The 115343-nt window shown below is 50.4% G+C and carries 102 protein-coding genes and 1 other RNA gene (2 of these 103 only partly in view); 48 read left to right on the forward strand and 55 right to left on the reverse strand.

Annotated features, from left to right (window positions below; genetic code table 11):
• A protein-coding gene (gene tnpA, locus AC286M_RS31190; RefSeq protein WP_488202591.1) for an IS200/IS605 family transposase crosses the window boundary here: on the reverse strand, positions 1-267 show its 5' portion. Its footprint begins 177 nt before the window's first position; the window shows 267 of its 444 coding nt (coding positions 1-267); its start codon is at positions 265-267; its stop codon lies beyond the left edge, outside the window.
• 260 nt (positions 268-527) lie between these two features.
• Here tnpA and AC286M_RS31195 point away from each other — a divergent pair, with 260 nt between their 5' ends.
• From AC286M_RS31195 to AC286M_RS31210, 4 genes are all read left to right on the forward strand, one after another.
• The gene (locus AC286M_RS31195) at positions 528-1118 is read left to right on the forward strand and encodes a chromophore lyase CpcT/CpeT (protein ID WP_488208100.1); all 591 of its coding nucleotides are present in this window, start codon (positions 528-530) and stop codon (positions 1116-1118) included.
• A 302-nt stretch (positions 1119-1420) separates the two neighbouring features.
• Complete coding sequence (locus tag AC286M_RS31200; RefSeq protein WP_488208101.1) at positions 1421-2572, forward strand: NAD-dependent epimerase/dehydratase family protein; 1152 nt, start codon at positions 1421-1423, stop codon at positions 2570-2572.
• A gap of 147 nt (positions 2573-2719) precedes the next feature.
• Entirely contained in the window at positions 2720-3856 is a 1137-nt protein-coding gene (locus AC286M_RS31205; RefSeq protein ID WP_488208102.1) for a glycosyltransferase family 4 protein, read from the forward strand.
• Between the two features lie 260 nt (positions 3857-4116).
• Positions 4117-6921, forward strand: coding sequence for a GAF domain-containing protein (locus AC286M_RS31210; protein WP_488208103.1), 2805 nt, complete (start codon positions 4117-4119; stop codon positions 6919-6921).
• 6 nt (positions 6922-6927) lie between these two features.
• Here AC286M_RS31210 and AC286M_RS31215 read toward each other — a convergent pair whose 3' ends face one another.
• The 3 genes from AC286M_RS31215 to AC286M_RS31225 form a co-directional block, all read right to left on the reverse strand.
• The gene (locus AC286M_RS31215) at positions 6928-7761 is read right to left on the reverse strand and encodes a hypothetical protein (protein ID WP_488208104.1); all 834 of its coding nucleotides are present in this window, start codon (positions 7759-7761) and stop codon (positions 6928-6930) included.
• 243 nt (positions 7762-8004) lie between these two features.
• Entirely contained in the window at positions 8005-10080 is a 2076-nt protein-coding gene (ligA, locus tag AC286M_RS31220) for an NAD-dependent DNA ligase LigA (protein ID WP_488208105.1), read from the reverse strand.
• A gap of 457 nt (positions 10081-10537) precedes the next feature.
• A complete protein-coding gene (locus AC286M_RS31225) occupies positions 10538-10792 on the reverse strand; it encodes a hypothetical protein (RefSeq protein ID WP_488208106.1) in 255 nt (84 codons plus the stop codon).
• Positions 10793-11261: 469 nt separating this feature from the next.
• Here AC286M_RS31225 and AC286M_RS31230 point away from each other — a divergent pair, with 469 nt between their 5' ends.
• Positions 11262-12752 carry a serine/threonine protein kinase gene (locus tag AC286M_RS31230; protein WP_488208107.1) on the forward strand — a complete coding sequence of 497 codons (1491 nt, stop codon included), beginning with the start codon at positions 11262-11264 and terminating at the stop codon, positions 12750-12752.
• A 183-nt stretch (positions 12753-12935) separates the two neighbouring features.
• Complete coding sequence (locus AC286M_RS31235; RefSeq protein WP_488208108.1) at positions 12936-13865, forward strand: tetratricopeptide repeat protein; 930 nt, start codon at positions 12936-12938, stop codon at positions 13863-13865.
• A gap of 106 nt (positions 13866-13971) precedes the next feature.
• Here AC286M_RS31235 and AC286M_RS31240 read toward each other — a convergent pair whose 3' ends face one another.
• The 9 genes from AC286M_RS31240 to AC286M_RS31280 all read right to left on the reverse strand — a co-directional run bounded on the left by AC286M_RS31240 (position 13972) and on the right by AC286M_RS31280 (position 20414).
• A complete protein-coding gene (locus AC286M_RS31240; RefSeq protein WP_488208109.1) occupies positions 13972-14772 on the reverse strand; it encodes a rhomboid family intramembrane serine protease in 801 nt (266 codons plus the stop codon).
• A gap of 382 nt (positions 14773-15154) precedes the next feature.
• Positions 15155-15571, reverse strand: coding sequence for a plastocyanin (gene petE / locus AC286M_RS31245; RefSeq protein WP_488208110.1), 417 nt, complete (start codon positions 15569-15571; stop codon positions 15155-15157).
• A 164-nt stretch (positions 15572-15735) separates the two neighbouring features.
• Positions 15736-16230 carry a photosystem II cytochrome PsbV2 gene (psbV2, locus tag AC286M_RS31250; protein WP_488208111.1) on the reverse strand — a complete coding sequence of 165 codons (495 nt, stop codon included), beginning with the start codon at positions 16228-16230 and terminating at the stop codon, positions 15736-15738.
• 179 nt (positions 16231-16409) lie between these two features.
• Entirely contained in the window at positions 16410-16901 is a 492-nt protein-coding gene (psbV, locus tag AC286M_RS31255; RefSeq protein WP_488208112.1) for a photosystem II cytochrome c-550, read from the reverse strand.
• Positions 16902-17145: 244 nt separating this feature from the next.
• The gene (locus AC286M_RS31260) at positions 17146-17340 is read right to left on the reverse strand and encodes a hypothetical protein (protein ID WP_488208113.1); all 195 of its coding nucleotides are present in this window, start codon (positions 17338-17340) and stop codon (positions 17146-17148) included.
• A 140-nt stretch (positions 17341-17480) separates the two neighbouring features.
• Positions 17481-18431 (reverse strand): acetyl-CoA carboxylase, carboxyltransferase subunit beta, encoded by a 951-nt coding sequence (accD, locus tag AC286M_RS31265; RefSeq protein WP_488208114.1) that lies wholly within the window; start codon positions 18429-18431, stop codon positions 17481-17483.
• Positions 18432-18707: 276 nt separating this feature from the next.
• On the reverse strand, positions 18708-18881 hold the full coding sequence (locus tag AC286M_RS31270) for a hypothetical protein (protein WP_488208115.1): 174 nt from the start codon (positions 18879-18881) through the stop codon (positions 18708-18710).
• 222 nt (positions 18882-19103) lie between these two features.
• Positions 19104-19925, reverse strand: a complete 822-nt coding sequence (locus tag AC286M_RS31275) for a prepilin peptidase (protein WP_488208116.1) — start codon at positions 19923-19925, stop codon at positions 19104-19106.
• Between the two features lie 258 nt (positions 19926-20183).
• Positions 20184-20414 (reverse strand): hypothetical protein, encoded by a 231-nt coding sequence (locus AC286M_RS31280; protein ID WP_488208117.1) that lies wholly within the window; start codon positions 20412-20414, stop codon positions 20184-20186.
• A 403-nt stretch (positions 20415-20817) separates the two neighbouring features.
• On the opposite strand from AC286M_RS31280, the gene AC286M_RS31285 reads away from it, so the two are divergent.
• A complete protein-coding gene (locus AC286M_RS31285) occupies positions 20818-21624 on the forward strand; it encodes a sulfite exporter TauE/SafE family protein (protein WP_488208118.1) in 807 nt (268 codons plus the stop codon).
• 291 nt (positions 21625-21915) lie between these two features.
• On the opposite strand, the gene AC286M_RS31290 is transcribed toward AC286M_RS31285, so the two are convergent.
• Positions 21916-23082: a slr1353 family protein gene (locus AC286M_RS31290; protein ID WP_488208876.1), complete on the reverse strand. Its 1167-nt coding sequence runs from the start codon at positions 23080-23082 to the stop codon at positions 21916-21918.
• Positions 23083-23335: 253 nt separating this feature from the next.
• Between AC286M_RS31290 and AC286M_RS31295 the strand changes: the two genes are divergently transcribed.
• Positions 23336-24202, forward strand: a complete 867-nt coding sequence (locus AC286M_RS31295; RefSeq protein WP_488208119.1) for a MeeY/MeeF family manganese export membrane protein — start codon at positions 23336-23338, stop codon at positions 24200-24202.
• A gap of 83 nt (positions 24203-24285) precedes the next feature.
• Here AC286M_RS31295 and AC286M_RS31300 read toward each other — a convergent pair whose 3' ends face one another.
• Positions 24286-24486, reverse strand: a complete 201-nt coding sequence (locus AC286M_RS31300) for a heavy-metal-associated domain-containing protein (protein WP_488208120.1) — start codon at positions 24484-24486, stop codon at positions 24286-24288.
• Positions 24487-24690: 204 nt separating this feature from the next.
• Here AC286M_RS31300 and AC286M_RS31305 point away from each other — a divergent pair, with 204 nt between their 5' ends.
• Positions 24691-25557 carry a branched-chain amino acid ABC transporter permease gene (locus tag AC286M_RS31305; protein ID WP_488208121.1) on the forward strand — a complete coding sequence of 289 codons (867 nt, stop codon included), beginning with the start codon at positions 24691-24693 and terminating at the stop codon, positions 25555-25557.
• A 61-nt stretch (positions 25558-25618) separates the two neighbouring features.
• Here AC286M_RS31305 and lipA read toward each other — a convergent pair whose 3' ends face one another.
• Positions 25619-26545 carry a lipoyl synthase gene (gene lipA / locus AC286M_RS31310; RefSeq protein WP_488208122.1) on the reverse strand — a complete coding sequence of 309 codons (927 nt, stop codon included), beginning with the start codon at positions 26543-26545 and terminating at the stop codon, positions 25619-25621.
• Between the two features lie 494 nt (positions 26546-27039).
• On the opposite strand from lipA, the gene AC286M_RS31315 reads away from it, so the two are divergent.
• Positions 27040-27585 carry a response regulator gene (locus tag AC286M_RS31315; protein ID WP_488208123.1) on the forward strand — a complete coding sequence of 182 codons (546 nt, stop codon included), beginning with the start codon at positions 27040-27042 and terminating at the stop codon, positions 27583-27585.
• A 69-nt stretch (positions 27586-27654) separates the two neighbouring features.
• Here AC286M_RS31315 and AC286M_RS31320 read toward each other — a convergent pair whose 3' ends face one another.
• From AC286M_RS31320 to AC286M_RS31330, 3 genes are all read right to left on the reverse strand, one after another.
• Entirely contained in the window at positions 27655-28221 is a 567-nt protein-coding gene (locus AC286M_RS31320) for a GNAT family N-acetyltransferase (RefSeq protein ID WP_488208124.1), read from the reverse strand.
• A gap of 127 nt (positions 28222-28348) precedes the next feature.
• Positions 28349-28663: a carbon dioxide-concentrating mechanism protein CcmK gene (locus tag AC286M_RS31325; protein ID WP_488208125.1), complete on the reverse strand. Its 315-nt coding sequence runs from the start codon at positions 28661-28663 to the stop codon at positions 28349-28351.
• A gap of 53 nt (positions 28664-28716) precedes the next feature.
• A complete protein-coding gene (locus AC286M_RS31330) occupies positions 28717-29304 on the reverse strand; it encodes a hypothetical protein (RefSeq protein WP_488208126.1) in 588 nt (195 codons plus the stop codon).
• 138 nt (positions 29305-29442) lie between these two features.
• On the opposite strand from AC286M_RS31330, the gene AC286M_RS31335 reads away from it, so the two are divergent.
• Entirely contained in the window at positions 29443-29802 is a 360-nt protein-coding gene (locus AC286M_RS31335; RefSeq protein ID WP_488208127.1) for a DUF7980 family protein, read from the forward strand.
• 112 nt (positions 29803-29914) lie between these two features.
• Here AC286M_RS31335 and AC286M_RS31340 read toward each other — a convergent pair whose 3' ends face one another.
• Positions 29915-30316 (reverse strand): CO2 hydration-associated protein CupS, encoded by a 402-nt coding sequence (locus AC286M_RS31340; RefSeq protein ID WP_488208128.1) that lies wholly within the window; start codon positions 30314-30316, stop codon positions 29915-29917.
• Between the two features lie 33 nt (positions 30317-30349).
• On the opposite strand from AC286M_RS31340, the gene AC286M_RS31345 reads away from it, so the two are divergent.
• Complete coding sequence (locus AC286M_RS31345) at positions 30350-30874, forward strand: hypothetical protein (protein WP_488208129.1); 525 nt, start codon at positions 30350-30352, stop codon at positions 30872-30874.
• A 246-nt stretch (positions 30875-31120) separates the two neighbouring features.
• Here AC286M_RS31345 and AC286M_RS31350 read toward each other — a convergent pair whose 3' ends face one another.
• Positions 31121-32416, reverse strand: coding sequence for a CO2 hydration protein CupA (locus AC286M_RS31350; protein WP_488208130.1), 1296 nt, complete (start codon positions 32414-32416; stop codon positions 31121-31123).
• A gap of 28 nt (positions 32417-32444) precedes the next feature.
• Between AC286M_RS31350 and AC286M_RS31355 the strand changes: the two genes are divergently transcribed.
• Positions 32445-32891, forward strand: coding sequence for an NUDIX hydrolase (locus AC286M_RS31355; protein WP_488208131.1), 447 nt, complete (start codon positions 32445-32447; stop codon positions 32889-32891).
• A 91-nt stretch (positions 32892-32982) separates the two neighbouring features.
• Here AC286M_RS31355 and AC286M_RS31360 read toward each other — a convergent pair whose 3' ends face one another.
• On the reverse strand, positions 32983-34503 hold the full coding sequence (locus tag AC286M_RS31360; RefSeq protein WP_488208132.1) for an NADH-quinone oxidoreductase subunit M: 1521 nt from the start codon (positions 34501-34503) through the stop codon (positions 32983-32985).
• 361 nt (positions 34504-34864) lie between these two features.
• Entirely contained in the window at positions 34865-36727 is a 1863-nt protein-coding gene (locus AC286M_RS31365) for an NAD(P)H-quinone oxidoreductase subunit F (RefSeq protein ID WP_488208133.1), read from the reverse strand.
• A 615-nt stretch (positions 36728-37342) separates the two neighbouring features.
• On the opposite strand from AC286M_RS31365, the gene AC286M_RS31370 reads away from it, so the two are divergent.
• Entirely contained in the window at positions 37343-37480 is a 138-nt protein-coding gene (locus tag AC286M_RS31370; RefSeq protein ID WP_488208134.1) for a hypothetical protein, read from the forward strand.
• Positions 37481-37498: 18 nt separating this feature from the next.
• A complete protein-coding gene (locus AC286M_RS31375) occupies positions 37499-38035 on the forward strand; it encodes a universal stress protein (RefSeq protein ID WP_488208135.1) in 537 nt (178 codons plus the stop codon).
• Between the two features lie 29 nt (positions 38036-38064).
• Here the strand turns inward: AC286M_RS31375 and rimM are convergent, their stop codons facing one another.
• Entirely contained in the window at positions 38065-38772 is a 708-nt protein-coding gene (gene rimM, locus AC286M_RS31380; RefSeq protein ID WP_488208136.1) for a ribosome maturation factor RimM, read from the reverse strand.
• A gap of 212 nt (positions 38773-38984) precedes the next feature.
• Between rimM and AC286M_RS31385 the strand changes: the two genes are divergently transcribed.
• Positions 38985-39593 (forward strand): class I SAM-dependent methyltransferase, encoded by a 609-nt coding sequence (locus AC286M_RS31385; RefSeq protein WP_488208137.1) that lies wholly within the window; start codon positions 38985-38987, stop codon positions 39591-39593.
• A 6-nt stretch (positions 39594-39599) separates the two neighbouring features.
• Here AC286M_RS31385 and AC286M_RS31390 read toward each other — a convergent pair whose 3' ends face one another.
• Positions 39600-40058 (reverse strand): DUF1824 family protein, encoded by a 459-nt coding sequence (locus tag AC286M_RS31390; RefSeq protein WP_488208138.1) that lies wholly within the window; start codon positions 40056-40058, stop codon positions 39600-39602.
• Positions 40059-40236: 178 nt separating this feature from the next.
• On the opposite strand from AC286M_RS31390, the gene radC reads away from it, so the two are divergent.
• The gene (radC, locus tag AC286M_RS31395; protein ID WP_488208139.1) at positions 40237-40968 is read left to right on the forward strand and encodes a RadC family protein; all 732 of its coding nucleotides are present in this window, start codon (positions 40237-40239) and stop codon (positions 40966-40968) included.
• Between the two features lie 68 nt (positions 40969-41036).
• On the opposite strand, the gene AC286M_RS31400 is transcribed toward radC, so the two are convergent.
• Positions 41037-41876, reverse strand: a complete 840-nt coding sequence (locus AC286M_RS31400) for a M48 family metallopeptidase (protein WP_488208140.1) — start codon at positions 41874-41876, stop codon at positions 41037-41039.
• A 263-nt stretch (positions 41877-42139) separates the two neighbouring features.
• On the opposite strand from AC286M_RS31400, the gene AC286M_RS31405 reads away from it, so the two are divergent.
• Positions 42140-42682: a DUF4330 domain-containing protein gene (locus AC286M_RS31405; RefSeq protein ID WP_488208141.1), complete on the forward strand. Its 543-nt coding sequence runs from the start codon at positions 42140-42142 to the stop codon at positions 42680-42682.
• An 83-nt stretch (positions 42683-42765) separates the two neighbouring features.
• Here the strand turns inward: AC286M_RS31405 and glgX are convergent, their stop codons facing one another.
• A complete protein-coding gene (glgX, locus tag AC286M_RS31410; RefSeq protein WP_488208142.1) occupies positions 42766-44943 on the reverse strand; it encodes a glycogen debranching protein GlgX in 2178 nt (725 codons plus the stop codon).
• Between the two features lie 466 nt (positions 44944-45409).
• Here glgX and AC286M_RS31415 point away from each other — a divergent pair, with 466 nt between their 5' ends.
• The 3 genes from AC286M_RS31415 to AC286M_RS31425 all read left to right on the forward strand — a co-directional run bounded on the left by AC286M_RS31415 (position 45410) and on the right by AC286M_RS31425 (position 47777).
• Positions 45410-46285, forward strand: a complete 876-nt coding sequence (locus tag AC286M_RS31415) for a YaaW family protein (RefSeq protein ID WP_488208143.1) — start codon at positions 45410-45412, stop codon at positions 46283-46285.
• Between the two features lie 266 nt (positions 46286-46551).
• Entirely contained in the window at positions 46552-47433 is an 882-nt protein-coding gene (locus tag AC286M_RS31420) for a J domain-containing protein (protein ID WP_488208144.1), read from the forward strand.
• Between the two features lie 62 nt (positions 47434-47495).
• The gene (locus AC286M_RS31425) at positions 47496-47777 is read left to right on the forward strand and encodes a DUF3143 domain-containing protein (protein WP_488208145.1); all 282 of its coding nucleotides are present in this window, start codon (positions 47496-47498) and stop codon (positions 47775-47777) included.
• Positions 47778-47842: 65 nt separating this feature from the next.
• Here AC286M_RS31425 and uppS read toward each other — a convergent pair whose 3' ends face one another.
• The 3 genes from uppS to lysA form a co-directional block, all read right to left on the reverse strand.
• Positions 47843-48592 carry an undecaprenyl pyrophosphate synthase gene (uppS, locus tag AC286M_RS31430; protein ID WP_488208146.1) on the reverse strand — a complete coding sequence of 250 codons (750 nt, stop codon included), beginning with the start codon at positions 48590-48592 and terminating at the stop codon, positions 47843-47845.
• Positions 48589-49512, reverse strand: a complete 924-nt coding sequence (gene cdaA / locus AC286M_RS31435; RefSeq protein ID WP_488208147.1) for a diadenylate cyclase CdaA — start codon at positions 49510-49512, stop codon at positions 48589-48591. The genes uppS and cdaA overlap by 4 nt, the downstream gene beginning before the upstream one ends.
• Before the next feature lie 527 nt (positions 49513-50039).
• Positions 50040-51449 carry a diaminopimelate decarboxylase gene (lysA, locus tag AC286M_RS31440; protein WP_488208148.1) on the reverse strand — a complete coding sequence of 470 codons (1410 nt, stop codon included), beginning with the start codon at positions 51447-51449 and terminating at the stop codon, positions 50040-50042.
• A gap of 79 nt (positions 51450-51528) precedes the next feature.
• Here lysA and rimI point away from each other — a divergent pair, with 79 nt between their 5' ends.
• Together rimI and AC286M_RS31450 are read left to right on the forward strand one after the other, a co-directional pair.
• On the forward strand, positions 51529-52314 hold the full coding sequence (rimI, locus tag AC286M_RS31445; protein ID WP_488208149.1) for a ribosomal protein S18-alanine N-acetyltransferase: 786 nt from the start codon (positions 51529-51531) through the stop codon (positions 52312-52314).
• A gap of 341 nt (positions 52315-52655) precedes the next feature.
• Complete coding sequence (locus tag AC286M_RS31450) at positions 52656-55130, forward strand: ATP-dependent Clp protease ATP-binding subunit (protein WP_488208150.1); 2475 nt, start codon at positions 52656-52658, stop codon at positions 55128-55130.
• Between the two features lie 135 nt (positions 55131-55265).
• On the opposite strand, the gene truB is transcribed toward AC286M_RS31450, so the two are convergent.
• Positions 55266-56162: a tRNA pseudouridine(55) synthase TruB gene (truB, locus tag AC286M_RS31455; RefSeq protein ID WP_488208151.1), complete on the reverse strand. Its 897-nt coding sequence runs from the start codon at positions 56160-56162 to the stop codon at positions 55266-55268.
• 165 nt (positions 56163-56327) lie between these two features.
• Here truB and AC286M_RS31460 point away from each other — a divergent pair, with 165 nt between their 5' ends.
• Together AC286M_RS31460 and ndk are read left to right on the forward strand one after the other, a co-directional pair.
• Positions 56328-57302: a LysR family transcriptional regulator gene (locus AC286M_RS31460; protein ID WP_488208152.1), complete on the forward strand. Its 975-nt coding sequence runs from the start codon at positions 56328-56330 to the stop codon at positions 57300-57302.
• Between the two features lie 199 nt (positions 57303-57501).
• A complete protein-coding gene (ndk, locus tag AC286M_RS31465) occupies positions 57502-57951 on the forward strand; it encodes a nucleoside-diphosphate kinase (protein ID WP_488208153.1) in 450 nt (149 codons plus the stop codon).
• Between the two features lie 225 nt (positions 57952-58176).
• Here ndk and AC286M_RS31470 read toward each other — a convergent pair whose 3' ends face one another.
• The 5 genes from AC286M_RS31470 to AC286M_RS31490 all read right to left on the reverse strand — a co-directional run bounded on the left by AC286M_RS31470 (position 58177) and on the right by AC286M_RS31490 (position 71644).
• Positions 58177-65181 (reverse strand): response regulator, encoded by a 7005-nt coding sequence (locus AC286M_RS31470; RefSeq protein ID WP_488208154.1) that lies wholly within the window; start codon positions 65179-65181, stop codon positions 58177-58179.
• Positions 65182-65671: 490 nt separating this feature from the next.
• The gene (locus tag AC286M_RS31475) at positions 65672-68929 is read right to left on the reverse strand and encodes a methyl-accepting chemotaxis protein (protein ID WP_488208155.1); all 3258 of its coding nucleotides are present in this window, start codon (positions 68927-68929) and stop codon (positions 65672-65674) included.
• 233 nt (positions 68930-69162) lie between these two features.
• Positions 69163-69693, reverse strand: a complete 531-nt coding sequence (locus tag AC286M_RS31480) for a chemotaxis protein CheW (RefSeq protein ID WP_488208156.1) — start codon at positions 69691-69693, stop codon at positions 69163-69165.
• A 12-nt stretch (positions 69694-69705) separates the two neighbouring features.
• The gene (locus AC286M_RS31485; protein ID WP_488208157.1) at positions 69706-70071 is read right to left on the reverse strand and encodes a response regulator transcription factor; all 366 of its coding nucleotides are present in this window, start codon (positions 70069-70071) and stop codon (positions 69706-69708) included.
• A gap of 304 nt (positions 70072-70375) precedes the next feature.
• A complete protein-coding gene (locus tag AC286M_RS31490) occupies positions 70376-71644 on the reverse strand; it encodes a response regulator (RefSeq protein WP_488208158.1) in 1269 nt (422 codons plus the stop codon).
• 790 nt (positions 71645-72434) lie between these two features.
• Between AC286M_RS31490 and hmpF the strand changes: the two genes are divergently transcribed.
• Both hmpF and AC286M_RS31500 read left to right on the forward strand, forming a co-directional pair.
• A complete protein-coding gene (hmpF, locus tag AC286M_RS31495) occupies positions 72435-74201 on the forward strand; it encodes a pilus motility taxis protein HmpF (protein ID WP_488208159.1) in 1767 nt (588 codons plus the stop codon).
• Between the two features lie 171 nt (positions 74202-74372).
• Entirely contained in the window at positions 74373-74597 is a 225-nt protein-coding gene (locus AC286M_RS31500) for a glycogen debranching protein (RefSeq protein ID WP_488208160.1), read from the forward strand.
• Positions 74598-74704: 107 nt separating this feature from the next.
• On the opposite strand, the gene AC286M_RS31505 is transcribed toward AC286M_RS31500, so the two are convergent.
• Positions 74705-75781, reverse strand: coding sequence for a potassium channel family protein (locus tag AC286M_RS31505; RefSeq protein ID WP_488208161.1), 1077 nt, complete (start codon positions 75779-75781; stop codon positions 74705-74707).
• 688 nt (positions 75782-76469) lie between these two features.
• Between AC286M_RS31505 and AC286M_RS31510 the strand changes: the two genes are divergently transcribed.
• The 5 genes from AC286M_RS31510 to lepB all read left to right on the forward strand — a co-directional run bounded on the left by AC286M_RS31510 (position 76470) and on the right by lepB (position 82734).
• Positions 76470-77759 carry an aspartate aminotransferase family protein gene (locus AC286M_RS31510; protein ID WP_488208162.1) on the forward strand — a complete coding sequence of 430 codons (1290 nt, stop codon included), beginning with the start codon at positions 76470-76472 and terminating at the stop codon, positions 77757-77759.
• A 587-nt stretch (positions 77760-78346) separates the two neighbouring features.
• Complete coding sequence (locus AC286M_RS31515) at positions 78347-78577, forward strand: hypothetical protein (RefSeq protein WP_488208163.1); 231 nt, start codon at positions 78347-78349, stop codon at positions 78575-78577.
• A complete protein-coding gene (locus AC286M_RS31520) occupies positions 78513-79970 on the forward strand; it encodes a family 10 glycosylhydrolase (protein WP_488208164.1) in 1458 nt (485 codons plus the stop codon). The genes AC286M_RS31515 and AC286M_RS31520 overlap by 65 nt, the downstream gene beginning before the upstream one ends.
• A gap of 594 nt (positions 79971-80564) precedes the next feature.
• Positions 80565-81569 (forward strand): sulfotransferase domain-containing protein, encoded by a 1005-nt coding sequence (locus AC286M_RS31525; RefSeq protein WP_488208165.1) that lies wholly within the window; start codon positions 80565-80567, stop codon positions 81567-81569.
• A gap of 526 nt (positions 81570-82095) precedes the next feature.
• Positions 82096-82734, forward strand: a complete 639-nt coding sequence (gene lepB, locus AC286M_RS31530; RefSeq protein WP_488208166.1) for a signal peptidase I — start codon at positions 82096-82098, stop codon at positions 82732-82734.
• A gap of 161 nt (positions 82735-82895) precedes the next feature.
• On the opposite strand, the gene ribE is transcribed toward lepB, so the two are convergent.
• Together ribE and AC286M_RS31540 are read right to left on the reverse strand one after the other, a co-directional pair.
• A complete protein-coding gene (gene ribE / locus AC286M_RS31535; protein ID WP_488208167.1) occupies positions 82896-83612 on the reverse strand; it encodes a riboflavin synthase in 717 nt (238 codons plus the stop codon).
• A 286-nt stretch (positions 83613-83898) separates the two neighbouring features.
• Positions 83899-84387: an orange carotenoid protein N-terminal domain-containing protein gene (locus AC286M_RS31540; RefSeq protein WP_488208168.1), complete on the reverse strand. Its 489-nt coding sequence runs from the start codon at positions 84385-84387 to the stop codon at positions 83899-83901.
• Between the two features lie 365 nt (positions 84388-84752).
• Here AC286M_RS31540 and AC286M_RS31545 point away from each other — a divergent pair, with 365 nt between their 5' ends.
• Positions 84753-85433, forward strand: a complete 681-nt coding sequence (locus AC286M_RS31545; protein ID WP_488208169.1) for a hypothetical protein — start codon at positions 84753-84755, stop codon at positions 85431-85433.
• A 110-nt stretch (positions 85434-85543) separates the two neighbouring features.
• Here the strand turns inward: AC286M_RS31545 and stpA are convergent, their stop codons facing one another.
• The 7 genes from stpA to AC286M_RS31580 form a co-directional block, all read right to left on the reverse strand.
• Positions 85544-86824 (reverse strand): glucosylglycerol 3-phosphatase, encoded by a 1281-nt coding sequence (stpA, locus tag AC286M_RS31550; RefSeq protein ID WP_488208170.1) that lies wholly within the window; start codon positions 86822-86824, stop codon positions 85544-85546.
• A gap of 163 nt (positions 86825-86987) precedes the next feature.
• Positions 86988-87374: a transfer-messenger RNA gene (ssrA, locus tag AC286M_RS31555) on the reverse strand.
• 324 nt (positions 87375-87698) lie between these two features.
• On the reverse strand, positions 87699-87884 hold the full coding sequence (psb35, locus tag AC286M_RS31560; protein WP_488208171.1) for a photosystem II assembly protein Psb35: 186 nt from the start codon (positions 87882-87884) through the stop codon (positions 87699-87701).
• 152 nt (positions 87885-88036) lie between these two features.
• A complete protein-coding gene (locus AC286M_RS31565) occupies positions 88037-89212 on the reverse strand; it encodes a transporter substrate-binding domain-containing protein (RefSeq protein ID WP_488208172.1) in 1176 nt (391 codons plus the stop codon).
• Between the two features lie 164 nt (positions 89213-89376).
• The gene (gene blaOXA, locus AC286M_RS31570; protein WP_488208173.1) at positions 89377-90276 is read right to left on the reverse strand and encodes a class D beta-lactamase; all 900 of its coding nucleotides are present in this window, start codon (positions 90274-90276) and stop codon (positions 89377-89379) included.
• 405 nt (positions 90277-90681) lie between these two features.
• Positions 90682-90864: a HEPN domain-containing protein gene (locus AC286M_RS31575; protein WP_488208174.1), complete on the reverse strand. Its 183-nt coding sequence runs from the start codon at positions 90862-90864 to the stop codon at positions 90682-90684.
• Complete coding sequence (locus AC286M_RS31580; RefSeq protein WP_488208175.1) at positions 90861-91199, reverse strand: nucleotidyltransferase domain-containing protein; 339 nt, start codon at positions 91197-91199, stop codon at positions 90861-90863. Before AC286M_RS31580 ends, AC286M_RS31575 begins: the two co-directional genes overlap by 4 nt.
• Before the next feature lie 170 nt (positions 91200-91369).
• Here AC286M_RS31580 and ribH point away from each other — a divergent pair, with 170 nt between their 5' ends.
• Positions 91370-91939 carry a 6,7-dimethyl-8-ribityllumazine synthase gene (gene ribH, locus AC286M_RS31585; RefSeq protein ID WP_488208176.1) on the forward strand — a complete coding sequence of 190 codons (570 nt, stop codon included), beginning with the start codon at positions 91370-91372 and terminating at the stop codon, positions 91937-91939.
• 75 nt (positions 91940-92014) lie between these two features.
• Here ribH and AC286M_RS31590 read toward each other — a convergent pair whose 3' ends face one another.
• A complete protein-coding gene (locus AC286M_RS31590; RefSeq protein WP_488208177.1) occupies positions 92015-92635 on the reverse strand; it encodes a transglutaminase-like domain-containing protein in 621 nt (206 codons plus the stop codon).
• A gap of 232 nt (positions 92636-92867) precedes the next feature.
• On the opposite strand from AC286M_RS31590, the gene AC286M_RS31595 reads away from it, so the two are divergent.
• The 6 genes from AC286M_RS31595 (at position 92868) to AC286M_RS31620 (ending at position 97921) form a co-directional block, all read left to right on the forward strand.
• Positions 92868-93350: an MSMEG_0572/Sll0783 family nitrogen starvation response protein gene (locus AC286M_RS31595; protein ID WP_488208178.1), complete on the forward strand. Its 483-nt coding sequence runs from the start codon at positions 92868-92870 to the stop codon at positions 93348-93350.
• Between the two features lie 328 nt (positions 93351-93678).
• Positions 93679-94704 (forward strand): Nit6803 family nitrilase, encoded by a 1026-nt coding sequence (locus AC286M_RS31600; protein WP_488208179.1) that lies wholly within the window; start codon positions 93679-93681, stop codon positions 94702-94704.
• 13 nt (positions 94705-94717) lie between these two features.
• The gene (locus AC286M_RS31605) at positions 94718-95842 is read left to right on the forward strand and encodes an MSMEG_0568 family radical SAM protein (protein ID WP_488208180.1); all 1125 of its coding nucleotides are present in this window, start codon (positions 94718-94720) and stop codon (positions 95840-95842) included.
• A gap of 115 nt (positions 95843-95957) precedes the next feature.
• Complete coding sequence (locus AC286M_RS31610) at positions 95958-96461, forward strand: MSMEG_0567/Sll0786 family nitrogen starvation N-acetyltransferase (RefSeq protein ID WP_488208181.1); 504 nt, start codon at positions 95958-95960, stop codon at positions 96459-96461.
• Positions 96461-97435, forward strand: coding sequence for a sll0787 family AIR synthase-like protein (locus AC286M_RS31615; protein WP_488208182.1), 975 nt, complete (start codon positions 96461-96463; stop codon positions 97433-97435). The genes AC286M_RS31610 and AC286M_RS31615 overlap by 1 nt, the downstream gene beginning before the upstream one ends.
• 21 nt (positions 97436-97456) lie before the next feature.
• A complete protein-coding gene (locus tag AC286M_RS31620) occupies positions 97457-97921 on the forward strand; it encodes an NUDIX domain-containing protein (RefSeq protein ID WP_488208183.1) in 465 nt (154 codons plus the stop codon).
• On the opposite strand, the gene AC286M_RS31625 is transcribed toward AC286M_RS31620, so the two are convergent.
• The 5 genes from AC286M_RS31625 to AC286M_RS31645 all read right to left on the reverse strand — a co-directional run bounded on the left by AC286M_RS31625 (position 97911) and on the right by AC286M_RS31645 (position 102397).
• Entirely contained in the window at positions 97911-98807 is an 897-nt protein-coding gene (locus AC286M_RS31625) for a CPBP family intramembrane glutamic endopeptidase (RefSeq protein WP_488208184.1), read from the reverse strand. The genes AC286M_RS31620 and AC286M_RS31625 overlap by 11 nt on opposite strands.
• A 112-nt stretch (positions 98808-98919) precedes the next feature.
• Positions 98920-99201: an ATP-dependent Clp protease adapter ClpS gene (gene clpS / locus AC286M_RS31630; RefSeq protein WP_488208185.1), complete on the reverse strand. Its 282-nt coding sequence runs from the start codon at positions 99199-99201 to the stop codon at positions 98920-98922.
• Between the two features lie 183 nt (positions 99202-99384).
• Positions 99385-99978: a DUF2808 domain-containing protein gene (locus AC286M_RS31635; RefSeq protein ID WP_488208186.1), complete on the reverse strand. Its 594-nt coding sequence runs from the start codon at positions 99976-99978 to the stop codon at positions 99385-99387.
• Between the two features lie 67 nt (positions 99979-100045).
• Positions 100046-101389, reverse strand: a complete 1344-nt coding sequence (locus tag AC286M_RS31640) for a YcbK family protein (protein WP_488208187.1) — start codon at positions 101387-101389, stop codon at positions 100046-100048.
• Between the two features lie 207 nt (positions 101390-101596).
• Positions 101597-102397 (reverse strand): TetR/AcrR family transcriptional regulator, encoded by an 801-nt coding sequence (locus AC286M_RS31645; RefSeq protein ID WP_488208188.1) that lies wholly within the window; start codon positions 102395-102397, stop codon positions 101597-101599.
• 401 nt (positions 102398-102798) lie between these two features.
• Between AC286M_RS31645 and AC286M_RS31650 the strand changes: the two genes are divergently transcribed.
• The 3 genes from AC286M_RS31650 (at position 102799) to AC286M_RS31660 (ending at position 104819) form a co-directional block, all read left to right on the forward strand.
• Entirely contained in the window at positions 102799-103884 is a 1086-nt protein-coding gene (locus AC286M_RS31650) for a class I SAM-dependent methyltransferase (protein ID WP_488208189.1), read from the forward strand.
• A 103-nt stretch (positions 103885-103987) separates the two neighbouring features.
• Positions 103988-104176 (forward strand): hypothetical protein, encoded by a 189-nt coding sequence (locus tag AC286M_RS31655; protein WP_488208190.1) that lies wholly within the window; start codon positions 103988-103990, stop codon positions 104174-104176.
• 148 nt (positions 104177-104324) lie between these two features.
• The gene (locus AC286M_RS31660) at positions 104325-104819 is read left to right on the forward strand and encodes a hypothetical protein (protein WP_488208191.1); all 495 of its coding nucleotides are present in this window, start codon (positions 104325-104327) and stop codon (positions 104817-104819) included.
• Between the two features lie 102 nt (positions 104820-104921).
• Here the strand turns inward: AC286M_RS31660 and AC286M_RS31665 are convergent, their stop codons facing one another.
• Positions 104922-105665: a YdcF family protein gene (locus tag AC286M_RS31665; protein ID WP_488208192.1), complete on the reverse strand. Its 744-nt coding sequence runs from the start codon at positions 105663-105665 to the stop codon at positions 104922-104924.
• Positions 105666-106484: 819 nt separating this feature from the next.
• Here AC286M_RS31665 and ctpB point away from each other — a divergent pair.
• The gene (gene ctpB / locus AC286M_RS31670) at positions 106485-107849 is read left to right on the forward strand and encodes a carboxyl-terminal processing protease CtpB (protein WP_488208193.1); all 1365 of its coding nucleotides are present in this window, start codon (positions 106485-106487) and stop codon (positions 107847-107849) included.
• Positions 107850-107917: 68 nt separating this feature from the next.
• Here ctpB and AC286M_RS31675 read toward each other — a convergent pair whose 3' ends face one another.
• The gene (locus tag AC286M_RS31675; protein ID WP_488208194.1) at positions 107918-108904 is read right to left on the reverse strand and encodes a glutathione S-transferase family protein; all 987 of its coding nucleotides are present in this window, start codon (positions 108902-108904) and stop codon (positions 107918-107920) included.
• A 91-nt stretch (positions 108905-108995) separates the two neighbouring features.
• On the reverse strand, positions 108996-110111 hold the full coding sequence (locus AC286M_RS31680) for an ATP-binding protein (RefSeq protein WP_488208195.1): 1116 nt from the start codon (positions 110109-110111) through the stop codon (positions 108996-108998).
• Between the two features lie 211 nt (positions 110112-110322).
• Between AC286M_RS31680 and AC286M_RS31685 the strand changes: the two genes are divergently transcribed.
• The 4 genes from AC286M_RS31685 to AC286M_RS31700 all read left to right on the forward strand — a co-directional run.
• Positions 110323-113193 (forward strand): cation-translocating P-type ATPase, encoded by a 2871-nt coding sequence (locus AC286M_RS31685; RefSeq protein WP_488208196.1) that lies wholly within the window; start codon positions 110323-110325, stop codon positions 113191-113193.
• A gap of 36 nt (positions 113194-113229) precedes the next feature.
• Positions 113230-114372: a DNA replication/repair protein RecF gene (gene recF, locus AC286M_RS31690; protein ID WP_488208197.1), complete on the forward strand. Its 1143-nt coding sequence runs from the start codon at positions 113230-113232 to the stop codon at positions 114370-114372.
• Positions 114373-114404: 32 nt separating this feature from the next.
• Entirely contained in the window at positions 114405-114995 is a 591-nt protein-coding gene (locus AC286M_RS31695; RefSeq protein WP_488208198.1) for a Uma2 family endonuclease, read from the forward strand.
• A gap of 148 nt (positions 114996-115143) precedes the next feature.
• Positions 115144-115343: the 5' end (the start) of a type IV pilin-like G/H family protein gene (locus AC286M_RS31700; RefSeq protein WP_488208199.1), read on the forward strand. It continues 556 nt past the right edge of the window; only the first 200 of its 756 coding nucleotides appear in the window; it begins with the start codon at positions 115144-115146; its stop codon lies beyond the right edge, outside the window.

Raw genomic sequence — 115343 nt, forward strand, 5'->3', positions numbered from 1 at the left:
GACTTCTCGTGCAGTTAAACTTTTCAGCATCGTTACCAGTTTGGTCACACTATAGGTCGGCACGGACTGCACTAGAAAATGGACATGGTCTTTGTCCACTCCAATTTCGACAAACTTCACCTCGTAGCGTTTCTCGATTTCGAGGCAGACCTCTCGCAGAACCGCATCTACTTGCTCATCAAACACAACCCGTCGATACTTTGCTGGAAACACTAAGTGGTATAGCAAAACTGTTACGTTATGACTCTTGTGGATGTACTCACTCATTCTTAGATCTTACGCCGCAGAGCGGCGGGGAATGGACCCCAAGAGATTCAATCAAAGCGTCTAACTTTCAGCGCTCATAAGGTGATTAATAAAACATTATCGTTGAATTAACTACCCCTAAAACTGCTGATCCCAATCCTTGACAGCAAGTTTTGTGTTGAGTCGGCTTTGAGCCTAGAGGGATCAATCATCCTAAAATGGGGTCATCAAGCTCCTACGGCCTGATATGCAGGGCCTGAACCGTATATTGCATCAGCGTTATGACACAAACGAACGATATCGTGCAGCTAGCTCGCCTGATGGCAGCTGACTTTAGCAATCAAGAACAAGCCTTTGAAAATCCCCCCTTCTTTGCCCACATCCGGGTCTGCATGCGGCCAATGCCGAAAGACTTTCTCTCCGGTATTAGCCTCTATGTTGAACAAGCCTATGACTACATGCTAAATCGGCCCTACCGTTCGCGCGTTCTGAATCTGATTGAGCGCAACGGCCAAATTGAAATTGAAAACTACATCATCAAAGACGCAGAAAAATTCTACGGAGCCTCGCGTGACTTAACGCTCTTAAGCCAAATGAGGGCAGACAACATGGAAAAGCTGCCAGGCTGCAACATGATTGTTGAGCCGACAGAACAAGGCTTTCATGGATACGTCGAGCCAGGAAAGCAATGCACAGTTGTTCGCAAAGGTCAAAAGACATATCTTGATAGCACCTTCGAAATCGATGCCGATAAGTTTATTAGCCATGACCGGGGACGCGATCCCGAAACAGATGAACACATTTGGGGATCTGTAGCGGGGCCGTTCTACTTTGTGCGCTGGGGTGACTATTCGCATGAAGTGCCTGTTTAATCAGCCGATTTAAATCTGACACGAATAATTTGAATAAAATCACCTCTTAAGTGGGTTCATAAGAATTGAATTAAGCGATATCCTATTGTCTTAGTTTTATTCTTTGGGATTAACGCTAACACCAGATAGCTAATTTAGTCTGTTTTGTGGAAAGCTCTCAGCATTCTGCTGGAACCCATTGCCTAAGTCCGAATTGAATGGAATAGTAAGGCAAAATAGCCAAAATAAATTTTCAACTGGATTGTTTAGATGATCCATAAACCTGGTAGATTGAGCGAGTATCAGCAAGCAAGATTGAGCACATGAAAGTCCTAGTTATTGGCGGCGATGGATATTGCGGGTGGGCGACAGCGCTTCACCTTTCGAACCACGGATATGAGGTCGGCATTCTCGATAACCTGGTGCGTCGGCACTGGGACATGCAGCTTTGCATCGATACCCTGACCCCAATTGCCCCGATTCAGCAGCGATTACAGCGCTGGAAAGATTTAACGGGCAAAACAATTGACCTGTTCGTTGGCGATATCAACGACTATCCGTTTTTGGAACAGTCCATGCTTCAGTTCCAGCCGGATGCGGTCGTTCACTTTGGAGAACAGCGTTCAGCTCCGTTCTCCATGATTGACCGTGAACATGCGGTGTTAACCCAGGCGAACAACGTGCTGGGAAATTTGAATTTGCTGTACGTACTACGCGACCACTTCCCGGACTGCCATCTCGTTAAGCTGGGCACGATGGGTGAGTACGGTACGCCTAATATCGACATTGAAGAGGGCTACATCACCATTGAACACAATGGTCGGAAAGATACCCTGCCTTATCCCAAGCAGCCAGGTTCGTTCTACCACCTCAGCAAGGTGCATGATTCCCATAACATTCACTTCGCGTGCAAGATCTGGGGCTTGCGGGCTACAGATTTGAATCAAGGGGTGGTTTATGGTGTCCTGACCGAAGAAACGGGCATGGATGAGCTGCTGATTAACCGTTTGGACTATGACGGCGTCTTTGGTACGGCGCTGAACCGCTTCTGTATTCAAGCAGCCGTTGGGCATCCGCTGACGGTTTATGGAAATGGTAGTCAAACCCGCGCCTTTTTAGACATTCGTGACACTGTGCGCTGCGTGGAACTTGCGATCGCAAATCCGGCAGATGCAGGCCAATTCCGGGTCTTCAACCAATTCACAGAAATGTTCAGCGTGGGCGACCTAGCCATGATGGTGAAGCAGGCAGGCACCACGATGGGGCTTGATGTAGAGATCGATCACCTAGAGAATCCCCGGGTTGAGGCAGAAGATCACTACTTCAACGCCAAGAATACTAATCTATTGGAATTGGGTCTCCAACCTCATCTCCTGTCTGATTCGCTGTTGGATTCACTGCTCAACTTTGCTGTGAAGTACAAGCATCGGGTTGACAAAGAGCAGATCCTACCGAAGGTGAAGTGGCGTCGTTAATTCCGTCCTCCGTCTCACCTTTACTGGTTCGGAATCAATCTTTTTAAGCAAGGGTGGGCGTTGCCCACCCGCCCTGCCAAACGGATTCCGTCCTCTGATTCGTTCTAACCAACCGTTTACTTAAGTCAGCGATCAATTAGCAAGGTTATGCGCATTGCCCTGTTCACGGAAACCTTCCTGCCGAAAGTTGATGGCATCGTTACGCGCCTCAAACATACGGTAGAGCACCTACAGCGCATGGGAGTTCAGGTGCTCGTTGTCTCTCCCGAAGGCGGTCTCACCGAATATATGGGGGCAAAAATCTACGGGGTGCCTGGGTTCCCGCTACCGCTCTATCCGGAACTGAAGCTAGCGCTGCCCCGTCCGTCCATTCGCCAAGTGCTGGAAGACTTCAATCCCGATTTAATTCACGTCGTGAATCCAGCGGTTTTGGGACTGGCTGGCCTGTATTACGCCAAAAGCCTACAGGTGCCACTGGTTGCGTCGTACCATACCCATTTGCCCAAGTACCTGGAGCACTACGGCTTGGGTATGCTGGAAGGATTTCTCTGGGAGTTGATCAAAGCAGGGCACAATCAGGCTGTTCTTAATCTCTGTACCTCAACCGCTATGCAGTCTGAACTGACGGAGCATGGCGTTGAGCGGGTAGAAGTGTGGCAGCGAGGAGTCGATACTGAGCTGTTCCGTCCCGATCAGGCCAGTGCTGACATGCGATCGCACCTCAGCCAAGGTCACCCCGACGACCCATTACTTCTATACGTGGGTCGGCTATCGGCGGAGAAAGAAATCACTAATATCAAGCCCGTGCTGGAATCGATTCCCAATGCGCGGCTGGCTCTAGTCGGTGATGGGCCATACCGACCGGAGCTGGAAAAGCATTTTGAAGATACGCCAACCTATTTTGTCGGCTACCTAGCTGGCGATGACCTAGCCTCAGCGTTTGCCTCTGCCGATGCCTTTATCTTCCCATCGCGCACGGAAACCTTGGGTTTAGTACTGCTGGAAGCAATGGCGGCAGGCTGTCCCGTGGTTGCGGCTCGCTCTGGCGGCATTCCTGATATCGTCACCGATGGCGTGAACGGGTATTTGTTCGATCCGCTGGAAGAAAATGGTGCGATCGCAGCAACGCAGAAACTATTCGCCCGCATGGATGAACGCCAACTGCTACAGCAAAATGCACGAGCGGAGGCCGAACTGTGGGGCTGGGCAGCGGCGACACGGCAACTGCAAGGGTTCTATCAAACGGTGTTGTCGGCCCGTCCGTCTTTACCGTTGGCGGCATAATCTCAAGTTCTGTATACAAGACTGCTAGCGGTTTTGGGAGTAAACCGTTAGAGTTTTAGCATCCCATTTTGTAATTTGTGATGATTTGCGATCGCGGCTCAGTCGATCCGTAAGTGCGAACGGCCTATTCCAGGAAAATAGAATATGCTGGTGTTACTATCGAACTTGCCAGTGGCAATCTAGAGATGAGCTATGGGGAACCTTAGCCGCTGAATTTGACTGTATTGACTGACCGGGTCTCTCTTGAGTGCTGTCACACTATGACTTCCTCGACTCCTAGCAGCATGTTGGCTGCGATTTCTCAGGTTAACAACTCTGCTAATCTGACTCACCGTGTTCAGGATCTGCCCACGCCTAAATTTATTGATCTGCTCGATCAGATAACCCGCGAATTTGAGCACTTCTTGCGGGCGATCGACATGATCAACAACGAAAATCTAGAGCGAATGCTGGAGCAGATCCTCGAAGCATTTACGCTCAAGATTGGTCAGATCTTGCAGGCTGAGCGCACAACGATCTTCATGGTAGATCGGGAAAAAAAGCAGCTCTGGTCAAAAATTGCTGAGAATTCCTTAGAAATTCGCATTCCCATGAATAAGGGAATTGCAGGACGAGTTGCGACGACAGGAGAATGCCTCAATATTCCAGACGCTTACAGTCATCCACTATTTAACCCAGAAGTCGATAAGAAGACGGGCTATCGGACGCGCAATATTCTCTGCCTGCCCATTTTCACCTCCAATGACGAGGTCGTAGCAGTTGTACAGCTGCTGAATAAAATCGGTGACGCGCCATTTGATCAGCAGGATGAGCGCAGCTTTAGAGAATTTGCCGCCTCGATTGGCATTATTCTAGAAAGCTGCAACAAGTTTTATATCGCCGCCCGTAACCAAAAAGGCGTGGAAGCGCTGCTGAAGGCAACGTCCTGTCTGGGCCAAACGCTGGATTTGGAGAAGACGCTGCGGGTGGTGATGGACGAAGCCCGCGACTTGATGAGTGCCGATCGCAGCACGCTTTTTTTGCTGGATCGCGAGAAGAATCAGCTTTGGTCAAAAGTTGCCAACGCCGACAACACCAGCATTATTGAATTGCGCTTTCCCGCTGATAAAGGAATTGCGGGCTACGTGGCCTCGACGGGCGAAACCGTTAACATTCCAGACGCCTATAAAGATCCGCGTTTTGACCCCAGTTCCGACAAGCGCACGGGCTATTTGACCCGCAATATTCTCTGTATGCCCGTGTTTAACTCTTCTGGGGCACTGATTGGCGTCACGCAGTTGATCAATAAGCATCAGGGTAGCTTTACCAACTCGGATGAAGAGTTCATGCGGGCGTTCAATATCCAGGCAGGGGTGGCGCTAGAGAATGCCCAACTGTTTGAAAACGTCTTAGTGGAAAAGCAGTACCAGAAAGACATGCTGCAAAGCCTGTCCGATGCGGTGATTTCTACGGATATGTCGGGTCGAATTGTCACAATTAACGATGCGGCCCTTCAGCTGCTGGGTTGTCCACTACAGGAGAAAGCTAGCAACGAGCATGACAGTGTTCAAAATTCGGCAGAGCAGCAAAAAGCCCGTAGCAAAGCTGCCAACAGCCGGGAGGCCGTCAACGGCAAGCTGCGGCAGCTTTGGGAATCGAACTTGCTGAATCGGTTTGTATGGGAAGTTGTAACGCTAGATGGACTGCAGGGGCGCTTAGTAGACAGTCTGCAAAATGCCGTGCGGCAGTACGTGCCAGAACAAGGGCTTTGCGTGGGCATTTATACGCTGTCTCCGGGCGGCGAAGAAACGGTTCAGACCTCTGCCAATCAGCGTGACGCCAATGGTTCACAGAGCACTGGAGATAGTGCTGGAAATACTGTAGACAACACAAAGCTGTCTATTTTGGCGATTCCGGCTGGGAAGAATACCGATGTTTATTTGCCCTGGAACCGCTGTTATTTAGAGCAAGTAGAGGGTGCGATCGCAACTCCATCTGAATCCGGAAGCACCAACGGCAACGGCCATGAGTCAGCACCAGCCGCTGAAGCCATGCCCTGGCCGCGCTTTATTCCCGCTGCCCAGGTTCAGCAGGTAGAGCGCAGCATTAACCTAACAGTCAATCCTCTGACGAACCCAGAAGGCGGCGTGCGGGGTGGCCTGATTGTCTTAGAAGACATTAGCCAAGAAAAGCGGATGAAGACTACCCTCTACCGCTATATGACGCCAGGTGTAGCCGAACGAGTGATGGCGTTGGGCGAAGATGCGCTGATGGAAGGCGAACGGAAAGAAGTTACTATCCTGTTCTCCGATATTCGCGGCTACACGACTCTGACCGAAAATCTGGAAGCGGCAGAAGTGGTGCGGCTGCTCAACGACTACTTTGAAACGATGGTTGAGGCCGTCTTTGACTGCGAAGGAACCCTCGATAAGTTCATCGGCGATGCTTTGATGGCCGTCTTTGGCGCACCGCTGCCGCTGGAAAATCATGCGCTAGCTGCAGTCAAATCAGCGCTCGACATGCGTCATCGACTTGTGGTGTTCAACCGCGAGCGCGCGGGGCAGTCGGAAGCCCAAATCCGAATCGGGATCGGCATTAGTTCCGGCGAAGTGGTTTCGGGCAACATCGGTTCCCAGAAGAAAATGGAATACACCGTCATCGGCGACGGGGTCAACCTCAGCTCTCGCTTGGAAAGCATCACGAAGCAATACGGCTGCGATATCGTGATCAGTGAGCACACCTACGAGATGTGTAAGCCAATGGTCTGGGTGCGCGAGCTGGATTTAATCCGTGTGAAGGGCAAGAATGAACCCGTCGGTATCTACGATGTTCTCGATTTCAAAGAGCATCCGCTATCCGCTGATTTAGAAGCCTTTTTGGAGATGTTTCGGCAGGGACGAGCGGCTTACACCAACGGTAATTTTGAGCAGGCCATTCGCACCTTTAAAGAAGCTTACGACCTCAGTCCACAGGCACTGGGCCGCCCCGATGAAGCCTGCAAGCTGTTTATCAATCGTTCCGAAGATTACAAGGCTGCACCACCACCTGATGATTGGGGTGGTGTCTTCACGATGAAGAATAAATAGGCGAGATTAATCTGGTTCCGGCCATCTCCAGCTATAGCGATTCCATTCGTAGACGCCCTGAATTTCAAATTCGCGTCCGTTTTCAAATCGGACGGTGCAGGTGGTGAATTGACGGTAGCTGTCGGGTGTCGTGAAGGCATCGTCCTCGCTCTCGCGTAGTGCGATGACAGTACATAAAATCCATTCCCGCAGGCAGGGGCCACTGTCCTGCACCCATTCCCACAGGCCATTGGAGACTTCAATTTGGTCGCCAACCTTCAGCTTCAGGTCATGGGGATCTAAATACTTGGCAAGGTGCGTGGCCTGTACACGATTGAGCCACTGCGGGCCGTAAAAATCGCGGATAAACTGAAGCTCACCGGAACTACTGCCGCTGAGCCAATCATTTAATAAGCTAGTTTTCCAATTTTCCGTTTGATGACTCTGCCGCTGAATAAAGGCCAGAAACGCACTGCGATGTTCCGGCGTCATTTCATCTAGCGGATTGTCAGCTCCATCATCGCTTCCGTCCAAATCCCGAGCTGATTCGGAATGCCCCATGTCGGGTAGAGCCGATTCTAATTTATCAATCGCTTGTTGCCTCATATTCTCGTTCGTCGAGTCAGTATCAGGCTGATCTGGAATTAAATCCGAATCAAGATGAGGCGTTGCATCTTCGGCCACCGATTGATCCGTCGTCGTTAAACTCGGATCGGGTGCGGTTGAGGTCGTCGCGCGGTGGGCAGACATCACCTGCTGCAAGACCTGACGCTGTTGGGGCGTGAGCGGACTACCCAGAAAATCGCACTGAGCAGCGGCAGCTTTTAAAACGGCTTTAATATCAGCATCGCTAAACGACATAGGACGCTAACCTCAATAATCCCCAAGGTGGGCTGAATGGGTAATGCGACGGACTTACTGATTCCGCCTTGGCATTGTGAAAGATTTGTTTACGAATTTAATAGTTAAGACTAATGAATTCGTAACGTTTCCGCAAATGCGATCGCACTTGACGGGGATCGCTACAGGTATTGATTTGGCAACAAAAAATAGCCGTCGAGGCTCAAAAATCAAGGCTTAGCGACCGTGACAATTCGGCCAGCTTTATGAATTTGAGTTTAATAAATTTAACAATTCTGCCTCGGTTAGGATGGGAATCGACAACGATTGCGCTTTTTCCAGTTTCGATCCCGCGTCTTCACCGACCACGACGTAATTAGTTTTGCGACTGACGGAACCTGTGACTTTGCCGCCTGCCTGCTCAATCAGATCTTTGGCTTCATTGCGAGAGAGCGTAGGTAACGTGCCAGTTAAGACAAAGGTTTGTCCAGCCAAGGCGGAAGCCGTTGCAAATTCCGTTCCGGCGGCAGTCGGTTCTGCCTTGAGCTGTAGGCCCTCTGTCCGGAGTCGCTCAATCAGCGCTTGATTCGCAGGCACTTGGAACCACTGGTAAACCGACTGAGCAATTTCAGGGCCAATGCCGTAGACCTGCTCAATGTCCTCTGGAGATGCCGCTGCCAGTGCTTCCACGCTAGGGAATGCCTCGGTTAGCAGCTTGGCGTTGACGCTACCCACATGACGAATACCTAGCCCGTAGAGCACTCGCGACCAAGGCCGCGCCGTGGAATCTTGAATCGCCTGCACTAACTTCTCGGCAGACTTTTGGCCCATCCGCTCCAGCGGCAGCAGGTGATCTACCGTCAAGTCATACAAATCAGCCACCGATTGGACTAACTCCTGCTCCACCCACTGCTGAATCAGCCGCTCACCCACACCATTAATATCCATCGCGTCGCGGCTGACCCAGTGACTTAGCGAGCCCCTTAGAATGGCCGGACAGGAGGTATTAATACAGCGAGTAACCGCTTCACCCTCCGGCTTCACCACGGGCTGACCACATTCGGGACAGTGGGTGGGCATGTGATATGGCTCGGCCCCCGCAGGCCGCAGTTCCGGCAGCACCCGCACCACTTCCGGAATAATTTCTCCCGCTTTCCGCACGATGACGGTATCGCCGAGGTGTAGATCCAGTTCCAAAATGCGATCGCGATTATGCAGCGTTGCTCGCGACACGGTTGTACCTGCTAACTGTACAGGTTCAAGCTCAGCCACAGGCGTCAGTGCCCCGGTGCGGCCCACCTGCACGGTCACATGCTTGAGCTTAGTCGGCAACTCTTCGGCGGGATATTTAAGTGCGATCGCCCAGCGGGGAAATTTTTGGGTGAAGCCCAGTTCCGATTGCAGGTCGTAGCTATTCAGCTTGACCACCACGCCATCGGTCAAGTAAGGCAGATCGTGGCGGCGCGTATCCCAGTCTTCAAAATAGGCCAGTACGCCCTCAAGCGAGTCTGATACCAGGCGATTGGGATTTACCTTAAACCCGATTGCCTGCAACACGCGCAGCGCTTCCCACTGAGTACGCGGCGGCATCTGGGCGGGAGCTGGCTCGTCATCCGGGACGGCCACTTCAATTGATTCCACCTGTCCGGGTAAGTGCAGCGTGTAGGCAAAAAAATCGAGCCGCCGCTGCGCCACAATCCGCGAGTCCAACTGACGTAATGTTCCCGCTGCTGCGTTGCGTGGATTAGCAAATAGCGCCTCGCCCGCCTCTTCGCGTTCTTGGTTAATCTGAGCGAACGTATCCAGCGGCAAGAAGGCTTCTCCCCGCACCTCGACCTGAGCCGGAGGAGGCTCCAAATTGAGCCGCAGTGGAATCGAGCGAATCGTCTTGATATTTTGGGTAATGTCTTCACCTTCTACGCCATCGCCGCGAGTAGCACCGCGCACCAGAACACCATTTTCATAGGTAAGCGCGATCGCAGATCCGTCAATCTTTAGCTCAGTCACATATTCAAACTGAGACACCTCTGGCGCGATTTTTTGACAGCGGGTTTGCCAATCCGCCAGTTCCTGCTCATTAAAGGCATTCTCCAAACTGTACAGCGGGATATTGTGCCGCACCGATTTGAACTGGGTTGCGGGCCGCTCTCCCACTCGCTGCGTGGGGCTGTCCGGCGTAATCCATTCCGGATGCTGCGCTTCGATATCCTGTAGTTCCCGGTAGAGACGGTCATAGACCGCGTCTTCCATAACCGGGTTATCCAGCACGTAATAGGCATAGCTAGCGGATTGTAGAGTTTGGCGCAGTTGCTCAAGCTGCTGGCGTTCGGCTGACGTCATGGTGTGCTAATGCTGACTCAGAGGTTGATCAGTTTACGGTTAAACGACTGTAACTGTAGCAGGTGCAGCGCCAAATACACCATCAACCATTTCCCTTCTTTCGGCAATCCTCAAACAATAACGACTCTTTATGTAGTAGCGCGACACGCCTAAAATGCGGGGTTGTCCCATTCCTTAAAACAGCGATCTTGTAGAGTGGGCACTGCCCACCTTACCCAGCAAATTAAGCTGGCCGCGCTAGTAGGCTGAACTCACACAGCAAAAATCATGGCCTAACTGCCACTTACCCTTATTTCGGATTCATTCAGTTCATCCAAGAATAGTGGGTTAAAGGGTGAGAATGTTTCGCCCCCGCAATAACGCTGCATATTAACGTTGTATATTCTGATGCCAAGCTCAATCTAAACGACTAAGGGCAACCAGAATAATCCATCAAAAACGAATTTTATAATACTATCTATTGCATCACCATCAGCAACGTCAGCATGCGATGCTTGAACTCGGCTAAAGAACCATCTGGATACATTTCTGTGTGACTACCATTATCCGTTACCTGCCAAACGTACTGATTTTCGCCAAACCTCAAAAGACCCAATTCTAACAGCGATGCATCACTTTTATCCTGCCGTCGCACCTGCTGATTAATATTGCGTACGGCATTAATTAATACCTGCTTTTCTGCTGCTGGCAACTGGCGTACGTAAGGAGACATACACAGTTGAACTAAGCTAAAACCTTTACGACGCAAACAATTTCCAAGCTGAACAATCGGAATCAGTTTGGGAGTTTTCGTAGCCATAAAGTAAACTTTGAATTCATTAATCGTCACCTTAAACAACAATCGTGAAGAACTCGAAAAGAGTCTTATTTTCTATACTTTCTATTTACAGCCAAAGGACTATACCCTTTATTTTTGATACCAGAAATGATCAAGATCAGTCATCTAGCAGGCTGAGATCACTACCAATCTGTGCGTAAATCACATTAGTGGGGTTGAAGTCTATTGGGTATTGCTGATTTCAGGGATAATTGGGAGCAGGAACATCACCTCTAAATCCCAATTCATCACTGATCAAGCATCCCTATCCCATCCATTGAATAGACTGGCCTTTTAGGTTGAGACAGCGTCAATGATCCACACCGAGCAAGTGCTAGCCTAAACGACTTATCAGTTCTATATCATGTTGAAACCTCATGATGTCTTGCGCGATCGCTACCAACTCCAGCGCAAGCTTGGGCAAACGGCAGGTCGGCAAACCTGGCTGGCACACGATCAGGCCAGTCAACCACCGCTTCCCGTGATTATTAAACTGCTGGCCTTTGTCGATCAGGTTAATTGGGACACGCTCAAGCTGTTCGAACGCGAGGCCAATATCCTACAGCAGCTAAGCCATCCGGCTATTCCGCAATATCGCGATTATTTTTCGATCGATGATCGCGTGCTGTGGTTTGGCCTGGTGCAGGACTATATTCCCGGTCATTCCCTCAGCGAACTAATTCAGCAGGGCCAGCGATTTTCTTTGCGACAAGTTCAGCAAATTGCAGCGGATTTGCTGCAGATTCTGTTTTATCTGCACAGTCTGACTCCGCCTGTTTTCCATCGCGATATTAAGCCGAGTAACCTGATTTTGGATGAGTGCGATCGCATTTTTCTCATCGACTTTGGGGCAGTGCAAGACCGCACCGCGATTGAAGGTTCGACGTTCACCGTTGTCGGCACCTATGGCTATGCACCAATGGAACAGTTCGGCGGACGCACGGTTGCGGCTTCTGACTTGTATTCTCTCGGCGCAACCTTGATTCACCTACTCACGGGCGTATCACCAGCCGATTTACCCCAGCGCAATTTGCAAATTCAGTTTGAAGATCAGGTCAATCTGCCGTCTAGCTTTGTTCGATGGCTGCAAGTCCTGACGCATCCTGACGTAACGCAGCGATTTGCTTCGGCTCAAGCTGCACTAGATGCACTACAGCAAACCTCGGCTGTGGCCAATACTGCGGTGAAAGTAAAACCTAAACAGTTGCCTACTCCGTCTGCCAGTCATCCATCTGGATCTTCATCTGGAATCGTAAGACGCAAACGAAGAGCAAGACGCATTGAACAGGCAATGTATTTTCAGAGCTCTCCATCTCGACCTGTCGCTGAATCTGATCTGGGTTATGTTGAAATTATCGAATCTCCAGAAACATTGATAATTGCGATTGCGAATGAAAACATTCCTGTTTCATCTTGGCTTGCTGCCAGTGGAGCAAGCATATCTTGCTTAGGGATAGTAACTTTGATGGCAGCCCAGTCTTTTCTCATATTTCCTGCCATTTTCGTTAGCTTTCTTCTCTTATGCTTTGCCTGGGAACTAGGATCTACCACGCGCGTCATTTTTCAACACAGTACATTTACGATCGTGAATGATCCACCTAGTTGGTTCAGCAAAGTGCTGGGTCGTTCCTTTGCCAAACAAATCAGCACAAGTCTATCTTCTACAGGCTCAATCAGTGCAATTCAAGCCATCATTCAGCATGATATGGAATTTGTTCATGGCAAGTCGCGGAAATCCCATCGAGTTGTGACGATTCAAACCCAGACGAAGGATTTCTCATTTGGTAAAGGATTAAAGCGGCATGAATGTGAATGGATTGTTCAAACTATTCTTCGTTGGCTGGCGTCTAGATAGCTAGACCTGCCGGATTGTATCTAACCGTTACATCTGCTCCAGCCACGTTTCAGTCGCGCAAATTCAGTCACCGTAGGTATTTAGACTACTACCGTCTCCAAGATCGCAGATTTAAAACTGAATTTCTCTACAATTTTTCGGTTCCGCTTCTAGAATGTCAGTGGAGTTTTTTGGAACGCGGCTGTGTTTGATAAGCAGAATCGCTGGTTAGTTAGTACTGTTTTAATCATTGCGGTGGTTGCCTTCGCAGGATTATCGTTTTCCTTTGTCGCACCCAGCATTAGTTCTGCTTTGCGACGAAATAATGATTCAGCGACTGATCCAAATGCCACAGCAACGACTGAAGCACAACAGTCTGAGCTAGCAACGCAGGCTCAGGGTTATGAGCTAGTTCTAGAACGAGAACCCGATAATCAAACCGCACTGCGAGGGCTGATCGATACCCGTATCCAGCTCAACGATATTGAAGGCATTGTTGAACCGCTCAAGAAACTGGTCGAGTTGAACCCTGGTCAGCCTGAATATGCAGTGCTGCTGGCTCAAGCTCAACAACAAACCGGCGACATGGAGGGAGCAGCCCAAACCTATCGCTCTGCTCTAACCGAACGCCCCGGTGATATGAACGCCCTGCGCGGACTAACCAGCCTACTGGTTAATCAGGGCCGCCCCCAAGCCGCCATCGGCCTCTTGCAGGACACGCTGCAAACCGCTGACCAGGCGAACCAGGTGCAAGCAGGTAGCGTGGATGTCACATCCGTGAAGCTGCTGCTGGGTGAAGTCTATGCTCAGCAGGGTCGCTACGACGAAGCGATCGCACTTTACGATGAAGCAATTGAGAGCAACGCGCAAGACTTTCGCCCGGTTCTCTCAAAAGCAATTGTGCTTCAGCGGCAGGGTAAAACGGAAGAAGCAAAAAGTCTATTCACGACGGCATCGGCACTGGCTCCGGCAGAGTTTAAAGACCAAATTAACCAGATGGCCGCTGGTAACTCTGTTCTTACTCCTGAAGCTCCTAATGCAGAAGGAGAAGCGACAGAAGGAGAAGCCACTGCGCCAGCAGAAACCGAAACAGAGGTCACGCCTGAATCTGACGAAGCGGCAGAAGCAGAATAAGGTTTTTTCACTTCTCTTTTCTCTACCCTCTAAAAAGAATCGCCTCTGTCCGGACAGAGGCGATTCTTTTATCTGGGAGACAGACATTTAGGAATGATGCAAACTGCTACTTGAATTCGCTGGCCGAGAGTTCATCCTGATCTGAGGTACGTTGATCCGGTATTTGCTGATCCGGCTCAGGCGCACGTGATTCAGCCACAATCGAAGAATCCGATGAAAACACGCCAAATAATGGGGCCAACAGAGCACCAAAGACAAAACCACCAGCATGGGCCCAATAGGCAATTCCTCCATTCGCCATACCGATATTAGTCTGGGCTTCGAGACTGGCAATACCGTATAGGGCCTGCTGCACAAACCAAATTCCCAGGTAAAAAATAGCGGGAATTCGAATAGTCGTAAAAATAAAGAAAATTGGCACCAGCGTCAGAATTTTGACGCCTGGGAAGCGGACAATATAGGCTCCCATCACACCTGCGATCGCACCACTGGCCCCAAGTGAGGGCACATCAGAAAGTGGAGCAAAAAACCACTGGGCCAGCACAGCTAAGATACCGCAGCCAACATAAAACAGCAGGAATTTTGCACCACCCAGCTTTTCCTCGACATTGTTGCCAAAAATCCAGAGATACAGCATGTTGCCTGCAACATGCAGAAAGCCGCCGTGCAAAAACTGCGATGACACAAGAGTCAGCATTTCTCGTATCGTTTGGCTTTCTGGCAAATAACCCTGAAAGCCCGCCGTCAATTGGACGGGTACAACGGCCCACTCGCGCATGAAGAGCTGGAGCTGCTGTGGAGACAGCGTTAGCTCATAGATAAAAACGAGAATATTGATTGCAATGAGACCATACGTAACATAGGGGGTAATCCGGATAGGATTTTCATCTCGAAGTGGGATGACCACAGGACATTCAACCTTTTAAGTATCAACTGTAGATGAGTGATGCAAATTGCTCCGGCAACAAAACCATTATCTTTGAGAACCATCAGATAAAAAGCTGTTTTTATGGCAAATTTGCAGCAAAAACCAGTAAAAAGTTTATCTACTTGTAAATGAATTAGCCTCTAGCCATCGGCAGAAGGTACAACAGACAAACACAACAAAGGCCAACCTTGAGTACAGCCTGCACGTCAAGATTGGCCTTCATGGATTGGGCATCGTCACAAAGTTTGAGCTAGCTCGACAGACGTTGAACAAATTCAGCGTTTGCGATCGCATCTTATTTTGCTTTGCTTACGCTGCCCAACCTTTCATCTTTTGCCCAAATATATGCGAATGGCTCAAATTAGCCTTCAACGGTAATCTTGCCAACCATACCAGCGCCCCGGTGAGGTGCGCAGTAGTAGGTATAAGTTCCAGCAGGCATATCGGAGGTGAAGGTTACCTCGTAGGTTTCGCCAGGGCTGAACATCAGCTGATCATGAGCTAGCTTATCAGCTAAAGACTTGTCGCCAGGAATATTAGCGGCATCAAAAACAATGTTGTGGGGAGGTAGCTTGTTGTTAACCCACTTCACTGTGTCACCAGGCTTGACTGTGACATCAGATGGCACGAACTGAAGCATGCCGTTGTCTGCCCCCATCTTTACTGTGACGGTGTCAGCAGCAGCAGGAGATGCAGCTAGCACGAGGCTACCCAGCACGACTGCAACTGTAACGAGGGCTAGACTTAAACTCCGCAAAACTCGAACAATTTGTTTCATAGAAAACCTCAGGAGATTTAAGCTGAATCCATTACACCGTTAAGATTCTAACCTGTAATGTCCTGATTCTGAAGCTGAGCCGCGAATTCGTAAGGATTTTCCTAGAGATTTTGCGGGTGCGATCGCAGGCGACTCACCACGGCCCAAGCCAGCATACCAGTCAGCTAAATATCTTCAACAAACGTTTCACTGCCCCAACCAGGAGCCACTTCAGCCGCCCGCAAAACGAACGCCCCTAATTTTTCGAGTTCCGCTCTGGGCAGCCAGTTCTCAGTCACTTGCCGACAGAGAAAGTTAATATCTGAACCGTCGTAGGTCATAGGTTCACGCATATAAGCGATAAAGCCATCTAAATTACTGCGGGGTGGATTCGCGCCGTCTAGTGCCTGCAATGACAGAGAAACCACCGGATTTGGCAGCGTCGCTCCACCAACATGACAGTTAATACAGCTCTCCTTGAATAGTTCCTTGCCCTCCGTCAGCTGCTCAGGCGTAAACTGCTTCGTTTGTCCTTGATCATTTAAGGGAATCTGAACAGGTTCCGTCGCTTTCAAAAACTCTGCCACATAGTGATCAGGAGCCGCATATCCTGCAGCCGGATGCGCCACCAGCCCAACGACAAACAGAATGCCAATCAGGAATAATCGAATAATTCGCACGGGATTTAATGAACTCTCGCAGTGTGTTGTTGTCGTCAATGAATATAACGCTTCAAACTAAACAAGCTGAAGATTAAAGCCGGACTACACCAGGGTGAGCCAGATATTAATCCTCAGCCTATTGCTTAGTAATTGGGTTGAAACGAATTTAACTGTAGGCAAAAAGCCCTTCATGGAGGCTAGTTGTAGGCCTTACCACCACCCCACATTTCGCCTTTCACCTTAGGCTGTACCAGAATGTGACCCGCAATATCAACCAAGTCGTCTTCGGTCAAATTACGCATTTTGGGAAATACATCGGCACTCTTGGTGCTGGGATGCAATTCAGCAATGTCAGTCAACCCGTCATAGGTGGTTGGCTCATGCATGTAATCGACCAGAGCCTCTAGGTTGTCACGTGCAGGCAGCGCACCTGCCAACGATTCTGGATCGAGACCAACGTTTGGATTCGTTTTGGTACCTCCACCCAAATGGCAGATGGCACAGGCATAATTAAACAGTCGCTTGCCTTCAGTTAGCTGCTTAACGCTCAGCGTCACAGTATCACCTTGTGAATTGAGCTTAACGGTGCGGGAAGCTTCGTCTAGCTCCGCAGCGACCGCATTCCCAACAAACAAATGGCAGACAAAAAACACGGTGGCGACCGCAAGCCAAATGTATTTCTTAAGCATGATTCTCCTCAAAATGTGGCTTGGTTATCCAACACTCAACACAGCAGAGCTTTGACACTCTTAGAATCTAATCAAAAAGCAGGCAGTGCCCTGCTCCAGATTAGTTGGGATGGAACTTGGAATTATAGTCAGGACAAATGTCCCCATATGAGAGCAGGTTTACTTCATGCTGCAAACCATGCACTAGCCGATCCTGTGCAACTGAGATCGGATTGAGATCGTCCGCAATCAAAGCACTCTGAAGCTAAGGGTTACCGGGATCCTGGGAGCGCTGCCTGACCATCAGAGCTTGAATAACGGCTTTCGCGTCTTCTAGCGCTAAACGAGTTTCAGCATCGCGGTAGGTAATTGCAAGTTTGTCGCAGATCTCACAAACTGCTGCAACTGAGCAGTGATGGTCTTCTGCAATTTCTGCGATCGATAAATCTGCAAATCCCATAGTTGCTACTGGTATTAGGATTGAGCGATCTCAATATGAATATCATGCCACCGAATCGGCGCTTTCCCAATAGATTGAAGCAGAGTCTGTGTATTTGTTCGACATTTATTAGATATTTTGTTGCATTCTGAGCAGTCAATTCACAGCGATTCGCTGCTCAGATGACCAACCGAAATTGGTTCAGGACGATTGTGTAAAAAGTGGCTAGCCGCAGCTTCTGGCGCTGAACGCGGCTGAGGTTGATGTAAGCGAATCAGCTGGTATAGCGTCTGCTTCATCTGGGTACGGGGGACGATCGTATCGACAAAACCGTGCTCCAGTAAATATTCGGAAGTCTGGAAATCGTCGGGTAGCTTTTCCCGTAGGGTTTGTTCAACAACGCGTCGTCCAGCGAAACCAATGGTCGCTTTGGGTTCAGCAATAATAATGTCGCCCAGCATGGCAAAACTAGCGGTAACGCCACCCGTGGTGGGATGGGTCAAAACCGGAATGTAGAGGAGTTTGGCTTCCCGGTGCCGCTCTAGAGCAGCAGAGATTTTGGCCATTTGCATCAGGCTCAACATACCTTCTTGCATACGAGCACCGCCCGAGGCGCAGACAATGATCACTGGCAACTGTTCGTGGGTCGCATGTTCGATGAGTCGGGTCAGCTTTTCACCGACAACGGAGCCCATGCTGCCGCCCATGAATCGGAAATCCATCACACCTAGGGCAACGGAGAGTCCTTCCATGCGACCAATTCCGGTTTGCACAGCGTCGGATAGCTTGGTTTTGCTTTGATACTCACGAATGCGATCGCTGTAGGGTTTGCGATCGCGAAACTGGAGTGCATCTACGGGCTTTAAATCAGTATCAAGCGGCTGCCAGGTATCGGCATCAATTAGCTGATGAATTCGCTCATCGCTAAAAATCCGCACATGGTGGCTACATTCGGGACACACCATCTGATTTGTGCGCAGGTCTTTGGTATAGGTTAAGACACCACAGGCTTCACATTTAGCCCAGAGGCCATCCGCAATTTCACGTTCTTGACGTTCTTTGCTGATAGGGCCAGACTTTTGCCGATTTGCAAACCAATCAAATAAAGACATGAAAACCGATATGTTCCTATATGCTAAGTAAAATTGTGATTCAGACGGGATTAGGTTCGGCCATTTTGTCTAAGCTGTGACCTTACTAATTGACTTTACTAATTGAGACGGGTGAGAACGCTGAGGCCACCAGAACACGCTAGATATCTTGCCACACTGTAGCGGGTCGATTATCCGCTAGGCGATTTGATCGGGGGTGTGAGGAGCAACAAGAACGCAATGGGCAAAACATCTAGGTTTATTGGCGTTTCCAGCGTATGGAGGACAGAGAGTAAATTAGTCTTCTATAGGTTCCGCAGGTTCCGCAGGTGAGCTGAGTAATAGGCGAGCTGTCCATTGATCAGAACTTTGCACCTGTAGGTCGGCCGGGCTGCTAACTCCCAAATAGGCAGCTAGTCCCTGATCGACAATCCGAGCTGGGATGTTGTGTGCCGCTAGGATTTGCTGCATGAGTTCAGCTTCCCACCGAGTATTCGTAGATTTTATTGTGATCCAGGTCACAGGATGATTTTATCAAAAAACTTCAACGTTTCTGATGACCACAGCCCCGATGGTGAGGCTCAGGCTGAGTAGTAGAGCTGGGTAATAGTGAGTGAGAGTCATTTCTGCTGTATGAGTTTCACCTAGACAGCAAAATGTTGATCTGGAGGCCTATGGTTGAATTTTATCAGGTTAAAAAGAGGGGAAAAAGATCTGGAGGTACTGCTGAATGAGAGCTGTCCCCCATAAAGCTGCGATCGCAGTTCCCAGGGCTAAGAACGGGCCAAAGGGCATTGGTTGTCGTCGTCGCCAAAGGCCAAGTGCGATCGCACCGCCGCCCACAAATGCGCCCAGCGCACAGGCTAAAAACCCTGCGGCTAAAAACAATTTCCATCCTAACCAAGCTCCCATCATCGCTGCTAGTTTGGCATCGCCTCCACCCATCGCCATCTGCCCCAACAGCATTGAGCCGACAATCGTGACAATATCCAGTAGCCAAATCCCCAGCACCGTGCCCACAATCCCACCCATCAGGTAGCTCGCTGCCGATGCCACAGGTGTTGGCTGCTGTAGTCCCAACCAAACCTGAAATCCAAGGCCAACGAATAACCCCGAACCCGTCAGCACATTGGGCAGCGTCATTGTGTCGAGATCGATCATGGACAGGGCGAGCAGCCAACTAAACAAAATCCAACAACCGACCATCGGCCAGGTTAACCCCAAAACCCAAAACGGGATCAGGAACAATAAACCTGTTAAGGCTTCAACTAAAGGATACCGACTGGGGATTGGCCATTTGCAGAAGCGACATTTTCCCCTGAGCCACAGCCAGCCCAAGACGGGCACATTGTCATAAGCTTTCAGTCGTCGGTGGCAGTTGGGGCAGCGCGAAGGCGGATGCAGCACCGACAGTCCGGCTGGTAGCCGATAAATTACAACATTCAGGAAACTGCCAACTGCGGCCCCCAACGCAAAAATAATCAAATGGGGCAGGACGAAAAATAACGCATCCATGTCGGAATACAGCGCTGTGCGCTCTGATAAAAGCAAGCTTTTGTATTTTGGCATTTACGCTCATGTAGCGACGAAAATACAAAAGCTGACTTCGTCAGCATGGGGGTTGAGGAATTTGTAAATCTTGATCTGTAAAGCGTATAGAGAAAGGGTGGGCAGCGCCCACCTTACAAGTCAAAACCAAACGTCCTGGGACAGACTGCGCGAAAACCTATCATCAAAAGATTCAGAATCTTGGCCAGGACGTTCATCAGGGTATTAATAAAGCTGCGCCTCAATTAAATCTAATGGGATGAAGGTTTCCTGTGGCAATAAAACTGGGCGCTCAGTGTAAATCAGTTTGCCCCGACGGGTTTTGCGGCTGATCGCGATGCCAAAGGGGCGACGTGTATCATCTGGATGAACTTCATAGTAAGTTTGGTAAATTTGCCGAGCAGCTTGGATGAGTTCTGGATCTAGAAGAATGTAGGAATCTCCGGGTGTTTCCATGTCCCTTCGTGAGGTGCCTTGTTGACGAGATTGTGTAACGTATACCACCACTTTTCCCCAATCGATGACTAGCACTGTACTGGATTTGACAGCAGGGAGCAACTTTAAAGGTTTTTGTTAACAGATTGACTGAGCGTTGCCACATTGCCGAATCAAAAACAGGTACGAACGCCGCTCAGTGTATAAGTCTAGCCACCTGCAAGCGCAGTTCAATCACAAATTGTTACGTGGCATTGTTACGCGGCAGGGAACTTGTGGTTTGTGTCGTGTCCCTCTAGTCCAGTGGGTACTGAATCGTTCTGAGTCTTGATTAGGAGATGAAGCGGATTTCGTATGCTAACTGACAAAGAGTAAAACCGACTCGGTATACTGTCCTGGTATTCGTGTCGTGGTCAGGAGCAGAATGGAAGATTGGTTGACGTTGGCTGGAGCTGGCGTTTTTTCAGGAATTTTAGCTGGCTTCTTGGGAATTGGGGGCGGAACGGTTCTCGTGCCTATTTTGGTGACCTTGGGTAATACCCCAGTTCAAGCGGTAGCAACCAGTAGTTTGGCGATTGTCGTGACTTCAATTTCCGGCAGCATCCAGAATTGGCGCATGGGCTATCTCGACTTTCGCAAAGTTCTACTGCTGGGGCTACCTGCGATCGCAACTGCATGGCTAGGCTCTATCATTGCGGATCGCGCTCCTTCTCATTGGCTACTGGTGGCCTTCAGCATTTTGCTGTTAGTCAACATCTACCTAGTTGGCATCAGGAAACGCCTCAAAACCGAACGAGCAGAAGGCGGACAAGCTTCTATGAATCCGACTTTTGCCCGCTTGTTGACAGGCGGACTAGCTGGCTTTTTAGCCGGAATCTTCGGCATTGGCGGCGGTGTGATTATGGTGCCACTGCAAATGCTACTGCTGGGAGAACCGATTAAAACAGCCGTGCGCACCAGCCTTGGGGTCATTATCATCACCTCAATTTCTGCCGTTGTCAGCCACGCAGTTCAAGGTAATGTGCTGTTCGCCCCCGGTTTAATTCTGGGATTCGGTGGCCTGATGGGGGTGCAGATTAGCACTCGCTTTCTACCCAAAATTCCAGATAAATGGGTCAGCCTCATGTTCCGGACACTGCTGTTCCTGCTGGCGATTTATATCCTCTGGCAAGCTTGGAATGAATATCAGAATCCGATCTCAGCCATGTGGCAACTTCACTTTGTTAGCTAGCTGGCCAGAACTATAATCATTTGCTAAACCCCAAGACTGTTGTGTAAAGACCATTGCGTAACAGCCATGCTGAGCATGGCTGTTACGCAATGGTCTTGGGGTTCAAACTAACTTTGGGATCGATTGGCAGTTTGTCCAGTTTGGATTGTGGGGGTATTCCTTGGGCAATCACCCCACAATCCAAACTGGACGCTGTACTAGTAGCCTGCTCAGGGTGGAAATGAGTGATAGGTTGAAGATATTGCGAGGCAATATCTTCAACCTATCACTCAAAACACACTTAACAAAGCACTAGAACGGAGACTGTGACGGAGATGGTTGTGTCTGGAGGTAAGCCAGGAAAGCCAATAGTTCATCATCCGTGAGCTGTTGCCGCGATTGCTTATTGTAGGTTTGCTCTAAATGCTTACGCCCATCCTGCTTTGACCAACCCAAACGGCGCATTTCCACGTCAATTTGGGCAATTTCGTCGGAACGATCAATCACTGGATTTGTCGGTGAATTTGAGGATGCAGACTTAGTTGACTTAGCGGATTTGGCAGTCTTAGCCTTAGTGGCCTTGGCTGGAACAGTCGCTTCGGTTTCAGTCGGGGGCGCAAAATCTTCATCCGGTAATTCAGGTTCTAACGGATCGTCCCCTAGGAAGGGAATGGCCTGATTGTCTTCTGGTTCGTTGCCATTCTGTCCGGCCAAGCTCGGTGATTGAAGTCGATCGGGTTCTACAGTGGATGCCTGGTTCCAAGGTTGAGCGACGCTTTCTTCGGTCGCAGCCGCATACAGATCGGCAACGGGTTTCGGTGAAGTCTGACTGGGAACAGGAGTAATTGAGAAATTCGTAGGCAAGGTGGAGTCGGGTGCTGCCGATAAATCAACCGACCAATCAGGTGATCCTGCAACCGAATCTGCAACCGATGTAGCAGTTGAGCTAGTGGGCGTGTCGGTAGGGTTAACCTTGGCCGCGGGTGCCGCTGGAGCTTGCGATTGGGACGATGCCACTACAGTCGATGGGGGATGAGACAAGCCCGTCGCACCACCATTAATCGGAGTCGGAACAACAGGTGACGGTGCGGGGCTGGGACGAGGACTGCTAGCTGCCAGATTAGCCGCTGCGATCGCACTTCCACTCCCACTGGTTTGACTTGCGGCCACGTTCGGCTGCAAATTCGGTTGCATCGACAGTCCGGGCAAGAACTGAGGCTGTAGAGGAGGCTGTAGAGCAAGTCCTTCGGTTGGGGTGATCGGATTGGACAGCTGGTTGAACATTTGTAAGGCGCGCAGACGGGCTTGATCCTCGGCAGCTTCAACCGTTGGTGCCGCCGCCATACCGGTTGCGATCGCCCGATCACCCACGTTAATTAGTGCCCTCACCACATAGTTGCCGTCATGAATAGTCAGAAGCTCGGTAATCAGACCGCCAGACGGATAGCGGGTTTGAAATTGGGCAAACAAAGATTGCATCACAGCCACTTACTCTAAACTCATCGTGCAGCTTGAGAACACATATTATGCCTCATTTCCCTAGTCTGCCACCTGCCTTTTCTGAGGCGTAACATGGTCGTATCTGCTTTGGTCTAAATTTAAATATAAAAACAATGTCTTACGCTGGGATCAGCCAGTGTTGAGAGTAAGCAAGTTATTCTAAAGAGACTGCGCTCTGTTCTTCCAAATTGAACTTGGCTCATTTTGAAACGGTTGTACGCATAACACATTAATGTTGGATTCTTTACTCAGTTATTCCTCCAACGTCGGAGTTGATACGTTGCTACTGCTGCCAGTGCTCATTGCGCTGGAGGCCGTGTTATCGGCAGATAATGCGATCGCACTAGCGGCAATTGCCCAAGGTCTAGGAAGCGGTACCATGCAGCGGCGTGCCCTCAATGTGGGTCTGGTCATTGCCTTTGTCCTCAGAGTGGTGCTGATTTTGACGGCAACTTGGGTACTGCGATTCTGGCAGTTTGAAGTTTTGGGTGCCTGCTACTTGCTGTGGCTAGTGTTTCAGCACTTCTCTGCTGAGGAAGACGATGAACACCAGCATCACGGGCCAAAATTCCAGACTATTTGGCAAGCCGTTCCGATTATTGCGCTGACCGACCTGGCTTTCTCGCTGGATAGCGTCACAACTGCGATCGCAATTTCTCGTGAAACCTGGCTGGTGATTACGGGCGGCCTAGTCGGCGTCATCACGCTGCGGTTCATGGCGGGTCTATTTATCCGCTGGTTAGATGAATACGTTCACTTAGAAGATGCCGGATTTATCACCGTCGGATTTGTTGGCGTTCGGCTCCTAGTGAGGGTCATCAATGAAAACTGGGTGCCCCCAGAATGGGTCATGGTGTCGCTAATTGCCATTCTATTTATTTGGGGCTTTTCCAAACGGGTTGATGAAGAACCTAAGATTGCTGCAGACGGCCACCACGTAAACAAACTCAACCAAAACGGTTTATCTCCAGTCGAAGTGGATGACTCAGAAACCAATGATCATGATGAAGATCGGTCTCGGCTAGCGTCCAAAATTGCCGTCAGTGAAGCCACCAGCAGCGAAAGCAACCAGCGAGAAGCAAACTCAAATCGTGCGTAGAGCTGTTGAAATCACAGCCTAATCAACAAGCTAGAAGGGATGGTTGCCAGGCAACCATCCCTTCTAGCTTGTTAAGACTTAACCTATGAGCTAACAGTGTAGCCTGCGGCTTCAATCGCCTGCTTGATTTCAGTTTCTGAGGCCGTGCTATTAATTTGGACATCCTTAGTTTTGGGATCAGCTTGAACGCTGGCTTTGCCATCAACAGCCTGCACCGCTTTGGTGATGGTTTCAGCACAGGCAGCGCAGGCCATGTTCGGAACCTTGATTGCGAGTTGAGTCATAATGATTTCCGGCTGGCAGTAAAGTTATCCGTATGAACTTTCTCAATTGCCTCAATTCTTGCACAATCATGAGGGGGTTCTGTTCTAGATCTGTGGTTGGTGGTTGTGGAGGGGCGCGAAACGCCCCTCCACAACCACCAACCACAGGTTTGAAACACTACCTCATGAGGGGATAAGGTGAACGCAATTTAGTAACGATTAAGCATGACGGAATTTATTCAACTGTTTGTGAATGGAATTGCGGTAGGCAGCATTATTGCCCTGGCAGCGGTAGGGCTGACGCTTACCTACGGGATTCTGCGACTGGCCAACTTTGCCCACGGAGACTTTCTCACCTCCGGTGCTTACTTTACGCTGCTGGCGAATGTACTTTTGGGGCTGAACATCTGGTTGTCCATGATTGTTGGGGTTGCGCTGACGATTGGAGCTGCATTAGTTAGCGAATACACCATTTGGAAACCGATGCGGCAGCAGCGAGCCACATCGACGACGCTAATCATTATTTCAATCGGTTTGGCCTTATTTATTCGTAATTTCATCATTTTTTGGTGGGGTGCGGGCAACCAAAACTACGATTTGCCCGTTGCCGCCGCCATGGATATTTTCGGTGTGCGGATTGCGTTTTACCGGGTGATTGTGATTGGATTGGCGATTTTGGCGATTCTGGGTCTGCACTATCTGCTGCAAAATACCAAGATTGGCAAAGCGATGCGGGCGGTAGCCGATGACATTGATCTGGCTCGCGTCTCCGGCATCAACGTGGAAAACGTGGTGATCTGGACGTGGGTTATTGCAGGTGGTTTAACAGCGCTCGGTGGCGGCATGTATGGCCTAATCACAGCCGTGCGACCCAATATGGGCTGGTTTTTGATTTTACCGATGTTTGCAGCGGTGATTCTGGGTGGAATCGGTAATCCCTACGGTGCGATCGCAGGTGCTCTCGTAATCGGCGTCGCTCAAGAAGTCAGCCTCTACTTTTTACCAACTGAATATAAGCTTGGCGTGGCGCTGTTCATGATGGTGCTGGTGCTGCTGTTCCGGCCCCAGGGGATTTTTAGAGGCACGATTTGACTGTTCCTGTTCCCATCATGCGAAAGCGGACGGCGTTGTCACGTCGTCCGCTTTCGCGTATTCAAGCTTTTTCGCCTGCATGGTAGGAACTGCGGACGAGGGGGCCAGAGCGCACATGAGTGAATCCCATCTCACGGGCGATATCACCCAGACGGTCAAATTCTTCCGGTGTCCAGTATTTCTGCACGGGTAAATGTTCCAGCGACGGGCGCATGTATTGACCAATGGTGATGCGATCGCAGTTCACCGCTCTAAGATCCTGCATCGTTTCAATCAGCTCGGCCTCGGTTTCGCCATGCCCCACCATCAGGCCGGATTTCGTGGGAATTGAAGAATCGCACTCTTTGACATAGCGGAGAACGTTGAGCGAGCGGTCATACTTGGCTCCTCGCCGAACCGGAGCCTGGAGATGGCGCACGGTTTCGATGTTGTGGTTAAAGCAAGCGGGCTGGGCGCGGGTAACGGTAAAAATGCGATCGCGCTGCGCCTGAGCGGCATCTTGTCCGCCCCAAAAGTCCGGCGTCAGTACTTCGATTTGAGTGTCGGGATTCTGCTGGCGGATGGCGTACATGGTTTGCACAAACCAGCCTGCGCCTTTGTCGTCGAGATCGTCACGAGCGACGGAAGTGAGCACTACGTAGCGCAGACCCAGTAGGCGCACCGACTCGGCCACCTTTTGCGGTTCGTCCGGATCGAGCGGCATCGGAGCATGGCCTTTATCTACCTGGCAAAAGCCACAGGAGCGGGTGCAGGTTGGCCCCATCAGCAAAAACGTGGCGGTTTTCTGGGCATAGCATTCGCCGCGATTGGGACAGCGACCTTCTTCGCAGATGGTGTGAATTTGCCGCTGTTTAATAATTTTCTGAACAGTAGAAATTTCGCTGGCTTTCCCAATCGAACGTCGTAGCCAAGTCGGCATCGACTGAATCTCAGCACGACGGAGCGCTTGCGGATCGGCTGGGGAACGAACAACAGAGGAATCTGACATGGACAGGTCTGAGTAAGACGGCATAAACGCTGAAGTGACACGTATTCACCTCAGATTCTAATCTAATCAACATCTCGCGTTGGCAACCCAAATCGGGAACGATGAGGATGGCACTGCAATACCACAACTGCGATACAACGATAGAATCACTGTTTTGGAGCGGAGCGTACAATTGAAGTCTATTAAAAAATGCGAAATTGCCTGATTCTCAGGTTCCAAAGGCCAAAGTCGAGCTAATATCTGGTGTACGAGTGAATCGCGAATCACTACAGCCTGTTAGTTTTCACGACAAAATAGGAATAATGGTGAAAGGATCACTGGTTATATACAGATTTTCCTGATGTGATGACCAAATTGCGTTTTTGCCGGATTCAGTTTTGAATCGCACTGTATCAACCAAGATCAATCTCAAACAGGATCACGCGAGATCGTCACTTTATCTTTTTCGTCTTATTGCAATCTATTCCTGACATTCAGTAGCAGAGGAGTTCATCGTGGCAGGGCACAAAATCCTAGTGATTGACGACAGCCGAGTCATTCGGATGCGAGTTCGGGACATGTTGCCGCAGGGTAATTTTGAAGTCATCGAAGCCAAGGATGGTGCCGAAGGACTCGAACTCATGCGTCAGGAACGTCCCAACCTAATCATGCTCGACTTCCTGCTACCGCGCATCAGCGGCTGGGAAGTGTTTCAAGAAATGCAGTCTGACCCCAAGCTCTACAATGTACCGCTGGTGCTGATGTCGGGTCGGAAGGAAGAAGTTACCGAAAAACTAACAGAGCCGTTTGAGTTCTTTGAGTTCATCGAGAAGCCGTTTGAGCAAAAAGAACTGGTCGGTGCCATTAAGGGCGCAATGGCCAAGGCCAAGAAGCCTCGGCCCAAACCTGCAGGTGCGGCGACAGAGGCTGCGGGTGCGGGTGCAAGTTCGGCTGAAGTCGAGGCCTTGAAGCAACAGGTTGCCAAGCTTCAAGCTGAGGTCAATGCCCTGAAGAAGCAAACGGCCCAAATTTTGGCCTTCGTCAAGAAAAAGCTTCAGTAGTCAGCTGATTGAATTGAGTGCGATCGCACATTCCCTGCAACCCGTTGAACGCTATGCACAGCGCAGCGTTTAACGGGTTGCAGTATTTGCAACTCGTTTTGCCATTAGAATATCGGGCTTACCGAAACCATTGGCATCGGGCAAGATGCCGACAATCTCAAAGCCAACTTTTTGGTAAAACTCAAATGGGTGTTGGCGAAGATTTTGAATAGTTAGCAGCCGCTCCAGCACGTTGGGGTAGAGATCAATGCCCGATATTGAAGTCAAATTCATCTCATCGTCGCTTCCCAAGTAGAGAGTGACACCACCCCGCCGCTGCACCTGCTGCTCCAAGTCCGCCACTAAACGACGCCCAATTCCCTGACGCTGATAAGCCGGATCGACCACAAGCGGGTGCAACTCCCAGCTTTTGCCGTGGTACTGAGAGATGCCGCCGATCCAGCCGATAACCTCACCGTTAACGGATAACATAATGCGGCTGATGCGATCGCACTCCAAAGACTCATGCACTTCTTCCAGCGCTGAGTCCACATCCGGCCACGCATGGGGAGCCATCTGCTGAAAGCCAGTGATCAGCAAACGCGCAGCCGCTTGAATATACTCCGGCTGATCAGGCGAAAGATCAATAATATTCATCTGCAAATATGAGGCCAGGGCAAAAAACTCTTGCCCCGACTATGCCTAAAATTAATCTTTTCTGCGAAACGCTTGCTTGGCAAGCGTTTCGCAGAAAATTGGGTTCTTATACGTGGACTTGATATAACTAGAAAACTCTAAAGGGTTCTGATTCTTCCGTGTAGTGAATCGGTAAAACTGACTCCAGATTTTCCGGCGGGTTAGGCACGATGTAGTAAGTTGTGACTTCGGCAAAATTGGGCATTGGCTCAACCGCTGCGATTCCGGCCTTGACGGCTCGCTCCACTTCGGCAACCTGGCCGCGAAATGCCACAAACTGCCGTCCACTTTCCGACCGTTCCTGACAGGCAATCGTGACGCGTCCGGCTTTCACTCCGGCATCGGCAGCAGCGAGAATGGCTGGAAACGTTTGGGTTTCAATCACGCCAACGGCAATCGGCATTGTGGTGGCTCCTTCAAGTAAATTCAGTGATTACGTTATCTGCTGATCCATTACTATACCTTGATTGCGCTGGGTTCGGTCATGGCGGCGATGATGCGATCGCAACCGGATTCCGGCTTAGCCCACTGATAGCGATAATCTTTGGGACTACCCCAGCAAAGCCCTAAATACAAATCAGTGCGGGCAATATCCAGTTCGGCCCATTCTGTATTGGCAATCAGATAATGCACCTGTTCAACTGCGATCGGTTTCGGCTCCATGTCGGCCAGCCAAAACTTCATACCCTGCGTAACCGCCCACCAAAACTCCAGAGCAGCAGCCTTTGACTGCATCAAAATCTCTTTATCACCGGGAATGGCAATCAGCTGATTGTGAATTTCGGGAATGCGAAGCGTATGATTCCCATAGCGACAGTCGCGCCAAACGATACCGGAGACACTATGCTCGCGCTGATACTCGTGGACTTGAGCGCGAAAATCTTGATAGGCAAAAACTTTACTGAGCTTATTGGTGCCAATAGCTTTGGCAATCACCGGATTATTGATTCGCTCATCTGAAGACAGCAGCACCCGCTCCCCGCGCCAGTTGGCTCGAAGCTCCTGATCCAAAATCTCAATCAATCGTTGGGTGGTATAGGTCATCAGTGGCTGCGGCGCGATGGAACCAGCGTAAGGCTGAAGCAAACGCTGTTAAACTTTGCGTTGTTGAACCTTGTACACCATCATAAAAGGGATATCCAGTTTCAAACCGTAAGTTTTGATCAAGTTCCGTTGAAAACCATGCTGAAAAAGCTCCAAAGTGGTCTATTCGTTGGTTTAGGCTACATGCTGTCGCCGCTGTCCTGGTGGAATGATCTGTTTTTTAATTTGCCGATCGCCTACATCTTTGGCTATGGGGTGAGCTGGATTCACGGGAGCTGGTTTATCCCAGGAACGATTATTGGCTACTGGATTTCCAACGTGCTGGGCATCGTGATGATGCAGTGGGGTGCAACGGATCTGTTGTTTGAGGATCGACCGCAGAATCTCAAGCGGGATTTATTGGTCGGCTTGGGCAGCTCAACCCTATATACGGCTGCAATTGTTGGTCTGGTCTATTTCCACATTCTGGAATTGCCGTCGTTTCTGACGAATTTATAACGAGCATAAATTACGCGAATGTGTAGGGGCGATGCACTTGGCCAATTCATTGCGATTTTGGCAGTAACATTTCGACCAAATGCATCACCCCTACTAGGGTGGAACCAATTCATCAACCCATCAAAATGACGTTGTCGATGACGTGAATCATGCCGTTATCAGCTTCAATATCGGCGGCGACAACGGTGGCATTTTTCACCTCAAAGTTTTCGCCGACCTTGACGCGGATGGGTGCACCTTCAACGGAAGTTAGGGTGTCTACCTTGGCGATGTCTTCGCGGCTGAGCTTGCCCATGACAACGTGATATTTGAGGATGCGGGCGAGTTGAGGTGGGTTTTCAACTAACGTTTGCACGGTGCTGGGTGGCAGCTTCGCAAAAGCATCATCGACGGGGGCAAAGACGGTAAAGGGGCCAGGGCTTTGCAGGACTTCAACCAAGTCAGCGGCTTGAACAGCAGCGACGAGGGTTTTGAAGGAATCGTTGCTAACGGCAATGTCTACAATGGTAGGCATATGTTTGTTCTCCTTATTTAGCGTTTAGCTCAAATGAAATTTGTTAGCCAACTTAGAAAAAAATTATGGATTGATTCTTCTCCTAATATCCTGGAATTCTGGGGAGCAGTTATATTTGCAACGCTGTTTGGCTCAATCTTGGGTTTAATTGCATCTCTTGGAGGGCCTATATGGACAGCAATTGGTTCATCAACTGGTTCGTTAGCTGGTGCAGTATTAGGCTTTTTCCTTACTAAGCGTGCATCTCAACTTAGGAATGAACATCAACTAGAACAGAATCAAAAAGAAAATATTTTCCTAAGAGCGGAACAAGCAATGAATGAAAATCAGAAACGTTACGAAGCAGCCGTTAAGGCTCGTAAGAGTCGAGCAGGAAGAGTCGAGCAATTTGAATGTGAGAATTTAGGCTACAACAACGCATTGGGTGGCTACCTTATGCGGAGAATACCTGATGGCTCAGTCTTTCTGGTTAGAGATCATCCCAAGCACTCGATCGCACTTGGTGAGAAAGTTTTTGTTGCCCAATCATCTGAACGACAGTTAGCGAAGTTTTTGTAAATATTTTGGAATACACATAATCCAAAGGCGGATGGTTGACGGGGATGGAGGCAAAGGAGATGTGGATGGCGGCGGCAATAAAGCCAGCCGTGATCAAAATATGGCAGAGCTGCTGCTGAGTGCGGCTTTGCAGGCCATCTAGGTCAGACAGTTGGACTGAATCAGAGTGCGATCGCAAAATTGCATTCAGTTCATCCATCCATCCACCCCTTACGCCTCACTCCTCACTCCTCTCGCCTCAATTCCCTATCGATAATCCTGAGTCTGAATATCCATCAGACGGGCCTCTGGTCGTTTAAACCGATCCATTTGGGCTTCAAAGAATTCGCGATTGGCTTTTAGGTGCTCAGGGTTTGGATCATCTAGCGGATAGAGCAGGGCGGTACGCAACGCTTGAATGACCGCCGAGGTCACGCAGTACATGGAGCGCTGGAAGCTGATGCCGAGCTGAATCAATATATCGTCTTTGCCACGACAGTGCTGCTGATACTCTTCGACCAGAAAATCGGGCAGGAAGTGCAGCATGTCCTGCATCAGCAGCGTAGGTGGAATCCCCGCAGAACCAACCGGGAAGACATCCGCGTAGAGAATGCCGTAGTGGAAATCATGCTGATCGTCAGGTACTTGGTTCAACTGGGCGTTGTAAGACTTGGTGCCCCGGAACGGTGCAGTGCGGTAGAACACCGCTTCCACGTAGGGCAGCGCCGCTTCATAGAGCCAGGTGAATCCGGCGGACTTGGGAATAATTTCGTAGCACTCGCCCTTGATGTAGACGTGGTGGTAGATGGGGCGACCCGCAACAGCAAAGATACCGTTCACGAGGAAATCCATTGCTTCCGGGACGCTGGCAATGGTGCCTTCCAGGTAGCGGTCGTACATCTCAAAAAAGACCGGAGCCATCACTTCCCAAAACAGACCCAGGTTGGCATAGTAGGACATCCGCCGCACCTGCTCCACAAACATATCGGGGAATAGCTTGTAGAGAGCCAGCATAACCGGATTGCCTTTGAAGTAGGCTTTGATGGCGCGATCGCAGTTTTGCCGATATTCGTCACTATCAAGAAAATCATTGAACCGACCGCCCATATCCTGATGCCAGAACATCGCATCCATACAGGCTTCGGCAAACTCCATATTGACGCGATCGTGCCACAGGTGATGCAGCAGCTTGGGCAGCTTGCGCTTCACTTCCCCTTTTTCCATAAACTCCAGCAGCTCGGGGTGCGCCTTGTCGGTGCCGCGCCAAATGCGGGGACTGCCGTTTTCGCCTGCGTATTGGTTGGGTCGATCTAGATACTCTTGGGGCAGGAAGTACTTAAAGAACGGCGTCGGATCGAGAAACACGTGCTCCGCAATGTAAAGCAAATCCCGCCAGTAGAAGTCCATTGGTACGGCATAGGCTTTGTAGATACCAATGATCTGCTTCAGATTATCCGGCGTGTCAGGCAGCATTGCGCCGCCAGCTTCGAGCCGATGGATAATTTCAGCATACTGGTGGGTGGATGGGGGGAGCTTGGTTGGAGTTTCGAGAGCAGTGTTCATGATTCGTTAGACGTTAAGGAGATCAACAATGGGAAAGAAGGCGAAGATTCGGGCCATTGCGCTGTGCGTGTTACGAAAGTGCGATCGCATTTTAGTTGCTAAGGGATTTGATCCGCAGAAGCAGGAGTCGTTCTATCGACCGTTGGGCGGCGGGATTGATTTTGGAGAAACGAGCCAGGATGCAGCCGTGCGAGAGATCAAAGAAGAATTGGATGTGGACATCTGTAAGCCGCAGTTGCTAGGGGTATTTGAGAACATCTTTGTCTATGAGGGACAGCCGGGACACGAAATTGTGTTTGTTTACGATGCCAAGCTGGTGGATGAGTCGCTGTATGAACGGTCATCGCTGCTGGCGTTGGAAGGAGCGCGTCAATTTGAGGCTCAGTGGGTGGCTTTGTCAGAGATTGCGGCGGGGGATGTGCCGCTGTACCCCACAGGGTTGTTAGAGATCTTGCAGGATACCCCCTCACCCTAGCCCTCTCCCACAGGAGAAGGAACAAGAAATCACCTCAATTTCCTCTGTCCGGCTCCCCTCTCCCAGTGGGAGAGGGGCTGGGGGTGAGGGCTTACCGCATCGACACTTCTAACACAGGTGCCTCAACTGTCTCCTCTGCAACCTGAGTTGCCGTCGGGACTGCTGCCACCATTGCCGTTGTTGTCGGTTCAGTCCAGCGGGTCAACCATTGGGGTTGAACGCCCAGGAACAGGATGAGGCCAGTCAATACCAGCGCCGGGAACGTCTCATCGAAGGTCACTTTCGGGAAATAGGCGATCTTGTTATCCAGCTTGCCGAAGCAGGTGCGGTTGAGCAGAATCACGAAGTACACCGCCGTCAGACCTGTACCAATCACCGCCAAAATTGTCTGCACTGGGAACTGAGCATAGCTGCCCTGAAAAACCATAAACTCGGCGATGAAACCAACTAGGCCCGGAATACCCGCACTGGCCATTGCACCCACAACCAGCAGCGCACTAATCAGCGGCAAGCCCCGAATCGGGTTCATCAACCCATTGAGAACATCCAGTTCTCGCGTGCCAACCTTGGCTTCAACCACACCGACCAAGTGGAACAGCAGCGCCAAAATCAAGCCATGCGCCACCATCTGCGAAACCGCTCCGACCGTGCTCAAAGCCGTTAGCGCGGCACCACCGAGCAGGATGTAACCCATGTGGCCGATGGAGCTGTAAGCCACCATTCGCTTGATATCTTTTTGTGCGATCGCAGCTGCCGCACCGTACAGAACGCTAACCACAGCCCAAACCGCTAACCAGGGCGAAATCTGGCTCCAGGCTTCGGGGAACAGGCTTAAACCGAACCGGAAGATACCGTATGCACCAAGTTTTGCCAGAACGCCACCCAGCAGAATCGCAACGGGAGTAGACGCGGCCACATAGGTATCCGGCAACCAGGTGTGGAAGGGAACCAGGGGAATCTTGATGCCAAAGCCAATGATGATTGCCGTCAGCAAGAGCGCTTGCAGACTAAGCGGTAGATCCTGCCCCATCAAGACTTCGTAGTTAAAGCTGGACGCACCGCTCAGCCAAACCAGTCCCAGAAATCCAGCCAGAATCATCGCGCCAGAGACAGCGGTATAGAGCAAGAACTTGGTTGCGGCATACCCCCGCTTTTCTTCACCCCAGATGGAAATCAGCAGGTAGAACGGCACCAGCTCAATTTCGTAGAACAGGAAGAAGAGCAGCAGGTTTTGGGCCAGAAACGCACCCGCGACGCCGCCACAAACCAGCAGCACTAGCGAGTAAAACAGACGGGGCCGGGGTGTATCTTTACGGCTGCTGTAGATGGCAATCCAGGTGAGGAAGGTGTTGAGTACGACCAGCACTAATGACAAACCATCAACGCCAAGTTTGTAGTCTAGCCCTAACCGATCCAGCCAAGGCAGGGTTTCCTGGAATTGAAACCCCGGATCGGCCACGTTGAAGTTGGTCAATACGGCGAGCGACCAGAGGAAGGTGATACCTGAGATCGCAAGTGCGGCTTGCCGAATCCGCTGAGTCGGGATGCTTTGGGGCAGAAAACCCAGAATCGCGGCTCCTATGATGGGTATCCAAATCAGTGTGCTAAGCATGGTTTTGGCTCGTTCAGGATATTATCGGTAGGGGCAAATACTATTTGCCCTATCAACAGGTGAGTCAAATCGTAGGTTGGGTTGAGGTACGAAACCCAACGTTTGGCTGGTATTTCGTTTCCTGTATTTCGTTCTCTATTAAATGGGTGTGAATCAAACCAGTTACTTTCTTGAGGACGCTTGCCCCCACCCCCCGCTGGGAGACGAGTCGCGTCCCCCAGGCCCACTCCGAAAAATAACCTGTTTGGTGATTAAGGATTGGGGTTGTGTAGGGGCGAATGGCTATTCGCCCTTGGGCTTCGTTACCGCGCAGACATGTAGGTTGGGTTTCGTACCTCAACCCAACTTGGGATTTTGGAGGTTACGGCACAACGGTGAGTAACAGTTGCAGTTGCTGAGAGAGGAATGTCCAGTTGACGGCGATGGTGATGACAGCGACCCAGAAGGTGATGGATAGGAGGTAAAACTGGGTGCGACCCGTGTTGCCGTACTTGAGGGTTTCGCCGCCAAAGAGGGAGGCTAGACCGACGAAGTTCACCAGACCATCGACGAAGTAGCGGTCAAACCAGTCCGTCAGTCGTGAAATCACGTCTACGCCCATGACAATGCTGGATCGATACAGCTTCGGCGTGTAGAAGTCGTAAGCCAGTAGATTACGCAACGGTTTCCAGACAATGCCGATTGGCTTTTCAATATTGGGATTGAAGTAGAGTAAAGCTGCGATCGCACCACCGTTAATGCTCGACCAGACCAGTACCAGTCCTAAATCCGTTGTCCAAGGGAATGAAACGTTCAAGGTGGCCAGCACCAGCGGCATGTGGAGGACAAAACCCACCAGAATCACAGTGGGAATCGTTTGCTCCCAGTTCACTTCAGTGGAGCGAATCGTCATCTGCTGGGGCTTGCCAGCAAAGATGAGGGCAAACGCGCGCACCATGCTGAACGTAGTCAAACCATTCGCGACGAGCAGGACACCTGACCAGACGGGGCTAATTTCCCACAGTCCATTTAAGAGTTCCATCATGGCCCAGAAGCCACCAAAGGGAGGCAGGGCGATCAAGCCCATTGCGCCGACAATAAACGCCAGACCCGTTACAGGACGACGGCTCCAGAGGCCGCCCAACTGAGTGATGTTCTGCGTGATGCAATTAATAATGATGTTACCGATGCTCATCACCAAGAGCGCCATTGCCACTGCATGGGAGAGCAAAAGGAGATAGGCCGCTTCCGTTTGCTGCGTACCGACCGCAACAAAGACCAGCCCCATAAAAGCGCTGACGGTATAGGACAGAATCCGCTTCACGTCCACCTGCGCGATCGCAATTAAGCTGCCGCCAATTGCCGTTACTGCACCAATTGCGATCGCAACTGTCGAGGCAACGGGAGATAAGACCAAAACTGGCTCCAATCGAATCAGGACCCACGCCCCGGTCGCAACGACCACCGAGTTCCGCAGAATCGTGCTGGGCAGTGGGCCTTCCATCGCCTCATCTAGCCAGAGGTGCAGCGGGAACTGAGCGCACTTACCCATTGGTCCTGCAATCAGCGCCAAACCAAGCAGCGTTGCTCCTGTGGCATTCAGTGTAGATGTTTGCGCCCAAATGGCCAGTTCATCAAAATTCCAGGTACCAGCTAAGGGATACAGCGCTAGTACACCCATGAGCAACAGCAAGTCACCAACCCGCTTGGTCAAAAACGCATCTCGCGCCCCCGTGACCACCTGCGACTGGTTGAACCAAAAGCCAACGAGCAGATACGTACCCAGCGTGAGGATTTCCAGCACGATGTAGCTGAAGAAGAGGGAATTGCACAAAATCAGCGCACACATCCCGGCTTCAAACAGCGCCATTAGCGTATAGAACCGTCCCCAAGCCCAATCCATCTGCAAGTAGCCCATTGCGTAAAGCTGAGCCAGACAGTTAAGCCCGGTTACGAGTGTGATTGCACCCAGCGTGATAGCTGACAGTTCAAAGGACAGATTCAAACTGAGATCTGCAACGGTCAGCCAGGTGAACTGAATAAACTGCGGCGGTTCATCCCACAGGACACCAAGGGCAATGGCACCATGAATGAACGCCACCAGCGTCATGATGAAATTAATGTATCCGGCAGGTCGTGGCCCCGTCCGGCGAATAATGGCGGGCGACCACAAGATTGATAACAGCATCCCGATAAAGGGATAGCTGGGAATCAACCAACTGGTTTGAGCAAGAAACTGCAACATGGGCTCTAAGATCTCTCGACAGAACTGCGCCTCTTCTCAAGCCAGGGTGCAAGAACCTACTTTCTCTAAAAGGCTTGCGATGCAAGCCTTTTAGAGAAAAATATAATTCTTCAACCTGACTTGATCATGTTCTCTATCCAACTGAAATTTCTGAACGTTTGTTGTGATGATAGTAGGATAAACAATGTCAACGCTTCACAACAAATTCGGTAGTTTCTCGGGATGGATTAGAACGCCATCTGCGATCGCAGATGGATAGAAATAAGTCAATACCTAGATAGGGTAGATTGAGTTTAGTCTATCTCTTTTAAAAGAGTCTAACGTCTCTTGCGGCTCATTCCAAGGGAATTACAGCGATTTTCCCTCTCATTTTTTTAATCAGTCTCTTAGGAATTGTTTATAGATTAAACTCTGGCCTCGCCATTTAATACATTGGCTTAACTCTATCCATGCTTTCACGTTCCGTATCTTAAAACGCCACTGATCCCCAATTCCCCATTCAAAATCGCCAATCCAAAATTTCCATCCGCCGTGACACTTCATTGCGTATGTTCACCGACCCTCGATCTTTACGAGACAATAGAAGTAGCGGTAACGTCACAGGAGGATAAGCCCATGCTGTCCATCATTTTGACGAGCCATGACGTTTTGTATCTTGCTACAAAGTTAGGAGCATTGGCTCTGGTCTTGTTTGCCTGTTGGTTGGTGCCTAAATTGCAGGCACATTATGCAGAACACCATCAGGCTCATTGATAAGCGGAGGCCATCATCATGTATAAGAAAATTTTGGCCGCGCTCGATAACAGTGCGGTTGGCGATCGCATTTTTGAACAAGCGCTGGCCATGGCTCAAGCCACTCAGGCTGAGTTAATGCTGGTGCACGGTCTATCGGGCGAAGAAGACGGTAGCCCGTTTCCCCTTCCCGCCGGAGTGGAAGCGATGTATTGGGCACCAGGGACGGAAATTAACCTCGAACAGTGGCGACAAGAATGGGAGCGCTACGAAACCGAAAGCCTCGATCGGCTGCGTCGTTTGGCTGCGATCGCAAATCAAGCGGGCGTCAATACGGAATTTCGCCAGGTGGTCGGCGTTCCAGCCAAAGCGATTTGTCAAGCTGCCCAACAGTGGGGCGCAGATTTGATTATCTTGGGCAACCGGGGTCGCTCTGGTCTCACCGAACTGCTGCTCGGCAGCGTCAGCAACTACGTCATGCACCATGCATCTTGTTCGGTTCTGGTCATCAAGCTGGGTTCACTGGTCAAATCCGAAGCAGAAGCGGCTGCGATCGCAGAAGCGGCAACCTTATAGGACTTTTGTAGGACTCTAGAGATGCAGAATCAAATATCTAGTAGTCCAGCCGGAGGATTGATCTGGATCTGGCCGTTTTCTAGATCCACAATCGGCACGATTTCTTTAACAAACGGAATGAGCACTGTCACCTCTGTGGATGCAGTTTTAGCCTTCTGCTGACGAGCCTTTGCAGCTCGGCCTTTGCGACGGGTGAAATCTCGCGTCGAGCTGGGGGCTGAGGGTGCAGATTCAGATGATACTTCCGCTGTCTCTGCCTGATCGACCGGAGAATCTAAACTGTCTGTCTCTGGCTGGGCTGCATGTCGCTTCACTTCCAGCAAATCATTGCCCGCAGAAATCATCGCCACCACGGTACCAATCGAGGTTTGGGTCATCTGATCAATCACCTCTAGCCCAATCAAATCGCTAACGTGAAACTCGTTTTCTGCCAAAAAGGGCCGATCATTGGCTGGCACGAACAGTTTTGCCCCCCGTAGCGCCTCCGCCTGAGCGCGATCATCGACACCTTGCAGCTTGACGACGTAAATGCCCTTACCTGCGATCGCACGTCCGCGTTCAAGTTCGATCGGCTCTGGCTGCGTTGTATTGGGCCGCAATAACCAGCGCGTTCCTGGCTGCTCAAACCGTTCAGGGAAATCAGAATCAGGATAGATACGGACTTCGCCTTTGAGTCCTTGGGCGGCGACAACGTGACCAATTTCGAGCCAGTCAGGTGCTTGGGAGGATGGGTTCATAGTAAGACTGTAGAGGGTTGTAGAGGGTTGTAGAGAGTTGTAAAGGCTGTAAAGGTAAAGGAGTTTGATGATAAGTCGCTACATATACGCCGTATTCTACTGCGTTGAATACCTGCCAGAGAAACGCTGCTTCTCAAAACCAGGCACAGGGCTTTAGTGTAGAATAGCCTTGCATTATTCAGCTGTTTTGTTGAATCCTGGAGTGGTGTGGGATGAAGGCTATTGACTACGTTCACGAGGGATATGTCCACGGGCGGCGGGTTCGAGTTCTGTCCAAAGCGATGGTTGAGCTGATCCCGCCCGGTGCTCGCGTATTAGACGTTGGGTGTGGAGATGGACTTGTTAGCAGCCTGATTCAGCTTGAGCGGCCTGACATCTCAATTGAAGGCATCGACGTGCTTGTGCGGGGAAAAACACATATTCCAGTCACTCACTTTGATGGGCAAAATTTGCCATACGCAGACAACTCCTTCGATGTCGTGATGTTCATCGATGTTCTCCACCACACAACCGATCCGACTGTTCTTCTCGGTGAAGCGGCTCGGGTTGCAAAGGACTGTGTGCTGATCAAAGACCACACCAAGAATGGGCTGCTAGCTGGCCCAACACTCTGGTTTATGGATACAGTCGGCAATGCTCGTCATGGAGTTGCGCTCCCGTGCAATTATTGGCCTAAGAAACGCTGGTATGAAGCCTTCCGGAATTTAAATTTAGAGATATCCTACTGGACAAACAAGGTCGCACTTTATCCTTGGTGGGCCATGTGGTTATTCGGTCGATCACTGCACTGCATTGTCCGCCTCAATAAGCAATATACCTAAGGGTGCTTACTGAAATAAGTTCAATGGAAAATGGCCGTAGGTGCCGTTGATGTCGTCTTGCTCAGAGCCATGACAGGTTACTAAGACGCCGCGTGCGGTGCCAACGTAAGGTTCTTGGTAGCACTTGCCGTTGCGAAGATTGTACTTCATGAAAACTGGGGTCTGTGTGGGATTGAGATCTGCTGGGGCTTGAATTTCAATGCCAGTTTTGAGCAAATCGGCATAGCCTAAGCCCGTTAGATAGCTGTGCAGTGCGGCTTCGCTGGCTTGGGCTGAATCGGCACAGACGCCAAAAGTTTGAAAGTCGGATTCATTTACTAAAAATTGCAGCGATCGCTGAACCTGCTCGACAATCGGTTCAGGGAGCGGCGGCAGGGTTTGAAAACAGACAAACTGATTGAGAAAACGGCGTACGGACTCAGCAGTAAGCTGTTCAGGATTAGCAAGCGGCTGGAGGTCGGCCATAGGTTTATTGGCAGGTTTAGCGACAAATTAATACGGACTCAACTGCGCTGCGATCGCAACAACTGGGATTAATAAGGATACGGGATTTTGGTTGATCTTGACCAATCTCTACCACCTATTACGCTAGTCGTCTTTCCATTCCAGGAGCGCTAGCTATCTCAATCTAAGGATGCATCGCATGACCTACTGTCTGAGAGTCGCGGACATTCCCACCACGGAGCGTCCCCGCGAACGATTGTTAACGCATGGGGCGAAGTCCCTGGCCACAGCGGAACTGATCGCAATTCTCTTGGGCACGGGACAAGGTGCGGGCAAGCTGTCGGCTATTGGACTGGGGCAATACATTTTGCAGGAACTGGGCCAGCACCAGCGCGATCCACTGGCGGTACTGCGTGGCGTTTCTCCCCAGGAACTCATGGATATACCGGGAATTGGCCCCGCCAAAGCCGCAACGATTTTGGCTGCGATCGAACTGGGAAAACGGGTGCTACAAACAAAGCCAGCTGAACGAACTGTCGTCGATGATCCTGCGATCGCAGCCGCTGCGTTGAGCCACGATTTGATGTGGCAATCGGAGGAGCGGTTTGCCATTTTGCTGCTGGATATCAAGCATCGCTTATTGGGAACTCAGGTGCTGACAATCGGCACGGCCACTGAAACCTTGGCGCATCCCCGCGAGATTTTTCGTTCCGTTTTGCGTCAGGGGGCAACGCGGGTAATCGTGGCCCACAATCACCCCTCTGGCAATGTGGAACCCAGTCATGAAGACTTACAGTTGACGCGCCAACTGCTGCGGGGCGCACAGTTTTTGGACATTCCGCTGCTGGATCACCTGATTTTGGGCGATGGCAATTTCAAAAGCCTGCGCCAAACCACCGCACTCTGGGATGAATGCCCTCAAGGCGATTAAAAGGATTCCATAAAAGAAGACGGCAAGGGTCAGCCCTTGCCGTCTCTTGCATGAAATGAATAACTCCGTTAGCGCAAGCGCTGAATGCGGTTGTCATAGGCAACGGTGTCTAGACCATCACCGACATCTGCGATCGCAGGATCGATTAATGCCTGTAGGCGTTCAACTCGATCGCTAGCGGCAGGGTGAGTGCTCAAGAAGGTGGGCGGAGAGGGCTGTCCGACCAGTTTCTCCATGAATGCTGGCATGGCAGAGGGCGCATATCCCGCATCAATCAGGTTGGCTAGTCCTCGCTCATCGGCTTCAAACTCGTCGCCTCGGCTGGCGGGTCGGCGCAGCGCCAGGTCAACTCCAATGGCCACTGCCACGTTACTGTCTAGACCAGCCGCGCTGGCAATGCCTTGGGCGATCATGGTTTCGCGCATTTGTTCCAGTGCGTGACGCGAAGCCACGTGGCCCACTTCGTGACCGACGACGCTGGCGAGTTGAGCTTCATTATCGGCTGCTTCCATCAGTCCTGTCGTGACATAAACGTAGCCGCCCATTGTGGCAAACGCGTTGATATTGGGATCTTCCACAATTTGGAACGTGTAGGGAATACCGGGACGACTGCTGGCAGCGGCCATCCGTTGACCAATAGCATCAACGTACTCATTCAACTCGCGATCGCGATAGAGACGAAAACTCCGGCCCACCATTTGATCATTGATCTGCTTGCCCAGACGAACTTCCTGTGAGTCCGACATATTTTCAATTTGAATAATCTGAATGCCCCGAAAAATCAAATCAAAAATGGATAGAGCGTGAGAAGGCCGAGGAGTGGCAACGCTAATGCCCACTGCCATAACAGCAGCCATAAGCCCATATAGCCAGCGGCGGCGCAGTTGATGCATAGAGAAAGAAGACATGAATTTCAGCATGGTGTGTTGTGAGGAAATGAACAGCAGGTCCGCAGGAGGCAACCGTGTCACTAAACAGTTATGACGGGAATGTCGCACAAAATGTTGCAAAAATTTTCAGGTGTGCAAATCAATCCAATGGGAAAACCAGATGGGAAGTCCGTCCGGCAAATTGCGATCGCGGTCTGGGCAAAATGCGATAGATTAGCTTGGAGCAATGAGCACTAAACTCAGCTTGCCCATAATTTGCGATGAGGCAACGGCATATAACTATGGCAATCATTGATTCGAAAGGACGCCTGTTTGGTAAGGTCAGCATCTTAGACATCGGTGCTGCCCTGATTATTTTACTGGCGATCTTCGGGATCTTCTTTTATCCAGGCGCATCCGGCACAGTGGCTCAGGTTGGCGTGACCACTAAGCCCGTTCAGGTTGACGTGATGGTGCGGGGCTTGACGGTGAGCGATCCGGCGGCTCTGCTGGAGGAACTGCAAACAGCGGAGACAACCAATATTATTATCCGCAATCAGCCCTACGGTGAAGTTGCGATCGCAGAGGTGAAATCCCTACCGCGCAGCGTTGCCGTCCCGCAGCCGGATGGGTCAGTCAGCACGGCACCTGATCCCCGGCCTGAGTTGAACTATACGGTTGATATGCTGATCACACTGCAAAGCAATGCTCAGGTGACGGGTGACGGCATTGTTTTTGGTAATAACAAGGTCAAAATTGGCACTCAAATTGAGCTAGAAGGATTTGACTACAACTTCAACACCAGCGTCGTCGGCGTTCGCCAGGTTGAAGAAGAGGAAGCATAAGTTTTAGCTTTCGCCACTTCTATCTTCATTCAAAAAGGACTGCTATTGCCGCGACGCAGCAATAGCAGTCCTTTTTTATAGAGTTATCCAATTTGGCGTAAGACCATTAGCGATCGCGCCACGACTCGAATCGGTTTGTCGCCTGTGAAGATCACGGTTTCGTCTAGAAAACGCAGCTTTTTCGTATCGAGCACTAAACCCCACTGCCGATCTTGCAGATTATCCGGAATAGTGTACTTCAACGCCTCATAGTAGGCATTGAAAAAGAGCAGAAAATTATCATCAATCACCCGCTCACCTCGATAGCCCGGTGCGGCAATCTCTTCGCCGTTTAGGAAAATGCTGATCGACTTGGCCGAGCCGTCATGCCACTGCTCTTCGCTCATCGTCGTGCCGTCAGGATTGAACCAGCCAATATCAATCACACCAGAGCCGTGAATTTCTCGACCCTGGAACCAGTGCCGTCGCCGAAAGATCGGATGCTGCATCCGAAACTGGATCAGCTGACGAGTAAATTCCAGCAGATCAGCGTTTTTCTCGCGAAGATCCCAATTGAACCAAGACAGCTCATTGTCCTGACAGTAAGTATTGTTGTTGCCGTTTTGAGAGCGGCCTATCTCATCACCACCCAGCAGCATTGGCACCCCCTGAGACAGCATCATCGTCGCCAGAAAGTTACGCTGCTGCCGCGCCCGCAGCTGTAAGACGACGGGATCATCGGTTAAGCCCTCTTCGCCACAGTTCCAGGAGCGGTTGTAGCTTTCGCCATCTCGATTCTCTTCACCGTTGGCCTCATTGTGCTTCTCGTTGTAGCTGACCAAATCGTTGAGCGTAAAGCCATCGTGAGCGGTAATGAAGTTAATGCTGGCGTGGGGTCGCCGACCGTTAATTTCATACAGGTCAGAACTGCCCGTAAACCGATAGGCAAATTCGGCCATGCCGCTGTGTTCGCTACGCCACAGATCTCGAACCGTATCGCGATATTTGCCGTTCCATTCCGACCACAGCAGCGGAAATTTGCCGACCTGATAGCCGCCCTCGCCCACGTCCCAAGGTTCAGCAATTAGCTTGATCACGCTGAGAACTGGATCTTGGTGAATGATGTCAAAGAACGCTGCCAGGCTGTCTACTTCATATAGTTCGCGCGCCAGCGCCGAAGCCAAGTCAAATCGGAAGCCATCGACGTGCATTTCCAGCACCCAATAGCGCAAGCTGTCCATAATCAGCTTCAGAATCTGGGGATGGCGCACGTTCAGCGAGTTGCCGCAGCCCGTAAAGTCCATGTAGTAGCGCGGATTGTCCTCAACCAGTCGGTAATAAGCGGCATTGTCGATGCCCCGGAAGCTGACCGTGGGGCCAAGGTGATTGCCTTCGCCCGTGTGGTTGTACACCACGTCTAGAATCACCTCAATGCCAGCTGCGTGCATGGCTTTGACCATTTCCTTAAACTCTCGCACCTGTTCGCCCATAATGCCGCTGGCGCTGTAGCCGGAGTAGGGAGCCATGAAGTTAATCGAGTCGTAGCCCCAGTAGTTGCGTAGTCCATGCTCGACTAGGTGGCCAGGACAAGCATTGAAATGGTGGACGGGCAGCAGCTCAATCGCCGTGATCCCCAGCGATTTCAAATGTGCGATCGCAGCCGGATGGGCTAGTCCTGCATAGGTGCCCCGCAGATGCTCTGGAATGTCCGGATGCAGCATCGTAAACCCTTTAACATGGGTTTCGTAGATCACCGTCTCATGCCAAGGCGTATCCAAAATGCGATCGCCGCCCCAATCAAACGAGTCATCCACGACAACGCACTTGGGGATCAAGTGGGCGCTGTCTGATTCATCCACGAATAGATCCAGCGACGGTTCAATATAGTCGTCGTCCTGCTCATCTTCCGGGGGTGAATGCGGTAGCTCCGCCTCAGTGTCATAGCCAAACAGTTCTTGGCCAAATTTGAGATCACCTGCGATCGCTTTCGCGTAGGGATCAATTAACAGCTTATTGGGGTTGAAGCGATGGCCTGCCAGCGGATTGTAGAGGCCATGTACCCGATAGCCATAGCGCTGTCCCGGCTGGATGCCTGGAACATAGCCGTGCCAAATATAGTTATCTTCTTCTACCAGTTCAATCCGGGTCTCATGTCCTGACTCATCAAATAGACATAGCTCGACTTTGGTCGCATTTTCTGAAAAAAGCGAAAAATTTGTCCCTTCTCCGTCCCACGTTGCACCGAGGGGGTGAGTTGAACCTGGCCAAACAACTGGTTGCATCGCTGTCCCTTCAATACAAGTCAATATAAGTTTGATAAAATCTTGCTGCGTCTTGTTTCTCGACTCACATCTTACACCCGAAACTTTTGAGACACGGTGGGCACATAATCTTCTTCTCTTCAACCCACGTTTCGCTAGGTGCAAAATCAAAATCGAAACAAGCTCAGAGCGTCCACCTTACCCTACTGCAAAGTTTTAGAACTGCGTCTGACTTAAGCTACATTTCTCTGACTTAAACGCTGTTTATCCTAAAAACTGCTAGGCATTTTACTCCGACCATCAGATATCCTGAGTCCTAAAATGTATCAGTGCTGGTACGTTACTGGTATGTTTGATATGTCGAAGTAGCCGACGCAATCACTCGACTAATAGACGCGAACTGACGCAAATTTGTAGACTGCTGGCCAATCTCGCTTAGCGACGATTACTCAGCAACCATGATTAAATTCAACTGCTCCGTGGAGGTATGACACCCGTGGATGAGCTAAGGGCGGGATTAGAACTCGCGACTGAAGATGAGCTAGCCGTTTTAACGGATTTGATGTTTCGTCGTCGATTGAATCCGCTGGACTATCTATACAGTCCCGAACCGATTGATATCCAGAGTCAGCACTACGATGACTGGATTACCTCTCTAGAAGATCGCTTTCGGTTTCTCGCCGCAGACGGTATGACCGTCCTGAAGGGTCAAGCGCAAACCGTTAGCTATCGCCAAGCCCTCATCCAGCTTTGTCGCTTTTTGAAAATTACCTACACACCGGATTGGAGTACGCTCGACTTAGAGTCCGAGGTTTTTCTGCATTTACTTCTGCGCACCTGGAATCGGCTCCCCAACCAGGAGAAAACGGCTTTAGCGAATAATGTCAAAGCGTCACTCAATACGGCTCAGCTTACGCCTCATCTTCCTCCGGCCCTGCGCCGCGATCCCTTACGGTTGCTGCTCAAAGGCAGTAGTGCTCTGGCGGTTTCGTCGGTGTTACGCCCCTGGTTACTGAAGCAAATTGCCCGTCAGTTCGCCGTGCAAGCAGCCACTTACCAGGCGGCAAAGCAAACGCTGGTGCGGGGTGGCACAGTCGTGGCGGCACAAGTTCAAAGCCGGGTTGCGGCTCAAATGGCCGCTCGCGGCATGGTGGTACAAACGGCTCGCTACAGCGCAGTCCGCAGCATCATGGCTTTTCTGGGCCCTGCACTATGGGCTTATTTCTTTGCTGATTTAGGTTGGCGAACAATTTCAATCAACTATGGCCGGATTCTGCCAGTGGTGTTTATTCTGGCTCAAATTCGCTTGACTCGATCCGTGGAAAACTGCGAGGCAGATCGATGGATGCAGGTGGTGGAATAAGAGGGAGTCTTGGAGTCCTCAAAACAGTAGTATTCCCCATCCTGCCTATTCTGGTTAAAATACCTGGAGACCTGTCTGAATTAATGCCGAATCCGCTATAAAGCATCCGAATTATTTTTGTGAAAATCCACGCGCAGTCTGGCTTTCACAAAAAATACAAGCGGTTCTTATGAGCGGATTTCCGATAAGGTAGCCGACTGCACTGGATCGCGGCTGAAGGCAGATCGAATGACCAGGAGGACAACGGAACAGGATTGTATTCGTGTATGGCGACCTCAAAAGCACCCACAGATACTTATTACGACCTGTTAGGATTAGCTCCTTCTGCCTCTGTTCAAGACATTCGGCGAGCCTATCGCGATCGCAGTAAGCTCTACCATCCGGACACGACCCAACTACCGCCAGAGCTAGCGAAGGCAAAGTTTCACCTGTTAAACGAAGCCTATGCCACCCTCAGCAGTCCAGAGCGGCGATTGCAATACGACCAAAAAATTGGCTATTCCCGCATTCCGGTGATTCAAGTGAGATCGGATTTGAATCGACCCGTGAATCGCGATCGCATCCAGCCGTTTCGCTCAACAAAAGATTATCTTGATCCCACGGATCGACCGCTATCGGCAGGCGAGATGTTTGCCCTATTTTTACTCGGGATCACCTTCGTCGCCTGTCTGATTCTTGTGGTCACGATTGGGCTAACGCAGGGAGAGTCGGCCTTCCAATCTCATCCGGCCCAGGTGCCGCTTGATTTCCTCAGGTCTGCTCATAAGCAAGATGCAGCGGTTTCTCAGCCCAGCAGTTCATTGTCAGATCCTCAATCTGAGTTTCCCGCTACCACACCAGAAGCTCCGCCTATTCAACCCTCTAGTTCACCTCTAGAACAGCCATCTACTCCTTCTCAGACACCGGAAACCACGATTCCTCACCTTCAAGCGCCATCAGCCGCCGTACCACCATTCTCGAATCAGCAGGAAGATACGCGGGAATCTGCTCACAAGCAGGGTACAGTTTCGGTTTCACCTTCTCGTCCTTTGAGTCCGCAATCTCTCGATTCTCAGCGATCAGCAACAACGATGGAATCCAAATCATCTGCTAAAACTGTTACTGTTCCGGATATACAAGTACCGGGGATAGATGATAAGTCTTTATAGTTAAGGTAAGGCTCATCTGAAGCTAAGGCCGCCCTTTTCATCATCAACGCAATCCAATTTCTATGAGCATGACCCTTCCTTCACCGGATACACCCCTTTACAATCATCCGCTGCCCGAAATTGAAGCCTGGTTAACCTCCAAAGGCTGTGAGCAAGACCAAGATAATTTGCACTGCTGGAGCGTGGAGCACCCAGATTGGCACGCAGACTTGATTTTAGATACTGATTCACTGCTTGTTCGCTATCGTCGCACTCAGGATGGGGCAGGAGGCGAAATTCAGCGCGGTTTCAAGTATTCCCTCAGTCGCCAAGATCTAGATGAAGCGATTTTTTCAGGCCCATAATTGCTCTCTAACAGCATAGGGGGGGCGCTGCGACGCAGCGCCCCCCCTATGCTTGGCAAGACCACCTAAACTTTGCCAAATCGGCGGTGACGCTGTTGATAGTTCGACAGTGCTTGATGAAACTCGGCGCGGTCAAAATCAGGCCACAAAGTTTCCGTGACGTAAATTTCGGCATAGGCCATTTGCCACAGCAGAAAGTTACTCAATCGCAGTTCGCCACTGGTACGAATAAGCAAATCAGGATCGCTTAAACCAACCGTATACAGATGCTGTTCAAAGGTTTGCTCGTCAATTTCGTCTGGTGAAAGCTTGCCTTGCTGCACTTGAGTTGCGATCGCACGACAGGCATTAATAATTTCCTGGCGACCACCATAGTTAGTTGCCACCGTAAACTGGATGCCCTGATTATGAGCCGTTTTGGTCATGGCTCGATCAATTTCGGACTGGAGCGAATTGGGTAACGCCGACAGATTGCCCGCAAACCGAATCCGCACATTCTCCTGCATCATTTCCTCTAACTCCCGCCGCAGGACTCGCTCAAACAGCGTCATTAAGAAATCTACTTCTTCCAGCGGACGGCCCCAATTTTCGGTCGAAAAGGCGTAGGCGGTTAACGCTTGGATGCCCCAATCTCGGCTGCACCGTAAGAGATCTTTGAGGGTGTCAACTCCTTTGCGGTGCCCCATAATCCGCGGGAGTCCCCGCTGCTTAGCCCAGCGACCATTGCCATCCATGATGACTGCAATATGTTTCGGTAGACGCTCCTGATCGAGATCTTGGGGCAAAGCCTGATACAAAGGTGACTGAGCAGTCATTTTTTCTCCCGCGAAGCCGAGAATGAACGACGAAAAATCCGTGCAACGAACGCCTGCGCTCCCCCAATAAACCGACGCCCCAGACTGAGCAGTTGGGGAGAAACCGCATCCCGTTCAACCGACTGAGAGAATTTAGCCCTCAGCAGTTCCCTCAGTTTACTGCTGGTCAGAGGCCGATTGAGCAATCCTCGCTCCGCCAGAGAAATGGATCCTGTTTCTTCAGATACCACAACGCAAATACAGTTTTCTACCCGCTCCGTGATTCCCATTGCGGCACGATGGCGGGTTCCTAACTGGCGCGAAGCTGTCCGCTCCGAAATCGGCAAAATCACGCCTGCCGAAACGAGCCGCGATCCCCGAATGAACACCGCGCCATCATGCAGCAGCGTACTGGTTTGAAAGATCGTTTGCAGAATTTCTTTGGAAACCTCGGCATTGATACGTACGCCTGGCACAGAAAAGTCTCGTTCATCAATGGGGCGATCGGTTTCGAGAATGAGCAAGGCTCCCGTACGATTTTGAGACAGTTCCTTGACCGCATCCACAATTTCATCAATCACATTTTCCGGCTTAGGGATCTGTTCCTGCGCGGGGCGGAATAGCTGCATGATTTCGCCTCGGCCAATCTGCTCCAGTAAGCGGCGAAACTCAGCCTGCAAAATAAACGCCATCGCCACAGCAGAGCCAATGACGAGTTTGTCTAGAACAAAGCTGAGTAACGTTAAACCCACTGCTCGACTCAATGCAGCGGCCAGCATCAATACAATTAGTCCCCGAACCAACCACAGCGTTCTGCGATCGCCAATAACCACCAGCACCAAGTAAGTCAGCGCCAGCACCAGTACAACATCAACCAGTGGAAGCAGCACAGACTGAGTGATTGTCAACTTTTCCAGCCATTGCTTCCAAAGATTTCCCATTGAACCGATCCAGACTAATCGTACGTATTTACCGATACGAATTCACAGCTTTAACTATTCGCCCAACCTTGCTAAGTCTATGACTAGATCCGTTTTGCCACAGTTGCCCAGCGGGGAGACAGCCTTTACTCTATCGAAACTCCTAAGTTTACTTAACATCTTGCATGAAAACCCAGAGGGTTAATCTTGCCACTGCACGGCAACAAAATAACGGCCTCAGATTTTGGATGATGCAAGATATAAATTAATTTGTGTTGCTTTAGCCAACTCAGAAACTATATTGCGATAACGAGAGACGATCCCTACAGGTGAGCCTGATTGCAGTCTAACCTTTCTCCAGTTTAGGCTTCCATCAAGGAGTCTCTTTCAGCAAAATCAAAAAAGCCAGGCTAAGCTGGCTAAGCTTTGGCGGATCTAGAGCAAAAAACACAATTGGAAGCCCTAAGCTTTTGTAACTATATGGAGCTTAGGACTGAGACTGCGATCGCATCCAATCCCGATGCCAAGCCAGCTTGAATCAAACCGTTTTAGCCTCTCAACCGTTCAGGCAGTTGATCCTGCCGAATCAAGTCTAAATAGGTTTCCCGTTGCAGGATAACGCTGGCTTCTCCTTGATTCACTAAAACCGCAGCCGGACGGGGCACACGGTTGTAGTTAGAGGCCATGCTGTAGTTATAAGCGCCAGTCGCAAATACCACGAGCGTATCACCGGGCTGAGTCGGGGGCAGGCTTGCTTCCTGAATCACGATGTCACCCGATTCACAGTGTTTGCCAGCCACCGTCACGGTTTCAGTTTGTTCTGCCGACAGCCGATTCGCCAGCGCAATCCGATAAACCGATTGGTAAGTAATCGGACGCGGATTGTCTGACATGCCGCCATCAACCGCAACATAGTTGCGGATACCGGGCACCGTTTTGTGAGAACCAACCGTGTAAGCCGTCACGCAGGCTGTCCCGATCAGTGACCGTCCCGGCTCACACATTAAACGGGGCAGTTCAACGCCTTCAGCTTCGCAAGTGGCTTGAATCTGCTCACAAATTACCTGTACCCACTGTCGAATACTCGGTGGATCGTCCGATTCGGTATAGCAAATGCCCAAGCCGCCACCAACATCCAGTTCGGTAATCGGTAAGCCCATGCTGCGGGCCTGCTTCATCCAACGCACTAGGACTCCGGCTAAATCTTGATGGGGCTGGAGTTCAAAAATCTGAGAGCCAATGTGGGCATGTAAGCCAACACAGTTCAAGACAGACTGCTCGCTAATCTGCCGAAAAATATCCTCAAGCTGGTCGGGATCAAAGCCGAATTTACTGTCCAAATGCCCGGTGCGGATGTATTCATGGGTGTGACATTCAATTCCCGGCGTCAGACGCAGCATGATCCGCACGGGCGCAAACTCAGACGCTTCATTCTGGGCCAGATGGATCAGCGTGTTTAGCTCAACTGCGTTGTCTACGACAATCGTGCAGCCTGAACTAATCCCTTCATACAGCTCATCGCGGGATTTATTGTTGCCGTGAAAGTAGATGCGGCTGGGGTCAACGCCTGCTTCCAGAGCGGTGTAGAGTTCTCCGCCAGAAACCACATCAATACCAAGCCCTTCTTGATCTGCGATCGCACATACCGCTAGACAGTTCCAAGCCTTGGATGCGTACAAAACCAACGTCTCACCCGGATAAAAATCGGCAAACGCTGCTTTGTATTGCCGACAGGTTGTCCGGAGCGTCTCTTCATCTAAGATATAGAGCGGTGAACCAAACTGCTCCACCAGTTGAGGCACATCGCAACCACCGATTTCGAGGTGATCCTGCTGATTGGCGCGAGCGGTCAACGGGGCAATCTGTTGATTGGGCGATTGCTCAGTGTTTGATGGATCCGATGGTTCAGGAAGATATTGCAGACCAGAGTTGATGGGAGTGATAGGAGTCGAAACCATTGCGATTGAAATAAGTTAAGGAGAACAGGCTGAAGAGTCTATTTTAAGAGAAAAGGATGTCACGTGAGTACCGAGTTCAATGTCAATAGACGCAGCGTCAGCAGATGCCAAGAATCCCGTCAGCCATATCACTGAAAATGCCGTCAAAGGTGACGCTGTGGATCTTGATTCCCCTTCTCAGCTTGAAACTTCTACCGCTCAGCGTATCCTGCATGTCAAAACCGTTGCTCATACAGATTTAACCGATTTAGTGGCCCTTGATCAGCGTTGTTTAGGTGGAATCTGGACGATCGACGGATACGGTCGCGAGGTCGATAGCCCCAACAGTGATTTGATTGTGCTGAGCAGCGTAGTTCGTGAGAGTAGCCTCAGCTTAAGTAATGGTATGGGGACTGCTGGCTCATCCGAATGCTCAATAGTTGCACCCCATGCTGCCGATATTTCATCGCAATTCACGGCTCAGTTCATTGGTTTAGGCTGCCTCTGGTCAATTTTAGAAGAAGCCCACATCACCTTACTGGGTGTTGATCCCACCTATCGTCGCCAGGGATTAGGCCAGCTTTTGCTCTACGTTTTATTGACGTCTGCTCAACAGCGAGGCTTAGAACGGGCTACGCTAGAGGTACGGGTATCTAATCAAAGTGCGATCGCACTTTATGAGCAGTTTGGCTTTCGTCGCGCGGGCTGTCGGAAGCATTACTATCCCGATGGTGAAGATGCTTTAATTCTTTGGCTCAACGGTATACACCGCTCTGACTTCGATCACCGTCTTCAGCATTGGTGGCACGTGATTCAAACTAAATTGCAGGCCGCAGGCTGGCTGTTGATACCAGACCCGAATCTGTCATTGGCTCTAGAAGCATAAATCTTGTGGTATCAGCTTGACATTTTCAGCAAATAGATCGATTATCGTTGACGGCGTATTTGTGCTCAGTCGCGGATATTCGTTTATCTCGCAGCGTAAGTACGTGAAATATGCGAATAAACGAGGCAGCTTCTTCTCTTCACATACTTTGCCGACCCGTTCTTGAAGCTAGCTCATAAAACTGGAATCTACCTTTGGGCTGATTTGTGTAACGGATTTAGATCTGAACTATCTACCCAGGGATCAATATTCTTTTTCGGGCTGTTTCCAACATCACAGCTATCCGGTTTGCCTGTGCTAAAATCAGCGTACCGGCACGCAGCAGGTGATGGAAATACGCCATGTTTGAACGCTTCACAGAAAAAGCCATTAAGGTCATAATGCTGGCTCAGGAAGAGGCCCGTCGCTTAGGGCACAACTTCGTGGGCACAGAGCAAATTCTATTGGGTCTAATTGGAGAAGGAACCGGCGTCGCCGCCAAGGTACTGAAATCCATGGGCGTCAATCTCAAAGACGCTCGGATTGAAGTCGAAAAAATCATTGGTCGAGGCTCTGGTTTCGTCGCGGTAGAAATCCCATTTACGCCGCGAGCCAAGCGAGTCCTAGAGCTTTCCCTAGAGGAGGCTCGCCAGCTCGGCCACAACTATATTGGTACAGAGCATCTGCTTCTGGGCCTGATCCGCGAAGGAGAAGGCGTCGCAGCTCGTGTCCTGGAAAATCTGGGCGTTGATTTGTCCAAGGTGCGAACCCAAGTGATTCGCATGCTGGGCGAAACCGCCGAGGTTTCGACGGGAAGCAGCCAAGGACGTACCAAAACGCCGACGCTGGATGAGTTTGGTGCCAATCTGACTCAGATGGCAGCGGATGGCAAGCTCGATCCCGTTGTGGGTCGCCAAAAAGAAATTGAGCGGGTCATCCAGATCCTCGGTCGCCGTACTAAGAACAATCCGGTTCTGATTGGTGAACCCGGTGTGGGTAAAACTGCGATCGCAGAAGGCCTAGCCCAGCGCATCGCCAATAATGATGTCCCCGACATCTTGGAAGACAAGCGCGTCGTCACGCTCGATATTGGCTTGCTGGTTGCAGGCACCAAATATCGAGGTGAATTCGAAGAGCGTTTGAAGAAGATCATGGATGAAATTCGCTCAGCCGCGAACGTCATTCTGGTGATCGACGAGGTGCATACCCTGATCGGTGCAGGTGCAGCGGAAGGCGCAATTGACGCAGCCAATATACTGAAGCCAGCCCTAGCACGGGGCGAACTCCAGTGCATCGGTGCGACCACGCTAGATGAGTATCGCAAGCACATCGAGCGGGATGCGGCTCTAGAGCGCCGTTTCCAGCCCGTTATGGTGGGTGAACCAACCGTACCGGAAACCATTGAGATTCTGCATGGCTTGCGTGAGCGCTATGAACAGCATCACAAGCTAAAGATCTCCGATGATGCGCTAGAGGCCGCCGCTAAGCTGTCCGACCGCTATATCTCTGACCGCTATTTGCCGGACAAGGCGATTGACCTGATTGATGAAGCGGGTTCTCGAGTTCGCTTGATCAACTCTCAGTTGCCGCCTGCAGCGAAAGAACTGGATAAGGAACTGCGTCAAGTCCTTAAAGACAAGGATAATGCGGTTCGCTCTCAGGACTTTGATCGGGCAGGTGAATTGCGCGATCGCGAAATGGAAATCAAGGCTGAAATCCGCGCGATCGCACAGAGCAAAAAGACCGAATCTTCTGGTGAAGGCGATGATTCTCCCGTTGTAGACGAGGAAGACATCGCGCAAATCGTCGCTTCTTGGACGGGCGTTCCGGTGAACAAACTCACCGAGTCCGAGTCCGAAAAGCTACTGCACATGGAAGATACGCTGCACCAGCGAATTATCGGCCAGGATGAGGCAGTGAAGGCGATTTCCCGCGCCATTCGGCGGGCCAGAGTCGGTCTCAAGAACCCCAACCGTCCGATTGCTAGCTTCGTCTTCTCTGGCCCCACGGGTGTTGGTAAGACTGAGCTTGCCAAGGCACTGGCGTCCTACTTCTTCGGTTCGGAAGAAGCCATGATCCGACTCGACATGTCGGAATTTATGGAGCGCCACACAGTTTCTAAACTAATCGGCTCGCCTCCGGGCTACGTTGGCTACAACGAAGGGGGTCAGCTTACGGAAGCAGTACGTCGTCGGCCTTACACAGTTGTGCTCTTTGACGAGATCGAGAAGGCACACCCCGACGTCTTCAATATGCTGCTGCAAATCTTGGAAGATGGTCGCCTGACCGATGCCAAGGGCCGCACCGTTGACTTCAAGAACACGCTGCTGATCATGACCTCCAATATTGGTTCTAAGGTCATCGAGAAGGGTGGCGGCGGTCTTGGCTTCGACTTCGAAGAGGACAAAGCCGAGTCGCAGTATAACCGCATCCGCTCGCTGGTGAACGAAGAGCTGAAACAGTACTTCCGACCTGAGTTCCTCAACCGTCTGGACGAAATCATCGTCTTCCGTCAGCTCACCAAGGATGAAGTCAAGGAAATTGGCGATATCCTGCTGAAGGAAGTCTTTGGTCGCCTAGATGAGCAGGGCATCAAGCTGGAGGTGACTGATAAGTTCAAAGAGCGCTTGGTAGAAGAGGGCTACAACCCCAGCTACGGTGCTCGTCCCCTACGTCGCGCCATTATGCGCCTGCTTGAGGACAGCCTCGCAGAAGAGATTCTGTCAGGCCGGATTAAGGATGGCGATGTGGCGGTAGTGGATGTTGATGAGAACGGCCAAGTAAAGGTTATTCCTAGCGAAAAACCGCGTGAGCTACTGCCCCAGGGTGCCGAATAGTTCATCTGGATCTGAACGATTTAGCCTTTGGCTAAATCTATAACGCTAAATCTATAACAAAAAGGCTGAATCTACACTGATGTAGATTCAGCCTTTTTACTTGCTCAGCTTATGCTGCACTGGCACCATCTGGCGCTATCCCAGTACCACTTTGGGCCGGAGATGTAGTTTTTGATCGATGAGCTGCGTTTCACTTACACCCAAAAATTGATTTGCGTCACTATAAATTCGGTAGATTTCGTCTGAACTTAGATCTAAATCTGCAACATATATTTTTTGTCCTTGGCACCAGCGTTGTGAGCTCGCAGATGACAAGGTAACACTTGGCAAATGCTTAACACCTTCATCAGCAGCAATGGGCAACCAGGTATTGGCTTCGAGCTGCGCAGCTAGTTGTTCGAGGGAAAGACTATCATCCAGCTTGAATCCGCTACTAAGCCTGCGATCCAGCGTAGCGAGAGTCGCGCCTGTACCCAGTATTTCACCCAGATCACGTGCGATCGCACGAATATAAGTTCCCGCACCGCAGGCAATCTCTAACTCCAGTTCGGGTTGAGAGCCTGGACGCCAGTTCCTAATTTGAATGTCGTAAACTGTGACCGTACGACGTGGCACATCTACATCCTTGCCCGCCCGCGCTAGGTCGTAAAGGCGCTTACCGTCAACCTGAATGGCGCTGTAGCGCGGTGGAATTTGCTCAATCGTGCCTAAAAATTGTGGCAAAACAGATTTAATCTGCTCTAGCTTCAAATGATCAGCTGATTGCTGAGTCAGAATATCGCCCTCTAAATCATCGGTAGCCGTCGTCAGACCGAATCGTACTGTCGCCCAGTAAGCCTTGTTTGATGGCAGATACTGCAGTAGACGCGTTGCTCTGCCAATGGCAATCGGCAAAACGCCCGTGGCTGCTGGATCGAGCGTGCCAGCATGACCTATTTTTCTGATGTGAAGTATACGCCGCAGCTTGGCGACACAGTCATGGGATGTCCAGCCAAGGGGTTTATTGAGATTGAGAAATCCCTGCACACTCATTATCCTGATGAATGATTAGTCTATTGCAACAGCCGCGATGATTAACGTTCGCTGATTAGAGTTCAGCTGGTTTTAGGGTGGTTACAAGTCACACGGCTTTGCTACTTTACCAAACCGTCCGGCGTACTCCACAACGTTCAATTCTCCTAACCCATTTTCCCAACCATGACAGATTCTTCGCTAGATGGAGTCAAGTTATCTCAACTGCGGGCACTGGTGGCAGTGGCTAATGATCAGAATTTTAGCGAGGCTGCTTTGAAGCTGGGAATTTCGCAGTCAGCCGTCAGTCATGCGATCGCAAGTTTAGAAGACGAACTCGGGGTTGTGCTGCTAAACCGAGGCCGACATGGTGCTCGACCAACCCCCGTCGGGGAACAGATTATTCAACAGTCGCGCCAGATCCTAGACATGCTTCAAGAAATCGGCAAAACAGCCAATCTAGCTAAAGGACTGGAGCGAGGTCAGGTGCGGGTCGGCTCTTTTCGCAGTGTCGCGACTTATCTATTGCCAGAGGTGATTGCGCTGCTTCAGCAACGGTTACCCGGTATCAAGCTGGACATTCTAGAGTACGAAGAGTACAGCGAGGTTGAACAAGCACTACGCGATGGTCGGATTGATGCTGGCTTCACTCATTTACCCACTCCGCCAGATTTAGAATCGTGGGAACTGCTGCGGGATGAATATCTCGTGTTGCTGCCGCCCAATGCTGACATCACAACACCTGAATTAACCTGGGAACAGATTGAGCAGTTTGATCTAATTCTGTACCCCGAACTGGATAGTAGCCACCGTATGCTGATGGATCACTGTCGCCAGCGGGGACATCGGCTCTCGATTACCTATCCTGTCCGCGAAGATTCGACGATTGTTCGTATGGTGCAGCGAGGATTAGGGATTTCAATCATGCCCCGTCTTGCTGCTGAACCACTACCCAATGAAATTAAAACCTATCGGTTACCGTCTCCCTTGGAACGCGTCATTGGCATTGCAATTTCCGCGAAAACGCTCCACCCACCAGCCGTCTTTGCCTTTATTGAATTACTCAGAGAGCAAAGCCAGCAAACGTTTCCCAAACTTAAGCACCGTGATGTTTCTGATGGTGCGATCGCAACTGACCGCTGTATCATTACAGACTCATAAATGCAGACTCAAAATAAGGAACCCGGCACAGGCCGGGACCGGAGATATGAAACGCCTTTCCGGTATGGGTTTACCTTACCGGATCAACCCAGGCTTGACCTGATATCTACGCTACAACTTGCAGAAATCTCTTTACAAAGCACCCTCTTTTGCTGAGCATAGAAAAGGTTTACTTAATGCGCATTAGGAGCGAGTGTCTGTGGAACGTACGTTTATCATGATCAAGCCCGACGGAGTTCAGCGCGGACTCGTAGGCAACATCATTAGCCGATTTGAAGCTAAAGGCTTTACTCTTGTCGGCCTCAAAGCCCTCAATGTTAGCCGTGAGCTAGCTGAAGAACATTACGCTGTACATAAAGAACGCCCCTTCTTCTCGGGTCTAATCGAATTCATCACCTCTGGCCCTGTTGTCGCAATGGTGTGGGAAGGCGAAGGCGTCGTTGCTGGTGCTCGTAAGTTAATCGGTGCAACCAATCCCTTAACTGCCGAACCAGGCACCATTCGCGGTGACTACGGTGTTAGCGTTGGCCGCAATATTATCCACGGTTCAGACGCGATTGAAACCGGACAAACCGAAATTGCCCTTTGGTTCAAGGAAGAAGAACTGATGAACTGGGAACCCAGTTTGACAAGCTGGATCTACGAATAAGTACAAGTCCCACAGGACTGCTTTTTTCGTAAGTCATACGAAGTCCGCTTAAAACCTGATGACTTATTTTTGTGAAAGCTTGGCTAGGCCAAGCTTTCACAAAAATAAATCGGGTTCTCATGCACGGACTTAATCTCACTAAGCATGGAGGGGGCCGTGCTAAACACGGCCCCCTCCATGCTTGACTTGGATCGGGGACGCTTTGTCAACGCCTCCTTAGCTTTTTTAGCTATCGGCAGCTTCTTTGCGACCGACAAGAACCTCACCCTTTAGCATCCGCTTGGCTGCATCCAAAAGTGCTTCTTCTAAGTAAGGCTTTGTGAAGTAGCCACTGGCACCGAGGTCAACCGCCATCTGCCGATGTCGATCCGCCCCCCGTGATGTCAGCATTGCGATCGGCAGTTTTTGTAAGGCTGGATCTTTCTGCATGCGTGAGAGCAGCTCTAAACCGTCCATACGCGGCATCTCAATGTCGCAGAAGACCAAATCACAGGGTAGACCGGAACGTAGTTTTTCCCACGCTTCTTGGCCATCACGCGCCTGCTCAACCCGGTAGCCAACTTTGTTAAAGCTCATGGACAAGAGTTCGCGTACTGTGATGGAATCGTCCACAATCAGTACAGTTGGCTCAGCATGGGTTTCTTCCTCTTCCACAGGCGGCTGCGCCATTTGCTCCCATATCGAGCTGCCCGCATCACGACGAATCCGTCCCATTGACAAGTCGATTAACTCTAGTACGTCGGCGATCGGCATAATCCGACCATCCCCAAGTACCGTCGCTCCAGCTACACCCAACGGTTTGGGTACTGGGCCTTCAAGCTGTTTGATTACAATCTCCTGCTCACCCAGCACCTGATCAACTTGCAGTGCGATATGGGTACCGGCACTACGCAACACGATAATCGAGATCACTTCTTCATCGCCACTACCGCCATAGACACTACCTCGGCCTAGCACGCGATTATATTTCAATAGGTCGGCCAGCGGCTGGAAGGGCAGCAGCGTGTCGCGCCATAGAATGCAAGTCCGCCCCTGATCATCGGTTTGAATCCGCTCCTTGGGCACGTCGAGCATATCTTCTACCCCGTCCATCGGGAAGGCAATCCGTGCCCGGTTGCTGACGCAGGAGAGCGCCTTGGAAATACTCAGGGTGAGCGGGAGACGGATTGTAAAGCTGGTGCCTTTGCCAATATTCGACTCGACATTGATCACACCACGCATTTCCGCTAAGCGAGTACGAACGACATCCATACCCACACCCCGACCAGCAAAGTCATCTGCCTGGTCACGGGTACTAAATCCAGCGTGGAACAGCAGGTCGTAAACGTCCAAATCGGTCATGCCCTGGGCTTCCTGAGCCGAGATTAGACCTTTTTTAATCGCTTTCTCTTTCACAAACGCAGGATCAATACCACCGCCATCATCAGAGACGATGATGACCGTTTGGTTGCCTTGATGGAAGGTGCGAACCAGAATACGACCTTTTTCCGACTTCCCAACAGCACGTCGCTCATCAGGCGTTTCAATCCCGTGGGTGATGGCGTTGTTGACTAAGTGGGTCATGGGGTCATAGAGCTGCTCCAGGATCATCTTGTCGATCAGAGTGTCGCGTCCCTCAACAATCAGCTCCGCTTGCTTGCCGCATTTAATCGAGATGTCACGCACCGCTCGTGGTAACCGATCGGCAATTTGCGCGAAGGGAACCATGCGCGATCGCATTAGCCCTTCTTGCAGTTGCGTCGTCACCTGCCGGAAGTTGCGGGTCACCTGATCCGTTTCTTCGACGATGAACTCAATGTCAGATGATGCCTCTCGCACCCGCACGATGAGTTCAATCATCTCCTGCGACAACGTATGGAAGCCCGTAAAGCGATCCATCTCCAGCGCGTCGAAGCTGGCTCCAGTTGCGTGTTCAGACTGGTCTTGCGGGAGCTTAAAGGCTGATCCGTTGCCGGACTGCCGTCCAGACAGTAGTGAATTTTCCAACAGCGATCGCTCATACAGATCCCGCATCCGCTGACCCACATCGCTGAGCTGCTGTACTTGGTACAGCAGGTTGTCAAGGAATTGCCGCAGGCGCTCCTCGTCTTGCTCCAGCGTATTCCGGTTGACAACTAGTTCTCCCACCAGATTATTCAAGTTGTCCAGGTGCTTAACCGACACCCGCATACTCTGCTCACTAATCGAGTTGGAGCGACGGCCCGACATTCGCCGCCCCGTTGTGCTGGATGTACGAGAGCGAATCCCTTTGACCGTTGGCGAGCCGCCTAGAGTGTTATCGGCATCTTCAAGTAGCTTTTCCAGATCTTCGAACTCATCACCATCATCTGCAGCAATATCACCGGAGGATCCGTCGGTATCGTCGTCTAGCAGTGCTTCGAGATCGGCGAAACTATCGCCAGCGGCTGCCATCCCAGAGTCCGCTGATGCCGTTTCGAGTTCCTCGTCATCTAGCAGATTTTCGAGGTCAGCAAATTCATCATCGGGAGGTTGAGCTGCGATCGCATCTTCAGTTTCATCCAGCAGGTCGTCCAGATCCGCCATGTCATTGTCAACAGCCCCTGTATCGGCTAGAGCCAGACCTTCTAGCTCAGACAGGTCGCTATCTGACTCGGCTGAGGCTTCTGACTCAACCTCAGCTTCACTGGACAAATCTAAATCGAGATCGTCGGACAGTGATTCTTCCTCTAAATCATCCATCAGCCCCAAGCCAAGATCATCCTCAGCCTGGTCATCAAGACCACCAAAGTCGGCATCAAACGAATCGTCTAGGGCAGATAGGTCATCAGACTCATCTCCGCCCAAATCTAAGTCAAAGTCAGCAGCGGCTGAATCATCAGACTCATCGGCTAAACCATCCAGATCCAGCCCATCCATTGCCATCTCATCATCCGCTTCCGCCTCAAAGCCGAGATCTAAATCGTCTGCTGCGCTATCTTCAGTAATCTCATCACCGAAATCTAAATCAAGATCGCTATCGAGTGCTAAACCGTCTTCAGCATCGGTTTCACCAAAGCCTAGATCAAGTTCATCTGTAGAGTCTGATGATTCGTGCGCCAGCCCCAAATCTAAATCTGCGGATTCAGCCGCCAAATCCAGCCCATCGAGATCTAATTCACTATCCTCTGCGCTGTCATCACTGAAATCAAGCGCGAAGTCATCATCACTCTGCTCAGCCTCAGCAACACCAGCAGTATCTGCTGCTAGATCAAAGTCATCGGCAAAGTTCAGCTCATCTGCATCATCGGTGGCTTCAAAACCCAGATCAGTTGCACCTTCTAGCGCAAAATCGAAGTCATCACTGGCCTGATCGCCAGCATCAAAGTCAAGCTCCAGATCATCCGTCTCAGAACCATCCAGTCCTAGGTCATCCAAGTCACTGGTGGCCTCCAATCCCAGATCATCTAGCCCTAGTTCCTCTAAATCGTCGGATGCTAATCCCTCGATATCAGGCGATTCATCTGATTCATCGGCGGCAAAATCAAGAGACAAATCTTCACCTGATTCATCTAAGGACTCGTCGCCAAACAAATCGGCAGCATCCACGTCCTCTTCTGTTCCAAAATCGAGGTCAAGACTATCTTCCGTATCGGCAACTCCCTCATCCGGCGCTGCACCTAGGTCTAAAGTCAGCGTCGCCTCGGCATCTATATCAGTATCTTCTACGTCCATGTCGCCTAGATCTAGATCTGCCGCCGAGTCATCTGCCAATGCATCGCCAAAATCTAAATCAAGATCGTCGGTTATGGCTTCGGATTCATCCGTAGCACCTGACTCATTGTCAAAATCTAGATCGAGGTCACCAGTTACTGATGCAGCTTCTTCTAAACCTAAATCCAAACCATCTTCAGCATCGAAATCTAGACCAAGATCCGCTTCGTCCAGGCTACCTTCATCGAGATTGTCCTCTAAGCCAAGATTGCTTTCGTCCAAATCGCTCGTTAAGTCGTCTGCGCCTAGGTCAAGATCGAATTCACTATCATCATTTGCGGACGCCTCGCTCAGGTCAAAATCAGCCGCATCTTCAGCTATATCTTCGCCAAACAGCGCATCATCCAGACCTTCACCGAGATCCTCATCACCAAAATCGAGATCCAGATCCGTAGAACTTCCTGTTTCGTCACTGTCGTCTAAATCCAAGCCGAGATCGAAGGATGCATCACCTGCTTCATCTTCGGTATCTTCAGCTAACGAAGACAGGTCAAAATTAGCGCCAGCATCCATTGACTCATCAGGATCGAAACTGAATTCTTCCAAGTCCGCAGCCTGATCATCGGTTGCCTCAAATGGCAAATCAGTCAGCACAGACGCATCATCTAGTGCAGGCTCGCTGTCATCGGCACCGAATAGTGAATCATCCAAACTCTCTGACTCTTCATTACTAAGATCCTCAAGCCCTAGATCTTCAACGCCTAAATCCTCAATGGCTAGGTTGTCGCCACCTAACTCCTCAAGTCTCAAATCGTCAGCGCCCGAATCGTTAGTTTCTAGATCGTCTAAATCGGCTAAATCACCTAAATCGCTTAGATCATCATCAGCTAGATCCAAAGATGCAGCATTATCCTCAACCTCTAATTCCTCCAGGCCAAGCTCCTCGATCGCGGCATCCGCATTCGTATCGGCATCTGTGTCCGCCAGCGTTTCTAGCGTCATCGCTGCAGCCGCAGCCGTATCGATCTCTTCGTAGGCATCGAAGAAGGCATCCGGATCATCTGCATTGGTTGCTTCAGAGGTGCTGGATGTTGTGGTATCAGAACCCAAATCCTCAAACTCTGACCAGGGATCTGCGATCGCAAATTTCTGTGCTGCAGCTTCAACTGCTTGTTCGGTTTGCTCAGCAGATAGCTCATCCTCAGCTTTGGCATCTGACCACAAGTCAGCTTCCAGATCGCTATCTAGCGCTAGGTTATCATCACTAATGCTGTCTGCTACGGCTGCTTCTGACAGCAGGTTAACTTCTGAATCTGTCTCACCATCAGCCAACAAATCCGTCATGTCATCAGCCAAATCAAGCGAATCGGGGAGGCCTATATCAGACACATCATCCGCCGCCGAATCATCTGCTAGGTCAGCAAAATTCAGATTATCCGAGAAATCGTCAGTGGCTGAGCCGTCCTCAGACAACTCAAAGTCAAAGGAGGCTTCGGTCTCGTCTGCCGTTTCATCTAGACCAGACAAGTCAAAATCATCGCTGCCTAGATTGAGTCCATCGAGTCCATCAGTTGAGTCATCAGATAATTCAGATTCCTCAAAAGTTAGCGAATCAGTCAGTGAATCAGCGGCCTCAGCTTCGCCTAAACCCTCTTCGTCAAAATCGAGACCACTTAAGTCATCTAATTCATCAAGACCTAGATCGGCTAAATCTTCATCGCCAGCCAGTAACTCTAGATCGGCGGGGGCTTCCGACTCTGTATCCTCGGCTGCATCAACGTCAAACAACTCAGACATCTCATCGTCTGAGCCACTATTGGTCAAATCATCCGAGAACAGATCAGCGTCGTCTGCGGCTAAATCCAGTTCTAAATCAGAGGCTTCTTCTGCACCAAAGAGCGCTGACATGTCGTCGTCAGGTTCAGTTGCGGCATCTGAGCCGAAGAGCCCTGACATATCATCGTCAGCTTCATCGCCCAAATCAAAATCAGCTTCATCTGTAGACGCTAGATCATCCAGATCCAAGTCATCATCAGCATCTGATGCATCTGAGCCATCATCCGCAAACGACAGACCTAGATCGACATCGCTGATTTCATTATCCTCATCTGTCACAGGTTGATCGGCAAAGATGTCTTGATTCAAGAAGCCCGATAAGTCGTCATCAACCTCAAAATCACTGGCACTTACACTATCTTGGGTTAATAAATCAGAAAAATCTTCAGAAATATCGATGTCGGTCGAGTCTTCCTGATCAACGTCAGCCATATCTGTGGCCGAACCTTGCCAAGCGTCACCGAATTCAATTGATTCTCCTTCAAATAAATCGGCTAAGCTATTGAGCTCAGCAGTGCCAACTTCTGGTCCATTCTTATCGTCATCAAACCAACCATCGACATCATCCATGCCGCTAATTTGATCAATCTGGTCGAAGTTCAGGTCTCCAGTCGCATCGCTTGCGCCAGATTCTGATGCAAAGTCCAGACCTAGCCCGTCATCATCTGCCGCAGAACCCAGATCCAAATCATCGGCTGATTCCGCACCAGCTTCTAACCAGCTTAAATCGGCTTCGGCCTCCGATTCCGCCTCGGACAGCATGTCTAAATCGGAGAAGTCTAAGTCCTCTTCAATTCCTGCCCCTGTATCGAATAGGCTAGCCAAACCTGCATCTGCCTCATCCTTATCCAGATCCCGCAGCAGGTCATCAACGGATTCACTCGTTGCCGCCAGCGGCACCATAGTCTGGAGAGCATCGCTAATGCAAATGTCTTGAAAGCGACCCACTAAAACATGCTCTTGCCCCTGCTTCAAATCTCTGATGATGACTGGTGCGAGACTGCGATAGGTATTGTCGCTGTTTGTAACCGCCCCACGCGCTGCTCGCGCCAGATTACACCAGTCAATTAAGTCAAACTGCTCCCCGGCCTGAATTAGGGTGTTACAGATGGACTGAAGTTGCGATCGCGTTCCAGCATTATCCTCCTGCTTAAAGATCTGGAGCATGTCTCGCAAATAGCCAGGGACATCGCTCTTGAACACCAGCAAGAGGGCGCTTTCTTCGACCTGAGGTGACGATGCTGGCTTGGATTGCGCTCTAGGCGTAGGTGCGGGAGCAAATTCGGGTAGATCCGCATCAGGAGGCAGACCGCCCGCCTGCTCAACCAAGGCATTGATATGAGAATTCAGCTCAACCAGAGTTGGCTCTAACGATGCGGTTGCCTCTTCTGCTTTGTCGTCGGTCAGACCAAATGGCCCCTGTAGTTCTTCTAGCAGTTCCTGCAAAATATCAAACACATTGAGCAGCAGCGACTCTAGGGTTTGATCAATGGTGATGTTGGGACATTCTTTCAGCAGCTTGAAATAGTCTTCTAAGCGGTGGGATGTATGCTGAATGGCCGTCACGCCCAGCATAGCTGCGCCGCCTTTGATCGAGTGGGCGGCCCGGAACATTTCATTGACCATTTCTGGATCTGCGATCGCGCTTTGCAGATTCAGTAATCCTTGCTCAATGGTATTGAGATGATCCTTCGCTTCTTCAATGAAATAACCCAGGATTCGCTGCTGTTGTTCCGACTGCATCGTCAGTATTCCTCTCGGTGCTCAATGGCATTAGCTGGTTCAGTGGTTGAAGGCTATTCAAAGGCTCTAGGGGCAGGCAATTCAAGAGCCAAATTGTAAACTGTCAGCTTCCAAATTCAAAACCAAAAGATGGCTCTACTCTAGCTAATCCCGCTGCTGTTTAACTACGCCTGCCTACTGTTTATAGTCTTTCCCGTTTTCAGCCCAATTCTTTCGTCTTTGGTCTACAAAGTCTAGAGAATTTAATACAAATTGCAAATTATTGTTACGAATAGATAATGGCTCTACTCAAAGTAAAGGCAATTTTGCAAGTTTTTAGCATCTCAATGCACAAGTTTAATCGGGAAAGTAAAATGCGAATCATTTCTTCCCCGCTTTGTTACAGAACGATGAATGATGAATGTTGAATTAATACCGAAACATTGAGGGCGCAGGGTTTGCGGTGCAAACTCTGCGCCCTCAATGTTTGGATTCTAGACAACCAGAACGCTTACTCTGATTTTTCAACGCGGAATCGTTCTACCGAGGTCAACAGGTCACGTGCAACGCCTACTAGATTTTGCAGAGAACCCGACACCCGCTGCGCTTCTTGGGAGGTTTCCTGAGCGGTTAATTCAACTGACTGCATAACCTGAGCGACTGCTCGTGACGTTTCGGTCTGTTCAACCGTGTCGGCAGTGATGGAACGCACCAGTACGTCAATCCGGTTCGATACCTGAATAATGTCTTCCAGCGATCGCTTGGCTTGTTCGGCTAGGCGGGTACCCTCGATAACCTGCTGCGTACCTTCCTCCATCGCGGTCATAACTGAACCTGTTTCACTTTGAATCTGTAAAACGATCTGTTCAATTTCCTTCGATGCTTTGGCCGCTCGGTCTGCCAGTTGTCGAACTTCATCCGCTACGATCGCAAATCCACGACCGGCTTCACCCGCTCGGGCGGCTTCAATACTGGCGTTCAATGCCAGCAAGTTGGTTCGAGAAGCAATCTGCGAAATCAAGGCCACAATCTTGGAAATCTCCTGGGACGATTCGGCGAGACGCTTCACCTTGCGAGTCGTTTCCGCCACCGTTTCCCGGATTTCCAGAATACCCGCTACCGTCCGTTCTACCGCTTCACCACCCTTCAACGCCGTGGTCGATGCGGAACGCGCCACTTCCTCAGCTTCGCGGGCGCTCTCGGCCACCCGCTGAATCGAGTCCGTCATCACCTGCACCGAATTGAGCGTAACGGCTAGCTCCTCAGCCTGACGTAGTGCGTCTGAAGACAAACTGCGGGCAAACATTTCGTTTTCGGTTGAACCCTTGGCCACTTGGCGGGCCGCTACTTTCACCTGTTCAACGATTTCGCGCAGGTTCTGAATGGTCAGGTTGAAGGAATCAGCGACCGCACCTAGCACGTCTGCCGTCACCTCCGCCTGCACCGTCAAGTCACCTCGCGCCGCACCTTCTACGTCATCCAGTAAACGAATCACCTGGCGCTGGAGATCCTCTTTGGCTTGCTCTTGCTCTTGCGCTTTGCGCTGAGCTTCGCTGGTGGTAGTTAGAATCACCCGCGACATCTGATTGAATCCCGTCGCTAATTGACCAAATTCATCTTCGGAATAAACCGTCGCGTGGGCATTTAGATGTCCACTTGAGACAGACTTAAATTGAGACTGCAAGTCGTTGACTGAACGGCGAATTTGCTTGTTAGCCAAGTGGCTGAGGGCAAAGGTGGTGCCGAAACCAACTGCTCCTCCCGCAAGAGCCATAACCAAACCTGCCCGCTGAACGTAGCCAATCTCCTCTTGGTCATAACTGCTAGGAACGAGCCGTGTTGCACCAAAACTAACGGCTGCCACAGCAATCATGGCTGCGATACCAGTTGTCCCAGCCATAATCCAGCGCTTCATATCCAGGGAAGCATTTTCAAACGGAGCCAGCATACCCTGCTCTGTGCTGACGCTCGGCGTTTCGTTTTCGTCCGCTTGGGTAAACGTAGGCAGTGAATCTGTAGCACCCGCAATGCTGAAGATTTCGTCTTCGCGAATGACAGATTGATCACCCGCATCCGTTAAATCGAATTCAGCATCGCTCATGGAACGATCCATTGCGCCTGGCATGCCGCCCCCGGCACTAACGGAGGGACTGGTGAAGCCAGCCGAGCTATCAGACAAGTCAAATTCAGGCAAACTGCCTAAATCATCAAAATCATCAAACTCATCTAGATAGTCCGCATTACTCTGCTCTGGGCCGCTGTGATCCAGTTCAACTGAGGCAAAATCGCTTTCTTCCGAGACAAAAGCGAAGTCTGATTCATCCACATCGCCGAGGCCATGACCATTAAAGTCACTCATGTCATCCACGGGAGAGGATGAGACGAAGGTCATATCTTCGTTGAAATGGTTGTCAACCGCTGACGGTGCGGAGGCTGAGTGATTACTGCTTTCATCAGCAGCAAAATCGCTAGCTGCAAAATCATCAAATTCACTGGCAGCAAAGTCATCAAATTCACCTGCACCAAAGTCATCCGCCGCAAAGTCGTTAGACAGCTCATCCGTTCCGGCGGCTTCATCTTCTTCTAGACTGGTGCCCATGAAGAATGTTTGTTCCCCCGAGTCAGAGATATCATTGGCCGATGGGGCAAAAGCGTCAGGCTGGTCTGGCAGCGACTCAAAATCGGATGGAGCACTATCTGGCGAGGACGGCTGTCCAAATGCATCGTCAAAGTCGTCATAGGCCGCAAAGCCTTCAGGCACGTCCTCTAGCCCTGCACCTGAATCAGCAAAGCCGGCATCGGGTGCAGTCGCAAAATCATCTGTAAAATCACCACTGGCAAAATCACCATTGCCGAAATCACCACCCGCAAAGTCATCGCTGGTAAAGCTACCACCCACTTCACCCGTTTCGAAGTCAGTAAAATCATCCTCGACAAATGGATTATCGGCGGCGGGTGCAGCAAGGTCACCCTCTCCCATCGCGAACGCATCTGAACCGTAATCATCGGCAGCAAAGGGGTTGGCTGCATCAGCCGAACCACCAAAATCATCGGCAACTAGCTCTTCATCAAGCCCTTCCAAGTGGAACGGATCGTCGGCAACGGGAGCAGGTTCATCAGCGGTGGCAAAATCGTCTTCGTCAAACGGATTAAAGGCCAGATCCTCAATGCCGTTGCCGGATTCAGCATCAGCAAAATCAGAGATCGCCTGATCGCTGGCGGCTCCGGTTCCATCATCTAGCTCGAAATCGGAAAAGTTCACGTCGTTGAAGTCTTCGCCGCTGCCGAAATCAGGCGTGTCAGCGGCATCATCTGCGATCGCAAAATCCGAATCGTCGTGCTGGGCAAACGCATCCGGCCCATAAGCCTCTAGGTCATTATTGAAGAACTCTTCAGAACCGTTACCAAAATCATCGGCCCCAAAGTCATCGGTTCCAAAGTCATCCGCACCAAAATCATCATCAGATCCACTGGCAGAACCATTGCCGATATCACCAACTTGATCAGCTTGGGCTAACCCCTGATTCGCATATTCGACATATTGCGGATCAGACGTTAGCGACAGTACAGCTTGATACTGTTCCCGTGCAATCTCTGGCTGTTGAAGGCCATAGCAATAAATGTGGCCTCGCAGCAGCATTACATCCGGCTTATCCGAATGCGATGCTGCCAAATCATCAATCAGAGAGGCCGCCTCTTCATAACTTCCCTGCATGTAGGCGGTCATCGCCTTTTGATATGCTTGGGCGTAATCCGTCCCTGGTGCCATTTGCCTTCTCCTGCCAGTGCAAGTATCCCAACGAGTCTGTCTAAATCAATCTAAATCGGACAAATCAGAATCAATCAAATCGGGTCAATCATGTTGGTTTGAGCTCAGTGGATCTAAACCAAATTGTGTGGATTTTACGGACGGCTGAAACGCTTTCAATCTCAACTTTACTCACATTTACTTACTCAATCTACGCACTTGACTTGCACTTAACCTCGTTCATTCAAACCTGGTTATGCCGCCCAGCGTGCAGATCGAAGAATTGCCACTTGATCCAACAGCCGCAGCTTGCGATCGCGCTCTGGATCAGTTATCCATTCTCCCCTTAAAAAAGGAGCCATGCTGTCTGGAACATTGATTGGCATCTGAATATCATCAACATCTAGCCAGTATGTCCCAACAACCTGATGAACAGCTAACCCTAGCATAGCTTCCTGATCTTCAACCGCAATTACTGGAATTTCAGAGCGATCAGTATTTAATATGACCGGATCTCCCAAAAACTGACCCAGATCTGCGACCCAGATCACCTGTCCCCGTATGTTGAGCGTACCCAAAAGCAAGGGAGAAACATTCGGAATCGGCGTAATTCGATCCAATGGAGATTCGATCACTTCCTTGATACCCGTCGCCGGTAAGGCGAACTCTTCCCCTGATGCAATATAAAACCGTAAGTGTAACTCACCTTCCGGCGTTTCAAGCTCCTGAAATTCGGGCGCTTGATCTTGACCGCGACCAGTTAGAAAATCAGGATTACCTACCATGACCTCAACTTACTACCCTCGCAACAATTGTTTAACTGTGCCAATCAGTTCAGTGGGTTGAAACGGCTTCGCAATGTAAGCATCTGCGCCCTGTTTCATTCCCCAGTACCGATCAAATTCTTCCCCTTTCGAGGAGCACATTACCACTGGCACATTTTGAGTGGCTGGATCGGACTTCAATTTGCGGCACACTTCATACCCGTTCATCCTTGGCAGCACAATATCTAAAACAACTAAATCGGGCCGCTGCGACTGGATACTGGCCATCGCCTCAACCCCGTCGGCAGCCACAACCACTGTCATCCCACTACGCTGCAAAAGATCGGTAATCATTTTCTGTTGTGGCACACTGTCTTCGACGACTAAGACAACGCTCATGAACTCTACCTGCTAACTGCAACTGTGGACAATTTAAGATCTTGCAGCGTTTCGTCAATGTTTTAACGTGATTTTGCGGATTCGCTCCTATTTTTAGATCAAGTCGTTATAGGAATTTATATATTGAGCTCGCTTGATGACTGATAAAAGGCAAAACAGGTGGTGTTCGCTCTACCTTTCATAAAATCTTAAGGATTTTGTTTAAGGATTGTGTTTATGACTCATGAGCTGAGTTTTGAGTTCAAATACGACAGATTTTTGAGAGTCTGGGTTCAACGTTGTAAAAGGGTACGTTTTGGCAAGATCACAAATGCAGGGAGGAAGGCTCAGATAAATCAATTTCGAGCTCATCTTCCAAGGCTTCGGCCAACAGTCGCTCTGGCTGAGGCGAATCCGGATCGCCAAGCCCAACATACCGTTCAACCAGGGTCAGCAATTCATGCTCACCAAAGGGTTTGGTGAGATAGTCGTTGGCTCCCACCATGCGAGCCCGAACCCGATCGATAAAACCGTCTTTGCCTGTGAGCATCACAATCGGGATTTGGCGAAACGCCGTCGAGCGCCGCAGCATGGCGCACAGCTCATACCCGTCTAGCTCAGGCATGGTGATATCACACAGGATTAAGTCCGGCTTGAGCTGAAAGACGAGGCTGAGCGCCTTAAGCGGATTGCTGATGGCTGTCACTTCGTACCCATGCTGATCCAGAATGTGCTCAACCGCTTTGCGGACGGTTGCCCCATCGTCAATACAGACCACGCGCGGCACTTTCTCGCCAGCTTGTAAATCAAAAGCTCGTTTACTTGCGATCGCAAGATCAGAATGAGGGTACGTCAAATGCACTAGTCCCTGCTGGACGTAGGGTAAAATCGCTCGTCCGATGGTGACAATATCGCGATTGATGAAGCGAGCAATTTGCCGAATTGTCGTGCGACCATCAGCCCAGCGCACGAGAGATTCAAAGGCTCCCTGCGGCAAATCCGCCTGTAGCATGGCTGCATCTTGAATGATGGGGCACTGATCCGGCGACTGAATATGGGGATGAAACTGCTTCCATTGCTGGACCTGCTTCATGATTTTGACCACCAGCGGCGCAATTTCCAGCGTCGTTAGCTGGGGAGACAACGCCGGACTCAGCTCAAATACAAACGCGCCGTGATGCAGACCCAGCAGGTCAAATAGCGTTTCGCTAACCATGCTGTAAATAATCGAGCGTCCCTGAGCTGCAGTAAGCGTGTGGTCTTCCAGCAGTCGCCACAGATAGCCATATTCCGGGGCATTGAAACTTGCGATCGCATGGGCCGCCTCGGTATCCTTCAATGCAGATTCCAGATGATAGCGACGTAGATGATCGCGCAAGCGCGACAAATTGGCGTTGCCCGTTCCCGCATAGACAATCTGGCCGTTGAGAAAGAACATGAACCAGGACTGCCCCACGGTGCCGTGAATGCGATCGCTACTCACGGCACCAGACGGGGAGCTGTACGCTTCGACAAATAGCTCTCCTGTCCGCTGACCCAATTCAATCAGCTGCAAGATACTCCGAATGTCAATTTCACTCAGTTTGCCTTGCATGAAGTAAAACGCGTACGAAAGAGCAATCTGGAGGGGCGAACTTTAGCCAACAACTTTGAGCCAATTTGGCCAACAAATTGGAAACGTATATGCGATCGCGCCAAAAATTAGGTGGAATGCAGACGAATTCAGACAGTTTCGATGTTCTACACTAACATCCTAGTGCAATCCCTTCGTTTTAGTTTCATCTTCTTGTAACTTCAGGCAGACGCCGAAAATCACGTTGGTTTAGACCGTTGGTCACTTTGAAAACGTTTAGAACGTTTGAACGTTAAACGTTAGATTGTGTAAATCTCTCAACCAGTCTCAACCCCAATGCTCTACATCACACTTAAACACGACGGCGACGGCTATATACGTCTACATGATGGCTATATGTAAGTTGCAAGATAAGAGATCTGCGATCCCCAAAATTGGCAACTTCCAGAGAGTTAGGGGTAACATTGTGAGTGCCAGCCAGAATTGTGGAATATTAAATTTGGGAGCCGTCTGCGTTGCGATCGCAAACGTTAAGCGGAACGATCCAGGCGATAACCTGACTGACAATCTTCTAAACGACTATCGATGTCGTAGGCTAGATGGGCACTATCTAGATGGGCACTACTCAGAACAAGCACCAAGCGAATCTGCCTGGGCGTTCTGCATAGGCGTGTTAAGTGTAGTGTTGTCAGCACAGGCAATTCGGTATGAACGGTATCTACCATTCACGCTGAATCGCAGTAACATGGGTGGCTGCAACCCGATTGCAGCAATTGATAACCGGGCATAAACACGGAAGAGGGCGTTCGACGTGTTGTATCTAGCGGAAGTACAGAAGAAAGCAGGACTACTTGGTGGAGGGAAAGCAGAGTTAAAGCTGCTCGCCTGCCAGCGATCGGAGCAAAACTGGAGTGCGGTATCGGGCGACGAGATTGTCAGCTCAGATGATGCCAATAATTACAATCCCGGCGCGCTGGTCATGGTAGACATTGGCGGCAATCGGCAGGTGCAGCGGATTCAAGATGCAGGTCGCCAACTGGTTGGCATTCTGCAAAACTTTTCCAAGCTGCAAGAGCGATTTAAGGGGCAAGAAGATGAAATTGAGCAGTGGAAGCAATCACTGACATATCAAAGTCAGGAGCTGAACCGCCGCGAAATGGAAATGGAATCTCGACAAGCCCAGCTTGAAGAGATGGAGCAAGACATCGAACAGTTTGAGCAGCAGCGCCAGGAAATTGCGGCCTCACGGGAAGAAGTGGAAACGCTCCGAGCAGAAATTGAGCGTAAAAATCAGGAGCTAGAAGGCGCTTGGGCCCATCTACGAGGCGAGATGCAGAAGCTGGAAGATCGCCAAGGTGAAATGCAGTCAGCCCAAGGGTTGGATGCAGCCGAAGCCCAACGTATTCAAGCCTCCCTCGAACAACTGTCCGGATTACTGAACGCCGCTGATGTTCTGCCCGCTGAGTTTGAAGCGCTATTTAGCTTGATCGGTCAGCAACAGGAGATCCTCAATCAGCACTGGCAGAATTTGGAGCAGCAGCAAGCTTCCGTTAGCCAACTCCAGGCCGAAGTCGAACAGCGATCGCAGTCTCTGCAAGAAGGTTGGCAAGCGCTCCAGCAGTCCGTGGATGCCCTGGTAGAAGCAAAGGCCAATTTGGTGGCGCAGCAAACCACACTTTCTCTTAAAGAAGCCCAGCTCGCGGTGATTACGGAACGCTGCAAAACTGGCATATCCGTTGCAGATCGTCTGCAAGAGCTAGCTCAACTGGCAGGGCAAAGCCGCAGCAACGTCAAGGTCGATACTCAAGCTCTAGAAGACATGCCGGTTGATAAATTACAAGCGGTTGTCCAGGATCTAGAGAAAGATTTGGAAAAGGTTGTTCGCTTTGTCAACGACCAGGAAGAAGAGTTAGCGTTTGAACTACAGGCCATTGAGGAACTACAGCAAAAAATTGCGGCTGCCAATGACTATGACCGCCTGAGCTTGGAAAATGAGCTGACCGAAGAGCGCGATCGCTATCAGATGCTGAATGAAACCCTAGTAGGGCAGCGACGCAACCTGCAAGAACGGGAAGAGATCTTGATTCAGCACCAATCCATTCTCAATCGACGCCAGGGATTACCTATGCCCGAAGGGGCTGATGCGGCTAGCCTGATTGATATCACACCTGTTCTGAGCGAGTTAGACGTGCTGCGCCAGCAGCAGGATTCAGAACGGCAGCAGCTCGAAGCTGAACTGGACAGTCTGCGACAGAGCGTAGCCGCTGCCCAAACCGCTGTGGATCAGCAGATCACAGAACAGGGGCAACAGCGCCAGTCTCTAGAAGAACAGCAGCGGGAACTGCAAGTGCAGCAGGCTAATATTTCTGAGATACAGGGCAAAATCCGCCTTTACGAAGAAGCACTGCAGCCGATTCAAAATACGCTGGACGGTCTACGGCAAAAGCTAGAGGAAACCCAATCTGCGATCGCACAATTGCAGGAAAGCCGCGCCACCCAAACTCAGATTGTCACCGATATCCAGCAGGCCATTCAATCGGCTTCGGCGCAGCAATCTCCAGAGCTAGCGGCGTCCTAAACTCGGTAACATCATTATCACCAGCGACACCAGCGACAATTAGTAGCAGCGACAAAGGGCACGCTAGCGTGCCCTTTGTCGTCAAAACTGGATTTTTACGCGATATTAACGGGTATTGGCGCTAAGATAGCAGGCGTTCGCTGCATAGATAACGATAAAGACGAGATTGTTATGATGAGCCAATCTGATTTAGTCATTTGGGTTAATGAACAACTTGATCCATCGGGTTTAGTCTATTCCTGCATTGCCTGCCGCGACGCAAACCAAGCCCAGGCTTGCCATGAATCTTTTCAAGAAAACCTGTCAGAAGCCCAACGATCGGCAGGGTGGATTGCCCGAATTCGCACCGTCAGCTCCTGGGAAGAGGTGCCGGTGAATGCGTTGAAGTTGGATTAGGGGATGAGGGGGATTGAGGCTGTAGAGGGCTTTAGTAGGGATGGGAGTAGGAGAGTGAGGCTGTAACGGCTTTGCGAGCGAGAAATAGCATTTAGCGCATATTGCCATTAATTTCGCCTTGGAGAACGGGGCAGATTGGGGTTAATTGGGCTGAGAAGCTGATTGAGTCGTCGGAGTTCTTCGGCGGTACCCATGCCGATAATCAGGTCGCCTGCTTCGAGGATGGTTTCGGCAGTCGGGCCAACAGTGAGGGAGCCATTGACGCGGCGGATGGCAATGATCAAGGCACCAGACTGCGCCCGCAGGCGAGCTTCTTTCAGACTTTGGCCGACCCAGGGGCAGGTGTCGGGTGAAATGAGAAATTCTTCCATGTAAAAAGTGCGATCGGAACCGGTCAGGATACCATCAACAAAATCGACCACTTGAGGCCGCAATGCGGCAGCGGCCATCCGTTTGCCGCCTGTAATGTAGGGCGAGACGACGACATCTGCGCCACCCCGCTGGAGCTTGAGCACAGCTTCTTCGCTGCTGGCGCGGGCAATAGTGCGGAGACGGGGGTTAAGGGTTTTGGCCGACAGAACGGTATAGAGATTTTCGGCATCGGAGGGCAAGGCGGCGACTAGACAGGCGGCTCGCTCAATGCCGACTTTGTGCAACATCTGATCTTGGGTGGCATCGCCCTGGACGGCGAAATAATTGAGCTGCTGAGCATCCAGAATTGAATCTTCATCGGAATCGATCACGACAAACGAAATCCGCTCAGCCTTGAACTCAAGCGCGATTTGGCGACCTGTGCGACCAAACCCGCATAAAATATAGTGATTTGAGAGAGCATCCATAAGTCTTTGTCGTTGCTGTAAACGAAAACCGGCTTGAAACGAACCCTGAATGAGGGCTTCGGTAAATCGGTTGGCGATGTAAGTGATCACCACGATTCCCATCAAAATCAGCAGGATGGTGAAGACACGTCCACTGTCATCCAAGGGGCGAACTTCAGAAAAACCGACCGTGGCCAGGGTGATCACCGACATGTAGGTTCCTTCCAGCCAGGACCACCCTTCTACGAAGCGATACCAGAGTGTGCCAATCAGGACGAGGCACATGAGCGCCACGACACCGCCCAGAAGTTCACGGCGAATGCGACGATAGCGTTCTTCAACAACAGTCTGAGATCTTCTAGCCAAGCCGATTACAGTACCTAGAGTGAGGAGCCATCAGGAAATAGGGGGTTGGGGATATTTGAGATACTCAGAGTCTAAAAATTGGCTCAAAATTAGCTCAAAATCTGCGATCGCAGATGACTCAAGTCATTAATCATCAAATAGTTATCAAATGTCGTCCCAACAACCGTTTGCCTCAAGTTTCTAAAAATAATGTGAAAAGGTCTGTCTCACAACTTGTTTGAGATAGTCCACGCTTCAAACCGAACACCTTACCGCATTAAAGTTTTCGGTAGCGGTGTTCAGAGCACCCAAAAATCATTACCTTTTGAGGACTACTAAGTTTTCAATCCCCTATGACTGTAAAGCATCCATTCAAATTTATGTCAGGGCTTGTCTGAAAATAGCCATAGAAACCATTGAAAAACTCGTTTAAGATCATGAACGGTTAGCAATCTGAATACTAGTGGGCTCAGCATTGTGAATCTAGGAAGAGTCATTCCGACTCATTTCTACGACTTCAAATCACGGTAGTTCTCAAGCGGCAATGATGGTATTTCGTATGGTCTAGGCTCACACGACGAAGATCACTGCCGATTATCACTATCCCAATCGCGATTCTGACTAGCCGCGTTATTGAGATTACATTTGCTAATCTGTCTGCATACAAGATCCGTCCATCCTGTCGTTACCCAGTTATAGAGACTACCCTATGGCGAGTTTGAAGAGTCTGGTTCAAAATCCACTGAAAGCGTTTAGTCAAACCTCATCAAGCCCTGACTTTCAGATTGAGGATTTTAATGCGCATGTCATGACCACCTATGGTCGATTTCCTATTGCGCTGGAACGAGGAAAAGGCTGTCGCGTTTGGGACTCGGACGGAAACGAGTATTTAGACTTCGTGGCTGGAATCGCCACCTGCACATTGGGTCATGCCCATCCCGTGATGGTGGAAGCGGTGAATCAGCAGATTCAAACTCTGCACCACGTTTCCAATCTGTACTACATTCCCCAACAGGGTGAGCTGGCCGCTTGGCTGACCGCTCATTCCTGTGCTGATCGGGCCTTTTTCTGTAACTCCGGGGCAGAAGCCAATGAAGGAGCGATTAAGCTAGCGCGGAAGTATGCCCACACCAAGCTGGGCATTGAAAATCCGATGATCATCACGGCCAACGCCAGCTTCCACGGACGCACCCTGGCAACGATTACGGCGACTGGACAGCCCAAATATCAGAAGAATTTCAATCCGCTGATGCCGGGATTTTACTACGTGCCGTATAACGATGCGGCTGCGCTGGAAACCGCGATCGCAGAATTGGATCAGGATCAGCGTCAGGTGGCGGCAATTCTGCTGGAACCGCTCCAGGGCGAGGGCGGCGTGCGTCCTGGCGATATGGCCTACTTCAAGCGGGTGCGGGAACTCTGTGATGAGAAGGGCATTTTGCTGATTCTGGACGAAGTACAGGTGGGCATGGGCCGCAGCGGCAAGCTGTGGGGCTATGAGAACCTGGGTATTGAACCTGATATCTTCACCTCGGCCAAGGGACTGGGCGGCGGCATCCCCATCGGTGCCATGCTGTGTAAGTCGTCTTGCGATGTGTTTGAACCCGGCGATCACGCCAGCACTTTTGGCGGCAACCCCTTCGCCTGCGGTGTCGCGCTAGCCGTTTGCCAAACGCTGGAAAAAGAAAATATTCTCGCCAACGTCCAGGCACGCGGTGAGCAGCTCCGGGCTGGCCTAACTGCGATCGCACAGGCTTATCCCCAGTTAGTTGCAGAGGTACGAGGCTGGGGCTTAATCAACGGTCTAGAACTCAAAGCCGATATCGCTTTCAAGTCAATTGATGTCGTCAAAGCGGCAATGGATAATGGTCTGCTGCTCGTCCCCGCTGGGCCGCAGGTCGTTCGCCTGGTGCCGCCGCTAATCGTCAGTGCCGAAGAAATTGATCAGGCACTCGAAAAACTGCGAGTTGCGATCGCGGGTTTAGCCACAGAAGCTTAGAAATTTTTCTAAGTGAATAAAATATTGCAAATAACGACGTAGGTCAGGTTTAACTGTCTCATTTCAGGCAGGATGCCTGACCTACAGTTTTATGACAGATTTTGAATATCAGGCTTCTGCTACCAGTTCTATAGCTGTAGCCAGCTAAGTCAGGACGTTGTTGTGGTGCGGCAATGCCGCGCCACAACAACGTCCTGAGCACTATATAGGATTCCAGTTAAGAGTGAGAAAACGAAAGAGCAGAGTGCCTCAGGATGAGGCACTCTGCTCTTTCGTTCTTAATCTAGAACCGCTATAAATAGCTATCGCTATCCAAGCCAGCGCTACAGATGAGGTTGATGCTGAGCGCTGAGAACTGAGGATTTGCAAAAAATATTTAGATTGCGAAACTTCAATATAAGCTTGCAAATTTTAGCGAACTCGATACACTGATCCGGCAACTGCATACCAGGAAATTACGTCTTTGAGGGTTAGTCATCCCGAATCCACTCGTGAATCCTGATTTGAGCATCTTCCTAACAGCTGCTGGCTAAAGGTTCACAGCATCGACCTTTCGCAGAAGCACACCGGGATTTACAGACTGGATTTTGTGTCAATTTTTCGCAGGTAAAACCAATTTTTATGAACAGGTTGAAGTGGCGGAGTTCCGGTCAGGCACGATTACAGCAATGGTCACGATTACAGCAATGGTCAAAATGGTGGTTAAGCAGCTCGCGAAAGCGGCGATGGCGATTATTAGCTGTAGCGTTAATTATGACCTGGCTGACGAGCTTACTTCATCCGGCTCTCGTGCATCCCGCGCAGGCGCAGTCTGCTAATGCTTACTGTCACCTACCCGCCAGCGCGATTACCCAGAAAGAACAGCTCCGCCAGCAGGCCGCCAACGGTAACAACCAAGCGGCTAGCCAATATACCAACGTCTTGAAACAGCACGCTCAAATGATGCAGACCTGTCGCCAGCAACATTGGCCGCAGCGGCAGGCCGTGTGGGTGCGGCTCTATCCCTGCGATACGCTGCCGGGCGTGCTAGAAGCGCTGCTTGACCGAATTGTGAACCGGGGCTATAGCCACGTCTATGTAGAAACGTTCTATAACGGGCAAGTGCTGCTGCCTTCCGCGCAGAATCCCACCGTATGGCCATCGGTGGTGCGGACGCCGGGAACCGAAAATTATGACCTGCTAGCGGCTGCGATCGCAAAAGGGCATGAACGAGGATTAAAAGTTTATGCCTGGATGTTCACGATGAATTTTGGCTACTCCTACGGCCAAAATTCGACCCGCCAACAAGCCCTAGCGCTGAACGGCGCAGGTTACAACACGCTGTCAGTCACTAATCAGGTCAATGCAGCGGGAGAACCGATCTCGGACGAACTATTTATCGACCCCTACAGCAATCAGGCCCAGGTTGACTATTATCGCCTGGTTCAAGCCGTCGTACAGCGCAAACCAGACGGTATTTTATTCGACTATATTCGCTATGCCAGGGGGCACGGTTCCGCCTCTTTGGCCAGCCGGGTAAAGGATTTATGGATTTACGGCCCGTCATCTCAACAGGCACTCTATAACCGTGCGCTCAACAACAAAGGCCAAGCACTGATTCGTCGATTTGTGGCTCAGGGCTACATTACAGCAGGCGATATTCAAGCCGTAGATGAGCAGTTCCCCAATGAAGGCGAGCCGATGTGGCAAGGGCGCACCACGCCCGAAGTATTTGATCCGCCGCTCACGCCTGAAGAGCGGCAGGCCGGATTGCAGCGAGAACTGTGGTATCTCACGGTCGCTCATGCCTATCAGGGAGTAGTGGATTTTCTGATGATGGCAGCGTTGCCTGCCCAGCAACAAAATATTGCCACTGGTGTGGTCTTTTTCCCTGGCGGCAATCGACGAATCGGAGAAGGGTTTGATTCGCGTCTTCAACCCTGGAACCAGTTCCCGCACTTAATGGAGTGGCATCCAATGGTCTACGGGATCTGTGGCAACACAGGCTGCATTACCGACGAAGTTCAAGAAGTGCTCAATCAAGCATCGGACAGTACGCTCATTGAACCGGTACTGGCAGGCAGTTGGGGCAATTCTAGCGGTCGCCCATCACTCGAATCACAAATGCAAGCCATTCGACAAACCACCCCACAAATTGCAGGGCTAAGCCATTTTGCTTACTCCTGGCAAGACCCAGAGTTCGATCGCGTTCGAAAATACTGCCGCAACTAATGTCATCTTAACGGTGGGATTAAGGAAATAATCTTTGTGGCGTGGGCTAAATCTGCACAAAATTTCTTTTAAAGAGAATAGCCCACGCCAAACTAATTGACCTGGGAAACTCTGCACAGATTCAACCTTTTGAACATTACTTTTTATAAAAATCTCAGCCCAAATAGTGCTGCATCATTTCCTCTATTCAGCATAAAAAGAGCCAAGAAAGATTGGCTAAATTTCCCCTTGGTATAAATTTTTTATTCTTATCTCTTCATGTGTGACTAAGTTAAAAAGGTTACCTTGTTTCACAAGGGCATACGTTTAAGTCTCACCCAAGAACTTATATCTTGAACTCAATTAACAATGAGCATTTTGTCACTGCAGTGCAGGAGCGAAAGGCTTGCTTTGGGTTTTCAACTTTTGTGTCAAATATGTGGATAAATGCTAAGTACTGCTACACCAGTTCTACCTATTGGTGTGCGATCGCATTTTTTAGAACTCTCATATCTTGTAGCCAACTGTAGCCGACAAGATCATTTTTAGGAATTTTAGTTTAGCCACGTTGAGCAACGATTTTAAGCCAGCGTGAATTAGAGAAAACGGGAATCGATGCAAAAGTATAATTTTTATGGTCCAACTTTTGGGACTATTGATAGAGTTAATGGATTGTTTGTCAAACCTGAAAATACCTTGGTCATCAACGGTTTTTGGCGAAGTGGTACAACTTGGTTGCAGGAGTGTATAGCAGAAGCGTTACAGGCAAAAAGCATATTTGAGCCTTTTCAAGCACGTGCCAAATATATTTTCAAATGCCTGCCGGAAATCTCTCCTTCACGTCGAGATTATGCATTTCACAATGGTCTAATGCCCTATGCGGCAGAGGCTTTGGAGCCAGACACTCAACTATTTCATCTAATCAATCAGGCACAACGAGGACAGCTTACGCAGAAATTTGTATTACGCAATCAAAAACTGAATCTTGAACGCTGTCTCAATCAACAAGTAGTTGTTAAATATACGCGCGGTGCTCTAATTTTAAGAGCGATCGCAAATACCTTTTCTTGCCCAGTCATCCATGTCTACCGCGATCCTAGGGCTGTCATTGCGTCGATTAAGAAATCTAAGCCAAACTGGGGAGAAGGAGCATTTAACAATTTTTCTTTGTCCTCGCATCTCCTAGAGATTGATGACGGTCGTTATGATTACTTTAGTCAATGGAAAGATGAAATCAGCGATATAGAGAAAACAAATGACTATGGCAGAATCGCTGCTTATTATTGTCTGACGGAACGCTATCTTGCTGATAGTTTCGCCAATGGGCCTCAGAACCAGTTTGCGTTGATCAGATATGAAGATTTGATTGAGACTGGCTTGCCAATGTTACTCGACACGTTACATCAGCTTGACATTCAAGTGCAAAATCCCCACATCAAGGCGTTTGTCAAACCGTCATCGACTCAGTATGCAAATAAGCAGACCCATCTAACTCGGGCAGATCGTTTATCTCGTTGGCGCACCCGATTGAGTCAGGATGAAGCTCACATCATTGAATCCGTGGTCACGACGTTTGGGATGCAAAGCTATCTTGCATCTGAGCAAGTGAAAAGCAGTTGAGTCACTCCCTTAAACGTTAAACGGCCCCGAACGCTTCCCAGTCTTTCGGATCACATTCCGCTTGGCTTAAGCCCTAATTCGAAATTCGTAGTCGAAGAGAGAGGCGTGGATTGCGATCGCAATCCACGCCTCTCTCTTCAAGATCTCCTACATGTGCGCGTTTCTAAAAACAGGTGATGCCACCTCTTAAGCAAGCACAAGAGGCCTGTGCAGATCGTTTTGCGGCTCTATCCTTGAACCCGAAACTGCACCTATGGAGTAATTTCCCTCGGCAACAAAGTTAATCCCTCTGCGTCAATCATTTGGTCAGCATTTGTCAAGCTGCGTCAGCATCGTCTATAAAACGACTACAGATTTAACAGGGTCAATTTATGATCTTCCCTAACTCTGCTATCAGGATTAGCTAAAATTGATAAAGTGTTTAGCAACCTGAAATAATTCAGCGCTATTTCCAGGCAGACCACTGCCTGTAGTACTTAAATCAACGTAAACCGCAGTCATTATTGATTGTAAGGATTAAGCCGACATGAGTCGTCCAGACACTCCTCACTCCGATTTACCTGAGAATCTAACGCCTATGCCGCAAGAGGAAGACAAATCTATTGCTCAATCTACCAAGAAACCTCGTGTGGAGCATGAGGAAAATCCTTGGTTGGAGATTGTCAAAACGATTGGCCTTGCGGCTGTGATGGCAATTGGGATTCGCAGCTTCGTGGCGGAGGCTCGCTATATTCCATCTGGTTCAATGGAGCCAACCTTACAAATTAACGACCGTCTGTTCATCGAAAAAATTTCCTATCGCTTTAATCCACCCGAACGCGGCGACATCATCGTTTTTCGTCCAACAGATACTCTGAAGCAGGAAAATCCAGAACTTAAAGATGCCTTCATTAAGCGTGTAATCGGCACACCAGGCGACGTGGTTGAAGTTCGGAACGAAAAGGTCTTCATTAACGGTGAAGTGATCGAGGAAGACTATATTGCGGCTCCCCCGGAATATGAATGGGGGCCAGAAGAAGTCCCCGAAGATTCCTATCTTGTCTTGGGTGACAACCGCAACAACAGCTACGACAGCCACTATTGGGGCTTTGTCCCTCGCGAAAACATCATTGGTCGCGCTGCCGTCCGGTTCTGGCCGCCCGAGCGTATTGGTGAGGTTGATTAGTAGATTTCTTGGTTGGATGTCTTGAAAAAGTAAGGGCTAGCAGGTGTACCTGCTAGCCCTTACTTTATTTGAATAGGTCGGCTAAAATCTGGGATTCATCTCGCTTGCTGCTGCGATCGCAAACTTCATCAACCACCAACCAACTATGAGCCATTCTGTACTTAATGATAGCCATGCTCAGCTAAGAAATCGGGGGTAAGCCAGCCGGGGAGGTCACTTGTTTCGGAACCGTTATGACTGATAGCGGGGGCGGCAGAAGCTGTTTGACCCTGCATTCCTGGGCGCAGCAAAAACTTCTCAACGTATTTCCCTAGCACATCCCCTTCCAAATTCACGGGGCTACCGGGCTGGAGATACTGCAAATTGGTTTCTGCGTAGGTGACTGGAATAACCGCAACTATAAACCAGTCGCCCGTTTCGCTACAGTCTGCCACCGTCAGGCTAATACCGTTTACCGCCACGCTGCCTTTAGAAACGATATAGCGAGCCATCTTGGCATCAGCGACTTTGAAGCTAATTTCCCAAGCATTGGCAGTCTGTACGGCTGCATCGAGATAGCCGCGTCCGTCTACGTGTCCAGTGACAAAATGGCCGCCGATTTTGCTGCCGACGCGCAGTGATGTTTCGACATTGACCAGGCTACCCGGTTGCAGATCGCCCAGTGTGGAGCGCCGCAGCGTTTCCGGAGAAGCAGCGGCCACAAACCCCTGGGGTAAAATTTCGGCCACGGTCAAGCAGACGCCATCGACCGCAATGCTGTCACCCAGTTCCATACCCACTAAAATGCGATCGCGATTAGCACCCGTGCAGAGAATTTTGAGCTGATCATCGCGGATTCGATAGATGGAACCCAATGTTTGAATCAGGCCAGTAAACAAAGCAGCGGCTCTCCTTGAGGTGAACGACGAGACAACTTCAAATCAATACAAAACAATGCAATGCAATGCAATTGATGTAGATCCGATTTTAGGGGCGGGTTTCGCTGCTCAATGTTGATTTCCAAGTCGCAATTTGACGACCAAACCCGCCCCTACAGGGTTTTCATGCATTGCCTTCACAGTCTATCATTCGGTTTTTTGCTGCGCGAGATTTGGTTGTCAAACTCTCCAAATCGCAAAAGGCACGCGCTGCGTGCCTTTTGTGATTAATTATTTAAGGTGTGACCTATACCGCAGCACCAGACTTGGGTTCAGCGCCCATTGGTAGAACAGCATTCCGTAGGATGGTGATTTGCAATTCAAAGTCCATCGTTTCAAGAGCGGCGAGCAGTTCTTGACCTTGCTCAGAGAATTCATAGTCGTCCGGCATGGGGATGATTGTGCCTTCATCCATACCCTGAGCCAAGAAATACCAGAAGGCCAATTTTGTATCAGGGCCTAAAGAGCCATACTCGCGGCTGATCTGACTGCTCTGATCTTTCCGGGCGATCTGGCGCATGGTTTCAAGCTGCTCAGGGTGAGACTGCTGCTTCACTTGCTCAAGCAAACCACCTGCGATTTCAGGAGAGGCGGAGCCAGGTGCGGCAGGGGTGATCCGGTCGCCCATCTCTTCATAGACATACCACAAGAACGCAAGCTGATCATCGACACCAAGCTGCTTGAATACCTGAATGGCAGCGTCAGGATTATTGATTGATTTAGTATAGGTTGTCATAAAGACTCCTTTTAAGTGCTGCAATAGTAAGCAAGTTGACTTGGGGGATAAGGCTTTAGCTTTGCCTGTGAACCAGCAAATATCTGCTTACCATCTATGCTTAACTTAATTTAACAATCCGGTTGATCCCATCCATCAATGGCTGGAATCTGCCTGATTGCAACTCATGTCAAAAGGACTATGTTACTTCCTGCTAAGGCAGCTATCGCTGGTAGAGCAAGGAAATAAGGAGAGAAGGGACAAGGGCGTAAATTTAAGGTACTTATCAATGTCCATTAACGATTGCAGCGCTCAATTCGTGGATGGCACTTGTCACAGGATCGGAATTTTTATGCACCAATAACACCAATTAAAAAGAGCTATCTATGTCGCAAACTGTAGAACCGCGTCAGTCTATTCCGATTGCGCCAGACTTCTTCTGTGATGGGCATTACTATGTCCTAACCTCAAGCAGTTTAGGCGGCAGTGGCTTAGAACCCTCTGCGATCGCAGATGCATTGGGTTACGGAAATGAAGCAGCCATTACCGAATTTTTGCAGCAAGGAATATGTATCCCGGTCTGTTTTGATGGTGACTGCGCCCTTGATGGAGAAACGCTCTTTGCCCTTGGCGACCTAACCGAGCAAGAAGAAAATGACTGGATCGGGCGACTGGCTGGCCAATTAAATATTCCCTGTGGCAAGCTGGTGATTCTTTGTGGGGGTGGTGATGCAGAGGAGCTAGCCTACGCCATTTCGGGTCAGCCACCCAAGCCGCACTACCGGATTTTCCAGGTGATCAACGTTTCTCCTGGAGCATACTTGGTTGAGATTTATGCTTATCTTTCCAGCATGACCGTCCAGCAATCGTTGGAGGAGTATGACGAAGACTGGAACTGTTATGAAAATGAGCCACTCAAGCAGTGGTATCAGTTAAATCGGCCTGGGACAACGGGTACAAGCTACATCATTCGGCTCTCAACCCTCACCACGGCACCACCGTTACCGGAACGGGTGCCAGACATTGGCTGGTGCGGTGAGTTTGAATTTCGCAAACCAGAGCTTTGATTCAATATCAAGTCCGCATATTATAAGAACCCAATTTATTTTTGGGCAATGCTTGCTCCGCAAGCGTTGCCCAAAAATAAATCACGGGTTTTCAAAGCGTCAATACCCCTTTATGTGCGCTGAGCAGCCGCTTTTTGGAACAGCCCCGTGTACTCTTGATAGCCGCCGGGGAAGACGATGCTGAGGCTGAGCGGATCGTCTACGTCGCGGGCGTCGCCGGGGCCTTCCAGGACTTTAGGTGGTTCAGAGCTGTGGTCAATTGGCAACCTCTTGCGGTTTTTGACTTCGCCGCCGCTGCTATCTACGTAGGTGACAATATTGCCGATATCAAGGGCGAGGCCGATGTCTTGAATGAGCTGGAGGAAGTTGCGATCGCTGCCGCCGCGCCGAAATTCTAAGCTGCCATCTTCGAGCTCAACGCCTTTGCTGGTGACGGTGTCGCCTACGCCAATCATGACGGGCATGTGAGCCGGATCGAAACTGGATTTCACCAGTTCAATCAGCTCCGCGTGATCGGCTGGAGCCTGCCGCGCGTTGAAGTCTTCGCCCAGGGGATACTTCCCAGTGCGCTGGTAGTAGTAGCGATTTAGAATAGCCGGAACGCCCGCTTCTTTGACCGCACCCCGCAGCATAAACTGAAAATCCGTCGTGCCAGAATCGTCGCCATTGCTGGGCCAGAGAATTTCCAACCCGTCTGCATCACGGCCCAAATTCGGCGCATAGTGGACAAAAAAGGATTCAGATAATCCCTTTGCTTCAGCTTCCTGTAGCAGTTGATCCATGAGCTGCTGCATGTCGTATTGCAGCTTAGTGTACAAGTTCGGCGTATCCCGTAGCTGGTCGTAGAACGTGTTGAGATTGGCGGTCGGAGAAGCCTGATTGTCTAGAGCAGAAGCGTCGATGCAGGCTTGTAAGGTGCTGTCAGACAGGGGACAGGCATGGGTGGTGAAAAATTGATGAATGCGATCGCGAATCCGATCGGGCACAGCAGACAGAAAATCTAGCTCGGCCTGGCTGACACCGGGATAGTCCAAATTACCAAAGCGATCCTGCCATTGCACGCCACCTGCGGCTAGTCCCGGCAGATACCAGCCCTCTTGCTGAACGGTTTTGGCATCCCCCACGGCGCGTTCAATAATGCCATTTACGCCCCGTTGCCCAATATGTTCTCCATTGGTCAACACAAAAAAGTGGCCGTCAAACGCTCGCGTTGCCTGCACATAGTCTACGGCTACGACGCGAGTCAGGGGATCTTTCACCAATCCCATACAGACGCCATCTAAATCCTGAATGATCAACAGATTGTCATGCTCAGTTAAAAGTTGCAGGAATTTGTCATGTCGCAGGGATAAGGGTGGTTCTTGCAGGAGGGGGTGAATCGTATAGGGCATCACTATTTAAGAACTATCTGCTCCCGAAAAGTCTACCATCCGAGGGTTTTAAGAACGTTAAGTCAGAAGGTAGATCTCGCCTAACAACTTTCCCAACTGAATTTAGAATCTTGTGTCAACGCAAGAAGGGGATGTGCATCTGCACATCCCCTTCTCTCTGAAAATATGGAGCTGACGGGAGTCGAACCCGTGTCCGCTCTGGGTAGTAACACATCATTCGTTCACAGGTTTAGCCTATCTAATCCTCAAGGCGGGAACCGTCACTTATCCCTGACGGTGGGATTCTCTAGTAAAGTCTTAACCAGCTTGATGACCAGAGGCATCAAGCTAGAGCATCCGTTGGGGTTAAACCCATAGCCCTTAACGGAGTCAAGCTATAGGCGCTCGCAAAAGAGTTTTTTTACGCGATAGCTAGAGCTTCGCGGCGAGCAAAAGGAACGATGTTGTTCGCATTTACGTTTGTTTTGAGCCTTGATTTACGAGAGTTGACTCACTCTCGACCTGCATCACAACGTGACTTTCACCAAAACGTCGAAACCGTTACAGCCCCTCGTTTTGTAGCCTCGCTTTGTAGCTCGAACTATCGTTCCTGATATTTTTTGTCTTCTTAACCTTATTATAAGGTGGATAAAACCCACGCATCATCAGTCTAGAGGGTAGATAACCGACCATTCAGTAATGCCGCGTTTTATCACTAGATCAATGCTAGCCTGCGATCGCAAAAATAAGTGTTCGGCAAACCGATTCTTAATGTTTTCAATCTAAGACCAGCCTGATTCAACATCTAGCTGTGGATCTCCAGCGGGATTCGCGAAAGCCATAGCTATGGTTTTTGCGAATCCGATTACTCGCGAATCCGAAACTATCACGGGCACTACTCGTCGGCGTCTTCTTTAACTTTGGGCACAATGTCAGGACGTTCCTTATCTTCCCAACCCACAGGGCGCTTCGAGTTGTACCACGCAATCGAACCCAGGACGACCGCTGCCACAAATCCAACCACGTAAACGGCTGTAAACGAAAAGGGCAGACCCATATCTGCTGCAATCACAAAGCTCATGCCACACCTCACCAAGTAGACGAATTTTGCACATCGCGGATGCTATAGCTTGTGCAATAGATTTATTACCCACCTTAGAGGAAAACTGGCGGTTAGGGAACTCTGAGCTGCTTGTTAAAGAGAGAGAAGTGCGATCGCAACTTTAACTTGAGTTAGCTGGAGCTGGGTAAATAGCGCTGCAGCATGGTCTGCCAATCGGGTTCGCTCAGCTCTTGTAAAATCTGCTGATTTAGAGGTTCCCGCAACGGCGAATTATCCGGTAAAGCAAAGGTATACTGGCTGACTTGAATACCTGTGTCATCAATTCGAAGCCGCTGTTGAAAATCGTCTTGATTCAGAGTTTGGAGGGGAGCCGTGCTGTAAACAAAGGCATCAATCCGGTCTTCATTGACTGCGGTCAGTCCCGCTTCCGGAGTGGAAAATGTCTGAAACTGAATTTGCTCCTGTTCAAGATAGCTAGCCGCATTCGTATTGGCCATGCTGCCAACTTCCATAGTTTGCAGTTGCTGTACCCGGAGCGGCTGAACACCCTGATCGAGGACTAAAACTGACGTAATCGAAGCCGTCAGGCTGGCCGTAATCCCCATCGCCACCAGCATCCATACCAGTGCCAGGATGCGACCTCCGACTGTCTTTGGCGCTTTGTCGCCGTAGCCAATCGTGGTCATCGTCACGCCAGCCCACCAAAAGCCGTCCCAAATACCTTTTCGCGGCGACTTATGGAACATATCTTCATTCGCACCACGTTCAACGAACCAGCAAAGTAGGCCAACAATCATCAGAATTAAAGACAACCAGAGACAGATCCGCAAAAACTGAGGCGACAGTACAGATTTAACCACGTTCCAGAACCGCTGTCGTCGCTGTGTCGCGATGCCCAAAGTGGCAGCAAAATAGCTCTGGGTAAAGTCTACCTGCTGCTCGCGGGAAGCCGTAGCGGTTGCAAGCGCCACATCCAGATTGCCGGATTCAAGCTGTGCGATCGCAGAATCAGGCTGAACTTCCTGCCACTCATAATCCAGATTCAGCTCATACGCCACCTCCCGCCACAGATGCACACCAATCCCGTCCCAATCGCTCTCACCGTCTGCACTGCCGGACTGTATCACCAGGGGAGGCACAGGACTAAGGCCAACGATCAGGGGTTGGTCGGTTGTTACCGCTGGGCTAGCCGATGGATTTTCCGATGGATTTTCGGATGCATCTGGAGATTGCGCAACTGCGAATGATCCGTACAGGGTAATGATTAGGCACGCTAAAAATGCGCCAAATAGACGCAACCAGCGTTTTACTCTGCAAGGAACCGTCAGTTGTCTTTGCGATCGCATGAAATCAAAAATGCTCAAGGTACGGCTTCACTGTGCCGGATGGAGGCACAGGTCTTCCACTCCCTGAGGAGAGAAACAGCCCAATCCAAATGGACTAGCACTACAGCAGTTAAAGCGGTAGGGTGGGCATCGCCCACCAGCCGCAATTTCTAATGAGCTCGGGCTTACAGCAACTGAAGCGTTTCAAAGCAGCGACGCGTTAGCTCTAACCTAGCCTGAGCGTCATCGTCGTCCCGAATATCAATATTGGTGGCAAAAAAGTAGACATTGCCAGCCTGCTCCACATAGCCAACGTACCAGCCAATTTGCTCCTGATCCGGTTCACCAAAGCCAAACCAGCCCGTCTTGGCCCGAATTGTATAAGCGGGCGTTTGCTCCACAATCATGATGTCTTTGACGGTGGCCATGACCTCCGCTGAAAACGGTAGCTCGTTGCTGTACAGGCGACGCAAAAACTGAATCTGTTCCTCCGGTGTAATTCGCAGATCGCCATTCAGCCAAAAAGTATCAATATCTGCCGCCTCACCGATGGTTTGATTACCATAATCCGCCGCCGCCACCCACTGCTGCATCCGCTCATGCCCCACCCGCCGGGCAATCACCTGATAAAACCAGACGGCTGACTGCTTGAATGCAAGACGCATATTGAAATCTCGATTCCAAGCCGGAACCATGCGCTCCACTCCATCCCAGGTCAAAATCGCGAGGTCATCCTGAATCACGCCCGTTTCCAGCGCAATCAGGGAATTCAGAATCTTGAACGTTGATGCGGGTAAAAATGCTGTCCTGTTGCGGCTGGGATTATGCTGATAGGTGCGATCGCGATTGAGGTCATAGATCAGGATCGAGCCTTCGACACCCAAGTCTTGAAAATGCTGAGTAAATTCAGCCTGTACCTCATCGGCTGATGGATCAAGCTCTGCCTGAGCCAAGTGCGGCATAGCAGACTCAACCACAGGTGTCGCCCAAGTCGGTTGGACTAAAAGCACTACGATACTGCTTGCCATAGTGCTTGCAATAGTGCTTGCGATCGCACAGCCGAACCATCGAGAAGTCAAATTCATGCGTCTAAGTTCCTCACACACAACGTTTTGACAGAACTTAGGGCACTACACCATGATTAGACCCAATTCCAGACAACGTTCAGGAATCAGTAGACCAGCCAGTTATGACACTGACAGATATTGGTGACCGAGTTCAATAAAGGCCTGGGCTTGAGCAATAAGCATTTCGGCATCTTGTTGTTTCAAGTTTGGCTGAAGATCATAATCAGCACGGGTGCGTTGAGCTTGAGCATCAATTAGATAACGGTGGAATTCAACAGGTACTTTGCCAGGATGAGCAAGAGTTTGCCCAAAGGCGCTAATAACAGCCGCATAGCTAGTGCTTTGTCAAGTGTGTTTTGAGGGGTAGAAGAATTTTGAAAATATTGCTCCGCAATATTTTCAAAATTCTTCTACCCCTCATCTTTACTTTGACAGACTACTAGAGAACGACAAACCTTCTTGATCAAGGAGAGCTTCGGCAACATAAAACATTGCGTAGTAGGCACGGGAAACAGCGAAGTCATGGAATCCTTGCTGCATGAGCTGGTTTGCAGCTTCTAAACTACGTTCAGCTTTGGTGATCAAGAACTGTTGCTCTGGAGTCATAGAGCAATGCCTTCTTGACGGATGTTACGGAGCAGAGGGGAATTTTCGGATTCGTAACGTGATGCGGATAAAAATAGGCGAGAGATTAGCAAATTATGTTCAAGACAAAGCTGAGCAACAAATGCGCTGGTGCGACTAATTTCCGCACTGGCATCTACCGGATCATCTAGCACAATCAAAACATCGACATCTGAACCTGCTGTCGCTTGTTCACGAGCATGAGAGCCAAATAAAATGACCCGATAAAGGCGATCGCAATATTGCTCTTGCAGATACTGTTTAAGTGTCTTGAGTACAGGACTAAGTGTAGAGTTGAATCCTCTTTTTTCCATCATGTGGCTTTTACTCAACAGGTTCGGTTCAGGAAAGGTTCGTTATCGCTCCAACACTGTTATATCGTTTGCACAAGACAAACACAGTCAGAGTAGCGCAATAAGCGCTCCCATTAGCGCTATATTGAACGAGATGAGTAACCCCTCGTGTGGGTGAGAGCTAAGGGAAAATTATGGCTGTATTTGAAGGAAGTTTTGCCGATACCAAGTCGCTGCGCTTCGCGATTGTCATTGGTCGATTTAATGACTTAGTGACGGGCAAGCTTCTCGAAGGGTGTCAAGACTGCCTCAAGCGACATGGCGTAGACGTTGATCCACAAGGGGAACAGGTTGATTATGCCTGGGTGCCGGGTAGTTTTGAGGTGCCGCTCGTGGCGCGACAGTTGGCGCTTTCGGGTCGATACAATGCCATTATTTGCCTCGGTGCCGTGATTCGTGGCCATACGCCCCATTTTGACTACGTGGCCGCAGAAGTTTCTAAGGGCGTTGCTGCTGCTGGGTTCCAGACAGGCGTACCGATTGTGTTTGGTGTGTTGACAACCGATACGATGCAACAGGCACTCGAACGAGCGGGTATCAAGAGCAATCTGGGCTGGAGCTATGCCATGAGTGCCCTAGAGATGGCTAGCCTGATGAAGCAGATTCACGGGATTTTGCCGGAAGAAATGCAAAATGGTTTAACGAGCAGTACAAAACAGAGCCTGCCTGCCTCCATGAAAAGTGCCGCGATTAATGAAGGCTAAATGCCCATCCATCAAAGCGTAAGAATTCACGATGATAACGCCAAGCTTGCTATGCAAGCTTGGCGTTAATCACAATCAGGGATTGTCAACCAGATTTGGTAGAAGATCATAATCGTTTGCGGCTTCCACTGGGATATCTGGAAGATGGTGCAGCATGTCGTCCCAGGTTGTTTGCGATCGCAGTGCTTCGACAACAATTGGCAGGGGTTCCGCCAGAATGGATGGAAAATCGGCCTCTTCAGGAAACTGAATTTGAAACGCCAAATTTTCCTGCGGAGGAGAAAACTGGGCGTTCACGCCGTCTTTGTTGCCTCTCGCATCCACTCGATACCAGCCTATTTCAGGCAAATAGATGGCGTTGAATCCGTGCAGGCTGTACGGCGCACCGTTGTCGTTAATGCTCAGTCGCTGGTAGCAAAATCCGGCTGGAATCTGGTTGGCCCGCAGCAGGGCTGCCAGCAAATGACTTTTGGCATAGCAGTAGCCAGTTTTATATCGCAAGACATCAGAAGCGCGGCAGGTTACCGGATTTATCTGATAGTCAACGCTGTGATGAATTTCGTCTCGCACCCACTCGAAACAGGCTTGTGCGATCGCAGTTGGCGTCTCACACTCCGCTGTAATTTGTTTGGCACAGACCAGAATATCTGGATGTTGCCAATCGATGACTTCACTAACCTGCAAATACTGTTCCATAAGAGAATATTTTATGAGTAGGCTGCGATCTCAATAATAACCTGTCTAAAAAGATAGTGGGTCGTTTGACTAGGATTAAATCGATTGAATTCACTCCTGGATTGCCTATCTTTAATGATAGAGATACAGGTTTTGTAACTGTAGATACGAGACAGAATAACTCAGCCTTTTAAGGTGCAGTAAAGAAACAAACATTCCATGCCTTACGTTTGTTTTATTGCGGAGATATTTTATGCCTGAAGTTACAACCCCTGCTTACCAAACAGGTGATTTTCTGGTTGATTATGAGGAAAAAGTTTTTCCTGATGTAAAAGCAGATCCGGGTGAAAAAGCATTAGTTGCTTTTCATACGGTTGCATTTGAAGGTTCAATTGGTCTAGTTAATTTACTACAGGCTACTCGTCTACTTCGGAAAGGTTTCGAGACATCTGTATTGCTATACGGGCCTGGTGTGACGTTAGGGGTGCAGCGCGGTTTTCCAAAGCTGGGAGACGAAGCATTTCCAGGACATCTGGCCATGAACAATCAAATTGTCAAATTCATGGAAGAGGGCGGAAAGGTTTATGCTTGTCGCTTTGCACTACAAGCGCTTTACGGTCATGGTGAACCGTCTCTGATTCCCGGAATTACGCCAATCAACCCTTTAGATGTGCTGGATATTATTCTGCTTCATCGCAAAGAAGGCGCGTTCGTTCTTGATACTTGGACAATGTAATTGTTGATTCTGCTGGATAAGAGCTTGCGATATTAGTTGATTTTTCCTACATGTAAAAACTTAAGGAGCATGGATTTAATAAGACCGCAAACTGTAGGGGCGGGTTTAGTAGATCAATCTACTACTTATCATAGATTTAACAGCAAAACCCGCCCCTACAAAATGTGAACTTATTTAATTTATGATTCTAAGTCCTGAATAACTTGCATGTTCTTGTCGTCGTAAAACGAATGCGATCGCAGCTAATCATCTTGTTAGTTGATCCTGATTCTGTTGTAATTCATCACGCAGTTTGTTGAGTTATAAAGCTAGTTCGCTAGGAGACATCATGGTTCGCGCCGCTGCTGTTCAGTTGAGTCCGGTTTTACATAGCAAAGATGGCACAACCGAAAAAGTTTTAGCTGCGATCGCGCAGGCTGCCAAGGAAGGGGTGCAGTTGATTGTGTTCCCTGAAACGTTCGTTCCCTATTACCCCTACTTCTCCTTTGTGCGGCCTCCCGTTTTGATGGGCAAAGAGCACATGAAGCTCTACGAGGAAGCGGTGGTGGTTCCTGGCCCAGTTGTGGATGCGGTGAGCCGAGCGGCGCGATCGCATGGCATGGTGGTGGTGCTGGGGGTGAACGAGCGGGACAATGGTTCGCTGTACAACACGCAGCTCATTTTCGATGCCGACGGCACGCTGCTGCTGAAGCGGCGCAAGATTACGCCCACCTTTCACGAGCGGATGGTGTGGGGGCAGGGTGATGGTGCTGGCCTGAAAGTCATCGATACGGCAGTGGGTCGAATCGGGGCGCTGGCCTGCTGGGAGCATTACAACCCTCTGGCGCGGTTTGCGCTGATGGCGCAGCATGAGCAGATTCACTGTGCTCAATTTCCGGGTTCGATGGTGGGCAATATCTTCACTGACCAGATGGAGGTGACGGTACGCCACCATGCGCTGGAGTCCGGCTGTTTCGTGATCAACTCAACGGGTTGGCTGACGCCGGAGCAGAAGCAGCAAATTATTGCCGATGAAAAGATGCACAAAGCGCTCAGCGGTGGCTGCTATACCGCCATTATCAGTCCGGAAGGAGTGCCGCTCTGTGAACCGATTACTGAGGGCGAAGGACTTGCGATCGCAGATCTGGATTTCTCCCTCATCACCAAGCGCAAGCGGATGATGGACAGCGTCGGCCACTATTCCCGCCCCGATTTGCTCCAGCTTCAAATGAATGCTCAAGCATGGTCAGTGGTGCAGCCCAAGACAGCTCAGCCTGATCTGGATGTACCGACAGAAACTGAATCAGCATTGATGACGACCGAAACGAATGGTCACAACAGCCATCATTCAGCCTTTGCGAGTGATGCCAAATAGGTCAAGGACAGACATGAACAAACAACGCCTCATTACTGAACTGCAATCCAAGGGGTTGAAGCTGGTTGATCCGCAGATGGGTGTGGCGGGTCGCAAGGGAGGCGCTGGCCCGTCTGACCACAAAGCGGTCACAATTGAGGGCACGACGGTAATGGTGCCGATCTATACGGGTAGTGCGAATCAATCGCCTTACACCGCTCAGATTCAGCCCTCTGCACAGTCTCAAACTCAACTGTCAGACATGCAAACGTCGCAGTCTCTGATCCTAGAGGAAGCCGGATCTGAGATCGCGCCCATCAGTTTTCCCCGTCAGCCGCAGTTCTATAGCCTTACCACCGCTGATGGGATTCCCTACTGGAAAATCGCGCTACTGCACAGTCACGACGTGCTGGCGACAACGGTACAGCAAACCTGCATGCGCTATCGCGACTCGTCTACGGTTTGTCAGTTTTGCGCGATTGAAAAGTCTTTAGACGCTGATCGCACGATTGCGCGAAAGACCCCGGCGCAGTTAGCTGAGGTCGCTGAGGCCGCTGTGCAACTCGATGGCGTGAAGCATATGGTGATGACGACGGGTACGCCCAACAGCCGCGATCGCGGTACGGCTTACCTGGCAGAATGCGCCCAGGCAATCAAGGCGCGGGTGAATTTACCGATTCAAGCCCAGTGCGAACCGCCCGATGATTTTGTCTGGTTTCAGCGGATGAAGGACGCGGGCATCGACAGCCTGGGTATGCATTTGGAAGCCGTTGATCCGGTTGTGCGAGCCAAAATCATGCCCGGAAAAGCTGAAGTCCCTGTGGGCTACTACTTCCAATCATTTGAGGCAGCAGTGCAAGTCTTCGGTTGGGGCCAGGTCAGTACTTACCTGCTGGCGGGTTTGGGTGATTCGCTGGAAACGCTATTGGAAGCTTGCGATCGCTTAATCAATATCGGTGTCTATCCCTTTGTGGTGCCGTTTGTGCCGATTACCGATACGCCGCTGGCCAACTATCCCGCCCCCGATACCGATTTCATGTTCACGCTTTATCAAAAGGTGGGCGCGATGCTGAAACAGGCCAATCTGCGATCGCAAGATATCAAAGCGGGCTGTGCCAAATGCGGTGCCTGTTCCGCCCTGTCCACATTTGAATCGTAGACGCATGTAGGGGCGGGTTTCGCATTCCCGTATGAGGCTCAATCAAAACGGATCAGCTAATAACCCGCCCTTACGCAGGTTGGATTGTGTTGGATAACTGCTCAGAATACTACCTATGCGATATCAATTCAAATTAGCGACGACGGTTGACGAAATTAGTGCCTATTTTGACCTGCGGCAGCAGATTTTCTGTGAGGAACAGGGTTTATTCACTGGGCACGATGAGGATGCGATTGATGCCTACGCATATCCAATTGTGGCCGTGGATCAGGAGCAAAACAATCAGGTTGTGGGCGTTGTGCGGATCTACGAAGCGGAGCCGCGATTGTGGTACGGCGGGCGATTGGGCGTTCATGCCGATTATCGGCGCGTGGGCCGCATTGGCAAAGGACTGATTCAAAAAGCCGTGACGACCGCCAATACTTGGGGATGCGATCGCTTTTTGGCGACGGTGCAACTGCAAAACGTACGCTTTTTTCAGCGGCTGCACTGGGATTCGCTGACGGAAATCTCCGTTTGTGAGTTGCCGCACCACCTGATGGAGGCTGATTTACTGCACTATCCGCCCACGGATCAAGTTCGTCCCGTTATTCCACGGGTATCGCGTCAGGTATCTTAATGCTGGCGGAACGGGCGGAGCGACTGCGGCAATCGCTGGGCATTCAGCAGAAGAAAGATATTCAACTGGCGGCGCAAATGCTGGGGCAGCGGGTCGGTCAGGAAGGTGCGATCGCACTGGGTGATGACTGCGCCGCGATTCCCGATGGTGACGGTTATTTGCTGCTAGCCGCAGAAGGCATGTGGCCCGTACTGGTTAACGCGGAACCCTGGTTTGCGGGCTGGTGCGCAGTGTTGGTCAACGTCAGCGATATCTATGCAATGGGTGGGCGACCGCTGGCGGTGGTGGATGCCCTGTGGAGCGAGTCGAATGCTCACAGCAAGCTGATTTGGCAGGGAATGCAGGCGGCCTCCCGTGCGTTTAATGTGCCGATTGTCGGCGGTCATACCAACTGTCAGAGTCCCTATAATGCGCTCTCAGTAGCGATTCTAGGACGGGCGCAGTCGCTGATCACCAGCTTTAACGCTCAACCGGGAGACGCTTTACTGTTGGCGACAGACTTTCGCGGTCAAGCCCATCCCCAGTATCCGTTTTGGGATGCAGCAACCCAGGCCGAACCAGAGCAATTACAGGCTGACTTGTCAATCCTGCCCATGCTGGCAGAATCGGGCTTATGCGATACAGGAAAGGATGTCAGCATGGGCGGCATTGTTGGCACGTTGCTAATGCTGATGGAAGCCTCTGGCTGTGGGGCGGTGCTGGACTTGGAGCAAGTGCCCTGTCCAGCCGGACTCGATCTGGAAAAATGGTTGGTCAGCTTTCCCAGCTATGGCTTTTTGCTGAGTGTGCGATCGCAACACGTTGCCGCTGTGCAGCAGCTTTTTCGGCAACGGGAGCTAATTTGTGAAAGGATTGGAACAGTCACCTGCGATCGCAGCTTGATCCTGAAGCAGCAAACCGAATCCGTTTGCTTTTGGAATATGGCCCAGCAGCCGCTGACCGGATTTACCCAATCTGGATTGACCAACGCCTAGACTATACCCAGCCGCCGAACCATGATCACGATTGACCATACCTGGTATGAACGTCTGCCCAATCTGCCGGAAACCGTATCGGCTGGGGGTGTGATCGTGCGGCTGGCGGGCAACACGCCTTATATTGCTGTGGTGCAAGAGGGCAAGCTGCCCAAGTATGTATTACCCAAAGGTACTGTTGAACCCGGTGAAAGCTTGGAAGTGACTGCCCAGCGGGAAATCGCTGAAGAAGCCGGACTGACTGATTTGACACTGATTACCAAACTAGGCAAACGGCAGCGGCTGGCTTACTCAAAAGACTGCTGGAAAATCACTCACTATTTTCTGTTTACGACCGAGCAAACCCAAGGCAAACCTACCGATACGGAACGTGAATATCACCTGTTTTGGTTTCCGCTCAATGACCTGCCCGACCTCTTCTGGCCGGAGCAAACGGGGCTGATTCACGAAAACCGCGATCGCATTTATCGCTTAATCACGTCCTAATCCTACGCTGTATATATCCTGTAACGCCACAGCGTATAGATGCGGCCATGACTGTCAGCAGCACGACACCCAGTATGCCAGCCAGCGGATTGCCGCCAAACCCCGTCAACCAAGCGGGAACTCGCTCCGTCGGCACAATTAAATCGCTGACATCAACGATGTAATAGCTCCAAACGAGGCCACCGTGTAGACCCATCGGCAAGCTCAGTCGGCCCCCTTGCCTTTGGCCCGACAACTTTGATGATGAGGCCCGTTTGGCCCAAACCAAGGTTAACCCCAGGATGACCAACCCAAAAAACTGCGGCCAAGTGGCTAGAATTGCCTCTAGTGGCCGCAAAAAATGCGCGATCGCAAATATTAGACTACTCGCCCACAGTGCGATCGCAGGTGAATAGTCAGCTTCCAGTTCTGTCAGCAACCAGCCGCGAAACAGCAGTTCTTCTGCAAAGCCAACGGCCAGGCCAACCAGCGCACCTTCCAGAATCCAACGTCCGCTAAACTGGCTCCAATCCAAAGTCGCCCAGCCCAGCAGAACTTGTAAGCCAAATAAGATAGCTAAACCAGGCAGTGCGATCGCAAGACCAATCAGTCCCAACTGCATATCTTGTCGCTGTCGTCGTAAGCCACAGCTCTTGAATGGCGTCGAATCGTCATAGAGATGCCGTCGCCACTGCCAGAGCAGCACCAAAAATTCGATATATAGAATCGACATGGCGGCAATCGAAGCCGCATTGGGATCAATACGATTGCCGATGCCGTAGATGGGAATAGCGAACGGTGCCCAGCAGAGAGCGAGTGTAAGTAGGAATACAAAAATTCGCATCGGAGTCGCCAACCGTGCGATCGCAGATCGACGAGTCAACAGTGAGCGGAAACGCTTAGCCATACCTCATCCGCTCATGAAAGCAAACCATAACGTGCATAAATGAACGTGCATAAATGCAGGTAAACGACAGGCATGGCCTGCCGTCTACCCACTTTGCGGAGGAAATTCCTACTCATTCATCCGGCTCAATGGTGCTGGACAGCCCGTGAGCACAAAGCTGCTCGCTGTAAAACTCTGCATGTTCCTGCGCACAGGTAATCACCAGCGCCACACCGCTATTGTGCGCCTGCATCATAATGCTGACGGCTTGGGGCTGCGTCAAACTCGGCACGGTTTGGATCAGCACCTGCACAACATATTCCATGGGATTGAAGTCATCGTTGTGCAACAGTACGCGATACCGGGGTGCCAGCTTACGAACTGTTGAACGCTTTTCGATGGTTTCAACAGACACGGCAATTCTCTCCTAGTCTTTAGTCTTAAAGGTGGATAAGTGTTAAAAGATTGAAGTAGTGACCGCAAGCCACGGATAATGCAGTCAACCAGCTTGACTGCACGATCGATTCCTTAGCCAGAATAGCGACAAAACTTCAAAAAGATCAATTTGAGTCCTCACAAAATCGAGATTGGATCGAGATTAGTACCAGCCCCAGCGGAATCGATCGCCGCCTCGGTCATAGAAATGCAAGCGCCCGTAGCCCAGAAATTGACCGTAGGCTTTTTCGCCGGACGGATACGCAGTGACGCCAAACAGGTAAACACCACTGCGACGCGGATTTCGCTCGGGTTCCAGCGCAATCGTGACGATATTGCCAGGTGCCACAGGCGGATTAAACGTCAGCGTAACACTTTGCTGCTCTTCGTCAATTGCCACATCCTGAATGGCGATTTCCTGTTCGCGATCGCGCCTTGTGCCCATGAATGCCTCTGCCGATCGCAGATCTTCAATTACATCACCAAATGCGCCGTAGCTGGTTTCCTGAGCAATCATCACCTGCCCCAGCGGTTCCCCAGCGTCCTCAGCGACCTCAAGCGTGAAGTAATAGCGAGGTCGAGAAGCATAAACATCACTCCGTGTTGTGGTTGCTCCCGCTAAACTGGGTGGCCGATTAAAATAAACCGTTCCGTCTGCCATCTGCACAGCAGCCAGCGGATTGATCCCGCTAAGGGCAAATGTTGTGCTGCCAAGTGCGAGTGCGATCGCAGTTTGCCATCGTCCTATCCTGTTCATACCAATATCCTCAACCCGCTTTTTCGGGTTCTGGTACATATATCTCAGGATAACCAATCCGTCCGGACTAAAATCCCCAGACGCGCCTAGGGCCAGTATCCAGATGAACGATATCTGGAATATTGCTGTAAATGCCCACTCCACCGGGCCACCACAGCATCACCGCATTAGCGACCCGACGACCGCTATAGCCGGAAACCTGAATATCTGCCGCTTTGCCGTAGAGATGCTGACTGTATCTGGCCCCTCCCACTGCCGCATTCACCGCTGGCGGACGATACCAGGAATTGATTTGAAACGGTCGGCCAATTTGCTGCCGTGCCTTTTGCAGCTCGCGAGCAAGGCCGATGATATTATTCACAATTGTGGCCGTTTCAGGGATACGCGTGGCATTCATCGTGGCCTCGCCCCAGGTAAAATTGCCGCCAGGAATAATGGGCTGGTCGGTATAAAACGTGCTGGTGTTACCGGGTAGTTTAAACGGAATGCCGCTGTAAGCCGTTCCACCTCCGCCTGTTCCAGCGCTGACCGTCCCGCTACTGCCAGCCGTCACCGCAGCACTCGATGATTTAGGTTGGGGATAGACGACTTTGCCCTGAATTTCAACCTGAGCATGTCCCTCGTAGACATACCAGGTGCTGAGATAGCGAATGTAGTCTTTCTCATACTTCAAAGCAATTTTGATATGACTCTTGAAGCTACCGGCGGCATCTTTATAGGCATAGGAATGCAGCTTCCAGGTCATGCCTTGACTAACGGGATAAACTGCATCCGCTGAAAGCTGGGAAGACTGCAGCGGTTGGCGCTTCAACAGCGTATTTTGGGTTATCCGCAGGACAGGCGTATTGGGATCTTCGGGGGGATAAACAACCGTTCCATCTAGCTCCACATGAGCGTGTTGATCGTAGATGAACCACGTGCTGAGGTCTTTAACGAAATCCTTGGGGTAGCGAATGGCAAACTTAATGTGGCTGCTAAAGTCGCCCCGCGAATCGGCATAGGCATAGGAATGCAGTAAAAAGCTGTCGCCGCTGGCAACAGAATGCTTTTCGCCTTCTGGCAAAACGGAGGATTGCACGGGCCGCTGTTTGAGGATAGTGTCTCGGTTGACGCGCAACACTGCGATCGCTTCTTCGTCTTCTTGGGGATAGACAACTGCGCCGTCAAATTCAACCTGGGCATGGAGCCCGTAAATGAACCAGGTGTTGAAGCCTTTGAAGTCAAGGCCTTTAAAGGCAACTTTAATATGTCCGGCGAAGTCACCATTGATGTCTGCGTAGGCGTAGGAGTGAATTTCGAAGGTTGATCCGGCCGAGACGGGCTGAAGTTCTGCGCTAGTGAGCTGAGATGATTGCTCTGGTCGCAGTTTGAGCAGCGTATTCGCCGTGATCCTCAGTATCTTTTCAACCATAAGAAATCCCCACAAAAATCCCCAGTGTAGACGCTGTGGCTCATTATGCGGATATTTCCCGCGCGTGCAGCGAAAAATAAATATAAATAAGCAATCTATCCCAGTTTCAGGGGATTGTGAGGGATACGTTAGTGCAACTCTCACGACTTAAGAGATTTGCGATAGAGATTTGCGATTTGAGCAATGTGCTGGGGAATTGAGATCGCACTATTCAGCTTGAGCAAACAACAGCTCAATGTAGTTGCGATAGTGGGCGAGCTGTTGGCCAATTTGCTGCGGCTCTTGCAGGACGCGCATCATCACAAATGCCCCCTCAAAGGTGGACACGATGCCATCCGCTAATTCTTGCGGCTGGACGGGCAGCCGGGGCGGAAATTTGGCAATGACTGCGGCAAATTTTTCGCCCAATCGCTGTCGCCACAGGAGAAACGCTTGGGCTGAAATAGTGCGAATTGCCGGATCCAGGTCTTCAAACTGATAGATATAGGACGCAATTAAACAGCCCGCGCCCGGATCAGTGAGCTGTTCGACTTCTTCCTGTAGCAGCCCTAGAAAGATTAGAACTTGCTGAAGCGGATCACGGCTCAGTTTTTCGGCCCGAGTTAGCTGCGCCTCCAGATGAGCGGCATCCTGCTCGGCATAGCGCAGCACAAGTGCCTGGGCCAGTTCAGCCTTGGTTTTGAAGTGATAGAAGAAGGCTCCTTTGGTAATCTCAGCCTGCTGCAGCACCATATCAATTGAGGTGCCCGCCAGTCCATGACCCATGACTAACGCATGAGCCGCATCTAAAATCCGCTCTTTTGTTTTTGCTCCACTCCGTGGCATTCTGTTCTCCACAACTCGTCTAACTGACACTGAAACCAGTTGCCAAACTACCTTCAGCTTATGCAGAAAGCCAGCGCTGCCAGCCTTCCACACAATACTTTGAGAAAAATAGGCTGAGATTTGATTGCCGAATCCCGCATGAAATTGTGCATCATTCTGCATCAACTGCAAAAGCACAGACATATATCTGCAACACAGGCAACACAAGCAACACAGCAGTAGATTCTGCCTCTTTAGCGTTAGCGCTCTGCTTTACATCTGCAAAAACTGTGGCTCATCACTATTTTACAGACCAAATAGTTTGTTTCAAATTTATTGTCTGCTGAGTTGTGGCGATTCGAAATAGAGAAATCAGCTTAGGGCGGTTTGGGTATTGGATTCTAGCTTTTGGGTATTGAGTTCTAAGTTTTAGCCTCAAGAGGCGTTTAGGAGGAAACGGAGCAATCGAAATAAAGCTTAACTGGAAATCATTGACGCTGACTGATGCACTGGCTAACATACAAACTAGTTGGTATAAAAACAAATCACAAACAAATCACGTATCGGCAGTATCAATCCAAAATCGATACAAGGAGCCCCCTCTTATGACTGCGCAACTCACTCATTCAACCTTTGACACATCCAAAGCCGAAGCGTTTGCGGGCAATCTGTTGGCCTTGCTGAACCAAGGTGCGATCGCAACTATGATGTCCATCGGTCATCGCACGCATTTGTTTGATGTGCTGGCGGATTTGCCCCCTGCCACCAGCCAGCACATTGCAAAAGCAGCCGGTTTACAAGAGCGCTATGTGCGAGAGTGGCTAAACGCCATGACGGTCAGCCAAATCGTAGACTATGACCCGGCGGAGCAGACGTATCGTTTGCCCGCTGAACATGCGGCTTTTTTGACCCGTGCGGCTGAGCCAGACAATATGGCGACGTTTTTCCAGCATGTGTCCGGTTTGGCGGCGGTTGAAGATCAGATTGTTGATTGCTTTAGGCAGGGCGGTGGAGTGCCCTACTCTCAGTTCAAACGCTTCCATGAGGTAATGGCCGAAGACAGTGGCCAAACCATCGTAGCGGCGCTAGAAGATCACATTTTGCCGCTGGTGCCGGGGCTAGTGGATCGGCTGATGGCGGGCATTGACGTGCTGGATGTGGGCTGTGGCAGTGGTCGCGCTATGAATAAGCTAGCTCAACTGTTTCCCGCTAGCCGATTCAAGGGATATGACTTCTCGCCAGTTGCGATCGCAACGGCTACGGCGGAAGCTCAGGCGCAGAACTTAACCAATGTGCAGTTTGAGGTAAAAGACACTGCCACGATGAATGAGCTGGAGCAGTATGACCTGATCACCACGTTTGACGCCATTCATGATCAGGCTCGTCCCGATATTGTGCTGAGCAACATTTGTCGGGCTCTACGCAGCGATGGTGTCTACTTGATGCAAGAGATTCGGGCCGCCAGTGAAGTCAGCGGCAACTTGGATCATCCGCTTGCCCCATTCCTCTATACCGTGTCCTGTATGCACTGTATGACCGTATCACTAGCCGAAGGCGGCATGGGATTGGGAACCATGTGGGGCCGCGAACAGGCCGAATCGATGCTCAATGCTGCCGGATTTCAGCAGATTGATCGCCAGGAATTGCCGCACGACATCATGAATGACTACTACATCATCCGCAAACAGTAATGCGTGACTCGCAGTAACTAACCGTACAGTGATGAACCGCGATGAGCCATATACATAACCATCACGGTTCATCCTGCCAAGATCATTCACCAGGAAAAGCATCATGTGCCAACTCTGTAATTTAGTTGCGATCGCAAATCGGCGAACCCAACCGGATTCGCAACCTCAAACACTTTCGAGCTGGGGTTCTCTGGCTCTTCAATCAACATCATCTTTAGCTGTCAAGACTCCCACAGCGTCATCATCTGCTGCTGCATCAGTTGGTTTACCAACTCATTCTTTGGCTGTTTAATTAACCGAATTTGACTAAAAAAGCTGAGTGATTTTTGTAGAAGTCAAGCTATGCCTGGCTTCTACAAAAATAAATCTGTTGATTGTGCTGATTCTTAAATAAACTTAAACTGTAGAGACAAGTCTATCTATTAGCCGAAACAAGAGTAATGACTGGATTTATCAAGGGCCTTTTCAATCGCAAGAAGTCAGACGATCAGCCGGAAGCTCCCAAACCCAAGGCCCAAAAGCCTCCCAAGCCTAAGCAGGAAAAGCCTCCTAAACCTCAAAAGGAAGAAAAAGCATTTTTCCTTGATCCGGATGACGCTAAAACGTTTGGCGACATCGACTACATGCGGACAGCCAAAACCATCAAGCGCACATTCCCGAAAACCAAGAGTAATCCTAACTCCAGTAAACCTCGGATTGAGCAGGTGTCGGCAATGGGCAGCTCAAAAGTCTCGGATGCCTATGCACCCGACTATATGAAAGCCACTCCCGCCAAGGGTTCAGTCGTCAATTCGTCCACGCCTGATTACATGCAGGCAACTCCTTATCAGACCGATGAGGGCATCAAGTCAGATCGCACCTCCATAGATGAGCGTCGCCGCTCAGATACCAACATGGAAATGTTCCGTAATATGGCCAAGGACATGAAGCGCTAGGCTGTTAGGCTCAATGCAAGTCTATGTGCAAAACTGAGGACGCAAATTTTGCAGGCATGGCCACACGCGGTCATGCCTGCGTTTTGGATGCAAGATACCAATCTAGTTGTCTAGTCCTGCTTGTCGTTCGCACTGAACATCTTGGCTGTCCCAATTACTGACATCAACCTGTGACAGTGGGAGCACATCATCGCACTGAGCCTGATAAAACAAACTCGCAATCGCCCAAAATCCACCCCGACTTACATCCAAGATCGTTTTCCACCACGCTTCCTGATTGCCAGGCACCCCCATCTCTTCTACTAAGTTAGGCGTTACCCAGATACCGTGGCTGCTGAGCATTACTCGGGCTAGCCACAGTGCCCGTGGTAAATGGGTAGGAGATGTCACGAGCTGAACGTGACGAACGCCCCACGACTGAAGAATCGGTAGACCAAAGTAAAAATTGCCAAAGGTTGAATCTGCACATTGCTCCAGCCAAACTCGATGCACAGGGGTTTGATCGCGCTCAAAAATTTTGCGGATACAGGGTGGCTCAGACCCTTTAGAAATCAAAATGGGTAACTCAGGGTGCAGAGTGCTGAGTTCCGCAGCGTAAATCTCTCGGCGAATACTCCCACCGAGTACCAAGATGCCATCGGTCGGCTGCATCGCCGCTTGTGCCAGTGCGATCGCACTGACAATCAACCAGCCCACGCCGATCAACACCAGTCCCTGCCCGACCCGTCGCATCACGGGTCGATGCAGCAGTTGATTGAAAAGCCGATTGAAAGCCTGATTGCGAAACTGGAGAACTTGCTGAAAAAACTGGTGGATCAATTGGATCAATGTGCGATCGCGCCTCATCTTCAATCGTTAATCTCGAAATTTGTATGCCGAATATCAATTCTTTTGTAGGCAGATCAGGCAGATTCAGTGCATCTGCGGTTTTCAATCGGTCAAATACTTTGGCAACATAGCACCAATATTAATGGCATCTTCTCACCAAGATTTTGATTGCGTGAACTTTTACAACGGCTTACCCGAGTTCACACTGTTCTTTCACGAGATCCGCTAGATTAGTTGGCAATCGGCTGACTAGTCTTTCACTCGGAGAGACCTTTCACTCTGAGATATAGTGAAGTCAGCATCTACCTTCTGATCAACTGAGTTAAATTTAAGCAGCCTCATCCCTACCCAGAACTCCAGTTCGCTATCAATAAGTTAGGGTTTAGCTGCATATAGTTTAGACTTATGTCATTATTCCCGTTGAGTGTGTGGCTCTGTTATAACTCTCTCAAGCCGAAGGGGACACCAATTGAACTGGCACAGCTTATGGAACCCAGTTCAGCTAAGCTGGCTAACTTAGTAGCGAATATATAGTGAGTACGTGCCGATATCCGGCATCGTTTTACTGTAGTTATTCCTATTGGGTTGTTTGTACAGGAGGCTTACCGGATGGCGCTTGCTCCAGCTAGCCCAAATCTGTTGCCAGCAAAAAGGTTAGGTGTTTCGAATTTAAGCTTCTGGTTCAATCAAACTGGCTACTGCTTAGGAGCGTGAATGTGACAGAGCTTTGTGATAGAGCTTTAAAGCTGAAACCACTAGCCTTCTCTCCTTCACACTCTTCAACGAGTTGAGTTGATCGTCCGATCTTATTTTTTTGTCTACGCTACTGCCATATCTATGAACCGATCCCGCCGCTCCCGTTTACCTCGCCTGTTTTTAGCTGGAAGCGTTGTTGCCACCTCAACGCTACTGTCGATTTTGTCGCCAGCCCTGAGCCCATCGGTTAATGCCGCTCTACAGGACAGCCCAAAAGTTGTTATCGACGAAGCTTGGCAAATCGTTAATCGAGAATATGTTGATGAGACCTTTAATCAGCAAGATTGGATCGCAGTTCGTCAAGAGTTACTAAGCCGCAACTACGGCAGCCAAGAAGAAGCGTATGAAGCCCTCCGGGAAGCATTGGAAGCCCTGGATGATCCCTACACTCGCTTCATGGATCCAGAACAGTATCAGCAGTTGACGGCTCAAACATCGGGTGAGCTGTCGGGTATTGGTATTCGCTTAAAGCTAGACCGCCCGACCCAAACGCTGATTGTAGAAGAAGCGTTAGAAGGCTCACCCGCTATACAGGCTGGAGTTCGGACTGGCGATCGCGTGTTAGCGATTGATGGGCAGTCCACAGAAGGCATGAGCGTTGAGCAAGCGTCGGAGCTAATTCGCGGCGAAGTAGGTACAGAAGTTTCCCTACAGGTTTCCCGAAATGGCCTGCATGAGCAGACAATTGCGATTGTTCGCGATTTGATTCAAGTTCCTACCGTTCATTACGCGCTGAAGCAAGAATCCGCCAACAACGTCGGCTATATTCGTCTAAATGAATTTAGTGCCCATGCTGCCGAGCAGATGCAGCATGCTATCCAAACCCTGAAGCAGCAAGGCGCAGAAGGATTTGTGCTGGACTTGCGTGGGAATCCGGGTGGGCTGCTCCGCTCCAGTATTGAGATTAGCCGCATGTGGCTCCAGGATGGCGCAATCGTCAAGACTGTTGACCGTGAGGGCGACAGCGAAGAAATTAAGGCTGATGGTTCCGCACTAACCAACCTGCCGCTCGCGGTTTTAGTCGATGGCGATTCGGCTAGCTCCAGCGAAATCCTGACGGGCGCACTGCAGGATAACGGTCGAGCCACGATTGTTGGCAGTCGCACCTTCGGGAAAGCGCTTGTCCAGTCGGTTCATTCGCTCTCTGATGGTTCTGGGCTGGCGGTCACGGTAGCGCACTACTATACGCCCAACGGCACCGATATCAGTCAGCATGGGATTGATCCCGACATTGAGGTTGATCTGACGGGTACTGAGCGACGGCTTTTGGCCTCACAACCAACCTTGATTGGTTCGTCTGATGCCGATCCTCAGTATCGGCAGGCTATTTCAGCCCTGAGTTCCACGATTGTGGCCAATCGGCAAAATGCGGCTCCCAGTGTGCCAGCAATTACGCCGCGCTTGGCTGAGTTAGGTAGCGTCGGCACAAATAGCGAACGATACTAGCTTCTTCTCTTAATCTCAATAAAAAAAGGCCAGCGATGCTGGCCTTTTTTTATTGAGATAAGACTGACTTAAACCGTTGCGATCGCAAATTTTTCGCCTCGGTTATGGGGCTGATCAAAATCGATGATCGGGCCTTTGGGGACGATACCGTAGGGATTCACGTTGGGATGGCTGGTGTAGTAGTGAGTCTTGATGTGATCTAGATTGCAGGTCTGCTTAACGTCTGGATGCTGATACAAGTCCCGCAGGTAGTTCCACAGGTTGGGATACTCGGCAATGCGGCGCAGATTGCACTTGAAGTGAACGTAGTAAACGGCATCAAACCGAAATAGGGTTGTGAACATGCAGATGTCAGCCTCAGTCATCTGGTCGCCGCAAAGGTAGCGCTGCTTGCTCAACACCTCTTCCCAATGATCGAGCGCTTCAAACAGATCCGTCACCGCTTCCTCGTAAGCCGCTTGTTTAGTAGCGAATCCGGCCCGATAAACCCCATTATTAATCGGTTGGTAAATGGCATCCATCACTTCATCCACTTGCGGCTGAAGCTTGGCGGGACAGAAGTTAACTGAAGAATTATTTGCGATCGCATTGCATTCGTGGTCAAACATGCGAATGATGTCGCGGGATTCGTTGTTAACGATCGTTTGGGTCTGCTTATCCCACAGCACAGGTACCGTGACCCGTCCAGTAAAGTCGGGTTCAGCTTTTACATAAATATCGCACAGAAACTGAGTGTGATTCACGGTATCCGGAACCGCACCAGGATAGTCATCGCTGAAGAACCAGCCGTCATCGCCCATATGGGGATGCACAATCGACAGACCAATGGCATCTTCCAATCCTTTTAGCGATCGCATGATTAACGTGCGGTGCGCCCAGGGACAGGCCAGTGAAACGTACAGGTGATAGCGTCCCGCTTCGGCTGGATAACCGCTGCTACCATCGGCAGTAAAGCGATCGCGGAATGTCGTCGATGGCCGCACGAACTTACCGTCTTTATCTTCTTGGTCACGGCTGGTTTTCCATTCACCGTCCACTAACATGCCCAGACCCATTTATTCCTCCCTTATTTGCACAAAAATCAAGATAAATCTTTCTATTGTGTGACTAGGAGGCTTGTAGCCCAGTCTCCTAGTCACACATAAATTAAGCCAACCGCTGTCGTAACCACAGCGCAAACAGCGGTAGGGCAATCCGATAGCCCTGCTGAGGGCCATACAAAAGTCCTTTTTGCTCCAGGCTAGCAAGTGCTCCCTGTAGGCCGCCTCCTCTAGAAAGCTGATGTTTTTGCGTGTAGTCACGGCTATGGGGGCTATCTGTGGGATCAATGGCTAAGCTTTCCAGCACTCGAATTTGACTAGGCGGCAGCAGCAAAATCAGCGATTCAAACGTTGGTGCCAGGTCTTCAATTAGGGAATGAATACTGCGATGCACCTGATGGGCTTGAATATACAGCCCAGCATGTTCTTGATTCCAATCCGGCTCCAAGGCGCGACAGTCTAGCCAAATGCGGCGGGCAATTGCGATCGCATCTCCTAAATGTCCCTGCACCGAATCGAGAAAGAACTGGAGGGCGGCTCCGCTGGGTTCAAATTTCAATCCTTCGGCTGCCATTGCTGACTGAATCCACTCCCCAAGGATCTGGTCAGACAGGGGGTCTAGCGACATGATGTGAAAATTGGGCTGTGTGGCCCAATTTTCGGCAACAGTGGTCAAAATGGCATAGCTAACGTGGCTCTGCTGCTGAATTTCTTGGCGCAAATAGGTTTCCCACTGCTGAGATCGATCCCACGAACGAATATGAGGAAAATTCTCTAATACAATCACGAAGCGATAACTGAACCGTTCAGCTAACTGTTGAGGCAGAGCCAGAAATGATTGCAGCTCCGTCCAGCCCTGCTGGGGGGCCAGGTGCCAGCGGAGTCGAAATCGGCCTGCTGGTAATTTTTCTAACGTGACGGGTTGATTCAGGCTCCAGCGCTGAATGAGGCTGATCTCCTCGGGTGTGGTCAGCACGGCCAGTAAACCATCGGACAAAAGCTGCAAAAATCGCGCCTGATTGGTTGCTCGCAGACAATCGATGGTGATTACCTTCGCGCCAATCTTCTGCGCGGCGAGATGAATCAGAGTTTGGCGTCCGCTACCCGGCACGCCTGTCATCAACAGGTCTCCATCGGCTTGCAGGATCGTCTGAATGGTGTGCAATTCAGTTTGACGTCCAATGAGCTGATAAGGATGAGGTTCAAACGGATTGGCAACCATTGATTCCAAAAATCCAGATATCTAAATGATTTGAAAATGAATGATTTAAAGGTGATCCAAAACAGGGATGTTAATTTACCTGAAGCGAACGCTGATCCCCATAATTCGATTTAATTCATACTATTTAATAGTGCCACCGTATTATAGCTGGCACTATGATTAAGTACTAGACGATTTTTCGTGATCCCCACTCGTATCGATATAGGGCTGTATGACTCTTAATTCTCTGGCTTCGTCTTCTCCTGCTACTGTTAAGTCGCCTTGGCACACCATTGAGCCAGAGAAAGCGCTGGCCCAGTTAGAGAGCAATGCGCAATCAGGTCTATCTGCGGATCAGGTGCGCGATCGCATTCAGCATTACGGATTGAATGAGCTGGAAGAAACAGGTGGCCGCAGCAACTGGCAGATTTTGCTCGATCAGTTCACCAACATCATGCTGCTGATGCTGATTGCGGTGGCCGTTGTGTCGGCAGTGCTGGATTTACGGGATGGATCGGTACCGAAAGATGCGATCGCAATTTTTCTGATCGTGATCCTGAACGGCGTTTTGGGCTATTTTCAGGAGAGCCGAGCTGAGCAAGCGCTGGCAGCCCTGAAGCAAATGGCATCGCCGCTGGTGCGGTTAGTGCGAAACGGTCGGGTGATTGAGGTGGCGGCCAAGGAAATTGTGCCCGGTGATATTTTGCTGCTGGAGGCCGGAGTTCAGATCGCTGCCGATGGCCGAATCTTGGAAGAAGCGAATCTTCAGGTGCGAGAGTCGGCTCTGACTGGGGAAGCCCAGGCAGTGAGCAAAGATGCACCCATCGTTCTGCCAGCAGAAACAGCGCTTGGTGATCGGATTAACCTAGTTTTTCAAGGCACAGAGGTCGTTCAAGGTCGCGCCAAAGTTTTGGTTACGAATACTGGCATGTCCACCGAACTGGGCCGCATCGCCTCTATGATTCAGTCAGTGGAGTCTGAGCCGACTCCCCTACAAGAGCGAATGACGCAGCTCGGCAACGTGTTGGTCAGTGGTTCGTTGGCCTTAGTGGCACTGGTCGTGATCGGTGGTGTCCTAGCGGCAGGCTGGTCAGCCTTCGAAGATTTGCTGGAAGTCTCACTCAGTATGGCGGTGGCCGTTGTGCCAGAGGGCCTACCCGCTGTTATCACCGTAACGCTGGCTCTGGGAACGCAGCGGATGGTGCGACGCCATGCCCTGATCCGGAAACTGCCAGCGGTGGAAACACTCGGTTCAGTGACAACGATTTGTTCAGACAAAACAGGCACACTGACCCAAAACAAAATGGTGGTGCAAACGGTGGTCACCGCTCAGCACACTGTCCAGGTGAGTGGAGAGGGCTATGAACCCGTTGGCGAATTCCGCCAGCAGGACAGCACCGTTGATATTCAAAATCAGCGCGAGGTGCAGCTTTTGCTGCTCTGTGGACTGATTTGTAATGATTCCGTCTTGCAGAAAGAGCAGGGTGAATGGGCCATTCTGGGCGATCCCACCGAAGGAGCATTGGTCGTTTTAGCTGGAAAGTCTGATCTGAACCAGCCACACTGGTCTAATTTACTCGCTCGCCAGGTAGAATTTCCCTTCACCTCCGAACGGAAACGGATGAGCATTGTTGTGGCCGCTCAAGAGACAGATTTGACGCCGCAAACACCGATTGAGCGACTGGTGCGATCGCAACTGGGTCACGACTGGTCAGACTACCTGATGTTCAGTAAGGGATCGCCGGAACTGCTGCTGGAGCGCTGCACTCAAATTCAGCAGGATGATCACATCGATCCGTTGACCGATGAGTTGCGATCGCAGATTCTCTCCCAAAACGAATCTCTCGCCAGCCACGGTCTCCGAGTCTTGGGCTTTGCCTATCGTCTGCTAGATTACGTCCCTGATGAAGAATCGAGCGAAACCGCTGAGCAAAACATGGTGTGGCTCGGTTTAGTCGGCATGTTAGACGCGCCCCGACCGGAAGTGCGGCTGGCTGTAGCTCGCTGTCGGCAAGCTGGCATTCGACCCGTCATGATCACCGGAGATCATCAGCTTACCGCTCAGGCTCTAGCCGAAGATTTAGGCATCATCCGTGCTGGAGAACGCACCATCAGCGGTCAAGAGCTAGAACATCTATCGGTAGATGACTTGGCAACTGTGGTTCGGGACGTAGGCGTTTATGCTCGTGTCGCCCCTGAACATAAGCTGCGGATTGTGCAAGCGCTTCAGCAGCAGCACCACATTGTGGCGATGACAGGCGATGGCGTAAATGATGCACCCGCGCTGAAGCAAGCTGATATCGGCATTGCAATGGGCATTACGGGCACTGACGTGAGTAAGGAAGCCAGCGACATGGTGCTGCTGGACGATAACTTTGCTACCATCGTCGCCGCCACGGAAGAGGGACGAGTAGTTTACGGCAATATTCGCCGCTTTGTGAAATACATCCTGGGTTCGAACATTGGTGAAGTGCTGACAATCGCGGCCTCGCCTATTCTGATCCCAATCGGTGTGGGTGGCGTACCGCTGACGCCACTGCAAATTCTGTGGATGAATCTAGTAACGGATGGATTCCCCGCCTTGGCACTGGCCGTGGAACCGCCAGAACCGGATGTTATGAATCGTCCACCCCACAGTCCGCACGAAAGTATCTTTGCGCGGGGTCTGGGTTCTTACATGGTGCGAATCGGGATTATCTTTGCCATCATCACAATCATTCTGATGCGCTGGTCATACACATATACGCATGATGTGCAAAGCGATATCTTATCGCCGGAACGCTGGAAAACGATGGTGTTTACCACACTCTGTGTGGCCCAGATGGGACATGCGATCGCAGTTCGTTCCAGTACTCGCCTAACGATTGAGATGAATCCGTTCTCCAATCCGTTTGTGCTGATTTCGGTGGTGATCACCACGATTTTGCAACTGATGCTGATTTATGTGGAACCGCTACGGAACTTCTTCGGCACCCATTTGCTCAGTCCCACGGAACTGCTGATTTGCTTCGGTTTCAGTACGCTGATGTTTGTTTGGGTTGAGCTAGAAAAAATTGTGATTCGGATTTATAAGCGATGGAAGGGCGTTGGCACGGCAGAATAGGGAGGGTGATGCCGCGTCTTCCACACTTTCGTTTACATGTATCTGAAAACTCTGCATCTGCGCCAGTTTCGTAATTATCCCGATCAGCGGGTGGATTTTCACGCGCCGAAGACGATTTTGGTGGGAGATAACGCCCAAGGTAAGTCCAACCTACTAGAAGCGGTTGAGCTGCTGGCGACCCTAAAATCGCATAGGGTATCCCGCGATCGCGATTTGGTTATGGATGGCTACGATGCTGGCCAAATCAGCGCTGTGGCCGATCGCGACATTGGCGTGATGGATATGACGCTGACAGTACGCAGCAGCGGTCGCCGCACGGCGGTGCTGAACCAGGAAACGCTGCGGCGGCAGATTGATTTTCTGGGAACGCTGAATGCCGTTCAGTTTTCCAGCCTGGATATGGACTTGGTGCGGGGTGGCCCCAGTCAGCGGCGCGACTGGCTGGACACACTCTTGATGCAGCTTGAACCGCTCTACGCCTATATCTTGCAGCAGTACAACCAAGTTCTGCGCCAGCGCAACGCCATCCTGCGCCAGCAGCGACGAGCCGAGGAGGAAGGCTCTACCCCACCCTCACTTGATCCAACCCAACTGGCGATCTGGGATGCTCAACTGGCAACGACCGGAACGCGAGTAATCCGCCGCCGCCTGCGCGTATTGGAACGACTCACCCCCATTGCCCAAGACTGGCACCAAGCGATCAGCAACAGCACAGAAGAACTGCAAATCGGCTATCTGCCGAGCGTACCGTTTGCCGATGAAGAGCAGTCGGTGGTGCAGCAAGCCTTTCTGGATAAGATTGGCCAACGTGCGATCGCAGAACGACATCAAGGCACAACCCTTGTCGGCCCCCACCGCGACGAGGTGGAGTTCACGATTAATGAAACGCCTGCCCGCCAGTATGGTTCGCAGGGACAGCAGCGGACGCTGGTGCTGGCGCTGAAGCTGGCTGAGCTGAAGCTAATTGAGGAAGTCGTGGGTGAACCGCCGCTGTTATTGCTAGATGATGTATTGGCAGAGTTGGATCTGCATCGCCAAGATCAACTTTTAGACGCGATTGAAGATCATTTTCAAACGCTGATTACAACAACGCATTTAGGCTCGTTTGATGCCCAATGGCTTAAATCCTCGCAAATTCTCTCCGTAAAAGCTGGAGAGATTATTGTGCCAGATAGTTAAACCCCTACTGGCGCTCGATACAATGAAAACCAATGTGCGAATTGGGATGGTTGCTCATGGTCAAGCTGCCGACAACTGCACTGACGCTGACAGAGTTTCTAGAACTGCCGGAAACTAAACCTGCCAGCGAGTATATCAATGGCCAAATTGTTCAGAAACCAATGCCCCAAGGTCAACATAGCCGCATTCAGCAGAAGCTCACGAACTCGATTAATGCGGTGACGGAGGATGAACGGGTTGCCTTGGCGCTGCCGGAGTTGCGTTGTACGTTTGGCGGGCGCTCAATTGTGCCAGATATTGCGGTGTTTGCCTGGGATCGACTACCAATCGATGAAAATGGCTTGATTGCCAATCAATTCAACGTGGCTCCCAACTGGATGATTGAAATTCTCAGTCCAGATCAGTCGGCAACTCGTGTGGCGAGTAATATTCTGCACTGTTTGCAGCATGAAGCGGAGATGGGCTGGCTGATTAATCCGGCGGAGCAGTTAGTGTTGGTGTATGAGTCGGGACAGTTGGCAGTTGCACTGGAGTTGACAGATAAGGTTGTGCCAGTACCCAAGTTAGCGCAGGGATTGCAGTGGACGGTAGCGCAGATGTTTGGCTGGTTGCGGTTATGGTGACTTTTCAAATAGATAACATGAAAGCTGCTGCCTGCTTCTACTATCTGAAGATCATTAATTAGCGATAGAATCCTGCATGATGTTATACCCTTTCACATAATGGGAATCATATCCTCAGTTGACTTGAGGATATGTTATGAAGCATCTTATGACATCAGCTACGATTGTTTGCCTAACGATGGTTAACGGTTGCAGTTTTATAAAGAATTCCGACTCACTTACAGGGAAAAAGTATCAACACCTAGAAAGTAATGTCTTAGGTATTGAACTAGCTGTAGGTATTGAATTTGTAGATGAAGATAATTTGATAGTCAAAATTCGCGGTTCTCGTGACTCATTAGAGATTCC

Source organism: Thainema salinarum CENA647, assembly GCF_057732415.1.

Excerpts from the sequence above, each read along its gene's own strand:
- AC286M_RS31660 (WP_488208191.1), top strand. The coding sequence starts at position 104,325 with ATGACTGGATTTATCAAGGGCCTTTTCAATCGCAAGAAGTCAGACGAT.
- AC286M_RS31230 (WP_488208107.1), top strand. The coding sequence starts at position 11,262 with ATGTTGAAACCTCATGATGTCTTGCGCGATCGCTACCAACTCCAGCGC.
- AC286M_RS31610 (WP_488208181.1), top strand. The coding sequence starts at position 95,958 with ATGCGATATCAATTCAAATTAGCGACGACGGTTGACGAAATTAGTGCC.
- AC286M_RS31500 (WP_488208160.1), top strand. The coding sequence starts at position 74,373 with ATGATGAGCCAATCTGATTTAGTCATTTGGGTTAATGAACAACTTGAT.
- AC286M_RS31650 (WP_488208189.1), top strand. The coding sequence starts at position 102,799 with ATGACTGCGCAACTCACTCATTCAACCTTTGACACATCCAAAGCCGAA.
- psbV (WP_488208112.1), bottom strand. The coding sequence starts at position 16,901 with ATGCTTAAGAAATACATTTGGCTTGCGGTCGCCACCGTGTTTTTTGTC.
- AC286M_RS31420 (WP_488208144.1), top strand. The coding sequence starts at position 46,552 with ATGGCGACCTCAAAAGCACCCACAGATACTTATTACGACCTGTTAGGA.
- AC286M_RS31425 (WP_488208145.1), top strand. The coding sequence starts at position 47,496 with ATGAGCATGACCCTTCCTTCACCGGATACACCCCTTTACAATCATCCG.
- ligA (WP_488208105.1), bottom strand. The coding sequence starts at position 10,080 with ATGACGTCAGCCGAACGCCAGCAGCTTGAGCAACTGCGCCAAACTCTA.
- AC286M_RS31590 (WP_488208177.1), bottom strand. The coding sequence starts at position 92,635 with ATGGAACAGTATTTGCAGGTTAGTGAAGTCATCGATTGGCAACATCCA.
- glgX (WP_488208142.1), bottom strand. The coding sequence starts at position 44,943 with ATGCAACCAGTTGTTTGGCCAGGTTCAACTCACCCCCTCGGTGCAACG.
- AC286M_RS31470 (WP_488208154.1), bottom strand. The coding sequence starts at position 65,181 with ATGCAGTCGGAACAACAGCAGCGAATCCTGGGTTATTTCATTGAAGAA.
- AC286M_RS31290 (WP_488208876.1), bottom strand. The coding sequence starts at position 23,082 with ATGCAATCTTTGTTTGCCCAATTTCAAACCCGCTATCCGTCTGGCGGT.
- AC286M_RS31320 (WP_488208124.1), bottom strand. The coding sequence starts at position 28,221 with ATGAATATTATTGATCTTTCGCCTGATCAGCCGGAGTATATTCAAGCG.
- AC286M_RS31575 (WP_488208174.1), bottom strand. The coding sequence starts at position 90,864 with ATGACTCCAGAGCAACAGTTCTTGATCACCAAAGCTGAACGTAGTTTA.
- ribH (WP_488208176.1), top strand. The coding sequence starts at position 91,370 with ATGGCTGTATTTGAAGGAAGTTTTGCCGATACCAAGTCGCTGCGCTTC.
- AC286M_RS31580 (WP_488208175.1), bottom strand. The coding sequence starts at position 91,199 with ATGATGGAAAAAAGAGGATTCAACTCTACACTTAGTCCTGTACTCAAG.
- AC286M_RS31335 (WP_488208127.1), top strand. The coding sequence starts at position 29,443 with ATGCTGAAAAAGCTCCAAAGTGGTCTATTCGTTGGTTTAGGCTACATG.
- AC286M_RS31340 (WP_488208128.1), bottom strand. The coding sequence starts at position 30,316 with ATGCCTACCATTGTAGACATTGCCGTTAGCAACGATTCCTTCAAAACC.
- AC286M_RS31635 (WP_488208186.1), bottom strand. The coding sequence starts at position 99,978 with ATGAACAGGATAGGACGATGGCAAACTGCGATCGCACTCGCACTTGGC.
- AC286M_RS31485 (WP_488208157.1), bottom strand. The coding sequence starts at position 70,071 with ATGAGCGTTGTCTTAGTCGTCGAAGACAGTGTGCCACAACAGAAAATG.
- AC286M_RS31295 (WP_488208119.1), top strand. The coding sequence starts at position 23,336 with ATGTTGGATTCTTTACTCAGTTATTCCTCCAACGTCGGAGTTGATACG.
- cdaA (WP_488208147.1), bottom strand. The coding sequence starts at position 49,512 with ATGGGAAATCTTTGGAAGCAATGGCTGGAAAAGTTGACAATCACTCAG.
- AC286M_RS31275 (WP_488208116.1), bottom strand. The coding sequence starts at position 19,925 with ATGGATGCGTTATTTTTCGTCCTGCCCCATTTGATTATTTTTGCGTTG.
- AC286M_RS31210 (WP_488208103.1), top strand. The coding sequence starts at position 4,117 with ATGACTTCCTCGACTCCTAGCAGCATGTTGGCTGCGATTTCTCAGGTT.
- AC286M_RS31460 (WP_488208152.1), top strand. The coding sequence starts at position 56,328 with ATGACAGATTCTTCGCTAGATGGAGTCAAGTTATCTCAACTGCGGGCA.
- AC286M_RS31450 (WP_488208150.1), top strand. The coding sequence starts at position 52,656 with ATGTTTGAACGCTTCACAGAAAAAGCCATTAAGGTCATAATGCTGGCT.
- AC286M_RS31385 (WP_488208137.1), top strand. The coding sequence starts at position 38,985 with ATGAAGGCTATTGACTACGTTCACGAGGGATATGTCCACGGGCGGCGG.
- AC286M_RS31655 (WP_488208190.1), top strand. The coding sequence starts at position 103,988 with ATGTGCCAACTCTGTAATTTAGTTGCGATCGCAAATCGGCGAACCCAA.
- AC286M_RS31280 (WP_488208117.1), bottom strand. The coding sequence starts at position 20,414 with ATGGAAACACCCGGAGATTCCTACATTCTTCTAGATCCAGAACTCATC.
- AC286M_RS31260 (WP_488208113.1), bottom strand. The coding sequence starts at position 17,340 with ATGGGATTTGCAGATTTATCGATCGCAGAAATTGCAGAAGACCATCAC.
- AC286M_RS31300 (WP_488208120.1), bottom strand. The coding sequence starts at position 24,486 with ATGACTCAACTCGCAATCAAGGTTCCGAACATGGCCTGCGCTGCCTGT.
- ctpB (WP_488208193.1), top strand. The coding sequence starts at position 106,485 with ATGAACCGATCCCGCCGCTCCCGTTTACCTCGCCTGTTTTTAGCTGGA.
- AC286M_RS31285 (WP_488208118.1), top strand. The coding sequence starts at position 20,818 with ATGGAAGATTGGTTGACGTTGGCTGGAGCTGGCGTTTTTTCAGGAATT.
- AC286M_RS31330 (WP_488208126.1), bottom strand. The coding sequence starts at position 29,304 with ATGACCTATACCACCCAACGATTGATTGAGATTTTGGATCAGGAGCTT.
- AC286M_RS31405 (WP_488208141.1), top strand. The coding sequence starts at position 42,140 with ATGGCAATCATTGATTCGAAAGGACGCCTGTTTGGTAAGGTCAGCATC.
- petE (WP_488208110.1), bottom strand. The coding sequence starts at position 15,571 with ATGAAACAAATTGTTCGAGTTTTGCGGAGTTTAAGTCTAGCCCTCGTT.
- accD (WP_488208114.1), bottom strand. The coding sequence starts at position 18,431 with ATGTCTTTATTTGATTGGTTTGCAAATCGGCAAAAGTCTGGCCCTATC.
- lysA (WP_488208148.1), bottom strand. The coding sequence starts at position 51,449 with ATGGTTTCGACTCCTATCACTCCCATCAACTCTGGTCTGCAATATCTT.
- uppS (WP_488208146.1), bottom strand. The coding sequence starts at position 48,592 with ATGACTGCTCAGTCACCTTTGTATCAGGCTTTGCCCCAAGATCTCGAT.
- AC286M_RS31400 (WP_488208140.1), bottom strand. The coding sequence starts at position 41,876 with ATGTCTTCTTTCTCTATGCATCAACTGCGCCGCCGCTGGCTATATGGG.
- AC286M_RS31375 (WP_488208135.1), top strand. The coding sequence starts at position 37,499 with ATGTATAAGAAAATTTTGGCCGCGCTCGATAACAGTGCGGTTGGCGAT.
- AC286M_RS31195 (WP_488208100.1), top strand. The coding sequence starts at position 528 with ATGACACAAACGAACGATATCGTGCAGCTAGCTCGCCTGATGGCAGCT.
- rimI (WP_488208149.1), top strand. The coding sequence starts at position 51,529 with ATGTCAATAGACGCAGCGTCAGCAGATGCCAAGAATCCCGTCAGCCAT.
- AC286M_RS31620 (WP_488208183.1), top strand. The coding sequence starts at position 97,457 with ATGATCACGATTGACCATACCTGGTATGAACGTCTGCCCAATCTGCCG.
- AC286M_RS31545 (WP_488208169.1), top strand. The coding sequence starts at position 84,753 with ATGTCGCAAACTGTAGAACCGCGTCAGTCTATTCCGATTGCGCCAGAC.
- radC (WP_488208139.1), top strand. The coding sequence starts at position 40,237 with ATGACCTACTGTCTGAGAGTCGCGGACATTCCCACCACGGAGCGTCCC.
- AC286M_RS31695 (WP_488208198.1), top strand. The coding sequence starts at position 114,405 with ATGTGCGAATTGGGATGGTTGCTCATGGTCAAGCTGCCGACAACTGCA.
- AC286M_RS31370 (WP_488208134.1), top strand. The coding sequence starts at position 37,343 with ATGCTGTCCATCATTTTGACGAGCCATGACGTTTTGTATCTTGCTACA.
- psb35 (WP_488208171.1), bottom strand. The coding sequence starts at position 87,884 with ATGAGCTTTGTGATTGCAGCAGATATGGGTCTGCCCTTTTCGTTTACA.
- AC286M_RS31665 (WP_488208192.1), bottom strand. The coding sequence starts at position 105,665 with ATGAGGCGCGATCGCACATTGATCCAATTGATCCACCAGTTTTTTCAG.
- AC286M_RS31350 (WP_488208130.1), bottom strand. The coding sequence starts at position 32,416 with ATGAACACTGCTCTCGAAACTCCAACCAAGCTCCCCCCATCCACCCAC.
- AC286M_RS31490 (WP_488208158.1), bottom strand. The coding sequence starts at position 71,644 with ATGCAAGGCAAACTGAGTGAAATTGACATTCGGAGTATCTTGCAGCTG.
- AC286M_RS31215 (WP_488208104.1), bottom strand. The coding sequence starts at position 7,761 with ATGTCGTTTAGCGATGCTGATATTAAAGCCGTTTTAAAAGCTGCCGCT.
- truB (WP_488208151.1), bottom strand. The coding sequence starts at position 56,162 with ATGAGTGTGCAGGGATTTCTCAATCTCAATAAACCCCTTGGCTGGACA.
- AC286M_RS31640 (WP_488208187.1), bottom strand. The coding sequence starts at position 101,389 with ATGGTTGAAAAGATACTGAGGATCACGGCGAATACGCTGCTCAAACTG.
- stpA (WP_488208170.1), bottom strand. The coding sequence starts at position 86,824 with ATGCCCTATACGATTCACCCCCTCCTGCAAGAACCACCCTTATCCCTG.
- AC286M_RS31595 (WP_488208178.1), top strand. The coding sequence starts at position 92,868 with ATGCCTGAAGTTACAACCCCTGCTTACCAAACAGGTGATTTTCTGGTT.
- AC286M_RS31205 (WP_488208102.1), top strand. The coding sequence starts at position 2,720 with ATGCGCATTGCCCTGTTCACGGAAACCTTCCTGCCGAAAGTTGATGGC.
- AC286M_RS31345 (WP_488208129.1), top strand. The coding sequence starts at position 30,350 with ATGAAATTTGTTAGCCAACTTAGAAAAAAATTATGGATTGATTCTTCT.
- AC286M_RS31355 (WP_488208131.1), top strand. The coding sequence starts at position 32,445 with ATGGGAAAGAAGGCGAAGATTCGGGCCATTGCGCTGTGCGTGTTACGA.
- AC286M_RS31365 (WP_488208133.1), bottom strand. The coding sequence starts at position 36,727 with ATGTTGCAGTTTCTTGCTCAAACCAGTTGGTTGATTCCCAGCTATCCC.
- AC286M_RS31415 (WP_488208143.1), top strand. The coding sequence starts at position 45,410 with ATGACACCCGTGGATGAGCTAAGGGCGGGATTAGAACTCGCGACTGAA.
- AC286M_RS31390 (WP_488208138.1), bottom strand. The coding sequence starts at position 40,058 with ATGGCCGACCTCCAGCCGCTTGCTAATCCTGAACAGCTTACTGCTGAG.
- AC286M_RS31525 (WP_488208165.1), top strand. The coding sequence starts at position 80,565 with ATGCAAAAGTATAATTTTTATGGTCCAACTTTTGGGACTATTGATAGA.
- AC286M_RS31565 (WP_488208172.1), bottom strand. The coding sequence starts at position 89,212 with ATGCGATCGCAAAGACAACTGACGGTTCCTTGCAGAGTAAAACGCTGG.
- AC286M_RS31305 (WP_488208121.1), top strand. The coding sequence starts at position 24,691 with ATGACGGAATTTATTCAACTGTTTGTGAATGGAATTGCGGTAGGCAGC.
- AC286M_RS31225 (WP_488208106.1), bottom strand. The coding sequence starts at position 10,792 with ATGTCTCCTTACGTACGCCAGTTGCCAGCAGCAGAAAAGCAGGTATTA.
- AC286M_RS31675 (WP_488208194.1), bottom strand. The coding sequence starts at position 108,904 with ATGGGTCTGGGCATGTTAGTGGACGGTGAATGGAAAACCAGCCGTGAC.
- AC286M_RS31680 (WP_488208195.1), bottom strand. The coding sequence starts at position 110,111 with ATGGTTGCCAATCCGTTTGAACCTCATCCTTATCAGCTCATTGGACGT.
- rimM (WP_488208136.1), bottom strand. The coding sequence starts at position 38,772 with ATGAACCCATCCTCCCAAGCACCTGACTGGCTCGAAATTGGTCACGTT.
- AC286M_RS31475 (WP_488208155.1), bottom strand. The coding sequence starts at position 68,929 with ATGGCACCAGGGACGGATTACGCCCAAGCATATCAAAAGGCGATGACC.
- AC286M_RS31520 (WP_488208164.1), top strand. The coding sequence starts at position 78,513 with ATGACCTGGCTGACGAGCTTACTTCATCCGGCTCTCGTGCATCCCGCG.
- AC286M_RS31540 (WP_488208168.1), bottom strand. The coding sequence starts at position 84,387 with ATGACAACCTATACTAAATCAATCAATAATCCTGACGCTGCCATTCAG.
- lepB (WP_488208166.1), top strand. The coding sequence starts at position 82,096 with ATGAGTCGTCCAGACACTCCTCACTCCGATTTACCTGAGAATCTAACG.
- AC286M_RS31200 (WP_488208101.1), top strand. The coding sequence starts at position 1,421 with ATGAAAGTCCTAGTTATTGGCGGCGATGGATATTGCGGGTGGGCGACA.
- AC286M_RS31360 (WP_488208132.1), bottom strand. The coding sequence starts at position 34,503 with ATGCTTAGCACACTGATTTGGATACCCATCATAGGAGCCGCGATTCTG.
- AC286M_RS31605 (WP_488208180.1), top strand. The coding sequence starts at position 94,718 with ATGAACAAACAACGCCTCATTACTGAACTGCAATCCAAGGGGTTGAAG.
- recF (WP_488208197.1), top strand. The coding sequence starts at position 113,230 with ATGTATCTGAAAACTCTGCATCTGCGCCAGTTTCGTAATTATCCCGAT.
- AC286M_RS31625 (WP_488208184.1), bottom strand. The coding sequence starts at position 98,807 with ATGGCTAAGCGTTTCCGCTCACTGTTGACTCGTCGATCTGCGATCGCA.
- AC286M_RS31270 (WP_488208115.1), bottom strand. The coding sequence starts at position 18,881 with ATGCAGCAAATCCTAGCGGCACACAACATCCCAGCTCGGATTGTCGAT.
- lipA (WP_488208122.1), bottom strand. The coding sequence starts at position 26,545 with ATGTCAGATTCCTCTGTTGTTCGTTCCCCAGCCGATCCGCAAGCGCTC.
- AC286M_RS31480 (WP_488208156.1), bottom strand. The coding sequence starts at position 69,693 with ATGGTAGGTAATCCTGATTTTCTAACTGGTCGCGGTCAAGATCAAGCG.
- AC286M_RS31615 (WP_488208182.1), top strand. The coding sequence starts at position 96,461 with ATGCTGGCGGAACGGGCGGAGCGACTGCGGCAATCGCTGGGCATTCAG.
- blaOXA (WP_488208173.1), bottom strand. The coding sequence starts at position 90,276 with ATGAATTTGACTTCTCGATGGTTCGGCTGTGCGATCGCAAGCACTATT.
- AC286M_RS31645 (WP_488208188.1), bottom strand. The coding sequence starts at position 102,397 with ATGTCTGTGCTTTTGCAGTTGATGCAGAATGATGCACAATTTCATGCG.
- AC286M_RS31510 (WP_488208162.1), top strand. The coding sequence starts at position 76,470 with ATGGCGAGTTTGAAGAGTCTGGTTCAAAATCCACTGAAAGCGTTTAGT.
- AC286M_RS31600 (WP_488208179.1), top strand. The coding sequence starts at position 93,679 with ATGGTTCGCGCCGCTGCTGTTCAGTTGAGTCCGGTTTTACATAGCAAA.
- AC286M_RS31685 (WP_488208196.1), top strand. The coding sequence starts at position 110,323 with ATGACTCTTAATTCTCTGGCTTCGTCTTCTCCTGCTACTGTTAAGTCG.
- AC286M_RS31325 (WP_488208125.1), bottom strand. The coding sequence starts at position 28,663 with ATGCCGATTGCCGTTGGCGTGATTGAAACCCAAACGTTTCCAGCCATT.